This window comes from Burkholderia sp. KL41, from assembly GCF_057005415.2.
In genome coordinates this window covers 2,156,365-2,269,953 of record NZ_CM174446.1, presented here as the reverse complement: position 1 = coordinate 2,269,953, position 113,589 = coordinate 2,156,365, and the positions used below count along the sequence as shown (strand labels likewise).

At 66.8% G+C, this 113,589-nt stretch carries 109 protein-coding genes, 1 other RNA gene and 1 pseudogene (2 of these 111 cut by a window edge); 73 read left to right on the top strand and 38 right to left on the bottom strand.

All coding sequences use genetic code 11. The annotated features are described in order from the left end of the window. Positions 1-994, bottom strand: the 5' portion of a protein-coding gene (locus tag PQB87_RS10605; protein WP_489241667.1) for a glucosidase family protein. 1,148 nt of this gene lie to the left of the window's left edge; the window shows 994 of its 2,142 coding nt (coding positions 1-994); its start codon is at positions 992-994; its stop codon lies off the left edge, out of view. A gap of 874 nt (positions 995-1,868) precedes the next feature. Between PQB87_RS10605 and PQB87_RS10600 the strand changes: the two genes are divergently transcribed. The 4 genes from PQB87_RS10600 (at position 1,869) to PQB87_RS10585 (ending at position 4,288) form a co-directional block, all read left to right on the top strand. Further along, entirely contained in the window at positions 1,869-2,183 is a 315-nt protein-coding gene (locus tag PQB87_RS10600) for a Dabb family protein (RefSeq protein WP_027787175.1), read from the top strand. Beyond that, a complete protein-coding gene (locus PQB87_RS10595; RefSeq protein WP_011352338.1) occupies positions 2,180-2,659 on the top strand; it encodes a PaaI family thioesterase in 480 nt (159 codons plus the stop codon). The genes PQB87_RS10600 and PQB87_RS10595 overlap by 4 nt, the downstream gene beginning before the upstream one ends. Positions 2,660-2,849: 190 nt before the next feature. Beyond that, positions 2,850-3,809 (top strand): alpha/beta hydrolase, encoded by a 960-nt coding sequence (locus tag PQB87_RS10590; protein ID WP_021162652.1) that lies wholly within the window; start codon positions 2,850-2,852, stop codon positions 3,807-3,809. Between the two features lie 38 nt (positions 3,810-3,847). Continuing rightward, positions 3,848-4,288 carry a GNAT family N-acetyltransferase gene (locus PQB87_RS10585; RefSeq protein WP_060084279.1) on the top strand — a complete coding sequence of 147 codons (441 nt, stop codon included), beginning with the start codon at positions 3,848-3,850 and terminating at the stop codon, positions 4,286-4,288. Positions 4,289-4,305: 17 nt separating this feature from the next. On the opposite strand, the gene PQB87_RS10580 is transcribed toward PQB87_RS10585, so the two are convergent. After that, positions 4,306-5,151, bottom strand: a complete 846-nt coding sequence (locus tag PQB87_RS10580) for an NRDE family protein (RefSeq protein ID WP_059687381.1) — start codon at positions 5,149-5,151, stop codon at positions 4,306-4,308. A gap of 76 nt (positions 5,152-5,227) precedes the next feature. Next, positions 5,228-6,262, bottom strand: coding sequence for a CAF17-like 4Fe-4S cluster assembly/insertion protein YgfZ (ygfZ, locus tag PQB87_RS10575; RefSeq protein WP_489241663.1), 1,035 nt, complete (start codon positions 6,260-6,262; stop codon positions 5,228-5,230). A 77-nt stretch (positions 6,263-6,339) separates the two neighbouring features. Here ygfZ and mltG point away from each other — a divergent pair, with 77 nt between their 5' ends. From mltG to PQB87_RS10530, 9 genes are all read left to right on the top strand, one after another. After that, on the top strand, positions 6,340-7,359 hold the full coding sequence (gene mltG / locus PQB87_RS10570; RefSeq protein ID WP_021162648.1) for an endolytic transglycosylase MltG: 1,020 nt from the start codon (positions 6,340-6,342) through the stop codon (positions 7,357-7,359). Next, positions 7,359-7,979, top strand: coding sequence for a dTMP kinase (gene tmk / locus PQB87_RS10565; protein WP_027787179.1), 621 nt, complete (start codon positions 7,359-7,361; stop codon positions 7,977-7,979). The genes mltG and tmk overlap by 1 nt, the downstream gene beginning before the upstream one ends. Positions 7,980-7,998: 19 nt before the next feature. Continuing rightward, entirely contained in the window at positions 7,999-9,027 is a 1,029-nt protein-coding gene (locus PQB87_RS10560; protein WP_059687383.1) for a DNA polymerase III subunit delta', read from the top strand. A 141-nt stretch (positions 9,028-9,168) separates the two neighbouring features. Further along, a complete protein-coding gene (locus tag PQB87_RS10555) occupies positions 9,169-9,948 on the top strand; it encodes a TatD family hydrolase (protein WP_059687384.1) in 780 nt (259 codons plus the stop codon). Positions 9,949-9,991: 43 nt separating this feature from the next. Further along, entirely contained in the window at positions 9,992-10,702 is a 711-nt protein-coding gene (locus PQB87_RS10550) for an ankyrin repeat domain-containing protein (RefSeq protein ID WP_153488444.1), read from the top strand. 119 nt (positions 10,703-10,821) lie between these two features. Continuing rightward, positions 10,822-11,178 (top strand): Rap1a/Tai family immunity protein, encoded by a 357-nt coding sequence (locus tag PQB87_RS10545; protein ID WP_006485939.1) that lies wholly within the window; start codon positions 10,822-10,824, stop codon positions 11,176-11,178. Positions 11,179-11,267: 89 nt separating this feature from the next. Continuing rightward, entirely contained in the window at positions 11,268-12,440 is a 1,173-nt protein-coding gene (locus PQB87_RS10540) for a mechanosensitive ion channel family protein (protein WP_059687385.1), read from the top strand. A 22-nt stretch (positions 12,441-12,462) separates the two neighbouring features. Then, entirely contained in the window at positions 12,463-13,638 is a 1,176-nt protein-coding gene (locus PQB87_RS10535; RefSeq protein ID WP_489241658.1) for an AAA family ATPase, read from the top strand. A gap of 248 nt (positions 13,639-13,886) precedes the next feature. Then, positions 13,887-14,951 (top strand): glycosyltransferase family 4 protein, encoded by a 1,065-nt coding sequence (locus PQB87_RS10530; RefSeq protein WP_021162641.1) that lies wholly within the window; start codon positions 13,887-13,889, stop codon positions 14,949-14,951. 96 nt (positions 14,952-15,047) lie between these two features. Here the strand turns inward: PQB87_RS10530 and PQB87_RS10525 are convergent, their stop codons facing one another. The 3 genes from PQB87_RS10525 to PQB87_RS10515 form a co-directional block, all read right to left on the bottom strand. Beyond that, positions 15,048-15,635 (bottom strand): BPSL1445 family SYLF domain-containing lipoprotein, encoded by a 588-nt coding sequence (locus PQB87_RS10525; RefSeq protein ID WP_011352325.1) that lies wholly within the window; start codon positions 15,633-15,635, stop codon positions 15,048-15,050. A gap of 231 nt (positions 15,636-15,866) precedes the next feature. After that, entirely contained in the window at positions 15,867-16,316 is a 450-nt protein-coding gene (locus PQB87_RS10520) for a hypothetical protein (protein WP_059687387.1), read from the bottom strand. A 259-nt stretch (positions 16,317-16,575) separates the two neighbouring features. Beyond that, positions 16,576-16,866: a PsiF family protein gene (locus PQB87_RS10515; RefSeq protein ID WP_011549641.1), complete on the bottom strand. Its 291-nt coding sequence runs from the start codon at positions 16,864-16,866 to the stop codon at positions 16,576-16,578. 271 nt (positions 16,867-17,137) lie between these two features. On the opposite strand from PQB87_RS10515, the gene PQB87_RS10510 reads away from it, so the two are divergent. After that, positions 17,138-18,160 carry an asparaginase gene (locus PQB87_RS10510; protein WP_175829748.1) on the top strand — a complete coding sequence of 341 codons (1,023 nt, stop codon included), beginning with the start codon at positions 17,138-17,140 and terminating at the stop codon, positions 18,158-18,160. A 106-nt stretch (positions 18,161-18,266) separates the two neighbouring features. Here PQB87_RS10510 and lysM read toward each other — a convergent pair whose 3' ends face one another. From lysM to gcl, 4 genes are all read right to left on the bottom strand, one after another. Then, positions 18,267-18,737, bottom strand: coding sequence for a peptidoglycan-binding protein LysM (lysM, locus tag PQB87_RS10505; protein ID WP_021162125.1), 471 nt, complete (start codon positions 18,735-18,737; stop codon positions 18,267-18,269). A gap of 483 nt (positions 18,738-19,220) precedes the next feature. After that, positions 19,221-20,111, bottom strand: a complete 891-nt coding sequence (locus tag PQB87_RS10500) for a 2-hydroxy-3-oxopropionate reductase (RefSeq protein WP_048021036.1) — start codon at positions 20,109-20,111, stop codon at positions 19,221-19,223. Positions 20,112-20,152: 41 nt separating this feature from the next. Further along, the gene (gene hyi, locus PQB87_RS10495; protein WP_011657073.1) at positions 20,153-20,962 is read right to left on the bottom strand and encodes a hydroxypyruvate isomerase; all 810 of its coding nucleotides are present in this window, start codon (positions 20,960-20,962) and stop codon (positions 20,153-20,155) included. 43 nt (positions 20,963-21,005) lie between these two features. Beyond that, a complete protein-coding gene (gcl, locus tag PQB87_RS10490; RefSeq protein WP_027787189.1) occupies positions 21,006-22,781 on the bottom strand; it encodes a glyoxylate carboligase in 1,776 nt (591 codons plus the stop codon). A gap of 172 nt (positions 22,782-22,953) precedes the next feature. Here gcl and PQB87_RS10485 point away from each other — a divergent pair, with 172 nt between their 5' ends. The 10 genes from PQB87_RS10485 to PQB87_RS10440 all read left to right on the top strand — a co-directional run bounded on the left by PQB87_RS10485 (position 22,954) and on the right by PQB87_RS10440 (position 30,569). Next, positions 22,954-23,865 (top strand): substrate binding domain-containing protein, encoded by a 912-nt coding sequence (locus PQB87_RS10485; RefSeq protein ID WP_021162120.1) that lies wholly within the window; start codon positions 22,954-22,956, stop codon positions 23,863-23,865. 162 nt (positions 23,866-24,027) lie between these two features. After that, a complete protein-coding gene (locus PQB87_RS10480) occupies positions 24,028-24,669 on the top strand; it encodes an RNA polymerase sigma factor (protein WP_489241652.1) in 642 nt (213 codons plus the stop codon). Continuing rightward, positions 24,659-25,555, top strand: coding sequence for an anti-sigma factor family protein (locus PQB87_RS10475; protein WP_059687390.1), 897 nt, complete (start codon positions 24,659-24,661; stop codon positions 25,553-25,555). The genes PQB87_RS10480 and PQB87_RS10475 overlap by 11 nt, the downstream gene beginning before the upstream one ends. 235 nt (positions 25,556-25,790) lie before the next feature. Then, positions 25,791-26,165, top strand: a complete 375-nt coding sequence (gene rpsF, locus PQB87_RS10470) for a 30S ribosomal protein S6 (protein ID WP_006402295.1) — start codon at positions 25,791-25,793, stop codon at positions 26,163-26,165. Positions 26,166-26,205: 40 nt separating this feature from the next. Beyond that, the gene (gene priB / locus PQB87_RS10465) at positions 26,206-26,505 is read left to right on the top strand and encodes a primosomal replication protein N (protein ID WP_011657069.1); all 300 of its coding nucleotides are present in this window, start codon (positions 26,206-26,208) and stop codon (positions 26,503-26,505) included. A 4-nt stretch (positions 26,506-26,509) separates the two neighbouring features. Then, the gene (gene rpsR, locus PQB87_RS10460) at positions 26,510-26,785 is read left to right on the top strand and encodes a 30S ribosomal protein S18 (protein WP_006486248.1); all 276 of its coding nucleotides are present in this window, start codon (positions 26,510-26,512) and stop codon (positions 26,783-26,785) included. A gap of 27 nt (positions 26,786-26,812) precedes the next feature. Then, entirely contained in the window at positions 26,813-27,265 is a 453-nt protein-coding gene (gene rplI, locus PQB87_RS10455) for a 50S ribosomal protein L9 (RefSeq protein WP_021156519.1), read from the top strand. Positions 27,266-27,400: 135 nt separating this feature from the next. Then, positions 27,401-28,783 carry a replicative DNA helicase gene (locus tag PQB87_RS10450; protein ID WP_006486249.1) on the top strand — a complete coding sequence of 461 codons (1,383 nt, stop codon included), beginning with the start codon at positions 27,401-27,403 and terminating at the stop codon, positions 28,781-28,783. Positions 28,784-28,921: 138 nt separating this feature from the next. After that, a complete protein-coding gene (locus PQB87_RS10445; protein WP_006478627.1) occupies positions 28,922-29,548 on the top strand; it encodes a DUF47 domain-containing protein in 627 nt (208 codons plus the stop codon). 10 nt (positions 29,549-29,558) lie between these two features. After that, a complete protein-coding gene (locus PQB87_RS10440) occupies positions 29,559-30,569 on the top strand; it encodes an inorganic phosphate transporter (protein WP_021156518.1) in 1,011 nt (336 codons plus the stop codon). A gap of 138 nt (positions 30,570-30,707) precedes the next feature. Here the strand turns inward: PQB87_RS10440 and PQB87_RS10435 are convergent, their stop codons facing one another. Both PQB87_RS10435 and PQB87_RS10430 read right to left on the bottom strand, forming a co-directional pair. Continuing rightward, positions 30,708-31,808, bottom strand: coding sequence for an NlpC/P60 family protein (locus PQB87_RS10435; protein WP_233344621.1), 1,101 nt, complete (start codon positions 31,806-31,808; stop codon positions 30,708-30,710). Positions 31,809-32,047: 239 nt separating this feature from the next. Further along, positions 32,048-33,850 carry a PhoH family protein gene (locus PQB87_RS10430; protein ID WP_060067655.1) on the bottom strand — a complete coding sequence of 601 codons (1,803 nt, stop codon included), beginning with the start codon at positions 33,848-33,850 and terminating at the stop codon, positions 32,048-32,050. On the opposite strand from PQB87_RS10430, the pseudogene PQB87_RS10425 reads away from it, so the two are divergent. Further along, a pseudogene (locus PQB87_RS10425) lies at positions 33,746-33,990 on the top strand (hypothetical protein); the annotation flags it as partial. The gene PQB87_RS10430 and the pseudogene PQB87_RS10425 sit on opposite strands and share 105 nt — an antisense overlap. Positions 33,991-34,182: 192 nt before the next feature. Here PQB87_RS10425 and PQB87_RS10420 read toward each other — a convergent pair. The 9 genes from PQB87_RS10420 to PQB87_RS10380 all read right to left on the bottom strand — a co-directional run bounded on the left by PQB87_RS10420 (position 34,183) and on the right by PQB87_RS10380 (position 42,545). Further along, the gene (locus PQB87_RS10420; RefSeq protein WP_006756046.1) at positions 34,183-34,644 is read right to left on the bottom strand and encodes a peroxiredoxin; all 462 of its coding nucleotides are present in this window, start codon (positions 34,642-34,644) and stop codon (positions 34,183-34,185) included. 108 nt (positions 34,645-34,752) lie between these two features. Next, complete coding sequence (locus PQB87_RS10415) at positions 34,753-35,649, bottom strand: polysaccharide deacetylase family protein (RefSeq protein WP_021156515.1); 897 nt, start codon at positions 35,647-35,649, stop codon at positions 34,753-34,755. A 13-nt stretch (positions 35,650-35,662) separates the two neighbouring features. After that, positions 35,663-36,718 (bottom strand): bifunctional UDP-4-keto-pentose/UDP-xylose synthase, encoded by a 1,056-nt coding sequence (locus PQB87_RS10410; RefSeq protein ID WP_006482864.1) that lies wholly within the window; start codon positions 36,716-36,718, stop codon positions 35,663-35,665. Further along, a complete protein-coding gene (locus tag PQB87_RS10405) occupies positions 36,715-37,662 on the bottom strand; it encodes a formyltransferase (protein ID WP_489241644.1) in 948 nt (315 codons plus the stop codon). The genes PQB87_RS10410 and PQB87_RS10405 overlap by 4 nt, the downstream gene beginning before the upstream one ends. Beyond that, complete coding sequence (locus PQB87_RS10400; RefSeq protein WP_027787198.1) at positions 37,659-38,696, bottom strand: glycosyltransferase; 1,038 nt, start codon at positions 38,694-38,696, stop codon at positions 37,659-37,661. Before PQB87_RS10400 ends, PQB87_RS10405 begins: the two co-directional genes overlap by 4 nt. 6 nt (positions 38,697-38,702) lie before the next feature. Beyond that, positions 38,703-39,854 carry a DegT/DnrJ/EryC1/StrS family aminotransferase gene (locus PQB87_RS10395; protein ID WP_153488434.1) on the bottom strand — a complete coding sequence of 384 codons (1,152 nt, stop codon included), beginning with the start codon at positions 39,852-39,854 and terminating at the stop codon, positions 38,703-38,705. 130 nt (positions 39,855-39,984) lie between these two features. Further along, a complete protein-coding gene (locus tag PQB87_RS10390) occupies positions 39,985-40,356 on the bottom strand; it encodes an EamA family transporter (RefSeq protein WP_027787200.1) in 372 nt (123 codons plus the stop codon). 13 nt (positions 40,357-40,369) lie between these two features. Then, positions 40,370-42,046, bottom strand: a complete 1,677-nt coding sequence (locus tag PQB87_RS10385; protein WP_060084265.1) for a glycosyltransferase family 39 protein — start codon at positions 42,044-42,046, stop codon at positions 40,370-40,372. A gap of 124 nt (positions 42,047-42,170) precedes the next feature. Continuing rightward, positions 42,171-42,545: an Mth938-like domain-containing protein gene (locus PQB87_RS10380; protein ID WP_021156508.1), complete on the bottom strand. Its 375-nt coding sequence runs from the start codon at positions 42,543-42,545 to the stop codon at positions 42,171-42,173. Between the two features lie 315 nt (positions 42,546-42,860). On the opposite strand from PQB87_RS10380, the gene PQB87_RS10375 reads away from it, so the two are divergent. From PQB87_RS10375 to PQB87_RS10350, 6 genes are all read left to right on the top strand, one after another. Next, a complete protein-coding gene (locus PQB87_RS10375; protein ID WP_027787203.1) occupies positions 42,861-44,099 on the top strand; it encodes a pyridoxal phosphate-dependent aminotransferase in 1,239 nt (412 codons plus the stop codon). Positions 44,100-44,151: 52 nt separating this feature from the next. Then, entirely contained in the window at positions 44,152-45,480 is a 1,329-nt protein-coding gene (locus PQB87_RS10370; protein WP_021156505.1) for a homoserine dehydrogenase, read from the top strand. A 14-nt stretch (positions 45,481-45,494) separates the two neighbouring features. Beyond that, the gene (gene thrC / locus PQB87_RS10365) at positions 45,495-46,946 is read left to right on the top strand and encodes a threonine synthase (RefSeq protein WP_059494224.1); all 1,452 of its coding nucleotides are present in this window, start codon (positions 45,495-45,497) and stop codon (positions 46,944-46,946) included. A 276-nt stretch (positions 46,947-47,222) separates the two neighbouring features. Further along, positions 47,223-48,470, top strand: coding sequence for a molybdopterin molybdotransferase MoeA (locus PQB87_RS10360; RefSeq protein ID WP_059687398.1), 1,248 nt, complete (start codon positions 47,223-47,225; stop codon positions 48,468-48,470). Positions 48,471-48,489: 19 nt separating this feature from the next. Further along, on the top strand, positions 48,490-48,747 hold the full coding sequence (moaD, locus tag PQB87_RS10355; RefSeq protein WP_059687399.1) for a molybdopterin converting factor subunit 1: 258 nt from the start codon (positions 48,490-48,492) through the stop codon (positions 48,745-48,747). A 10-nt stretch (positions 48,748-48,757) separates the two neighbouring features. Continuing rightward, the gene (locus PQB87_RS10350) at positions 48,758-49,234 is read left to right on the top strand and encodes a molybdenum cofactor biosynthesis protein MoaE (RefSeq protein ID WP_021156501.1); all 477 of its coding nucleotides are present in this window, start codon (positions 48,758-48,760) and stop codon (positions 49,232-49,234) included. A 79-nt stretch (positions 49,235-49,313) separates the two neighbouring features. On the opposite strand, the gene PQB87_RS10345 is transcribed toward PQB87_RS10350, so the two are convergent. Further along, positions 49,314-49,883, bottom strand: coding sequence for a group III truncated hemoglobin (locus tag PQB87_RS10345; RefSeq protein WP_060067649.1), 570 nt, complete (start codon positions 49,881-49,883; stop codon positions 49,314-49,316). Between the two features lie 252 nt (positions 49,884-50,135). Here PQB87_RS10345 and PQB87_RS10340 point away from each other — a divergent pair, with 252 nt between their 5' ends. After that, positions 50,136-50,654, top strand: a complete 519-nt coding sequence (locus tag PQB87_RS10340; RefSeq protein ID WP_042972750.1) for an Rrf2 family transcriptional regulator — start codon at positions 50,136-50,138, stop codon at positions 50,652-50,654. Positions 50,655-50,811: 157 nt separating this feature from the next. Further along, positions 50,812-53,409, top strand: coding sequence for an ATP-dependent chaperone ClpB (clpB, locus tag PQB87_RS10335; protein ID WP_175829751.1), 2,598 nt, complete (start codon positions 50,812-50,814; stop codon positions 53,407-53,409). Positions 53,410-53,526: 117 nt separating this feature from the next. Here clpB and PQB87_RS10330 read toward each other — a convergent pair whose 3' ends face one another. Together PQB87_RS10330 and PQB87_RS10325 are read right to left on the bottom strand one after the other, a co-directional pair. Continuing rightward, the gene (locus PQB87_RS10330; RefSeq protein ID WP_226215559.1) at positions 53,527-53,958 is read right to left on the bottom strand and encodes a YidB family protein; all 432 of its coding nucleotides are present in this window, start codon (positions 53,956-53,958) and stop codon (positions 53,527-53,529) included. 88 nt (positions 53,959-54,046) lie between these two features. Continuing rightward, on the bottom strand, positions 54,047-54,658 hold the full coding sequence (locus tag PQB87_RS10325; RefSeq protein ID WP_226215562.1) for a ComEA family DNA-binding protein: 612 nt from the start codon (positions 54,656-54,658) through the stop codon (positions 54,047-54,049). Positions 54,659-54,948: 290 nt separating this feature from the next. Here PQB87_RS10325 and PQB87_RS10320 point away from each other — a divergent pair, with 290 nt between their 5' ends. Next, complete coding sequence (locus PQB87_RS10320; protein WP_059687404.1) at positions 54,949-55,410, top strand: MerR family transcriptional regulator; 462 nt, start codon at positions 54,949-54,951, stop codon at positions 55,408-55,410. After that, positions 55,394-55,837 (top strand): carboxymuconolactone decarboxylase family protein, encoded by a 444-nt coding sequence (locus PQB87_RS10315; protein ID WP_301861688.1) that lies wholly within the window; start codon positions 55,394-55,396, stop codon positions 55,835-55,837. Before PQB87_RS10320 ends, PQB87_RS10315 begins: the two co-directional genes overlap by 17 nt. 25 nt (positions 55,838-55,862) lie before the next feature. On the opposite strand, the gene PQB87_RS10310 is transcribed toward PQB87_RS10315, so the two are convergent. Then, a complete protein-coding gene (locus PQB87_RS10310) occupies positions 55,863-57,779 on the bottom strand; it encodes a sigma-54-dependent Fis family transcriptional regulator (RefSeq protein WP_060067640.1) in 1,917 nt (638 codons plus the stop codon). A 536-nt stretch (positions 57,780-58,315) separates the two neighbouring features. On the opposite strand from PQB87_RS10310, the gene PQB87_RS10305 reads away from it, so the two are divergent. The 6 genes from PQB87_RS10305 to lipA all read left to right on the top strand — a co-directional run bounded on the left by PQB87_RS10305 (position 58,316) and on the right by lipA (position 64,418). Then, positions 58,316-59,374: an ATP-NAD kinase family protein gene (locus PQB87_RS10305; protein ID WP_060067639.1), complete on the top strand. Its 1,059-nt coding sequence runs from the start codon at positions 58,316-58,318 to the stop codon at positions 59,372-59,374. A 59-nt stretch (positions 59,375-59,433) separates the two neighbouring features. After that, a complete protein-coding gene (locus PQB87_RS10300; protein ID WP_489241635.1) occupies positions 59,434-60,210 on the top strand; it encodes an SDR family NAD(P)-dependent oxidoreductase in 777 nt (258 codons plus the stop codon). A 77-nt stretch (positions 60,211-60,287) separates the two neighbouring features. Further along, on the top strand, positions 60,288-61,271 hold the full coding sequence (locus PQB87_RS10295; protein ID WP_021156490.1) for a thiamine pyrophosphate-dependent dehydrogenase E1 component subunit alpha: 984 nt from the start codon (positions 60,288-60,290) through the stop codon (positions 61,269-61,271). A 54-nt stretch (positions 61,272-61,325) separates the two neighbouring features. After that, positions 61,326-62,330 (top strand): alpha-ketoacid dehydrogenase subunit beta, encoded by a 1,005-nt coding sequence (locus PQB87_RS10290; RefSeq protein WP_048021073.1) that lies wholly within the window; start codon positions 61,326-61,328, stop codon positions 62,328-62,330. A 4-nt stretch (positions 62,331-62,334) separates the two neighbouring features. Next, positions 62,335-63,450, top strand: coding sequence for an acetoin dehydrogenase dihydrolipoyllysine-residue acetyltransferase subunit (locus tag PQB87_RS10285; protein WP_489241632.1), 1,116 nt, complete (start codon positions 62,335-62,337; stop codon positions 63,448-63,450). Between the two features lie 2 nt (positions 63,451-63,452). After that, entirely contained in the window at positions 63,453-64,418 is a 966-nt protein-coding gene (gene lipA / locus PQB87_RS10280; RefSeq protein ID WP_021156487.1) for a lipoyl synthase, read from the top strand. 11 nt (positions 64,419-64,429) lie between these two features. Here the strand turns inward: lipA and PQB87_RS10275 are convergent, their stop codons facing one another. The 8 genes from PQB87_RS10275 to trxA form a co-directional block, all read right to left on the bottom strand. Next, a complete protein-coding gene (locus PQB87_RS10275; RefSeq protein WP_111939837.1) occupies positions 64,430-65,785 on the bottom strand; it encodes an MATE family efflux transporter in 1,356 nt (451 codons plus the stop codon). A 2-nt stretch (positions 65,786-65,787) separates the two neighbouring features. Further along, entirely contained in the window at positions 65,788-67,620 is a 1,833-nt protein-coding gene (locus tag PQB87_RS10270) for an ArnT family glycosyltransferase (RefSeq protein WP_111939836.1), read from the bottom strand. 144 nt (positions 67,621-67,764) lie between these two features. After that, positions 67,765-68,025 (bottom strand): type B 50S ribosomal protein L31, encoded by a 261-nt coding sequence (locus PQB87_RS10265; RefSeq protein ID WP_021156486.1) that lies wholly within the window; start codon positions 68,023-68,025, stop codon positions 67,765-67,767. 157 nt (positions 68,026-68,182) lie between these two features. Continuing rightward, positions 68,183-69,016 carry a M90 family metallopeptidase gene (locus PQB87_RS10260; protein WP_059687412.1) on the bottom strand — a complete coding sequence of 278 codons (834 nt, stop codon included), beginning with the start codon at positions 69,014-69,016 and terminating at the stop codon, positions 68,183-68,185. A 38-nt stretch (positions 69,017-69,054) separates the two neighbouring features. After that, positions 69,055-70,611, bottom strand: coding sequence for an MFS transporter (locus PQB87_RS10255; protein WP_153488424.1), 1,557 nt, complete (start codon positions 70,609-70,611; stop codon positions 69,055-69,057). Next, on the bottom strand, positions 70,608-71,108 hold the full coding sequence (locus PQB87_RS10250; RefSeq protein WP_059687414.1) for a MerR family transcriptional regulator: 501 nt from the start codon (positions 71,106-71,108) through the stop codon (positions 70,608-70,610). Before PQB87_RS10250 ends, PQB87_RS10255 begins: the two co-directional genes overlap by 4 nt. Before the next feature lie 133 nt (positions 71,109-71,241). Beyond that, positions 71,242-72,504 carry a transcription termination factor Rho gene (gene rho / locus PQB87_RS10245; RefSeq protein WP_006478662.1) on the bottom strand — a complete coding sequence of 421 codons (1,263 nt, stop codon included), beginning with the start codon at positions 72,502-72,504 and terminating at the stop codon, positions 71,242-71,244. A gap of 193 nt (positions 72,505-72,697) precedes the next feature. Further along, positions 72,698-73,024, bottom strand: coding sequence for a thioredoxin TrxA (gene trxA / locus PQB87_RS10240; RefSeq protein ID WP_006402348.1), 327 nt, complete (start codon positions 73,022-73,024; stop codon positions 72,698-72,700). Positions 73,025-73,424: 400 nt separating this feature from the next. Here trxA and ffs point away from each other — a divergent pair. The 10 genes from ffs (at position 73,425) to PQB87_RS10190 (ending at position 82,995) form a co-directional block, all read left to right on the top strand. After that, positions 73,425-73,523: signal recognition particle sRNA small type (ffs, locus tag PQB87_RS10235), an RNA gene on the top strand. A 127-nt stretch (positions 73,524-73,650) separates the two neighbouring features. Then, on the top strand, positions 73,651-76,011 hold the full coding sequence (locus PQB87_RS10230) for a DNA polymerase III subunit gamma/tau (protein WP_153488421.1): 2,361 nt from the start codon (positions 73,651-73,653) through the stop codon (positions 76,009-76,011). Positions 76,012-76,103: 92 nt separating this feature from the next. Beyond that, positions 76,104-76,430, top strand: coding sequence for a YbaB/EbfC family nucleoid-associated protein (locus PQB87_RS10225; protein WP_006482124.1), 327 nt, complete (start codon positions 76,104-76,106; stop codon positions 76,428-76,430). Between the two features lie 31 nt (positions 76,431-76,461). After that, a complete protein-coding gene (recR, locus tag PQB87_RS10220; protein ID WP_006478665.1) occupies positions 76,462-77,058 on the top strand; it encodes a recombination mediator RecR in 597 nt (198 codons plus the stop codon). A 48-nt stretch (positions 77,059-77,106) separates the two neighbouring features. After that, a complete protein-coding gene (locus PQB87_RS10215; protein ID WP_027787226.1) occupies positions 77,107-78,312 on the top strand; it encodes a CaiB/BaiF CoA transferase family protein in 1,206 nt (401 codons plus the stop codon). Between the two features lie 222 nt (positions 78,313-78,534). Continuing rightward, positions 78,535-79,296, top strand: a complete 762-nt coding sequence (gene surE / locus PQB87_RS10210; protein ID WP_027787227.1) for a 5'/3'-nucleotidase SurE — start codon at positions 78,535-78,537, stop codon at positions 79,294-79,296. Further along, entirely contained in the window at positions 79,293-80,225 is a 933-nt protein-coding gene (locus tag PQB87_RS10205; protein WP_059687434.1) for a protein-L-isoaspartate(D-aspartate) O-methyltransferase, read from the top strand. The genes surE and PQB87_RS10205 overlap by 4 nt, the downstream gene beginning before the upstream one ends. Positions 80,226-80,230: 5 nt before the next feature. Continuing rightward, entirely contained in the window at positions 80,231-81,115 is an 885-nt protein-coding gene (locus tag PQB87_RS10200) for a peptidoglycan DD-metalloendopeptidase family protein (protein ID WP_153488420.1), read from the top strand. A gap of 11 nt (positions 81,116-81,126) precedes the next feature. Continuing rightward, positions 81,127-82,215, top strand: coding sequence for an RNA polymerase sigma factor RpoS (gene rpoS, locus PQB87_RS10195; RefSeq protein ID WP_027787230.1), 1,089 nt, complete (start codon positions 81,127-81,129; stop codon positions 82,213-82,215). Between the two features lie 3 nt (positions 82,216-82,218). Next, positions 82,219-82,995 carry a 3'-5' exonuclease gene (locus PQB87_RS10190; RefSeq protein ID WP_021163110.1) on the top strand — a complete coding sequence of 259 codons (777 nt, stop codon included), beginning with the start codon at positions 82,219-82,221 and terminating at the stop codon, positions 82,993-82,995. A 30-nt stretch (positions 82,996-83,025) separates the two neighbouring features. Here the strand turns inward: PQB87_RS10190 and PQB87_RS10185 are convergent, their stop codons facing one another. Next, complete coding sequence (locus PQB87_RS10185; RefSeq protein WP_153488419.1) at positions 83,026-83,880, bottom strand: endonuclease/exonuclease/phosphatase family protein; 855 nt, start codon at positions 83,878-83,880, stop codon at positions 83,026-83,028. Between the two features lie 154 nt (positions 83,881-84,034). Between PQB87_RS10185 and rlmD the strand changes: the two genes are divergently transcribed. Next, positions 84,035-85,489, top strand: coding sequence for a 23S rRNA (uracil(1939)-C(5))-methyltransferase RlmD (gene rlmD / locus PQB87_RS10180; RefSeq protein ID WP_407646357.1), 1,455 nt, complete (start codon positions 84,035-84,037; stop codon positions 85,487-85,489). A 65-nt stretch (positions 85,490-85,554) separates the two neighbouring features. On the opposite strand, the gene PQB87_RS10175 is transcribed toward rlmD, so the two are convergent. Further along, on the bottom strand, positions 85,555-86,253 hold the full coding sequence (locus PQB87_RS10175; RefSeq protein ID WP_006761414.1) for a Bax inhibitor-1/YccA family protein: 699 nt from the start codon (positions 86,251-86,253) through the stop codon (positions 85,555-85,557). 249 nt (positions 86,254-86,502) lie between these two features. Between PQB87_RS10175 and ndk the strand changes: the two genes are divergently transcribed. From ndk to PQB87_RS10090, 17 genes are all read left to right on the top strand, one after another. After that, positions 86,503-86,928 carry a nucleoside-diphosphate kinase gene (gene ndk, locus PQB87_RS10170; RefSeq protein ID WP_006478674.1) on the top strand — a complete coding sequence of 142 codons (426 nt, stop codon included), beginning with the start codon at positions 86,503-86,505 and terminating at the stop codon, positions 86,926-86,928. Between the two features lie 55 nt (positions 86,929-86,983). Next, positions 86,984-88,123, top strand: a complete 1,140-nt coding sequence (gene rlmN / locus PQB87_RS10165) for a dual-specificity RNA methyltransferase RlmN (protein WP_048021097.1) — start codon at positions 86,984-86,986, stop codon at positions 88,121-88,123. 165 nt (positions 88,124-88,288) lie between these two features. Then, positions 88,289-89,317: a helix-turn-helix domain-containing protein gene (locus tag PQB87_RS10160; RefSeq protein ID WP_153488417.1), complete on the top strand. Its 1,029-nt coding sequence runs from the start codon at positions 88,289-88,291 to the stop codon at positions 89,315-89,317. Positions 89,318-89,429: 112 nt separating this feature from the next. Further along, positions 89,430-90,734 (top strand): flavodoxin-dependent (E)-4-hydroxy-3-methylbut-2-enyl-diphosphate synthase, encoded by a 1,305-nt coding sequence (ispG, locus tag PQB87_RS10155; protein WP_027787235.1) that lies wholly within the window; start codon positions 89,430-89,432, stop codon positions 90,732-90,734. Between the two features lie 16 nt (positions 90,735-90,750). Continuing rightward, positions 90,751-92,091, top strand: a complete 1,341-nt coding sequence (gene hisS, locus PQB87_RS10150; protein ID WP_027787236.1) for a histidine--tRNA ligase — start codon at positions 90,751-90,753, stop codon at positions 92,089-92,091. A 55-nt stretch (positions 92,092-92,146) separates the two neighbouring features. Further along, a complete protein-coding gene (locus PQB87_RS10145) occupies positions 92,147-92,776 on the top strand; it encodes a tetratricopeptide repeat protein (RefSeq protein ID WP_027787237.1) in 630 nt (209 codons plus the stop codon). A 41-nt stretch (positions 92,777-92,817) separates the two neighbouring features. Continuing rightward, positions 92,818-93,963: an outer membrane protein assembly factor BamB gene (bamB, locus tag PQB87_RS10140; RefSeq protein ID WP_042977620.1), complete on the top strand. Its 1,146-nt coding sequence runs from the start codon at positions 92,818-92,820 to the stop codon at positions 93,961-93,963. A 247-nt stretch (positions 93,964-94,210) separates the two neighbouring features. Then, a complete protein-coding gene (der, locus tag PQB87_RS10135; RefSeq protein WP_027787239.1) occupies positions 94,211-95,548 on the top strand; it encodes a ribosome biogenesis GTPase Der in 1,338 nt (445 codons plus the stop codon). A gap of 155 nt (positions 95,549-95,703) precedes the next feature. Beyond that, positions 95,704-95,943, top strand: a complete 240-nt coding sequence (gene hfq, locus PQB87_RS10130; protein ID WP_006399927.1) for an RNA chaperone Hfq — start codon at positions 95,704-95,706, stop codon at positions 95,941-95,943. Between the two features lie 72 nt (positions 95,944-96,015). Further along, on the top strand, positions 96,016-97,191 hold the full coding sequence (gene hflX / locus PQB87_RS10125; protein ID WP_175829770.1) for a GTPase HflX: 1,176 nt from the start codon (positions 96,016-96,018) through the stop codon (positions 97,189-97,191). A gap of 47 nt (positions 97,192-97,238) precedes the next feature. Next, entirely contained in the window at positions 97,239-98,579 is a 1,341-nt protein-coding gene (hflK, locus tag PQB87_RS10120; RefSeq protein WP_059687421.1) for an FtsH protease activity modulator HflK, read from the top strand. 15 nt (positions 98,580-98,594) lie between these two features. Further along, complete coding sequence (hflC, locus tag PQB87_RS10115; protein ID WP_069253581.1) at positions 98,595-99,494, top strand: protease modulator HflC; 900 nt, start codon at positions 98,595-98,597, stop codon at positions 99,492-99,494. Between the two features lie 36 nt (positions 99,495-99,530). Continuing rightward, positions 99,531-99,722, top strand: a complete 192-nt coding sequence (locus tag PQB87_RS10110) for a DUF2065 domain-containing protein (RefSeq protein WP_011352254.1) — start codon at positions 99,531-99,533, stop codon at positions 99,720-99,722. A 103-nt stretch (positions 99,723-99,825) separates the two neighbouring features. Further along, positions 99,826-100,974 carry an ATP phosphoribosyltransferase regulatory subunit gene (locus PQB87_RS10105; protein ID WP_059687423.1) on the top strand — a complete coding sequence of 383 codons (1,149 nt, stop codon included), beginning with the start codon at positions 99,826-99,828 and terminating at the stop codon, positions 100,972-100,974. A 113-nt stretch (positions 100,975-101,087) separates the two neighbouring features. After that, positions 101,088-102,434: an adenylosuccinate synthase gene (locus PQB87_RS10100; RefSeq protein WP_011352252.1), complete on the top strand. Its 1,347-nt coding sequence runs from the start codon at positions 101,088-101,090 to the stop codon at positions 102,432-102,434. A 6-nt stretch (positions 102,435-102,440) separates the two neighbouring features. Then, the gene (locus PQB87_RS10095; RefSeq protein ID WP_021163124.1) at positions 102,441-103,037 is read left to right on the top strand and encodes a phosphoribosyltransferase; all 597 of its coding nucleotides are present in this window, start codon (positions 102,441-102,443) and stop codon (positions 103,035-103,037) included. A gap of 276 nt (positions 103,038-103,313) precedes the next feature. Next, complete coding sequence (locus tag PQB87_RS10090; protein ID WP_027787243.1) at positions 103,314-105,230, top strand: potassium transporter Kup; 1,917 nt, start codon at positions 103,314-103,316, stop codon at positions 105,228-105,230. Between the two features lie 22 nt (positions 105,231-105,252). Here the strand turns inward: PQB87_RS10090 and PQB87_RS10085 are convergent, their stop codons facing one another. Beyond that, a complete protein-coding gene (locus PQB87_RS10085; protein ID WP_111939913.1) occupies positions 105,253-106,281 on the bottom strand; it encodes a terpene synthase family protein in 1,029 nt (342 codons plus the stop codon). 415 nt (positions 106,282-106,696) lie between these two features. Then, positions 106,697-109,021, bottom strand: a complete 2,325-nt coding sequence (locus PQB87_RS10080) for a Tex family protein (RefSeq protein WP_059687424.1) — start codon at positions 109,019-109,021, stop codon at positions 106,697-106,699. A 160-nt stretch (positions 109,022-109,181) separates the two neighbouring features. On the opposite strand from PQB87_RS10080, the gene PQB87_RS10075 reads away from it, so the two are divergent. The 3 genes from PQB87_RS10075 (at position 109,182) to yoaA (ending at position 112,529) form a co-directional block, all read left to right on the top strand. Continuing rightward, entirely contained in the window at positions 109,182-109,934 is a 753-nt protein-coding gene (locus PQB87_RS10075; protein ID WP_111939831.1) for a hypothetical protein, read from the top strand. A gap of 77 nt (positions 109,935-110,011) precedes the next feature. Continuing rightward, a complete protein-coding gene (locus tag PQB87_RS10070) occupies positions 110,012-110,227 on the top strand; it encodes an HP1242/YdcH family protein (RefSeq protein ID WP_006478692.1) in 216 nt (71 codons plus the stop codon). 55 nt (positions 110,228-110,282) lie between these two features. Then, positions 110,283-112,529 (top strand): DNA repair helicase YoaA, encoded by a 2,247-nt coding sequence (gene yoaA, locus PQB87_RS10065; RefSeq protein WP_027787247.1) that lies wholly within the window; start codon positions 110,283-110,285, stop codon positions 112,527-112,529. Positions 112,530-112,649: 120 nt separating this feature from the next. Here yoaA and PQB87_RS10060 read toward each other — a convergent pair whose 3' ends face one another. Continuing rightward, positions 112,650-113,474: an outer membrane protein assembly factor BamD gene (locus PQB87_RS10060; protein ID WP_021163132.1), complete on the bottom strand. Its 825-nt coding sequence runs from the start codon at positions 113,472-113,474 to the stop codon at positions 112,650-112,652. Positions 113,475-113,515: 41 nt separating this feature from the next. Between PQB87_RS10060 and PQB87_RS10055 the strand changes: the two genes are divergently transcribed. After that, a protein-coding gene (locus PQB87_RS10055) for an RluA family pseudouridine synthase (protein WP_042977625.1) crosses the window boundary here: on the top strand, positions 113,516-113,589 show its start. It continues 1,135 nt past the right edge of the window; 74 of the gene's 1,209 nt are visible here — the first part of the coding sequence; it begins with the start codon at positions 113,516-113,518; its stop codon lies off the right edge, out of view.

Here is a 113,589-nt window from a genome sequence, read left to right as displayed (position 1 = left end):
TGTAGTCGTAGGTCGGCGTCGGATCGTTCGGTCTTCCGTTCTTCTGGTTGTCGACGAGTGCGAACTCGCCGATGCCTTCCTCGTGCGCGACCTTGCCGTCGGCCGACAGCCGGCTCAGCACCGACGACAGGCCGGCCTCGATCGCCGCGGGTTCGAGCACGGGCATCAGCATGCGAACCGAGATCAGCGTGTCGCGGCCGAAGTAGGTGTCGTACTGCCACGAGCCCGCCAGCAGCTTGTCGTGGAAGCTCAGGAATTCGAGCACGTTCTGGCTCACGGGGTCGGGGTTCACCGACGGCGCGAGCAGGTCGGCGCGCGTGATCGGCGACAACGGCGTCTCGCCCGACAGCGCATCGACATGCAGCCGCAGCGTGTGCGAGCCCGCCGGTGCGCTCAGGACGAGCTTGCCGCCCGCAGCCGGCACGATGCTGCCGCCGTCGCGCAACGTGATGCGCAGCGAATAACCGGGCGCGCCGTCGATCCGGTCGCGTTGCCATTGCGCGGCGCTGCCCTGGACCGTCGGCGCGGCGAGAATCTGTTGCGGAATCGTTGCGCCGCCGTTGAAGTCGCGCAGGAAGCGCACGTTGCTGAGCACGCCCTGGCGGATCGTCAGCGTGCCGGTGTCCACCGACACGTCGGCGCCGATGCCGTACAGCGGGCGGCCGTGCGCGTCGGGTGCCGACAGCGCGGACGGCGGCGTGTCGAGGCTCCAGTTCACCGGCTGCGCGGTGTCGTCGAACCACAGCCCCGTGCCGCTGTTGCCGGCGGGGAAGACCACGAGCAGGCGCGGTTTCGTCGACGAGCGCACCAGCAGGTGCGCGGCGACCTTGTCCTGCCGGTAGAACGCGTTGATCTGGCCGCCGGCGTCCATGCGGAACGACAGCGCGGCGTTGTTCGACGGCGGGCTGTTCGATTTGACGTCGTCGTCGTTGCAGGCCGCGAGCAGGCCGGCGCAGATGAATCCGAGGCACAGCGACTTCACAAGGCGATGCATGTTGATGTCCCTCCTGATGACTGGCGATTTTTTATCGGGATGGTCGAATGAACGGATCTGTTGTCCGTTTGGTACCGTGTCGCGGGCATTCAAGTGAATGCCGGGTGTTAATCAGGATGTGATGCTGTTGCGGTGAGTGAATCGAGCAGGAAATTGGCAAACAGGCGATAAATGCCGAAAGCTGAAACGGCAAGGGACGCCGGCCCGACGTGAAGCGAGAAAAGGCAAGGCGGGCGGCGTTCGTGCAGGCGCGTGCCGCCTTGTGTGCGGCGGGAGAAAATCAATCGTAAGCCGCTGTAGGGAATTCTAAATTTTCAGAAGAATCGAAGTCAATGGTGTTTTCCTGATTTCAGGCTGTTTTGCGGAAAATGCGATCGTAACTATTACTCATTGAGTCGGTAAATTATGCGATTTAATGAAGGCGGGTATTGGAATCTGGATATTCGGTGAATAAATAATCGGCAATGACGTTTCATTTTGCCGATTGCTGCCATGCCGGAATTGAATCGTCGAGTTTGCGCGGGCGATTGCGGAGGCGTGCAGGCCTGCGCCGAAGCGGCGCACGTGAAGCCGGGCAAGCCGCGTTCCCGAGATTCAATGGAAGGCTGCGCGATCGTTCCATCGGAGCCTTCAAGTTTGGTAGGCTTGGCGATTGCCGCCGCTTGCGCGGATCGCGCCGTCGGTGAGCGACACGGTGAAAATGCGCGTATCGTCGCCGGAAAGGCCGGGCAACAGCCGATTCGATACGCGTTTTCCCTCCGTTGCCGCGACCGCGTGCAAGCGAAGCGGGCAGACGACTGGCCGGGCATCACCCGGCCGGCCACGAGGCGGGCCGAGCCCGCTTCGTGAACACCAACGAACAGGAGCAACCGAAGTGATCCGACATATCGTCATGTGGAAGTTGAAAGAATCGGCCGAAGGCGCGACGCGCGCGCAGAACGCGCTGAAGCTGAAGGAAAAGCTCGAAGGCTGCCGCGACCTCGTGCCGGGCACGCTGCAGATCGACGTCGGCGTGGCAACGCCCGGCCTCGACGCGACCGCCGACATCGTGCTTGTGTCCGATTTCGCGGACAAGGCCGCGCTCGATGCCTACCAGGTGCACCCGGTTCACCAGGAAGTGAAGAAATTCGTCGTCGCGGTGGCCGAGTCGCGCGAATGCGTCGACTACATCGTCGACAGCGCACGATGAGCGACGCGGCAACCCCGACGGACGGCCCGTCGATCGAAAGCCCGTTCGTCGACCTGCTCGGCGTGCAGCTCGTGTCCGCGAAGGACGGGGCGAGCGAGCTCGTGCTGCCGCTCGAAGAGCGGCACATGAACACGTGGAGCATCGCGCACGGCGGCGTGACGATGACGCTCGCGGACATCGCACTCGCGATGGCCGCGCGCAGCCTGACCGACGACGGCGTCGGCGTCGTGACGGTCGAGATGAAGGTGAACTTCATGCAGCCGGGGCGCGGCGAGTTGCGCGCTTACGGGCGCGTGATGCATCGCTCGACGACGATGGCCTACTGCGAAGGCGAAGTGCGCGACAGCGACGGCAATTTCGTCGCGAAGGCGCTCGGCACGTTCAAGTACATGCGGCGGCTCGCGGTGGGCCGCGACATCAAGCGGCAACGCTCGCGCACGGCGCCGGACGCCCAGCCCGGCCCGAGCGACGCGTAAGCGCCGGGACGCACGGCCCTGCCGCTTTGCCGGCAGGGCCGTTTTGTTTTGCACGTCGCAGGTGTGCCGTCGAACGCGTTCGCGGCAGGCCGAGGGAGGGCCGGGATTGCGCACCGCGCCCGCGCGACGAGGGCGTGGCATCATGTGACGCTTGTCCGTTCACGGCGTCGCACCGGCGCCGTCCTTATCGATGCCGCTGAATCCGAAGATCGCCCAGGTGCTCGACATGATCGAGCGCGCGAAACGTCCGTCCTACCATCACCAGACGCCGCAGCAGGCGCGCGCCGCGTACGAGAAGAGTGCGCCGATCCTCGACGTCGCACCGGCGCCGATGCATTCGGTCGAGGAGTGCGTGGTCCCGACGCGCGATGGCCGCACGATCGGCGCGCGGCTGTACCTGCCGGTCGCGCCGAGCCTCGCGGAGCCGCTGCCTGCGCTCGTGTACTACCACGGCGGCGGTTTCACGGTCGGCAGCGTCGATACGCACGACGCGTTGTGCCGGATGTTCGCGCACGACGCGCAGTGTGCGGTGCTGTCGGTCGGCTACCGGCTCGCGCCGGAGCACCGGTTCCCGACCGCGGTGAACGACGCCGACGACGCGTTGCAATGGCTGCATCGCGAGGCCGCCACGTTCGGCATCGATGCCGAACGGCTGGCCGTCGGCGGCGACAGCGCGGGCGGCACGCTCGCGACCGTCTGCGCGGTGCTCGCGCGCGATGCGGGCATTCGCCTCGCGCTGCAGATGCTGATCTATCCGGGCGTGACGGGCTACCAGGACACCGGATCGCACGCACGGCTCGCGAACGGCTACTTGCTGACGCAGGACACGATCCAGTGGTTCTTCACGCAATACGTGCGCGATCGGGCGGACCGCGACGACTGGCGTTTCGCACCGCTCGACGGTACGCGCGATGCACCGTCGTTCGCGGGCGTCGCGCCGGCGTGGATCGCGACGGCCGAATACGATCCGCTGAGCGACGAGGGTGCCGCGTATGCGGAGAAGTTGCGTGCGGCGGGCAATGCGGTCACGCTGGTCTGCTATCCGGGGATGATCCACGAATTCTTCAAGATGGGCGGCTACATCCCCGAGGTGCGGGCCGCGCATGCCGACGCGGTCGCGGCACTGAAGGCCGCATTCGACGACGTTTGACGGCATTTGACGGCGTGCGCGCCGCGTGGAGGGCTGCGATGACGGACGGCGTGGTGGAAACGGGCGACTGGACGGTACTGGGCGGCGACGCCGCGCGGATACGTGACGCGGTGTTCGTGCGCGAGCAGCAGATTCCGCCGGAATGGGAGCTCGACGACGACGATCCGCTGTCGCTCCATGCGGTGGCGTACCGGGTCGATGCGGCGACCGGCGTGCGCCGCGCGGTCGCGACGGGGCGGCTGCTGCCGTCGGGCACGATCGGCCGTGTCGCGGTGCTGGCCGATGCACGTGGCCAGGGCGTCGGGTCGGCCGTATTGGACGCGCTGCTGGACGCGGCGCGGCGCCGCGGCGAAATCGTCGTGCGGCTCTATGCGCAGGATTCGGCCGTGTCGTTCTACTTGCGGCACGGCTTCACGGCGGTCGGTGAACCGTTCGTCGAAGCCGGCGTGCCGCACGTCGAGATGGCGCGCGCGCCGTAGCACGGCGCCCACCCCGCTCAGCGCGGCGGGGTCGCGTCGAGGTCGAACGTGAACGCGCGCTCGAACGAACCCGGCCGCACGGTGCGGTGCGAACCGTCGTCGTCGCAGCGCTCCTTGATCTCGACCGTGAGCCGCACGCCTTCCTTCATCGTGACGCGCAGTGCGGTCGTGCCGCGCGTGCCGTATTCGGGCGTCTCGATGAACGCGGCCGACAGCGCACGTTCGCGCTCGATCGGAATGCCCGTGTGCGGCAGCGCGTCGTCGTCCGCGACATGCGGGTCGCGCATCAACGCGATCAGGTCGTCGAGCGACGGGGTCGGATTATCGGTAAGCAGCGTGCCGAGTTCCGCGCGTTTGCGCACCACTTTCGGCCAGGGCGTATCGAGCCGCGCATTCGACAGCGCATGCACGCCGGGCGCGATCGCGACGGGGGCGGCGACACCGCTTTCGCCTTCGGGCGCACGATTGCAGAACCACGCGAGTTCGCGCCGCCTCCAGTCGCCGACGAGCAGGTTGAAGCCGTTGTAGACGGCTGCATGCTCGGCCAGCTGCCCGAGATAGTCGAGCGGCGCAACGGACGGGCCGCCGAGGAAATCGGACACGAGCTTGCCGCGGGTCGGCGCGCCGGCGCGGATGTCGAACGGCGCGCGGTAGTTCGTCAGCGCGGCGAACCGGCCGTCGCGCGAGACGCCGAGCCACGTGCCGCCCGCTTCGAGATCGCGGCCGGCCAGTACGCCCGGGACATCTTCCCACCACGAAAGCGGCGCACTCGTCCGGCGAAAGAACTCGTCGCGGTTGGCGGTGAGGGTAAAGACGGGACCGGCGGCGGCATCGGGCTGCCAGTCGAAGGCAATCAGACACATCGGGCGAATCTCTCGCAGGAAACATCGGGCGCCGGCTGCGACTCGCGAGCCGGCGCGCGAATGGGTTGTCAGTGCGTCACGCTTCCGTCGGCCATGCGTACGGCAGCGCGTCGAACGCGAGCACCGGGCCGTCGGCCGAACCGAGGTGTACCGTGCCGTTGTCGAGCGCGGCGAGCTTGATCTCGACCAGCGCGTCGACGCCGCCCGCGGGCGCGGCCGCCGCGTTGACGATCATCCCGCACGGCTGGCCGGGATCGTCGCTGTGGAACAGCTCGACGCCGGCATGCACGGTATCGGTCTCGCCGGCGACGTGCGCGAGCGCCGTGCGGCGCTTGATCGTGCCGCGGTACTGGCTGCGTGCGACGATTTCCTGGCCCGGGTAGCATCCCTTGCGAAAGTTAACGGCGCCGATCACGTCGAAGTTGACCATCTGCGGCACGAACTGTTCGACGGCAGGCTGCGTGATGCGCGGTTCGCCCGCGCGGATGTCGAGCCAGTCCCATACGGCCGGCGACACGACCGGCAGCGTCCCGCCGAGCGCGGCGACGCGCGCGTCGACTTCAGCACGCGGGCCGATCCACAGATAGCGCTTGCGGCCGGCCGCATCGGGCACGCGGATCAGCGTGCCGGCCGGGCCGTCGACCTTCACGTGTACACCGTCCGGCAGCGCGTCGAAGATGCCCGACAGCGCGTCGCGCACGTCGCCCGCGAAGCCGACCACCGCGAGCGTGTCGCTCGCGTCCGTCAGTTTCGCCTTCGCGCGCAGCACGAACATCGACAGCCGCTTCTGCACGGCGGGCTGCACGTCCTTCGACACCAGCAGGCGCACGCCGTGGCCGGCGCGCCACGCGAGGAACGACCCGAGGAGGCGCCCCTTCGGCGAGCAATAACCGGACAGCCGCGCGCTCGCGGCGTCGAGATGCTCGATGTCGTTGGTGAGCTGGCTGTGCAGGAACGTCGCGGCGTCGTCGCCGGCCACGTCGATCACGCCGAACTGCGGCAGCGGCATGCAGGCGGCCGGCGCGTCGAAATCGGCGGCGGACGGGCGGGGGAAAACGGGGAGCGAGGCAGATGCGGCCTGGGCAGCCGGTGAAGCGAACGGTGTGCTCATGGAATGAGGGAACAGTCAACCCTGACTTTGACGAAGGCGAGCAAGTATTATATGGGTCTTACCTGAGTCACGTTTCCATGTCCCTACTGAAGAAATGCGCCGCGACGATCGTGGCGCTGGCCGTCGTTGTGGCCGCTGCCGGCGCGGGCGGCGGGTATTACTGGGCAACCCGGCCGCTGCTGCTGGGTTCCGCATCGCTCGACGTCACGATCAAGCCGCGCAGCAGCGTGAAGAGCGTCGCGCTGCAGCTCAGGCGCGGCGGCGTGCCGGTCGAGCCGCTCGGCTTCGTCGCGATGACGCGCGTGCTCGGGCTGTCGAGCCGGCTCAAGTCCGGCAACTACGAATTCAAGACCGGCATCACGCCGTACGAGGTACTCCAGAAGATCGCGCGCGGCGACGTGAACGAGTACGTCGCGACGGTCATCGAAGGCTGGACCTTCAAGCGGATGCGCGCGGAACTCGATGCGAACCCCGATCTTGCCCACTCGACGGCCGGCATGAGCGACGCCGAGCTGCTGCGCGCGATCGGCGCGCCGGACAACGCGGTGCAACGCGGCAGCGGCGAGGGGCTGTTCTTCCCCGATACCTACCTGTTCGACAAGGGCACGAGCGACCTGAACATCTATCGGCGCGCATACCATCTGATGCAGACGCGTCTCGACGAGGCCTGGGCCGCGCGCGTGCCGGGCCTGCCGTACAAGACGCCTTACGAAGCGCTGACGATCGCGTCGATCGTCGAGAAGGAAACGGGCCATGCGGCCGATCGCGCGTTCGTCGCGGCCGTGTTCGCGAACCGGCTGCGCATCGGCATGCCGCTGCAGACCGATCCGTCGGTGATCTACGGGCTCGGCGACGCGTACGACGGCCGCCTGCGCAAGCGCGACCTGCAGGCCGACACTCCTTACAATACCTACACCCGACGCGGGCTGCCGCCGACGCCGATCGCGTTGCCGGGCGTCGCCGCGCTGCAGGCGGCGATCAATCCGGCCCAGACGAGCGCGCTCTATTTCGTCGCGAAAGGCGATGGCACGAGCGTGTTCTCGGACACGCTCGGCGACCACAACAAGGCCGTGGACAAGTACATACGAGGTCAATAATGGCGAGCGGTAAATTCATCACGTTCGAAGGCATCGACGGGGCGGGGAAGACCACCCACCTGCAATGGTTCTGCGAACGCCTCCAGGGCAAGCTGGCCGCGGCCGGCCGGCAGGTCGTCGTCACCCGCGAGCCGGGCGGCACGCAGCTCGGCGAGAAACTGCGGGAGATCCTGCTGAACCAGCCGATGGATCTCGAGACGGAAGCGCTTCTGATGTTCGCCGCGCGTCGCGAGCATCTCGCGCTCGTGATCGAGCCGGCGCTCGCGCGCGGCGACTGGGTCGTGTCCGATCGCTTCACCGATGCGACGTTCGCGTACCAGGGCGGTGGTCGCGGGCTGCCGCGCGACAAGCTCGAGACGCTGGAGCGCTGGGTGCAGGGCGGCTTCCAGCCCGACCTGACGGTGCTGTTCGACGTCGCGCCGCAGGTCGCGAGCGAGCGGCGCGGCGCCGCGCGCATGCCCGACAAGTTCGAAAGCGAATCCGACGCGTTCTTCGCGCGCACGCGTGGCGAATACCTGCGGCGTGCGGAAGAGGCGCCGCACCGCTTCGCGATCGTCGACGCGACGCGGACGATTCCCGAGATTCGCCAGCAGCTCGAGCGCGTGCTCGCCGCGCTGTAATTCGCAAGGAACGCACCCCATGATCTATCCGTGGCAGACCGACGACTGGAACCGCCTGCAGCAACTGCGTGCGCAATGGCCGCACGCGCTGCTGCTGCATGGCCAGGCCGGGATCGGCAAGCTGCAGTTCGCGCAGCATCTCGCGCAGGGCTTCCTGTGCGAATCGCCGCAGCCTAACGGCGAGCCGTGCGGCGCCTGCGCGGCCTGCACGTGGTTCTCGCAGGGCAACCATCCGGACTACCGGATCGTGCTGCCCGAGGCGCTGGCGGGCGAGGCGCCGGGCGCTGCGGACGACCCGAAAGCGGCCGACGCGGACGAGGGCGGCAAGAAGACCCGCGCGCCGAGCAAGGAAATCAAGATCGAGCAGGTGCGCGCGCTGCTCGACTTCTGCGGGGTCGGTTCGCACCGCGGCGGCGCGCGCGTCGTCGTGCTGTATCCGGCCGAGGCGCTCAACGTCGCCGCGTCGAACGCGCTGCTGAAAACGCTGGAGGAGCCGCCGTCCGGTGTCGTGTTCCTGCTCGTGTCGGCGCGTATCGACCGCCTGCTGCCGACGATCATCAGCCGCTGCCGGCAGTGGCCGATGACCGTGCCGGCGCCCGACGCGGCCGCGGCCTGGCTCGCGGCACAGGGCGTCGAGCATGCGGACGCGCTGCTCGCCGAGGCCGGCGGCGCGCCGCTCGCCGCGCTGGCGCTCGCGAGCGACGAGAACCGCCCACTGCGCGACTACACGCTCGGGCAGCTCGCGGCCGGTGCGGCATGCGACCCGTTCGCGTGCGGCGAGACACTGCAGAAACTGCCGGTGCCGCTGGTGCTCGGCTGGCTGCAGCGCTGGCTGTACGACCTGCTCGCGCAGCGGATGGCGGGCGCGCCGCGCTACTTCCCGACGCATGCGGCGGCGCTCGCGCGGTGCGCGGAAGCGGTCGATGCGAACGCGTTCGCGCGTTTCATGAAGGCCGTGACGCGACAGCGGACGGTCGAGAACCATCCGCTCAACGCGCGGCTCGTATTCGAGGAATTGTTTCTCGGGTACCGGGAAATCTTCGCGTGATCCGGCATTGTTTCCCGTAGGTTGCGAAACGATGACCGGCTCACGCCGCGACGCGACCGTGGCCGGCCGGCCCGCGAACGCCGCCCGTTGCCGCATGCCGGCGCGCGCATGAGCGCACGCCTTACGAATTCAGGAAACACGATGTTCGTCGACTCTCACTGCCATATCAATTTCAAGGGCCTGGCCGACCGCCTGCCGGCCGTGCTCGAGAACATGCGCGAGCACGACGTCACGCACGCACTGTGCGTGTCCGTCGATTTCGAGACGCTGCCGGAGGTCCTTGCGATCGCGGACGCGCACGACAACGTCTATGCGTCGGTCGGCGTGCATCCCGATCACGAGGACGCGCGCGAGCCGACACTCGCGGAGCTCGTCGAGCTGGCCGCGCACCCGAAGGTCGTCGCGATCGGCGAAACGGGCCTCGACTACTACCGCCTCGAAGGCCGCTCGATCGCCGACATGGAATGGCAGCGCGAACGCTTTCGCACGCACATCCGCGCGGCGACCGCGACGATGAAGCCGCTGATCATCCACACGCGCTCGTCGTCGGAGGACACGCTGCGGATCATGGCCGAGGAGCGCGCGGACGTGCCGGGCGGCGTGATGCACTGCTTCACCGAGCCGTGGCCGGTGGCCGAGCAGGCGCTCGCGCAGAACTTCCATATCTCGCTGTCGGGCATCGTCACGTTCAAGAACGCGACCGACGTGCAGGACGTCGCGCGGCGCGTGCCGCTCGACCGGCTGCTGATCGAGACCGACTCGCCGTACCTCGCGCCGGTGCCGTATCGCGGCAAGCCGAATGAACCTGCGTACGTCAGCCATGTCGGACGCTTTATCGCGTCCGAGCGCGGGATCGCCGTCGAGGCACTGGCCGACGCGACGACGCAGAACTTTTTCCGGCTGTTCAAGATCGCCCGCTAACGACGTGCGCGCAGCCGACAACCCAGGGAAGGAGCCCACAACAATGACGAAGCCGACCAACCATCTGCCGAAACGTGCACTCGTTGCCGCCGCGCTCGTCGCGAGCGGCCTGTTCGCGGCCGCCGGCGCGCATGCCGAATCGCTCGACGCGATCGTCAAGGCCGTCAAGTTCGACGACATCGCCGACATCGGCAAGCAGCTCAAGAGCGGCAAGCTCGACCCGAACACGATCGCGCCGAATGGCGACCCGCTGATCGTGATCGCGGCGCGCGAGAAGTCCGACAAGGTCGCGGCGGCGCTCGCCACGACGCCGAACGTCGACCTCGAGAAGGAAGACAAGGCCGGCGAAACCGCGCTGATGCTCGCCTCGCTGAACGGCGACCTCGGCCTTGCGAAGCTGCTGGTCGACAAGGGCGCGGAAGTCAGCAAGAAGGGCTGGGCGCCGCTGCACTACGCGGCCACCAACGGCCAGGACGCGGTCGTGAAACTGCTGCTCGACCACGACGCGTATATCGATACCGCATCGCCGAACGGCACGACGCCGCTGATGATGGCCGCACGCGGCAACCATGCGTCGACGGTGACGCTGCTGCTCGACCAGGGCGCCGATCCGCAGGTGAAGAACCAGCTCGGCATCACCGCGCTCGAATTCGCGAAGCACTACAACGCGCCGGACGCGATCGAGATCCTGACCAAGCGGACGACGCGCATCGGGGCGTCGACGCCGGCAGACGCGCAAAAGAGTGCAAAATGACGGTTTTCGGTGCGGCAGACGGTGCCCGCCCGGCCGGATGCCGGCCGGAGCAGGGCATCCCGGCGCCGCGCCGGCCAGGGCAGCAGGCGGTCTCGGGCCGCATTGACATAAGGAACACCATGTTGCGCGCAATGTTTTGTGCCGCGGCGTTTGCCGTGCCGTTGTCGGCGGCGGCTTTCACGGGCGCGGATCTCGACCGGCTGTGCGCGAAGACGGACGTCAAGTCGCGGGCGTCGTGCGCGGCCTACATCGAAGGTGCCGCCGACGGCGTCTACAACACCATCGATGCGATCGGCGGCACGACGGGGCCGCGGGTCGGCCAGTATTTCTGCCTGCCGCCCGACATCCGGGCGCAGCAGATGACCGACGCGGTGCGCAAGTACATCGCGGAAAATCCGAAGCTGGCCGACTACAACGCGAGCACCGCGGTGTCGCTCGGTCTCGGCAAGGCGTTTCCCTGCAGGAGCGGCAACTGATCTGACGCCGTGTCCGGGCACGCGCGTGGCCCGGACGTCGCCGACGCATCCAGGACGAGGCATCTACGCCTCATCACCCAAGGGCGCCGATGATTTCAATCGAGGAACTGCAGCGCATCGCCGATGCGCCGCTGCATTCGTGGCTCGGCACGCTGGCCGTGTCGGTCATCGTCATGCTGGTCGTCACGGTCGTGCACCGCCTCGGCGCACGCATCGTCAAGCGCCTCGCGCAGCCGTATCCGCTGATGAGCGCGATCCTGCGCTACATCGACAAGCCGTCGCTCGTCGTGCTGGCGCTGCTGGCGCTCGAGTTCGTGTGGGTCCAGGCGGACGACGGCATGTCGTTCGTGCGCGGCATGCGCACCGCGGCCGCGGTCGGCTCGATCGTGTCGCTCACGTGGCTGCTGGTGCGGCTCGCGGCCGGCGTCGGCGACGCGATCATCCGGGCCCATCCGATCGATACGGCCGACAACCTCCAGGCGCGGCGCATCCATACGCAGGCCAAGGTGCTCGTGCGGACCGTGATGGTGCTGATCGTGATCATCGGGACCGGCGCCGCGCTGATGACGTTCCCGAACGTGCGCCAGGTGGGCGCGAGCCTGCTGGCGTCGGCCGGCGTCGCGGGCCTGGTCGCCGGTATCGCCGCGCGGCCGGTGCTCGGCAACCTGATCGCCGGGCTGCAGATCGCGCTCACGCAGCCGATCCGGCTCGATGACGTGGTCGTGATCCAGGGCGAGTGGGGGCGTATCGAGGAAATCACCGGTTCGTTCGTGTCGGTGCGGCTGTGGGACCAGCGGCGCCTCGTCGTGCCGCTGCAATGGATCATCGAGAACCCGTTCACGAACTGGACACGCAGCAGCTCGGAGATCATCGGCACGGTTTACCTGTCGGTCGATTACCGTACGCCGCTTGCGCCGCTGCGCGAGGAACTCGCGCGGCTCGTCCATGCGGCGCCCGAGTGGGACGGCCGCGTGCAGGTGCTGCAGGTGACCGACGCGACGGAGCGCACGATGCAGTTGCGCGCGCTCGTCAGCGCGGCCGACGCGTCGTCGTGCTGGGACCTGCGCTGTCGCGTGCGCGAAGGGTTGATCGCCTACCTGCAGGACCGCTATCCGCAATGCCTGCCGCGCAGCCGGATGGAACTGTATCCGCACGATTCCGCACCGGATGCGCCGAATCCCGAACGGCCGCACGCGCGGGCCCCTGCCGCCAGTACGGCGGCCAACACCGCGGCCGACCCGCAGGCCGTCGAAGGCCGCTGAACGCGGCCCGCCCGCCATTGTCATGACCGTGCTGAAAACGCTTGCCATCGCCAATTACCGCTCGCTGCGCGAGCTGATCGTGCCGCTCGCGGCGCTCAACGTCGTCACGGGGCCGAACGGCAGTGGCAAGTCGAGCGTGTACCGCGCGCTGCGGCTGCTCGCCGACACCGCGCAGGGGCGCGTGATCCCGTCCCTCGCGCGCGAAGGCGGGTTGCCGTCGACGCTGTGGGCCGGCCCCGAGCGTTTCTCGCGGGCGATGCTGGACGGCGACGCGCCGGTCACCGGCACGGTGCGCAAGGGGCCCGTGAGCCTGAAGCTCGGTTTCGCCTGCGACGATTTCGGTTATTCGATCGATCTCGGCATGCCGATTCCGAGCCACTCGCAGTTCTCGCTCGATCCGGTCGTCAAGCGCGAGTGCATCTGGGGTGGTGCGATGCTGCGCCCGTCGACGCTGCTGGTCGACCGGCAGGGCGCGCAGATCCGTGCGCGCACCGCGACCGGCGACTGGCAGACGATTCCGCAGCCGGTGGCGAGCTTCGACAGCATGATGACCGAGTTCGCCGATCCGACCGGTGCGCCGGAAATGATCGCGGTGCGTGAACGGATCCGCTCGTGGCGCTTCTACGACCATTTCCGCACCGATGCGCAGGCACCCGCGCGGCAATCGCACGTCGGCACCCATACGCCGGTGCTCGCGGACGACGGCGCCGATCTGGCCGCCGCGCTGCAGACGATTCGCGAAATCGGCGACGGCGCGGCACTCGATGCGGCGATCGACGACGCATTTCCGGGCGCGTCGGTCGAGATCGACAATCCGGGTGGCCGTGGCCGCTTCGACGTGCTGATGCGCCAGCCGGGGCTGCTGCGGCCGCTCGCGGCGGCCGAGCTGTCGGACGGCACGCTGCGCTACCTGCTGCTCGCGGCGGCGCTGCTGACACCGCGGCCGCCGGCGCTGATGGTGCTGAACGAACCGGAAACCAGCCTGCACCCCGATCTGCTGCCGGCGCTCGGCCGCCTGATCGCGCAGGCGGCGCAGCGTTCGCAGGTGCTGGTCGTGTCGCACGCGGCGCGGCTCATCGCGACGCTCGAGCGCGAGGCCGGCTGCGAATCGCTGGTGCTCGACAAGAAGCTCGGCGCGACGGGGCTCGTCGGCGCGGACACGCGCGACCTGCCGGCATGGAAGTGGCCGTCGCGCTGACGGGCGGCGCGGCGTGCGTTCGGGGGCGTTCGGGTGCGATCGTCGTGTCGGGGGCCATATCGGCCCGACAGGCGGAATGTATCCTGCCTGTAACAACACCCATAAAATGAAAGACGGGCGGTTCCGGGCAACCGGATCGCGAATAATGAGGAGATATCCGGCGGGCGCTGCATGGGGGCGAGCCGCGCGCGAAAGCGCAAGGGCCCGCCGGCCGTGCCGCAACGGACAGGACACAGGAGACGTGGACCATGAGAATTGCCCAGATCGCGCCGCTGACCGAATCGGTGCCGCCGAAGCTGTACGGCGGCACGGAGCGCGTCGTGTCCTACATCACCGAGGCGCTCGTCGAGCTCGGTCATGACGTGACGCTGTTCGCCAGCGGCGATTCGACGACGCGGGCGAAGCTCGAGCCGGTCTGGCCGCGTGCGCTGCGGCTCGACTCGTCGATCCGCGACCGGGTCGCGCCGCACATGCTGCTGATGGAGACGGTCGCGCGCCGCGCGAAGGACTTCGACGTGCTCCATTTCCACATGGATTACTACTCGTTCTCGGTCTTCAACCGGCAGGAAACGCCTTACGTGACGACGCTGCACGGCCGGCTCGACCTGCCCGAGCAGCAGCCGGTGTTCGACACGTTCAACACGGCGCCGGTGATCTCGATCTCGAACTCGCAGCGCCAGCCGCTGCCGCAGGCGAAATGGCTGACGACCGTCTACCACGGGCTGCCCGATACGCTGTACATGCCGCAGCCCGTCGAGCCGCGCTACCTCGCGTTCCTCGGCCGCATCTCGCCGGAGAAGCGCGTCGACACGGCGATCCGCATCGCCCGTCAGTGCGGGTTGCCGATCAGGATCGCCGCGAAGGTCGATGCGGCCGACCAGGAATACTTCGAGCGCGAGATCAAGCCGCTCTTCGCGTTGCCGCACGTCGAATACATCGGCGAGATCGCCGATCACCAGAAGGCCGAGTTCCTGTCGGGCGCGCATGCGCTGCTGTTTCCGATCGACTGGCCGGAGCCGTTCGGCCTCGTGATGATCGAGGCGATGTCGTGCGGCACGCCGGTGATCGCGTTCAATCGCGGTGCGGTGCCCGAAGTGGTGGACGAGGGCGTGTCGGGTTTCATCGTCGAGGATGAAATCAGCGCGGTGGCCGCCGTGAACCGGCTGCACCTGCTGCCGCGTGCGCGCGTGCGGCAGCGCTTCGAGGCGCGCTTCACGTCGCGCCGCATGGCGCAGCAGTATGTCGACGTCTACCAGTCGGTGATACGCGCACAGAAACGCTCGCGCTTCAAGGTCATCGACTCGACGACGTGACGCGCGTCGCGCGCGGATAAAAAAACGGCGATGCCCTCGAGGACATCGCCGTTTGTGCGTGGCCCGCGCGCGATGCGCACGGGCGGCACGCCAGCGTCAGATCTTCAGCTTCGAGACCTTCGTGCCGTTGATCGACACGTCGCCCATCAGGCCCGCGTTCGTCAGCACGACGACCTGGACCGGTGCGGTGGCCGTGGTCGTGTCGACCGCGCCGTTCGCGCCCATCTTCACGAGCGCGACCGACGCGCCGGCGCCGGCGGCCCAGCCGTCCGAGCCGCGGAATTCGTCGAGCGCTTCCTGCGTCATGAACAGGAACACGATCGCCTTCGACTGCGCGCCGGCCTGCAGGCCGACCGACAGCGACGACGTGTTGTAGTAGCCGACCGTGCTGCCGCCGACGCGCAGTGCGCCGTTGCCGGACTGGCCGCCGACGATGAAGCCGGCCTGGATCACGTCCGGGAAGACGAGCACGCCGCGCGACTTCGCGACGAGTTCGCGCGAACCCTTGACCGTGGAGTACATGCGCGACAGCGTGGCGTCGACGCTCGAGTCGATTGCCTGGCGCTTCGACGCGTTGGTGGCGGCGTTGTCCGGCTTGTCCGGGGTGGTGGTGCAACCGGTGAGCGCGAGGCTACCGACGATGAGCGCAGCGGCGGCTTTCAGCACGAGATTCCGTTTTTGCATCGTTCTTCTCCATCGGATGACGTTCGGAGTGAGTCTCGCTCAGGGAGCGGATCACGTCGGCAGTTATATCACAGTGGATTACACCCCCTTTTCGTCCGCGCAACAAAAGGCGTCAAATCGGGCGAGGGTGTCGCGGCGTGCCAACGGACGATCCGGCGCCCGCGCGCCGGGGGCGGGGCGGCATGCGGGCGCCGCGGTCGATCGTGCGGTGGGTGGCGCTCGCGGCGCGTATCAGTGCGTGACGGGCGGAACGGGCGGCTTGATCGGCGGGCGGCGCAGCACGCGGCGGATCAGCGCGATCACGACGCCGCACGCGAACAGGAACACGGCCGGCACGACCCAGTAGCCGACGAACGCATGCCACAGGTAGCCCGCGAGCGTATTGCGGCGCAGCACGTATTCGTCGCGGGCCGCCTGCTGGCGCGGCGCGTTGGCGGCGAGCACGTCGGCCGGGCAGCCGGCCGCGCGCGCCTCGTCAGGATCCCCGTGGCACTTCGCGGCGGCGCCGGCGGCCTGCTGCGCATCGGTGAGCTGCCAGGTGGTCAGCGCGAGCTGCAGGTCCGCCTTGTTGTAGGCCATTTCCTCGCGGATCTCGCGGACGGCGACGATCGCGACGGGCACGGCCCAGAACACGATCACGATCAGCCAGCGGCGGAACCAGCGGTGTTGTCTCCATGCCATCCATGCCTCCGTTTGACGCGCGTGCGCATCCGTCTCGAGGGCGGCCCGATGGCGCTTCTTGTACTTGGATGGGCCGCGTTGCAGCCATCATAGAAGAAATCGCGGCGAATTGCCGCACCATGTGGCGGCGCCGGCACGGCGGGCCGGGAAAGCGGGGCGGGAGAGGTCGGGGCGGGGCGCGTCGATGCGCGTGCAACGAAAACAAAAATGCCGCGCCCGCCGAAGCGGTGCGCGGCATTCGATACGGGAGCGCCGGAACTCAGGCTGCCGGCTGATTGCTCAGGCAGCTCTTCATGAACGCCTTGCGGTCGTCGCCCTTCTTGCCGGTGGCCTGCGTGTTGCATGCCTTCATCTTTTCCTGCTGCGTCATCGCCTTCGCGGGCTTCGCCGACAGGCAGTCCTTCATGAACGCCTTGCGTTCATCGCCCGTCTTGCCGGCTGCCTGGGTGTTGCAGGCCTTCATCTTGTCCTGCTGGCTGTTCGCCGCGAACGCGGGGGAAGCCAGCATGCCGCCGAGAAGCACTGCGGCTACGAGCGATTGGATTTTCATTTCGACACTCCCATGGGGTGAATTGCGTTTTATCGACGCCGTCACGACGCACCGCACGATGAGCATAGGGCCGCATCGCGCGAGGCGATCCGATTATGGCAAATCAATGTGAAAACACCAAAACGGCACTTCCTATAACGTTGCAGATACCACGTCCGTTGACGGCGCACCCGGCCGGACGATCGGGGCAAACCATGATATGCGGCGGCCGGCCCCGGCCGCCGTGCCGGAACCTGCCGGATACCGGCCGCAAGCCTTTACAATCGCGGCCATGAATACTCTGAATCCCGCATCCCCTTCGTCCGCGGCGGCCCTGCCGCGCATCGCCGTGCTCGCCACCGGCGGCACGATTGCCGGTGCCGCGCCCGACGCGGCCAGCACGGCCGGCTACCAGGCCGGCGCGCTCGGCGTCAATTTCCTGGTCGACGCGGTGCCGGCGCTCGCGTCCGTCGCGCGCATCGACGCCGAGCAAGTCGCCAGCATCGACAGCAAGGATCTCGCGCTGCCGCTGTGGAACACGCTCGCCGCGCGGATCGACGCACTGATGGCCGACCCGGCGGTCGACGGTATCGTGATCACCCACGGCACCGACACGCTCGAGGAAACCGCGTATGCGCTGCACCTGGTCGTCAGGGGCGACAAGCCGGTCGTGCTGACGGCCGCGATGCGGCCGGCGACCGCGCTGTCGTCCGACGGCCCGCTGAACCTGCTGAATGCGGTGACGGTGGCCGCGCATCCGTCCGCGCGCGGGCAGGGCGTGCTGGTCGCGTTCAACAACCGGATCCACGGCGCGCGCGACGTGGTGAAGACGAGCACCTATGCGGTCGACGCGTTCCAGTCGCCGGAACTCGGCGCGCTCGGCTGGGTGCAGGACGGTCGGGTCGAATTCGCACGCCGCGTCACGCGTTCGCGCGACGCGCAACTGGCGATCGCCACAGCATGGCCGCCCGTCGAAGTGGTCGCCAGCTACGCGGGCGTGACGCGCACGGCCGTCGATGCGCTGGTCGCGGCCGGCGTGCGCGGTCTCGTCGTCGCCGGCACCGGCAACGGCTCGATCCATGCGACGCTGCAGGCGGCGCTCGCCGATGCGGTCAACGCGGGCGTGGCGGTGGTGCGTGCGTCGCGCGTCGGGTCGGGGCACGTGATGCGCAACGGCGCCGCGAGCGACGATGCGCTCGGTTTCGTGAGCGCAGGTTCGCTGCACCCGTTCAAGGCGCGCGTGCTGCTGATGCTCGCGCTCGCGAACGGCATTCACGATCGCGACGCATTGCAACGCGCGTTCGATACGCTGTGATTCGATGACGGGATGACCGACACGCGCCGATTGCACGGCGCGCGTCGCCATGAAAAAAAGGCAGGCCGAGCGGCCTGCCTTTTTTGCGTCAGTGCTGCACGAATGCTCAGGACTGCGGCGGAATCACGAGCTTCTGGCCCGGGTAGATCCGGTCCGGGCTCGACAGCATCGGCTTGTTCGCCTCGAAGATCGCCGGGTACTTGTTCGCGTCGCCATATACTTCCTTGGCGATCGCCGACAGCGTGTCGCCCGGCTTCACGTCGTGGTACTGCACTTCCGGATCGTCCGGTTGCAGATCGTCGTCGTTGACGCCCGCGACGCCCTGCACGTTGCCGGCCGCGACCTTGACCTTCGCCTTCGTGTCGAGGTCGGCGACGCTGCCCGACAGCGTCACGGTGCGCGATGCGCCGTCGAACGCCACGGTCAGGTTCGACGTATCGAGACCCTGCGTGTTGATGTAGTTCTTGATGGCATCGGCCGCGGTCTGGTTTGCGGCATTCGGATCTTCCGCTGCTTGCGCGTCGGCATGACCCAGCAGTTTTTCACCCGCCTCTTTGATAAACGAAAGAAGACCCATCGTTGCACTCCTTGGGTGGTTGAAAAGAAAACGCGCCGTGAAGTGGCGAAAAAAACACCGCGCTGGGCGCGGTCACCGGAAGTGACCGCAAGCGCGGCGGTTTTCTCGAAAGGCGTGGCGAAAGTGTAGGCGTTCATCGCGACGATTGCATGAAAAATCGCACGCTCGAACGTAAAGAAATGTAATACGCGAAATCCGACAGGCGGACACCCGACGACGACGTCTGACCGACCAAGGCTTCCCCGGCGTCGCCGGGTGCCGCTGCGGACCCCACCACGCCGCTCTCAGCCCAGAGCGGCGTTTTTCGCCCCGTCCCGCATGCCGTCGGCAGTGCAGGGCGGGGCGCCCCACCGTGATGCGCGCGTGTCTCGCGCATCGATGCGACCGGCCGTGCCGGTCGCGTGTGTCATTCGCGTGTCCGTCATCGCGACGGACCGCGCGTTACGGCATCATCGGAACGAAGCCGCGCCAGGCGGCATGCGTTCAGCCCGCCGTCTTCTCGATCTCGAAGTTCGACATGATCTCGAGCGCGCGCACGAGTGCCGAGTGATCCCACGCCTTGCCGCCGTGCGATGCGCACACGCTGAACAGCTGCTGCGCGCTCGCCGTGTGCGGCAGGGCGAGGCCGAGCTTGCGTGCGCCGTCGAGCGCGAGGTTCAGGTCCTTCTGGTGCAGCTCGATGCGGAAGCCCGGATCGAACGTGCGCTTCGTCATCCGCGCGCCGTGCACTTCGAGGATGCGCGACGCGGCGAAGCCGCCCATCAGCGCCTGGCGCACGCGCTCCGGATCCGCGCCCGAGCGTGCGGCGAACAACAGCGCTTCGCCGACGGCTTCGATGTTCAGCGCGACGATGATCTGGTTCGCGACCTTGCAGGTCTGGCCCGCGCCGTTGTCGCCGACGAGCGTGATGTTCTTGCCCATCTTCTCGAACAGCGGCTTCGCGCGCTCGAATGCCGCCTCCGGGCCGCCGACCATGATCGTCAGCGTCGCTTCGCGGGCGCCGACTTCGCCGCCGGACACCGGCGCGTCGAGGTAGTCGCAACCGAGCGCGTTGATCTGCTTCGCGAATTCCTGCGTGTCGAGCGGCGAGATCGAGCTCATGTCGATCACGAGCTTGCCGGCCGTCAGGCCCTTCGCGACGCCGTCGTCGGCGAACAGCACGTTACGCACGTCCGGCGTATCCGGCACCATCGAGATGATGATGTCCGCGTTCCGTGCGACTTCGGTCGAGTTCGCGACGACCTTCGCGCTCGTGCGCAGGTCGTCGGGAATCGGGAACGCGCCGTTCACGACGAGCTGGTGGTCACCCTTGAGCAGGTTGCGCGCCATGTGCGCGCCCATGATGCCGAGGCCGATGAAACCGATGGTTGCCATGTGAAAGTCTCCTATAGGGGCGTATGCGGAAAGGGCGGATCTCAGGCGGCGCGACGCGCCGAGCCCGGTGCGCAGCCGGCGACGCTTTGCAGCCAGCCGAGGCCTTCCGTCGTGGTGGTGCGGGGCTTGTATTCGCAGCCGACGTAGCCGGCATAGCCGAGCCGGTCGAGCAGCGCGAACAGGAATGCGTAGTTGATCTCGCCCGTGCCCGGCTCGTTGCGGCCCGGGTTGTCCGCGAGCTGGACGTGGCCGATCGACGCGAGGTTGCGTTCGATCGTCGCGGCCAGTTCGCCTTCCATGCGCTGCATGTGATAGATGTCGTACTGCAGGAACAGGTTGTCCGAGCCGACCGCGCGGATCACGTCGAGCCCTTCCGACGAGCGGTTCAGCGCGAAACCCGGGATGTCGAAGCTGTTGCACGGCTCGACGAGCAGGCGGATGCCTTCGCGCTTCAGCGCGTCGGCGGCAAAGCGCAGGTTGTCGACGATCGTGACGAACGTCTTGTCGCGCGCCGTGCTCGCCGACGGAATCCCGACGAGGCAGTTCAGCTGCGGCACCTTCAGCGCCTTCGCATACTCGATCGCGCGGCCGACACCTTCCTGGAACTCGCCGACGCGATCGGGCAGGCACGCGATGCCGCGCTCGCCCTGATCCCAGTTGCCGGCGGGCAGGTTGTGCAGCACGAGGCGCAGGCGATGCGTCTCGAGTCGTTCGGCGAGTTCCTCTTTCGCGTACGGGTACGGGAACAGGAACTCGACGGCGTCGAAGCCCGCATCGGCGGCCGCCTTGAAGCGGTCGAGGAACGGCACTTCGTTGAACAGCATGGTCAGGTTTGCAGCAAACTTCGGCATGAGCTAAGCCTCTTCGGTCGGTCAGTCAAAAATGTCGAGCGGTTCAGTCGAGCATCGAGATCGCGGTCGGTGCGTGCTCGGCCTTTTCGGCGAGATCCTCGAATTCGTTGATCGCGTCGATTTCGGTACCCATCGAGATGTTCGTCACGCGCTCGAGGATCACTTCGACGACCACCGGCACGCTGAATTCTTCCGCGAGCGTTTGCGCCTGGCGCAGCGCCGGCTCGATCTCTTCCGGCTTGAACACGCGCAGCGCCTTGCAGCCGAGGCCCTCCGCGACGGCCACGTGGTCGACGCCATAGCCGTTCAGTTCCGGCGCATTCACGTTGTCGAACGCGAGCTGCACGCAGTAGTCCATGTCGAACGCACGCTGCGCCTGGCGGATCAGGCCGAGGTACGAGTTGTTCACGACGACGTGCACGTACGGCAGCTTGAATTGCGCGCCGGCTGCGAGTTCCTCGATCATGAACTGGAAGTCGTAGTCGCCGGACAGCGCGACGATCGGGCGGCTCGGGTCGGCGGCGCGCACGCCGAGCGCGGCGGGGATCGTCCAGCCGAGCGGGCCCGCCTGGCCGCAGTTGATCCAGTTGCGTGCCTTGAACACGTGCAGGAACTGCGCGGCGGCGATCTGCGACAGGCCGATCGTGCTGACGTAGCAGGTGTCGCGGCCGAACACCTTGTTCATCTCTTCGTACACGCGCTGCGGCTTGACCGGCACGTTGTCGAAGTGTGTCTTGCGCTGCAGCGTGCGCTTGCGTGCCTGGCAGTCGGCAACCCATGCGCTGCGATCCTTCAGCTTGCCGGCGGCCTTCCATTCCTGCGCGACCGCGACGAACAGTTCCAGCGCGGCCCTGGCGTCCGACACGATGCCGAGATCCGGGCCGAACACGCGGCCGATCTGCGTCGGCTCGATGTCGACGTGCACGAACTTGCGGCCCTTCGTATAGACCTCGACGCTGCCCGTGTGACGGTTCGCCCAGCGGTTGCCGATGCCGAGCACGAAGTCCGATGCGAGCAGCGTCGCGTTGCCGTAGCGATGCGACGTCTGCAGGCCGACCATGCCGGCCATCAGCGGGTGATCGTCCGGAATCGCGCCCCACGACATCAGCGTCGGGATCACCGGCACGCCGATCGTTTCGGCGAACTGGACGAGCAGGTCTTCCGCCGCCGCGTTGAGCACGCCGCCGCCCGACACGATCAGCGGCTTGTCCGCGTCGTTGAGCATTGCGAGCGCCTTCTCGATCTGCGCACGGGTGGCCGCGGGCTTGTAGACCGGCAGCGGTTCATAGGTGTCGATGTCGAACTCGATTTCGGCGAGCTGCACGTCGATCGGCAGGTCGACCAGCACCGGGCCCGGGCGGCCCGAGCGCATCAGGTGGAATGCCTGCTGGAACACGCGCGGCACCAGCGCCGGTTCGCGCACGGTGACGGCCCACTTGGTGACGGGCTTCGCGATCGATTCGATGTCGACGGCCTGGAAGTCTTCCTTGTACAGGCGGGCACGCGGTGCCTGGCCCGTGATCGCGAGGATCGGGATCGAGTCGGCGGATGCGGAGTAGAGACCGGTGATCATGTCGGTGCCGGCCGGGCCCGACGTGCCGATGCACACGCCGATGTTGCCCGGGGCCGCACGCGTGAAGCCTTCGGCCATGTGCGACGCGCCTTCGACGTGGCGGGCCAGCACGTGGCTGATGCCGCCGGACTTGCGCATCGCCGAGTAGAACGGGTTGATCGCCGCACCCGGCACGCCGAACGCGGTCTGGATGCCTTCCTTCTCGAGCACGAGCACAGCTGCGTCGACGGCTCTCATCTTGGCCATGAATGTCTCCTTGAATGGGGTGGATCTTGCGAATGGGTCTGTTGGGGACACTTTAGGGATGCAGGAAAGGTTTGATAAGATCCGCCGAAGTCGCTTTTTTCGAAACTAAAAGTATGGAATGACGGCCGGGCGGGGCTTTCCGCCGGAGCCGGAACAGAGACGGAGACGGGAGATGGATCGCTTCAAGCAGATCGAGACGTTCGTGCGCGTGGCCGATGCCGGCAGCCTCGCGGCGGCGGCGCTCGAGGAGGGCGTGTCGCCGGTCGTGCTCGGGCGGCGCATCGACGCGCTCGAGAAGCGGCTCGGCGTGAAGCTGATGTACCGCTCGACGCGGCGGCTGGTGGTCAGCGAGGAGGGCGCGGCGTTCCTCGAGCGCTGCCGCGGGCTGCTGTCCGAATGGGACCAGGCCGAGAACGAACTGGCCGCCGGGCGGCGCGCGGTCAGCGGGCACCTGATCGTGTCGGCGCCGGCCGCGTTCGGGCGCAAGCATGTCGCGCCGCACGCGCCGGGTTTTCTGGCCGACAAGCCCGAGATGCAGCTGTCGTTCAACCTGACCGACCGCGTCGTCGATCTCGTGCGCGAGGGCTACGACCTGTCGATCCGGATCGGCGGTGCCGTCGATCCGAACTTCGTCGCGGTGAAGCTCGCGTCGAACCGGCGCGTCGTGTGCGGCACGCCCGAGTATTTCCGCCGGCACGGCCGGCCGAAGTCGCTTGACGACCTGCTCAGGCACAACTGCCTGGCGTTCAACCTGCAGGGCGGGCAGAACCGCGGCTGGTATTTCCAGCGCCACGGCAAGATCGCGACGATGCGCGTGGCCGGCAACCTCGACTGCAACGACGGCGAACTGCTGCACCGCTGGGTGGCCGAAGGCCTCGGGCTTGGCTGGCGCTCCACCTGGGAAATCGCCGCGCAGCTCGAGACGGGCGAGCTCGAGACCGTGCTCGACGAATACGCGCTGCCCGATTACGACATCCTTGCGGTCTATCCGCAGCAGCGCTACGTGCCGGCGCGCGTGCGCTATTTCATCGACTACCTGCGCGCCGCGTATGCGCGCCCCGGTTACTGGAGCACCACGCCGTAACGGGAGGCGGGCGGCCCGGCGTTTTTTTACGCTTCATGCGCCCGGCGCGGGAATAAACTCGACGCAGCAACGGTATGGTCATCGAGCGCGCACGTTGCCGGTCTGTCCGGGCGCCGTGCGCGGAACGGGCGCGGCATCGGCCGCCGGGACCAGGGAGGCCATGTGGGGCAAGCCGGACAGGTGGTCGAAGAACGGGTGGCAGACGACGCAGTCGCGCGCGGCGAGCGGTTTCGCGCGCTCGTGCTGCCGCATCTCGACGCCGCGTACAACCTCGCACGCTGGCTGAGCGGTAACGCCGGCGATGCGGACGACGTCGTCCAGGACGCGTGCATGCGCGCACTGCGCTTCGTCGATTCGTGTCGCGGCGACAACGCGCGGCCGTGGCTGCTGACGATCGTGCGCCACACCTGGTACACGGAGTGGCGGCGCCGCACGCATGCGCACGAGGTCGCGCTGCCCGACACGCTGGACGATACCGACGTGCCCGACGACTGGCAGCCCGCCACCGAGGACCCGCTCGCGCACCTGTTGCGCGGCGAGAACGTGCGGCTCGTGAACGCGGCGCTCGCGAAGCTGCCGCCCGAATACCGCGAGGTGCTGGTGCTGCGCGAGATGGAGGACCTGAGCTACCGCGAGATCGCGGCGATCGCGGACGTGCCGGTCGGCACGGTGATGTCGCGGCTCGCACGCGGCCGGCGCAAGCTCGCCGCGCTGCTGGGCGGCCCGCCGGCACCGGCGGCCGAAGGCAGGCCGGGCCGTACGCCGGCAGGCGGAACCGCATCGGAGGCTATCGATGGACTGTAACGAAGCGCGAGCGTTGCTGGACGCGGACGTCGACCGCGAGCTGTCGGCGCCCGACGCGTTGCGGGTCCAGCAGCATGTCGAAGGGTGCGACGTGTGTCGCCAGGAGCGCGAACGGATCGTCACGCTGGTGCAGGCCGTGCGTCAGGCCGACTATCACCGTGCGCCGGATGCGTTGCGGGCGAGCATTCTTGCGAGCCTGCCTGCCGCGGCCGACGTGCCTGCCCGCGAGCAGGCGCGGGCGGAGCCGCAATCCGGATCCCGATCGCAGCCGCAGCGGCGGCCGCGCGGGCGTAACGGGTTGTCCTGGCTGCCGGGGCTTGGCGGGGCGGCACGCCCGGCCACGGCCGGCACCGGGCCGCGCGTCGCGGCATTGCCCGGCCTCGGCTGGGGCGTCGCGCTGCTGGTGGCGCTTGCCGCGGCGGGCGGGATGGTGGTGTCCGCCCGCCACGCCGACACCGACCGCACGGTCGACGAACTTGTGTCGAGCCACGTGCGTGCCGACCTGTCGGCGCGCGACATCGACGTGATCTCGACCGACCGGCACACGGTCAAGCCGTGGTTCAACGGCCGGCTCGACTATGCGCCGCCGGTCGAGGATCTCGCGGCGAACGGCTTCGCGCTGGTCGGCGGCCGGCTCGACTACGTCGGGCGCCGCCGTGTCGCGGTGCTGGTCTACCGTTACCGGCAGCACGTGATCGACGTCTATGTGCGGCCGGCCGGGGAAGGGCCGGGGGCGCCGTACTCGACCGTGTCGCAGGGTTATGCGCTCGACCGCTGGGATGCGGCCGGGATGACGTGGTGGGCCGTGACCGACGCCGAGCCGTCGGCACTTGCGGCGTTCAGGACCGCGCTCGACGCGCGGCTGGCCGGCACGCGCAGCGAGTGACGTCGCGACGGCTGGCTGCGGGCCCGCCGCACGCTTGCGCTCCGACCCTGACCGGGGAAAAGGCCGAAGAACGGCCCGGCCGCCCGGTCTCGCCCCTTCAAGTCGTTGAAAACATGGCCGAATCCGATCGTCGATTGGTCTTGCATGCGCCCCGTATCCGGGTTAGAATCTTCGGCTTCTCACTTGCCGCACCGGTTCAGACGCCCGGGTGGCTTTAATCCACAAGGAGTGTGTAATGCGTCATTACGAAATCGTATTCATCGTGCACCCCGATCAGAGCGAGCAAGTGCCCGCGATGATCGAGCGTTACAAGACCACGATCACGTCGCACGGCGGTCAGATCCACCGTGTCGAAGACTGGGGCCGTCGCCAACTGGCCTACATGATCGAGAAACTCGCGAAGGCTCACTACGTCTGCATGAACATCGAGTGCGACCAGACGACGCTCGACGAACTCGAACACGCGTTCAAGTTCAACGACGCCGTGCTGCGCCACCTCATCGTCAAGATGAAGAAGGCCGAAACCGGCCCGTCGCCGATGATGAAGGAAGTTCAGCGCGAAGAAGCCAAGAAGGCGGCTGCAGCTCAGCCGACCGAAGCGCAGGCTTAAGTTCGTCATTCATTAAGCCATCAAGGAGCGCGCCACTCACGTGAACAGGTTGCAATTGACGGCGAGCGTCGTCGAACGCGCACCGGTGCGATATACGCCGGCAGGTGTTCCGATCGCAAGCGCCACATTGCATCACCGCACGGAAGTCGTCGAAGCAGGCATTCCCCGTCAGGTCGAAATGACGATCGAGGCGGTGGCGGCCGGTGAGGCGAGCGGCAGGCTGGAAAGCCGTGAAATGGGCGTCGAAACGCTGTTCACGGGCTTCCTGGCAAAGAAAAGCCGCAACGCGAGAACCTTGGTGTTTCACATCACAGCATTGCAGGACATTGGAAAGGACTGAAATCATGCCCCGCCCGACTGGTAAGAAATTCGACAAGCGTCGTCAGCAACAAAACCCGCTCTTCAAGCGCAAGAAGTTCTGCCGTTTCACGGCCGCAGGCGTCGAGCAGATCGACTACAAGGACACGGAAACGCTGAAGGACTTCATCGGCGAAAACGGCAAGATCACGCCGGCGCGTCTGACGGGTACGAAGGCGCACTATCAGCGTCAGCTCGACACGGCAATCAAGCGTGCGCGTTTCCTCGCGCTGCTGCCGTACACCGATCAGCACAAGGCGTAACTCGGCGACGCCATAAGGAGAATTCGAATGCAAATCATTCTGTTGGAAAAAGTCGCCAATCTGGGCAACCTCGGCGACATCGTCAAGGTCAAGGACGGTTACGCTCGCAACTTCCTGATCCCGAACCGCAAGGCTCGCCGTGCAACGAAGGAAGCGATCGCCGAATTCGAAGTGCGCCGCGCTGAACTCGAAAAGATCGCCGCTGAAAAGCTGGCAGCATCGCAGGCAGTCGGCGAGAAGCTGAACGGCCAGTCGTTCGAAATCACGCAGAAGTCGGGCGTTGACGGCCGTCTGTTCGGCTCGGTCACGAACGGCGACGTCGCGGAACTGCTGAAGAAGGCAGGTTTCGAAGTCGAGAAGCTGCAAGTTCGCATGCCGGAAGGCCCGCTGAAGATGATCGGCGAGCACAACGTCCAGGTCGCGCTGCACACGGACGTCGTCGTCGACGTCACGATCAACGTGATCGGCGACCACGCGTAAGCGTATGCAAGCTTTCCGGGCGGCTTCCGTCGTCCGGACAAGGGCAGGCGCCCGGGCAACCGGGGCCTGCCTTTTTTATTGCCCGATCGCCGGAGCGGTAGCGCTGCTGCGATCTATTCGCGATAATCCCAACCCATGAACGCGCCGCAAGATCCCCAAATCGAATCGCTGAAAGTCCCGCCGCATTCGGTCGAAGCCGAACAGTCGGTGCTCGGCGGCCTGTTGCTCGACAACGCGGCATGGGACCGGATTGCCGACTTCCTGTCTCAGGGCGATTTCTATCGCTACGATCACCGGATCATCTACGAGCACATCGGCCGGCTGATCGCGTCGACGCGCCCGGCCGACGTCGTGACCGTGTATGAAGCGCTGACCACGTCCGGCAAGGCCGACGACGTCGGCGGCCTCGCGTACCTGAACGCCCTCGCGCAGAACACGCCGAGCGCCGCGAACATCCGCCGTTATGCGGAAATCGTGCGCGACCGTGCGGTGCTGCGCCGGCTCGTGTCGGTTGCCGACGAAATCTCGGCCGATGCGTTCAACCCGCAGGGGAAGGAAGTCCGCCAGCTGCTCGACGAGGCCGAATCGAAGGTGTTCTCGATCGCCGAAGAGGGCGCACGCGGCAACCAGGGCTTCCTCGAGATCGGCCCGCTGCTCACGCAGGTCGTCGAGCGCATCGATACGCTGTACCACACCGCGAACCCGAGCGACGTCACGGGCACGCCGACGGGCTTCGTCGACCTCGACCGGATGACCTCCGGGATGCACGGCGGCGAACTGATCATCGTCGCGGGACGACCGTCGATGGGGAAAACGGCCTTTTCGATGAACATCGGCGAATACGTCGCGGTCGAGTACGGGCTGCCGGTCGCGGTGTTCTCGATGGAAATGCCGGGCACCCAGCTCGTGATGCGTATGCTCGGCTCGATCGGCCGGCTCGACCAGCACCGGATGCGTACCGGCCGCCTGACGGACGAGGATTGGCCGAAGCTGACGCACGCGGTGCAGAAGATGAGCGAGGCGCAGCTCTTCATCGACGAGACGGGCGGCCTGAACCCGATGGAATTGCGCTCACGCGCGCGGCGTCTGGCGCGCCAGTGCGGCAAGCTCGGCCTGATCATCGTCGACTACCTGCAGCTGATGTCGGGTTCGTCGCAGGGCGAGAACCGCGCGACCGAAATCTCGGAAATCTCGCGGTCGCTGAAGAGTCTCGCGAAGGAACTCGACGTGCCGGTGATCGCGCTGTCGCAGTTGAACCGCGGCCTCGAACAGCGCCCGAACAAGCGTCCGGTGATGTCCGATTTGCGCGAATCGGGCGCAATCGAACAGGATGCGGACGTGATCCTGTTCATTTACCGCGACGAAGTTTACAACCCGGACAGCCCCGACAAGGGCACGGCCGAAATCATCATCGGCAAGCAGCGTAACGGCCCGATCGGCCCCGTTCGGCTCACGTTCCTGGGGCAATACACGAAGTTCGACAATTTTGCGGGAGCGCAGACTTTCTACGGCGAGTAGCGCCGGTTGTAAAGCCCTAAATCGCCAAACGTTGTATCCAATCCCGGTGCGCGCATGTGCGCGCGTCGCGGCGCGACCGAAAACGGTACAATGTCGCCCGTTTTCGTGACAGTAGTTTGACAATCTCTCAGGAATCCCATGTTCGGTCGATTCATGCCCACCGAGGGCAAGTTCTTTGAACTCTTCAACGCGCACGCGAAGCACATCGTTTCCGGTGGCCGCGAGCTCGAACTGCTGATCGACAATCTCGCCGACGCCGAGATTCACAAGCAAAACGTGCAAATTGCCGAGAAGGCCGCTGACAAGCTCACGCACGAGGCGATCGATCTGCTGCACAAGACTTTCATCACGCCGCTCGATCGCGACGAGATCCACAAGCTGATCACGACGATGGACGACATCCTCGACCTGATGGAAGACGTCGCGACCGCCGTGTCGCTGTACGACGTGCAGTCCGTCACGTCCGAGGCGAGCCAGCTCGCGCACATCGTCACGCAGTCCGCCCAGCACGTGCAGCAGGCGGTCGGGTTGCTGTCCGACATGAAGCAGTCCGCGCAGATCCTCAAGCAGTGCGAGGAGATCGACCGCTGGGAATCGGAGGCCGATCGCGTGCTGCGCGCGGCGATGTCGAAGCTGTTCCGCGAGGAAGACGACGTGAAGACGCTCATCAAGCTGAAGGCGATCTACGAGCTGCTCGAAGAGATCACCGACAAGTGCGAGGACGTCGCGAACATCATCGAAGGCATCGTGCTGGAAAACGCCTGAGCGGACCACGATGCATTCGATACAACTCGCCCTCTGGATGGTCGCGACGCTCGTTCTCGTCGCGCTCGTATTCGACTTCATGAACGGCTTTCACGACGCGGCGAACTCGATCGCCACCGTCGTGTCGACCGGGGTGCTGAAGCCCCAGCAGGCCGTCGTGTTCGCGGCCGCGTTCAACGTGATCGCGTATTTCATCTTCCACCTTAAAGTCGCGCAGACCGTCGGCAAAGGCACGATCGACCCCGAGATCGTCGACCACTACGTCATATTCGGCGCGCTGGTCGGTGCGATCGGCTGGAACGTGATCACCTGGTACTACGGGATTCCGTCGAGCTCGTCGCACGCACTGATCGGCGGCCTCGTCGGCGCCGCGCTCGCGAAGTCGGGCTGGGGCTCGCTGAACATCGACGGGCTGCTGAAGACGGTTGCGTTCATCTTCATTTCGCCGCTGCTCGGTTTCATCCTCGGTTCGCTGTTCATGCTCGGCGTGTCGTGGCTGTACTTCCGTACCGCGCCCAGCAAGGTCGACCGGCGCTTCCGCCGGCTGCAGCTGCTGTCTGCCGGCTTGTACAGCCTCGGCCACGGCGGCAACGACGCACAGAAGACGATCGGCATCATCTGGATGCTGCTGATCGCGAGCGGCTACGCATCGGCCACCGCCGATGCGCCGCCCGCGTGGGTGATCGGCGCGTGTTACCTGTCGATGGGCCTCGGCACGCTGTTCGGCGGCTGGCGCATCGTGCGCACGATGGGCCAGAAGATCACGAAGCTCAAGCCGGTCGGCGGTTTCTGCGCGGAAAGCGGCGGGGCGATCACGCTGTTCATCGCGTCGTTCCTCGGCATTCCCGTATCGACCACGCATACGATCACCGGCGCGATCGTCGGTGTCGGTGCGACACAGAAGCTGTCGGCCGTGCGCTGGGGTGTCGCCGGCAACATCGTGTGGGCGTGGGTGCTGACGCTGCCCGCAGCCGCGCTGTTCGCGGCCGGCGGATGGTGGCTCGGCCATCAGATCTTCTGATCGCCAGCACTGTCGAACGGACATGAAGTGCGCCGCAAGCCGAAAGGCTGCGGCGCATTTTCCTTTTGGGGCAGCGGAAATGTGCGGCGAATGACGGGGTTTGTAGTCGCGCGTGCTCGCAGGCGAAGGCGAAGCGGGCTAGTAACTTCCGTTCGCGAACCGGGCAATCGGATCGTCTGCGGTGGCGGTACGCGGGCTGACGGGGGCCGATTGCGTCGACGCGCGCAATACCTGCACGGGGGCTGGTTCGGTGCCGCGCGGTGACGTCGCCGCGACGGCGGGTGGCGGCTCCGCATCGAAGGCGGCAGCCTGGGCGGCCGTCAGTGCCTTCGTCGGAATCTGGGTGCCGACTTCGGCCGGACCGGCTGGCGCTGCATTCGCGGTCAAGGCGGCGGCTGTGCCGGTGTCGTCGTTCACGGACGTTGCCTGCTGCTGAGCCGTCTGCATGCGCGGCGGCGGAGGTTCATACGGGTCGGCCGACGCGGCTGCGGGCGCGACCGCGGCGGTCGACACGGCCTGCGCGGCCGGCATGACCGGGGCAGGCGCCCGGGTCGCGGCGGCTTGCGACTGCGGCGTATAGGCCGGTTGCCGCGGCGCGGAGGCGGTCACGACGACAGGGGCGGGCGCAACGACCGGCGCGCTGCGCGGCTCGTCGCGCTTCGCCTCGTAGGTCGGCGCATCGAACGGCGTAGGTGCCCCGCGCGGCGGCGCGACGCGGCGAATGCCGTCGAAACGCTTGGCCCAGTATGGGTTCGTCAGGTAGTCGAGCCGCACGGTGCCGCCCGTCGACGGTGCGTTGACGAAGCGCAGCTTGCCGACGTAGATGCCGACGTGCGAATGCGGCCGTCCGGTCGTGTTGAAGAAGATCAGGTCGCCCGGCGCGATCTGGTCGGGCTCGACCGACACGCCGCGGCCGCTCATGTCGGCGGTCGTGCGCGGCAGGTTCACGTCGGCTGCACGGCCGATCACGTAGCGCACGAGCCCGCTGCAGTCGAAGCCGCTCGTCGGCGTATTGCCGCCCCAGCGATACGGAACGCCGACGAGGCTCATCGCCTGGATCGAAATTTCTTCCTGGCCGACGCTGTGATCGACGAACTTCGGGAAATTGGCGGGGGCGGGGAATGCGCGCGGCGTCGTGATCTTCATGCCCGACGCGGGGCGCGATGCCGACTGCGGCGGCACGCTGGAGCAGGCCGCAAGCAGTGAAACGACAGCAACGGGAACCCAGATTCGAAGCATGGCAAGGCGGGCGAGCGCGGGACGCTCGCGAATCGTATGACAACAGACAGACCCGATGGTAGACGTTCCGGCGGGGCTTAAGCAACCGTTCCTGAGAATTTACTTGAAGTTTCGCGCGTAAGTGCGGCTGTTGCGTAACGATGCATGACCAACGTTTCAGACCCCAAAAATAAAAACGGCGCTCCGGAAACGGAGCGCCGCGATGCGTCGAGAGCCGGCCGACGGGCCGGCCTGTCGCGTTACAGGATGTCCGACGCGTAGTCGGCGAGTCGCGAGCGTTCGCCGCGCGCGAGCGTCACGTGGCCGCTGTGGCCCCAGCCCTTGAAGCGGTCGACGACGTAGGTCAGGCCCGAGCTGCCTTCGGTCAGGTAAGGCGTGTCGATCTGCGCGATGTTGCCGAGGCACACGATCTTCGTGCCGGGGCCCGCGCGCGTGACGAGCGTCTTCATCTGTTTCGGCGTCAGGTTCTGCGCTTCGTCGATGATCAGGTACTTGTCGACGAACGTGCGGCCGCGCATGAAGTTCATGCTCTTCACCTTAAGGCGCGAACGGATCAGTTCCTGCGTCGCGGCACGGCCCCATTCGCCGGCAGCGTCGTCGGTCTTCTGCAGCACTTCGAGGTTGTCGTCGAATGCGCCCATCCACGGCTGCATCTTCTCTTCCTCGGTGCCGGGCAGGAAACCGATGTCCTCGCCGACGGGCACGGTCGCGCGCGTCACGATGATCTCGTTGTAGCGCTTGTCGTCGAGCACCTGCGCGAGGCCGGCCGCGAGCGCGACCAGCGTCTTGCCGGTGCCGGCCTGGCCGAGCAGCGTGACGAAGTCGATCTCGGGGTTCATCAGCAGGTTCAGCGCGAAGTTCTGCTCGCGGTTGCGCGCGGTGATGCCCCACACGTTGTTCTTGTGGTGGCTGTAGTCGCGCAGCGTCTGCAGCAGCGCCGTCTTGCCGTTCAGCTCGCGGACGATCGCGTGGAACGTCGGCTCGCCGTTCTGCGGCTCGAGATAGACGAACTCGTTGACGAGCATCGACGCGACGAGCGGGCCCGTCACGCGGTAGTACGTGGTGCCCGTCTTCGTGTCCTGCCAGCTCTCCATGCCCTTCGCGTGCTTGGTCCAGAAGTCCTGCGGCAGTTCGCGCACGCCGTTGTACAGGAGATCCGAGTCCTCGAGCACCTGGTCGTTGAAGTAGTCTTCAGCGGGCAGGCCGAGCGCATGCGCCTTGATCCGCATGTTGATGTCTTTCGACACCAGCACGACCTGGCGGTCCGGCCGGTCGCGCTGCAGCGCGCGCACGACGCCGAGGATCTGGTTGTCGGCCTTGCCTTCGGGCAAGCCTTCGACGGGCGCGATATCGGTGAGCTTCGTCTGGAAGTACAGGCGGCCGACCGCCTCGCGGCTGCCGAGGCGCGACAGCGGAATGCCGGCCGTGATCGGGCCCGCGTCGGCGACCAGCGCGTCGAGCGTGCGGCTGACCTGGCGTGCGTTGCGTGCGACTTCGGACATCCCCTTCTTGTGATTGTCGAGTTCCTCGAGCGTCATCATCGGCAGATAGACGTCGTGTTCCTCGAAGCGGAAGAGGCTGCTCGGGTCGTGCATCAGCACGTTGGTGTCGAGCACGAACAGTTTCTGCTGTTCGGCTTCGGCGAGCTTGCGGTTGCGCGATTTCGTCGCGGCGCCCGTGTCGCGCGCGGGAGCCGCGGCCGGTTTGCCGGCGGCCGGCTTGTCGTTGCGCGCGACGACCGGCGCCGCGGGTTCGGCGGGTGCCGGCATCGGCTGCAACAGTGCGGCCGTCTGTTTGGTCTTGCGACCGCGTGCGGGTGCGCTCGCGGTTTCCTGCGCCGAAGACGCGACGGCGCGCAGCGGCGCGGCCGTGTTCGCGGCTTCGATCATCGGTTGGGCCACGCTCGCCGGACCGTAGTCACCGGCTGTGGATGCGTCCCCTTCGGCGGATTTCTTCGCGGCTTTCGCGGGCCGCGCTTTCACCTTGTATTCGTCGGGCGGCAGCAGGCTGCCGAGCTTGCTGGGGGGAGTAGGCAAAGGCATGGTGTCCCTCGGGAGGAATCGTGTCGCATGGCGTGCGCCGCTGATCGCATCCTGCGTGACGTAGACGCATGCAGTTTGCGCGCGGTGGCGCACAGGAAGTTCGTCTAGCCGGTTCGCCTAAGTGTCGATCAGCTCCTTGACGGGGTGAGGGCCGGACCGAGGGCCGGCGCGCAATCCATAAAAAAAGCCGCTGCCCCGTCGACAGGGACATGCGGCTCGGCTGATACGGTCGTGATGCGCGTCAAGTGCCGGAAAGCATCGCATCGAGCACCGGCGCAGCTACGAGAAATATGGGGCGAACTGGCATTCATTGCGGCCCAATATAACGCGCCTCAAAGCGCTTGTACAGCACTTAGCACGTCGTCCACATGACCCGGTACCTTGATGCCGCGCCATGCCTGGCGAAGCACGCCGTCGGCGTCGATCAGGAACGTCGAGCGCTCGATTCCGCGCACTTCCTTCCCATACATTTTCTTCATCTTGATGACATCGAACAGCGCGCACAGCGCTTCGTCGGCATCGGAAATCAGCGGGAACGGCAGTTCGAGCTTTGCCTTGAAATTGTCATGCGAGCGCAGGCTGTCGCGCGACACGCCGATGACTTCCGCACCGGCTTTCTTGAACTTCGGATAGAGATCGCGGAACTGCAGCCCTTCGGTCGTGCAGCCCGGCGTGTTGTCCTTCGGATAGAAGTACAGCACGAGTTTCTTGCCCTTCAGGTCGGACAGCGAAATGTCGCCGCCCGTGGCCGGTGCGGTGAAATCGGGAACTTGACGGTCAACTTCGACGGACACGTGTTTCTCCTGTTGTTATGGAAAGGCGCCGCTGCGGCGGCGCGGTTCGGCGGGGCGTCGCGGCAGCGCGCCGCATGGGCGGCGCGGGCGACGCCGGCGCGCGCGAACTCAGTCGGGCTGGACGATCAGTTCGCCGGAGCGGCCGGGAATTTCGCCCCACGTGACAGGGTACGATGGCAACGAGTCGCGGTCCAGCGTCGCGTGGTAGTCGCCCATCGTCGCAAACGTGTGGCCTTGCGCGCGCCAGCCGGCGAGCAGTTGCTCGAACACGGGCGCGAGCTTCTGGCCTTCCAGTTCCGCATGCAGCGTGAACACCTGGTCGTGCGGATTGGTTTCGGTGAACTTGAGGATGTGCGCGGCGACGTTGTGCGTGTCGACGCCGTCGATGCCGAGCACTTCGTCGAGCGTCGGCAGCGTGGTCGGCATCTGCACGTGCGACAGCGTGCGGCCGTCGACGACGGGCAGGTACGGCGAATGGCCGCGGCCGTCGGATGCGTAGCGCATCCCCCATGCGTCGATCTGCTCGAACGCGGAATCGTTCATCTGCCAGCCGGCCGCGCCGTGCGTGACGGGCGGCGCGCCGAAGATCTCGATGAAGCGCGCGTGACTCTTCTGCATTTCACGCGCGGTCCAGTCGCGATCGCGCGCACGGACGTTGTCCTGCCAGTACACGTGATCCCACGTGTGGATCCCGCATTCGAAGCCGGCCTCGTGAATCGCGCGCATGTCGGCGATCGCGCGGCGGCCGATGTCGGGGCCCGGCAGCAGCACGCCGTACATCAGCTGCTTCACGCCGTAGTGTTCGACCACCGACGTGCGCGACACCTTCTTCAGGAAGCCGGGGCGGAACACGCGCCGCAGCGCCCAGCCCGTGTGATCGGGCCCGAGGCTGAAGAGGAAGGTCGCGCGCGCACTGAAGCGGTCGAAGATGCGCGCGAGGTTCGGCACGCCTTCGCGCGTGCCGCGCAGCGTGTCGACGTCGATCTTGAGGACGATGCGAGCCAAGCGAACGTCCCGCTCAGCCTTGCTGCTCGACGAGCGCGCGCGCGTCGGCGACGTGGCCGCGATACGCTTCGAAGATGTTGCGCAGCGCGTCGTCGAACGTCGCCTGCGGTGCCCAGCCGAGCTCCTGCATCGTGTTGTCGATCTTCGGCACGCGGTTCTGCACGTCCTGGTAGCCGTTGCCGTAGTACGCGCCGGACGTCGTCTCGACGAGCTTCACCTGCTTGGCCGAATCGGCATATTCGGGGAATTCCGCCGCCAGTTCGAGCATCTTGTGCGCGAGTTCGCGAACCGAGAAGTTGTTCTTCGGATTCCCGATGTTGTAGATCTTGCCCGACGCGACGCCGTCCTTGTTCTCGATGATCTTCATCAGCGCGCTGATGCCGTCGCCGATGTCGGTGAACGCGCGCTTCTGCGAGCCGCCGTCGACGAGGCTGATGTTCTCGCCGCGCACGATGTGGCCGAGGAACTGCGTGACGACGCGCGAGCTGCCTTCCTTCGGCGTGTAGATCGAGTCGAGGCCCGGGCCGATCCAGTTGAACGGGCGGAACAGCGTGAAGTTCAGGCCTTCCATCCCGTAGCCCCAGATCACGCGGTCCATCAGCTGCTTCGAGCACGCGTAGATCCAGCGCGGCTTGTTGATCGGGCCGTAGGTGAGGGCCGATGCATCCGGGTCGAACTGCTCGTCCGAGCACATGCCGTAGACCTCGGAGGTCGACGGGAACACGAGGTGCTTGCCGTACTTGACGGCCGAACGCACGATCGGCAGGTTCGCCTCGAAGTCGAGTTCGAACACGCGCAGCGGCTGCTGGACGTAGGTGGCGGGCGTCGCGATCGCGACGAGCGGCAGGATCACGTCGCACTTCTTCACGTGATACTCGACCCACTCCTTGTTGATCGTGATGTCGCCTTCGAAGAAATGCATCCGCTCGTGGTTGACGAGGTCGCCAAGCCGATCGGTCTGCATGTCCATGCCGAACACTTCCCAATCGGTGGTTTCAAGAATGCGCTTCGACAGGTGATGGCCGATGAAGCCGTTCACACCCAGGATCAGGACTTTTTTTGCTTTCATGAATGACGGGAAGAATGAATGAACTGCGCGAATTCCGCGGGCGTCACGACGGTTTCGCTGCCGTCGCGCTGCTGCCACAGCTCGAGAATGGATAGGGCGCGGCTGTCGCCGCAGACGCCGAATAGCGCATTATCGCTTACGTGCAGGCCGGGCGGCAAATCTGCCGCGGCGGCCGCTGCCGCGCTGCCGGGCGCCGCGAGGCGCGCGCGCGCGACCACGAAACGCGTGCCGTCGACGTCCGTGAACGCGCCCGGATACGGGGGCGCGACCGCGCGCACCAGGTTGTAGACCTGCGCGGCCGGCTTCGACCAGTCGACGCGGCCGTCTTCGGGCTTGCGCCCGCCGTAGTAGCTGCCGGTCGCGAGGTCGTTCGGCAGGTGCGGTGCCTCGCCCGCGAGCAGCGCGGGCAGTACACGCCAGAGCGTCTGCTCGGCGGCCACCGTGACCTTGTCGAACACCTGCGCGGCCGTGTCGTCCGGCAGGATCGGCACCGCGGTCTGGGCGATGATCGCGCCCGCGTCGGGCTTCGCGGCCATCTCGTGCAGCGTCGCGCCGGTTTCGGTCTCGCCGTTCAGCACGGCCCAGTTGGTCGGTACCCGACCCCGGTATTTCGGCAGCAGCGAACCGTGCATGTTGTACGCGCCGCGCGGCGCGATCGCGAGCAGGTCCACCGGCAGCATGTGACGGTAGTAGAACGAGAAGATGAAATCGGGCCGTGCGTCGGACACCGCGCGGCGAAGCGCCGGATCGGCGGGATCGGCCGGCGTGACGACCGGGATCCCGTGCTCGGCGGCGACCGATGCGACGCTGCCGAACCAGATGTTCTCGTTCGGGTTGTCCTCGTGCGTGACGACGAGTGCGACGTCGACGCCGCGCGCGAGCAGCACCTGCAGGCAGCGCACGCCGACGTTGTGATACGCGAAGACGACTGCGCGCGGTTTCATTGCCCGGCTCCCGTGCGGTTCGTGCCGGCCGGCACCGGCGGCACGCCGTCGTGCTGCTCGAGCACGGCCTGGATCAGGTAGCGCGGCCGCGCGCGCACCTGCTGGTAGATGCGGCCGACGTACTCGCCGAGCAGGCCGAGCGCGAAGATGATCACGCCGAGCAGGAAGAACGTGATCGCGAACAGCGTGAACACGCCTTGCACTTCCGCGCCGACGATGAAGCGTCGCACGAGCAGCAGCACGAACAGCGCGGCGGAGCCGAGCGACAGGATCACGCCGATGAACGACAGCCACTGCAGCGGCACGACCGAGAAGCCCGTCACGAGGTCGAAGTTCAGCCGGATCAGGCTGTACAGCGAGTACTTCGATTCGCCGGCAAAGCGCTCCTCGTGCGCGACCTCGATCTCGGTCGGCTTCTGCGCGAACGTATAGGCGAGCGCGGGGATGAACGTGTTGACTTCGCCGCACACGTTGATCGTATCGATGATGCGACGGCTGTACGCGCGCAGCATGCAGCCCTGGTCGGTCATCTTGATGCGCGTGATGCGCTCGCGCAGCCGGTTCATCATCTGCGACGCCTTGCGCCGCCACAGGCTGTCCTGGCGCTGCTTGCGGATCGAGCCGACGTAGTCGTAGCCCTCGCGCATCTTCGCGATCAGCTTGCCGATTTCCTCGGGCGGGTTCTGCAGGTCGGCGTCGAGCGTGATGACGATCTCGCCGCGCGATTGCGCGAAGCCGGCGAGGATCGCCATGTGCTGGCCGTAGTTGCCGTTGAGCAGCACGATGCGCGTCGTGTCGGGACGTACGTGGAACTGATCGGCGAGCATCGCGGCCGAGCGGTCGCGGCTGCCGTCGTTGATCAGGATCACTTCGTATGACGTGTCGAGTGCGTCGAGCGCCGGATACAGCCGCGCGAACAGCGCGGCGAGGCCGTCTTCCTCGTTGTACACGGGGATGATGACCGATACTTCGGGACGGCCTGCGTCCAGGTGCCCGGCGCCCGGATGCCCGGCGCGTGCTTCAAGGTGACTCATGTACGCTTAATTTCCGTATTGTTCGCAAATCTGGTTGATGGCGTCGACCACGCGACGCACATCGCCTTCCGTCATCTGCGTGAAGAGCGGCAGCGTGACGGTCGACGCGCCGTACCGTTCGGCGTGGGGGAACATGCCCTCCTTGAAGCCGCGCGCACGGTACAGCGTGAAAAGATGGATCGCCGGGTAGTGGATGCCCGTGCCGATGCCGCGTTCCTTCATCTGCGCCATGAACTCGGCGCGGGTGATCGTCAGCCGCTCGAGCGGCAGCGTGATCAGGAACATGTGCCAGTTGCCGTTCTCGAATTCGGCGACCGGCAGGCCGACGCCGAGCTTCACGGCCGCGCTGCCGTCGAACGCGTCGAAATACGCACGGGCGAGCGCGCGGCGCCGGGCGGTGAAGCGTTCGAGGTGCGGCAGCTGGCCCAGGCCGACGCGCGCGGCGACGTCGGTCAGGTTGTACTTGCCGCCGAGCACGTCGCAGTCCATCCCGTCGAAGCCCGTGCGCGTGATGCCCTGCAGCCGGTACTTCTGCGCGAGCGTCGCTTCTTCCTCGTTGTTCAGCACGAGCGCGCCGCCTTCGATCGTCGTGAGGTTCTTGTTCGCGTGGAAGCTGAACGACACGATGTCGCCGATCGCGCCGATGCGCTTGCCGTTCCACGTCGAGCCGAACGCCTGCGCGGCGTCCTCGATCACGCGCAGCTTGTGCGCGCGCGCGATCGCGTACAGGCGGTCCATGTCGACCGGCAGGCCGGACAGGAACACGGGGATGATCGCCTTCGTGCGCGGCGTGATCGCCTGCTCGAGCTTGTCGAGGTCGATGTTGCGCGTGACGGGATCGATGTCGGCGAACACGGGCGTCGCGCCCGTCTCGAGGATCACGTTGCTGGTCGAGACCCACGACGCCGGCGTCGTGATCACCTCATCGCCGGGGCCGACGCCCGCGATGCGCAGGCCGATCTCGAGCGTGCAGGTGCCCGAGTTGAACGCGCGGACCGGACGGCCGCCGCAGTATTCGGACAGCGCCGCTTCGAATTTCTGGCTTTGCGGGCCGGTGGTGATCCAGCCCGAACGCAGCACTTCGACGACGCCCTGGATGGTTTCCTCATCGATCTCGGGGCGGGTGAACGGCAGAAACGGAGCGGTAGTCTGGCTCATGTACGCTTTGGCCTGTAATGGCGTGTAATAAAAGGGTCGGGCGATCCCGGCCGAAACCGGCATTAAACACCGGTTGGCGGAAACGCACCGTGATTTTTTGTAGGCGGACGCTTAACGCGGCGGAGCGTGCTCAGCTTCGCGCGAGCACCAGCACGCCGATCAGGATGATGCCGATGCCGACGAGCCGCTGGACCGACAGCACCTCGCCGAACAGGTACCAGGCCGCGAACGCGTTGACGACGTAGCCGAGCGACAGCATCGGGTACGCGATCGACACGTCGACCCGCGACAGCCCGAGGATCCAGACCACGACGCTGAGCACGTAGCAGCCGAGGCCGCCGATGATCGGCAGCTGGGTGGCGATCTTCAGCCCGACCGGGATGATGTTCGCACGGCTGAACTCGAAGTGCCCGACGGCGTTGACGCCGGCCTTCAGCAGCAGTTGCGCAACGGCGTTGAGCATCACGCCGGTGACGATGCAGACGAGCGAAACGGGATTCATGCGATGGGCGTCCTTACGATTGCGGTTTCTCGACGATCACGCGACGGTTGTCGCGCGCAATCACGCGCATCGGCACGCCTTGCTTGACCAGGGCGTCGTACTGGCCGGGCGGCATGATCGCGAGCGCATGGGTTTCCTGCTTCCAGCGCGTGATCCATTCGTCGACGGTCGGAATCCACTTGTTCGGCTCCATCGAGATGCCGAACCCGAGCTCGTCCTGGCGCTGGACCATGATCGTCGTGTGGCCCATATAGAACGGGAACGTGTGATCGAGCATCTCGATCGAGTAGAACGGCGTGTCGGGCGGCAGTTTCGCCAGCTCGGCGCGCACCGTCGGCGCGAGCAGCGCGCCCGAGCTGTAGCGGCCGAACTCGTCGTGCCCGGTGCCGCCGATCGTGCCGAAGGCGAGCCACGCGGCGCCGAACGCGGCAAGCGCGGCGGCGACGCCCGTGCGGCGGTTCAGCCAGGCGGCCGCGAGCGTCAGCGCGGCCGCGACCGCGAGGCCAGCGTACAGCCACATCTGGAACGCGCGGTACAGCGCGTTCGGCGTGCGGGCATCGCCCTGGTACGCGAGGAAGATGATCCCGAACGCCGCGGCGACGAAGAACACGAGGTAGCCGAGCAGGTGGCGGCGGAACCGGTCGGCGGTCATCAGCGGCAGGTACGCGCCGATGATCAGCGCGAGCGCCGGCGCGACCGGCAGCACGTACGAGATCAGCTTCGAATGCGACGCGCTGAAGAACAGGAAGATGAATGCGCTCCAGATCAGCAGCACGAGCATCGGCGAGAAGCCGTTCGGCTGGCGCGGCATCCGCAGCGCATGGCGGATGCTCTGCCACGCAACCGACAGCCACGGCAGGAAGCCGACCAGCAGCACGGGCACGAAGTAGTAGAGCGGGCCCGGACGGTTCTGTTCCGGGGTCAGGTACCGGCGGAACTGCTGGACGATGAAGAAGAAGTTGAAGAACTCGGGGTTGCGCTGCTGGACGAGCACGAACCACGGCGTGACGATCGCGAAGAAGATCACGAGGCCGCTCACCAGGTACAGGCGCTTCCAGAGCGCCCAGTCACGCGCGATCAACGTATAGAGCACGAGCACGGCGCCGGGCAGGATCAGGCCGACGAGGCCCTTCGACAGCACCGCGAACGCCATCGCGGCCCAGCACGCCCACATCCAGCCGCGCGCCGCGGCCGGGCGCAGCCCGGGCCGTTGCGCGAGCAGCAGCGAGCACAGCGACAGCGCCATCCAGAACGCAAGGCCCATGTCGAGCGCGTTGAAGTGGCCCATCAGGTTCCAGTACGGCGACGCCGCGAGCACGACGGCGGCGAGGAAACCGGACAGCGGGTTGAACAGGCGCGCGCCCGTGAAGCCGACCAGCAGCACGCCGGCGAAGCTCGCGAGGGCCGTGTAGAGGCGCGCCTGCCATTCGCCGATGCCGAACCACGCGAACGTGAGCGCGTTCATCCAGGTCTGCAGCGGCGGCTTCTCGAAGTACTTGTAGCCGTTGTAGCGCGGCGTGATCCAGTCGCCGGTGACGAACATCTCGCGCGCCATTTCCGCGTAGCGGCCTTCGTCGCTCGGGATCAGGTGGCGCAGCCCGAGCGGCGCGAACCAGACGATCGCGAGCGCGACGACGAGGAGGACGAGCGTGATGCGGTTGAGCGGTAGCCTCGACGGCGTATCGTTCATGGATTTTCAGCCTGTTGGTTGTTGTGACGGGCCGCCGGCGGGTTGCGCCGGGGGCGGGCGGCCTGGCCGGGCCGATCCGGGGGATCGACCCGCTGCGCCGGCCCGAGTTTTACCGCATCGGGGATTAACGTTCAATTAAGAGCGCGGCGGCGACTTTGCGGCCTTCGGCCATCAGGATGTTGTAGGTGCGGCAGGCCGCCTGGAAATCCATCGTCTCGACGCCGATCCGCTTGGCCGTGAGCGCCGCGACGAGCCGCGGGTGCGGGAAGCGCAGCCGTGCGCCGCTGCCGAAGATGACGAGTTCGGGCGTCGGCTCGAGCAGCATCGCGAAATGCTCGGGCGCGAGCGCGTCGAACGACGACACGGGCCACGTCTGGACCGGCGCGCCGGGCAGCACGATGACGCTCGTTTCATGGCGTTCGAGATTGACGTCGACATAATCGGGGCCGTAGCCGGTGACGGTGTTGAGCGCGCCGCTCGCGTCCTGGTGCAGTTTCAAGTCGGTATTCCGCGGTTCCGTAGGGGAATGTGTCGCAGGGCCACAGGGGCCCGGAAGGCCGGTTTCGCTTGCCCGGGCACGCGGGACGCCTGACGGCGTGGGCCCGGCGCGGCTATGGTGCATTGCGAAAGTCGGCCAAAATCCGCTAAATTATAACTTTTTGGTCGCCCCCGGGCGCCACTTGCGTCGCGCGTCGCCACAAGCCGCGCCCGACCGCCCGCTTTTCCCCAGTCTAGACAGCGCGCACAGACCGGCCGCTTTCCAGTTTTGATCCCGTCCCCCCGGCCGCAAGGCCAACCCAGGAACCGTGTCGTCGTGAAACCGATTCAGAAGTCGAACAAGCTGCTCAACGTCTGCTACGACATCCGTGGCCCGGTGCTCGAGCACGCGAAGCGCCTCGAGGAAGAAGGCCACCGCATCATCAAGCTGAACATCGGCAACCTCGCGCCGTTCGGTTTCGATGCGCCGGACGAGATCATCCAGGACATGATCCGCAACCTGCCGACGTCGTCCGGCTATTCGGATTCGAAGGGCGTGTTCTCGGCGCGCAAGGCCGTGATGCACTACACGCAGGAAAAGGGCGTCGTGGGCGTCGGCCTCGACGACATCTACATCGGCAACGGCGCGTCCGAGCTGATCGTGATGGCGACCCAGGCGCTCCTGAACGACGGCGACGAAGTGCTGCTGCCCGCGCCCGACTACCCGCTGTGGACGGCGGCGGTCAGCCTGTCGGGCGGCACGCCGGTACATTACATCTGCGACGAGCAGAACGCGTGGATGCCCGATCTCGACGACATCCGCCGCAAGATCACGCCGAACACGAAGGCGATCGTCGTGATCAACCCGAACAACCCGACGGGCGCGCTTTATTCGGACGAATTGCTGCTCGAACTGCTCGAGATCGCGCGCCAGCACGGGCTGATCGTGTTCGCCGACGAGGTGTACGACAAGATCGTCTACGACGGCCTCGAGCACACGGCGCTGGGTTCGCTGTCGGAGGACGTGATCACCGTCACGTTCAACAGCCTGTCGAAGAGCTATCGCTCGTGCGGCTACCGCGCGGGCTGGATGGCCGTGTCGGGCCTCGGCGGCGACAACCGCCGGCGCGCGAAGGATTACCTCGAGGGGCTCGGCATCCTGTCGTCGATGCGCCTGTGCGCGAACGTGCCCGGGCAGTTCGCGATCCAGACGGCGCTCGGCGGCTACCAGAGCATCAACGAGCTGATCATGCCGAGCGGGCGCCTGTACAAGCAACGCGAACTCGCGTACGACATGCTCACGTCGATCCCGGGCGTGACCTGCGTGAAGCCGCAGGCCGCGCTGTACATGTTCCCGCGCCTCGACCCGAAGCTTTATCCGATCCAGAACGACCAGCAGTTCATTCTCGACCTGTTGCTCGAGGAGCGCGTACTGCTCGTGCAGGGCACGGGCTTCAACTGGACGACGCCGGACCACTTCCGCGTGGTCTTCCTGCCGAACCTCGACGACCTGACCGATTCGATCAACCGGATCGCACGCTTCCTCGACGGCTACCGCAAGCGCCATTCGGCCTGAGCGGCAGGACCACACGGCACTCACTACTTCTTAATCATCGATCACACGCAGCATGGAACCGATCAAAGTTGGCCTGTTGGGCTTCGGCACGGTGGGCAGCGGCACCTTCACGGTGCTGGGCCGCAACCAGGAAGAAATCAAGCGACGCGCGGGGCGCGGCATCGAGGTGACGCGCATTGCGGTGCGCAACCCGGCCAAGGCGCTGGCTGCGCTCGGCGGCGATGCCGGCGCTGCGCAGATCACCGACGATTTCAACGCGGTCGTCGATGATCCGTCGATCGCGATCGTCGCCGAGATGATCGGCGGCACGGGCATCGCGCGCGACCTCGTGCTGCGCGCAATCGCGAACGGCAAGCATGTCGTGACGGCCAACAAGGCGCTGCTCGCGGTGCACGGCACCGAGATCTTCGAGGCTGCGCGCGCGAAGGGCGTGATGGTCGCGTTCGAGGCGGCCGTCGCCGGCGGCATCCCGATCATCAAGGCGCTGCGCGAAGGCCTGACCGCGAACCGCATCCAGTACATCGCAGGCATCATCAACGGCACGACCAACTACATCCTGTCGGAAATGCGCGATCGCGGGCTCGACTTCGCGACCGCGCTGAAGGCCGCGCAGGAGCTCGGCTACGCGGAAGCCGATCCGACCTTCGACATCGAAGGCGTCGACGCCGCGCACAAGGCGACGATCATGAGCGCGATCGCGTTCGGCGTGCCGGTGCAGTTCGACCGCGCTTACGTCGAGGGCATCAGCAAGCTCGACGCGACCGACATCCGCTACGCGGAAGAACTCGGCTACCGGATCAAGCTGCTCGGCATCGCGCGCCGCGCCGCAAACGGCATCGAGCTGCGCGTGCACCCGACGCTGATCCCGGAAAAGCGCCTGCTCGCGAACGTCGAGGGCGCGATGAACGCGGTCGTCGTGCACGGCGACGCGGTCGGCACGACGCTGTATTACGGCAAGGGCGCGGGCGCGGAGCCGACCGCGTCGGCCGTGGTCGCGGATCTCGTCGACGTCACGCGCCTGCACACGGCGGACCCCGAGCATCGCGTGCCGCATCTCGCGTTCCAGCCGGACAGCCTGTCGAACACGCCGATCCTGCCGATCGAGGAAGTGACGAGCGGCTACTACCTGCGCCTGCGCGTCGCCGACCAGACGGGCGTGCTGGCCGACATCACGCGCATCCTCGCCGCATCGGGCATCTCGATCGACGCGCTGCTGCAGAAGGAATCGGAGCAGATCGACGGCGCGAACGGCGAGACCGACATCATCCTGATCACGCACGAGACGGTCGAGAAGAACGTCAACGCGGCGATCGCGCAGATCGAGAGCCTCTCGACGGTGGTCTCGAAGGTAACGAAGCTGCGCATGGAAGCGCTGAACTGAGGACGGAAGGCGACATGAACTACATCTCCACGCGCGGCGCCGGCATCGGCGAGCGCCACACGTTCTCCGACATCCTGCTCGGCGGCCTCGCGAAGGACGGCGGGCTGTACCTGCCGTCCGAATATCCGAAGGTGTCGGCCGACGAGCTCGCGCGCTGGCGCACGCTGTCGTATGCGGATCTCGCGTTCGAGATCCTGTCGAAGTTCTGCGACGACGTGCCGGCCGACGACCTGCGCGCGATCACGCGCCGCACGTACACGGCCGACGTGTACCGCAACACGCGCCATGGCGAGAACGCGTCCGACATCACGCCGCTGAAGACGCTCGGCACCGAGAACGGCGCGGCGCTGTCGCTGCTGGAGCTGTCGAACGGCCCGACGCTCGCGTTCAAGGACATGGCGATGCAGCTGCTCGGCAGCCTGTTCGAGTACACGCTCGCGAAGCACGGGCAGACGCTGAACATTCTCGGCGCGACGTCCGGCGACACGGGCAGCGCGGCCGAATACGCGATGCGCGGCAAGGCCGGCGTGCGCGTGTTCATGCTGTCGCCGCACAAGAAGATGAGCGCGTTCCAGACGGCCCAGATGTTCAGCCTGCAGGATCCGAACATCTTCAACCTCGCGGTCGAAGGCGTGTTCGACGACTGCCAGGACATCGTGAAGGCGGTGTCGAACGATCACGCGTTCAAGGCGCAGCAGAAGATCGGCACGGTCAACTCGATCAACTGGGCGCGCGTCGTCGCGCAGGTCGTGTACTACTTCAAGGGCTACTTCGCGGCGACGCAGTCCAACGACGAGCGCGTGTCGTTCACGGTGCCGTCGGGCAACTTCGGCAACGTCTGCGCGGGCCACATCGCGCGGATGATGGGCCTGCCGATCGCGAAGCTCGTGGTCGCGACCAACGAGAACGACGTGCTCGACGAGTTCTTCCGCACGGGCGCGTATCGCGTGCGCAGCGCCGAGAACACCTATCACACGAGCAGCCCGAGCATGGACATCTCGAAGGCATCGAATTTCGAGCGCTTCGTGTTCGACCTGCTCGGCCGCGATCCGGCGCGCGTGATGCAGCTGTTCCGCGACGTCGAGGAGAAGGGCGGCTTCGATCTCGCGGCGAGCGGCGATTTCGCACGGGTCGCCGAGTTCGGTTTCGTGTCGGGCCGCAGCAGCCACACGGACCGCATCGCGACGATCCGCGACGTGTTCTCGCGTTACGACACGATGATCGATACGCACACGGCCGACGGCGTGAAGGTCGCGCGCGAGCATCTCGACGCGGGCGTGCCGATGGTCGTGCTCGAGACCGCACAGCCGATCAAGTTCGGCGAGACGATTCGCGAGGCACTCGATCGCGAAGCCGAGCGTCCGGCCGCATTCGACGGGCTCGAGGCGCTGCCGCAGCGTTTCGAGGTCGTGAAGGCCGACGCGCAGCAGGTGAAGGACTTCATCGCCGCCCATACGGGCGCATGACGCGTGGCCGGGCCGCGGGCCCGGCAGCGCAGGACGGCCGGAATGCCGATTCGTCGAACGGATCGGGGTTCCGGCCGTTTCGTTTGGCGATGCCGCGCCGCGCACGCGTTCGGCATCCCGCCGCGCGGCTGCCGTCAAACCGGCATCGCGCGTGAAACAAGTGCCAGACCCGCGCGTTCGCGCGAATCACAGTTTCCGCATGTCCGCCATATCGCGCGCCCGCGCGACGGCGTCGCTACAATGACGTATTGAATCCAACGATCCCCGATTCCATCGATGTCGAACCCGAATCCCGCGGCGCCGCGCGCGCCGATGCTGTCGACCGCCGAGGCGCTCGCCGCGCTGCTCGATGCCGCGAAGCCGTTGCCCGGCGTCGAAACCGTCGCCACGCTCGATGCGCTCGGCCGCGTGCTGGCGGCCGACGTGAGCTCGCCGCTCGACGTGCCGCCGATGCATACGAGCGCGATGGACGGCTATGCGGTGCGCGTCGCCGACCTGCTGCATGGCGAGCGGCGTTTGCCGGTGTCGCAGCGCATTCCGGCGGGCCATCCGGCCGCGCCGCTCGTTGCCGGCACGGCCGCGCGGATCTTCACCGGCGCGACGGTGCCGCCCGGCGCCGACGCTGTCGTGATGCAGGAGCAGGCGTCGGCCGACGGCGATGCGGTCGAGATCCTGCACACGCCGAAGGCCGGTGAATGGATCACCGCGCAGGGCGCGGATATCCGGCAGGGCTCGGTGATCCTGCCGGCCGGCACGCGGCTCACGCCGCAGGCGCTCGGTCTTGCCGCGTCGGTCGGCTGCGCGCAGTTGCCGGTCGCGCGGCGGATTCGTGTCGCGGTGTTCTTCACCGGCGACGAACTGACGATGCCGGGCGAGCCGCTGAAGCCCGGCGCGATCTACAACTCGAACCGCTTCACGCTGCGCGGGCTGCTGGAGCGGCTCGGCTGCCACGTGACCGACTACGGGATCGTGCCCGATTCGCTCGCCGCGACGCGCGACACGCTGCGCGCGGCCGCGCGCGATCACGACGTGATCCTGACGAGCGGCGGCGTGTCGGTCGGCGACGAGGATCACGTGAAGCCGGCCGTCGAGGCCGAAGGGCGGCTCGCGCTGTGGCAGATCGCGATGAAGCCCGGCAAGCCGCTTGCCTACGGCGCGGTGCGCCGTGGCGACGATCGCCCCGATGCGCACTTCATCGGGCTGCCAGGCAACCCGGTATCGAGTTTCGTCACGTTCCTGCTGTTCGTGCGGCCGTTCCTGCTGCGCCTGTCCGGCGTGCGCGACGTCGCGCCACGCGCGCTGTCGCTGCGCGCCGACTTCTCGCAAGGCAAGGGCGACCGCCGCAACGAATTCCTGCGTGCCCGCGTGAACGCGGCCGGCGGCCTCGACCTGTTCCCGAACCAGAGTTCGGCGGTGCTGACGTCGACGGTGTGGGGCGACGGCCTGATCGACAATCCGCCGCAGCACGCGATCAGCGCCGGCGAGACCGTGCGTTTCATTCCGTTTTCCGAACTGCTGTCGTAACGCGACGGCTTCCCGAACCATGAAGATTCAGCTGAAATTTTTTGCAAGCGTACGCGAGGCACTGGGTGTTGCCGACGAGCAGGCCGACGTGCCGGACAGCGTCACGACCGTGGGCGACGTGCGCGCGTGGCTGCGCGTGCGCGGCGGGGCATGGGCCGAGACGCTCGCGGAAGGGCGCGCGCTGCGCATGGCGTGCAATCACGAGATGACCGATCCCGAGACGCGGCTCACCGAAGGCTGCGAAGTGGCGTTCTTTCCGCCTGTGACGGGCGGTTGAGGCACCGGCAATGGCAACGGTACGAATCCAGACCGACGACTTCGACCTGAACGCCGAGGTCGCGGCATTGCGTGCGCGCAACCCGAAGATCGGCGCGGTCGCGTGCTTCGTCGGCACGGTGCGCGATCTGAACGAAGGTGATGCGGTTGCCGCGATGGAACTCGAGCACTATCCGGGGATGACCGAGAAGGCACTCGAGAAGATTGCGGCCGAGGCCGGCCGGCGCTGGCCGGGCATCGACGTCGCGATCGTGCATCGCGTCGGCAGGCTCCTGCCGCTCGACCAGATCGTGATGGTCGCCACGGTTGCGTCGCACCGCGGCGACGCGTTCGCGTCGTGCGAGTTCGTGATGGACTACCTGAAGACCGAAGCGCCGTTCTGGAAGAAGGAAACCACGCCGGACGGCGAGCGCTGGGTCGACGCGCGCAGCACCGACGATGCCGCGCTCGCGCGCTGGGGGATCGAATCGGGCAATACGCGGCGCTGAGCGCGGCGTCGGCATCGTGCGGCAAGGTGCCGCATGCACGCAAGCGCCGCGCGTGACGGCAACCCGTGACGGCAACCCGTTACGCGTCCGGATCGGTGCTGCGCCCGATGATCTTCGTCGGAAACGGCTCGCCGCGGGCACGCGACGGCAACGCGTGCGGATCGTCGCCCCCGTCGTCCCCGCCGCGGCGGCGCGGTGCGATCGCGTCGAGCAGCGCCTGCTGCTCGGGCGGAATCCGGTAATCCCAGCCGAAGCGGCTCAGCTGCAGGCTCTGTGCGATCCGCAGCGCCGGCTCCATGAAGCGGATCGCCGCGGGCGGTGCGTAGCGCGCCTCGACGGTCTTCAGGAACAGCGACAGCCAGCGGCTGAAATGGGCCGGCTCGATCCCGTCGAGCGGCTGGTGCGCCTGCTGCACGTTGCCGCGATAGCCCTTGGTGCCGAGCACGAGGCTCGACCAGAACGTGACCATCTTCGGCAGGTGGTCGTCCCAGCGGCCGGCCAGCTTTGCGTCGAACACGGGCCCGAGCAGCGGATCGGCGCGCACGCGGTCGTAGAACGCGTAGACGAGATCGCGGATGTTTTCTTCGGTCGGCTCGGCGTCGCGAGGGCGGGCCGGTGCGGTATCGGGTGAGGCGGGCAGGACGGTCATGGCAAAAAGGGCCGGGAGAGACGGACAACGACGGGGCGGCGGCGCGGGCATCGTGCAGGACGCCGGCCGGATTTTGACGCAAAATAGCGACCAACGACCCCTGAAAAACGTGTAGATGTCACGCATCTTATTGCGCGCGCGCCATCCCGGCAACCCGGGGCCGCGGAACAGGGCTGTCGACCGGCCCCGTGCGCATCCCGATCGGCCCGGCTCACGTAAATGGGACACGATCGATCTCTTCCGTATTCACCCATGAGACTCACCGACTACACCGACTATTCGCTGCGCGTGATGCTTTACCTTGCCGTGCGCGGCGAGGGACTCGCGACGATCCAGGAGATTTCGGACGCCTACGGCATCTCGAAGAACCATCTGATGAAAGTCGTGCAGCAGCTCGGCGAGCTGGGATGGGTCGACACCGTTCGCGGCCGCAATGGCGGGCTGAGGCTGTTCCCCGAATCGCTGCAACTGACCGTCGGTCAGGTCGTGCGCGCAACCGAGAGCGATTTCGCGCTGGTCGGCTGCTTTTCGGCCGAAGGTGAGTCGCGCGGCTGCGTGATCGAGCCGCAGTGTCGCCTGAAGGGCGTACTGGCGGCCGCGCGCGATGCGTTCTTCGCCGAACTCGACCGTCACACGCTCGGTGAACTGGTCGAACCCGCTGCGCCGCTCATGGCGCTGCTCGGCATTCGCCCGGTCGTGCGCGTGCATCCCGCCGCGCCGTTGCCGGAAGACGCGCCCGTGTCCGTCGAGCCGCCGTCGACGGCCGACTGATAAGCGAGCGCCGTGCTCCGCGACCCGGCAGCGGCCCGTCCCGGGGCCGCTTCGAGGGTATCCATCGATTTTTGCGCTGAATCAACCCGAATTTCGCTTGAAAGCCGCATAACCATCCTCATCTTGGTGTTAATCGAAAATTGGAGGTCTCGACAAAATGAGAATCGACAAGCTCACCACCAAGTTCCAGGAAGCACTCGCTGACGCGCAAAGCCTTGCGGCTGGCCGCGACAATCAATACATCGAACCCGTTCACGTGCTGGCCGCACTGGTCGCGCAGCAGGACGGCTCCGCCCGCTCGCTGATGTCGCGCGCGGGTGTTCACATCCAGGCGCTGCAAGGCGCGCTGAACGAAGCGATCTCGCGCCTGCCGCAAGTGACGGGTACGGGCGGCGACATCCAGATCGGCCGCGAACTGGCCGGGCTGCTGAACCAGGCCGACAAGGAAGCGCAGAAGCTCAACGACACGTTCATCGCGAGTGAGATGTTCCTGCTCGCCGTGTCCGACGACAAGGGCGAAGCCGGCAAGCTCGCGCGCCAGCACGGCCTCACGCGCAAGTCGCTCGAAGCCGCGATCGCCGCGGTGCGAGGCGGCTCGCAGGTGCACAGCCAGGACGCGGAAAGCCAGCGCGAGGCGCTGAAGAAGTACACGGTCGACCTGACCGAGCGCGCCCGTGCGGGCAAGCTCGATCCGGTGATCGGCCGCGACGACGAAATCCGCCGTTCGATCCAGATCCTGCAGCGCCGCACCAAGAACAACCCGGTGCTGATCGGCGAGCCGGGCGTCGGCAAGACGGCGATCGTCGAAGGGCTCGCGCAGCGGATCGTCAACGGCGAAGTGCCGGAGACGCTGAAGGGCAAGCGCGTGCTATCGCTCGACATGGCCGCGCTGCTCGCCGGCGCGAAGTATCGCGGTGAATTCGAGGAGCGCCTGAAGGCGGTGCTCAACGACATCGCGAAGGACGAAGGCCAGACGATCGTCTTCATCGACGAAATCCACACGATGGTCGGCGCGGGCAAGGCCGAAGGCGCGATGGATGCGGGCAACATGCTGAAGCCGGCGCTGTCGCGCGGCGAGCTGCACTGCATCGGCGCGACCACGCTCGACGAATACCGCAAGTACATCGAGAAGGATGCCGCGCTCGAGCGCCGCTTCCAGAAGGTGCTCGTCGACGAGCCGAGCGTCGAGGCGACGATCGCGATCCTGCGCGGGCTGCAGGAGAAGTACGAACTGCACCACGGCGTCGACATCACCGATCCGGCGATCGTCGCCGCGGCCGAACTGTCGCACCGCTACATCACCGATCGTTTCCTGCCCGACAAGGCCATCGACCTGATCGACGAAGCCGCTTCGAAGATCAAGATGGAAATCGATTCGAAGCCCGAAGAGATGGACAAGCTCGACCGCCGGCTGATCCAGCTGAAGATCGAGCGCGAAGCCGTGAAGAAGGAGCAGGACGAAGCATCGCAAAAGCGCCTGCAGCTGATCGAGGAAGAGATCGAGCGCCTCGGCCGCGAATATGCGGACCTCGATGAGATCTGGACCGCCGAGAAGGCCGCGGTGCAGGGCAGCGCGCAGTTGAAGGAAGAGATCGAGAAGGTGCGGGCGGACATCGCGCGGCTGCAGCGCGACGGCAAGCTGGAGAAGGTCGCCGAGCTGCAGTACGGCAAGCTGCCGCAGCTCGAGGCGCAGCTGAAGCAGGTCACGCAGGCCGAAGAGCAGGAGCAGCACAACCCGACGCGGCCGCGCCTGCTGCGCACGCAGGTCGGCGCCGAGGAAATCGCGGAAGTCGTGTCGCGTTCGACCGGGATTCCGGTGTCGCGGATGATGCAGGGCGAACGCGAGAAGCTGCTGCACATCGAGGAAAAGCTGCACGAGCGCGTGGTCGGCCAGCATGAGGCGATCGGCGCGGTGGCCGACGCGATCCGCCGTTCGCGCGCGGGTCTCGCCGATCCGAACCGTCCGTACGGCTCGTTCCTGTTCCTCGGTCCGACGGGTGTCGGCAAGACCGAACTGTGCAAGGCGCTGGCGTCGTTCCTGTTCGATTCGGAAGAGCACCTGATCCGCATCGACATGAGCGAGTTCATGGAGAAGCACAGCGTCGCGCGGCTGATCGGCGCGCCGCCGGGCTATGTCGGTTACGAGGAAGGCGGTTACCTGACGGAAGCCGTGCGCCGCAAGCCGTACAGCGTGATCCTGCTCGACGAGATCGAGAAGGCGCATCCGGACGTGTTCAACGTGCTGCTGCAAGTGCTCGACGACGGCCGCATGACGGACGGGCAGGGGCGCACGGTCGACTTCAAGAACACGGTGATCGTGATGACGTCGAACCTCGGCTCGCAGGTGATCCAGGCGATGACGGGCGCGCCGCAGGAAGAGATCAAGGACGCGGTGTGGCTCGAGGTGAAGCAGCATTTCCGCCCCGAGTTCCTGAACCGGATCGACGACGTCGTCGTGTTCCATGCGCTCGACCGCAGCAACATCGAGTCGATCGCGAAGATCCAGCTCGCCCGCCTGCACGACCGGCTCGCGAAGCTCGACATGGCGCTCGACGTGTCGCCGGCGGCGCTCGAACAGATCGGCAAGGTCGGCTACGATCCGCTGTTCGGTGCGCGACCGCTGAAGCGCGCGATCCAGCAGGAGATCGAGAACCCGGTCGCGAAGCTCATCCTCGCGGGCCGTTTCGGTCCGAAGGACGTGATTCCGGTCGACGTCAACGACGGCAAGTTCGTGTTCGACCGCGTCGTTCACTGATCGCCTGCCGTCGGCTACCCGCCCGGTTCGCGCCGGGCGCGCAAAAACAAACACCCCGCCTCGGCGGGGTGTTTGCTTATGGGGCGGCGGAACGGGCCGCCGCGCGGGCCGGGATGCTCAGCCCTGCTTGTTGCCGCCGAACATGCCGGCGAGTTGCGTGAGCGCGCCGAGCACGTTCGACGTATCGATCTGGCCGCCTGCCGGCACTTCGCCGTTCGGCGTCGCGCCGTTGACGACGTGCGGCAGCACCTGCGCGAGGATCGACGAAGCCTGCGACGGATCGATGCCGACCTTGCTCGCGAGCGAGCCGACGACGTCGGAGCCGAGCACGTTCTGCAGCGCGTCTGCCGAGATCGGCTGGTTTTCGCCGTTGCCGACCCACGAGCCGATGATGTCGCCGGCGCCGCCTGCCTTGAACTTCTCGATCAGGCCGTTCAGGCCGCCCGGCTGGTTGTTGATGAATTCGAGCGCGGTCGTGATCAGCGCGCTTTGCGAGTTGCCGCCGGCCTGGCCGCCGAGCAGACCGCCAACGATGTCGAGGAGACCCATGGTGCTTCACCTTTACTGAAAAGGGCGTCGTGACGACGACGCCCGTTGAACGAATGCCGCGCGCACGCCGTCGCGCGCGCGGCGCACATCAGGCGCCCGACGCCGCGGCGGCGGAGGCTGCCTTGTCCTTCTTGCTTTTCTTCTTCGAACCCTTCGTCGCCTTGGCCGACGACGCCGCGGCCGGTGCGCTCGCACCCGCGTCGGCGGATGCCGCTGCGGCCGCGGCGGCCTTTTCCTTCTTCGATGCGCGCTTGGCCTTGGCCGGTTTCGCCGCCGTGTCCGGCGCGCTTGCCGCCGGTGCCGGCGCAGTGGCCGTCGTACCGGCCGTCGCGGTCGTGGACGTCGACGCGGTGCCTGCCGACGTCGTTGCCGACGGAGGTGCCGACGTCGTCGCGGCCGGCTTCGACAGCTTCACGCCCTTCGGCGGCGTCGACGAGCCGCCGATCGTCAGGCCGTTTTCCTCGAGATGGCCGACCGATTTCGTGCCGAGGCCCTTTACGCGGTTCGCGAGATCGTCCGCGTCCTTGAACGGGCCGTTCTTGGTGCGTTCGTCGATGATCGCTTTCGACTTCACGGGCCCGAGACCTTTCACGGATTCGAGCGCGGCCTGGTCGGCCGTGTTGACTTCGACGGCCGCGGCAAGGCCTGCGGCGAGTGACAGCGACAGCGCGACGAACAGCATCAGCAGCTTTTTCAGCATGGCAAAGGCTCCCTGGTTCTGATTCTGACGGATGAATGGCTGTTGCAACGGACGGCGGGCGAGACTTGGCCGGGCGTCGCCGTTAAGCATAGGACAAATGCGTGCCCTTTTTAAGACAGGCTGACCGAATCTTGCTGAAGGCTTGCGGTGCTGTAAAGACCGAAACCCGTGCAGGGCGGCGGTTTTGACCATTCTTTACGGTGTCGCGGGGTGTCGTGGGTCGTCGTCGCGCTGGCCGTTCAAAAGCGCTTGACTTAGAGTTGACTCTAACTCCTAACCTTGTTCCTGCCATGTCGAAAACCGTATCCAAACCTTCCGCCACCGGTCCGCTGACGATCGGGCAAGTCGCCGAGCTGACCGGCTTGTCCACGCATACGCTGCGGTACTACGAGCAGGCCGGCCTGCTGCGTGCGATTTCGCGCACGGCGGCCGGGCACCGGCTCTATGCGCCGGCCGACCTTGACTGGCTGGCCTTCGTGATGCGCCTGAAGGCGACCGGCATGCCGATCGCGCAGATGCAGGAATTCGCGGCGCTGCGCGAGCAGGGCGAGCCGACCTTCGGTGCGCGGCGCAGCCTGCTGGTCACGCATCGCGACGCGGTGCGCGCGCATCTCGCGGAGCTGCAGGCGAGCCTCGACGTGATCAGCGACAAGATCGCGTACTACGAGGCACAGGAGCGCGATGCGGCACGACGGGCAAAACCCTCTCACTCCCCATCGGAACAGGACGGACACCATGGAACGACTCGTTGAAGACCGCTACACGCGCGGCTGGAACAAACTGAAGGAAATCGACGGGGAGGCGGGCGAACGCGTGATCGCGGCGCTTGCGCCGATCGCCCCGGACTTCGCACGGCTGCTGGTCGAGTTCGGCTTCGGCGACATCTACAGCCGGCCGCAACTCGGCCTGAAGGCGCGCGAGATTGCGACGATCTCGGCACTGGCCGCGCTCGGCAACGCGCAGCCGCAGTTGAAGGTGCATATCGAGGCCGCGCTGAACGTGGGCTGCACGCGCGACGAGATCGTCGAGGTGTTCATGCAGATGTCCGTGTACGCGGGTTTCCCGGCCGCGCTCAACGCGCTGTTCGCGGCGCGCGAGGTGTTCGCGCGGCTCGACGAAGCGGCCGGAGAGGGAAACGACGCGAACGACGCGCACGACGCGGTCGGGCAGCTCGCGTGACGGGGCACGCGTCGGCACCCGCACGTCACGCGCGGTGCGGCGCGACGATCCGGTGCTTCGCGATGCGCCGGTACAACGTCGCGCGCGAGATGCCGAGCGCCTGCGCGGCGGCATCGGGCCGCCAGCGGTGCGCGGTGAGCGCCGCGACGATGCGGCCGCGCTCGTCGTCAGGCAGGGTGCCGATCGACGCGCCGCCGAGCTGCGCGGCGATATCGGCCGGCAGATCCTGTCGCGTCACGCGCGCGGCGTCGCATACCGCGCACGCATAGCGCAGCACGTTGCGCAACTGCCGGACGTTGCCGGGCCACGGATACGCGGCGAGCTGTTCCGCGAGCGTTGCATCGAGTGTCAGCACGTGGCCGGTTGCCTGCGCCTCCTCGGCGAACACGGTGGCGATCACGTCGCGCACGTCCGCGCGCTCGCGCAGCGGCGGCAGTTCGAACGTCGCGCCGCTCAGCCGGTAGTACAGATCCTCGCGGAACGTGCCGTCGGCCACCATGCGCGCGAGATCGCGGTGCGTCGCGCAGATCACGTCGAGATCGACGCGCACGGGCGTATCGCTGCCGAGCGGCACGACCTCGCCATCGGCGAGCACGCGCAACAGGCGTGTCTGCAGCGCGAGCGGCATGTCGCCGATTTCGTCGAGGAACAGCGTGCCGCCGTCGGCGAGTGCGATCTTGCCGCGCGCGCCGTGCTTGCGTGCGCCGGTAAACGCACCGGCCGCATAACCGAACAATTCACTCTCGATCAGTGCTTCCGGCAGTGCGCCGCAGTTGACGGCGACGAACGGCCGCGCGCGCCGCGCGCCGGCGTCATGGATCGCGCGCGCGAACACTTCCTTGCCCGCACCGGTCTCGCCGAGCACGAGAATCGGCAGCCGCTTGCTCGCGACCCGCAACGCGAGTTCGGCCTGTTGCGCGATATGCGCATCGCTGCTGTGCAGGAACGGCGTCAGCGCGCCGACGTGGCGTTGCGTGGTGCCCGGGCGGCGCGAGGCCGTGCCGGGCTCGCGGCCGGTGCGCCGTAGCGGCGCGCGCAGCCGCGCATAGAGCGGCGCGCCGGTCGCGCGCAGTCGCAGCGCGACGATCGCGTCGAGCCGCGCGGCATCGCGCAGCGGCATCTCGGTCGCATCGAAGATCTCGTCGATATGGCGCGGTTCGCGCAGTGCCGGCAGCGCGTCGCGCGCCTGCCGGTTCGCGGCGACGATATTGCCGCATTCGTCGAACGCGATCAGCCACTCGGGTTGCGCTTCGACGTAGTGACGATTCGGATGCCCGAACAGGATCCAGTGCTGCGCGGTGCTGTGCACGAAGTAGCCGTCCTCGATCAGTGCCGCGCTCTGCCGCACGAGCTGATAGACGAGACGCTGGCTGTCGCGGCCGTCGGGCGATTGAACGGCCGACGCGTCGAGCACGCCGATCAGCTCGCCGCCCGGCGAGAAGATCGGCGCCGCGCTGCAGGTGAGCGTCGTGAAGGCCGCGCGAAAGTGATCGGTCTTGTGCACGGTGATCGGCGCGAGATCGGTCAGCACGTTCGCGACACCGCAGGTGCCTTCCTCGCTTTCCGACCAGCACGAGCCGATGTGCAGCCCCGCGTGGCGGAAGTCGTTGCGGCGCTCGCGGTCGATCCGGTAGTCGATCGTCACGCCGTGCGCGTCGGTCAGCATCACGCAGTAGTCGGCGACGCGGATCATGTCGTGCAGCCGCGTCAGGCACTGGCCCGATGCGCGCAGGAAGGCCTCTTCCTTGTCGCGCACTTCGCGCAGCTCCGCCGCGGTCAGCACGCGCGGGCCGATCGACGAAGCGGGGTCGAGACGGTAGCGCTCGAGCGACCGTTGCCACGATGACACGAGGCGCGTGGATTCGGCCGGCGCGGGCAGGCGTCCGGCGAGCGCGCCGAGCACACGGTCGGCGTGCTGGGCCTGGGGGACGGCGTAAGGCATGGTCGGCTCCGGTTCCGTACGGCGGGGAATGCGATGTTCTTGTAGCACATCCCGTTCGACGGATCACATTGCATCGCAGCACGCGGCGGGCGTGAGACGTTCGTCTCACCGGTATCGCGCGCTGTCTCGTGTCGCTGAGACGCGCGCATGTGCGGCATGCGCGGATCGTCCGGCATGACGCGGCCCGCGCGGCGCCGCGACAGCGCGGGGTTTGCGGGCGCAACGGCGCGCTTGCACCGGCGTCGCGGTGGCCGTTTCGTCGCATCGACGGGGTGAGACGAACGGGCGGAATTGCCGCGCACGCCGTGGCTCCGGCAGCGAACCGGCGGCGTCGACATTCCCGCCGCGTCAGCGTGCACACGGGTTTCACGGTCATCTCACGCACGATGGCACGCCGCTTGCAGAGATCACGGACAGGTCGGCGCGGTCGCGTCGACGACGAAGATCCGCCGCCCGGCGATGGCAGCGGACGAGACAGGCAGGGCCGCGGCGTACACCCATGCGCCGGGGCCGGCCAACTGGATGGAGACGAACCCGTGACGACGCCCGTTACCGTCGGCGTGATCGCGAACCCCGCATCGGGGCGCGACATCCGCCGCCTCACGACGCATGCCTCCGTGTTTCCGACGGCGGAGAAGGCGAACATGATCGTGCGACTGCTGGCCGGCCTCGGCGCGATGGGCGTCGAGCGCGTGCTGACGCTGCGCGACCGCACGGGCATCGCGACGCTGCTGCTGCGCGCGATCGACACGCATCGCGCGGTCGCGCCGCACGAGCGCTGGCCCGAGGTCGAATTCGTCGACCTGCCGATCACCGATACCGTCGCCGATACACAGGCCGGCGCCGCGTACCTGCACCGGATGGAAGTCGCGCTGATCGTCGTGCTCGGCGGCGACGGCACGCATCGCGCCGTCGCCGCGCACTGTGGCGCGACACCGCTCGTCGCGCTGTCCACCGGCACCAACAACGCGTTTCCCGAACATCGCGAGGCAACCGTCGCGGGCGTCGCGGCAGGACTCGCCGCGACCGGCGCGGTGCCGGCCGAAGTCGCGTTCATGCGCAACAAGCGGCTCGTCGTGCGCTGCGTGGCGGGTGCGCAGCCGGGGCGCGAGGAGATCGCGCTCGTCGACGTGTGCGCCGCGCGCCAGCGCTTCATCGGCGCCCGCGCGATCTCGGGGTCCGACGACATCGATTCGCTCTACCTGACGTTCGCGGAACCGGACGGGATCGGCCTGTCCGCGCTCGGCGGCGCGTGGGCGCCGCTCGAACGCAGCGCGCCGCACGGGCTCGCGATGCGCTTTGCGGCCGAAGGCAAGGCGGCCGGCACGCCGCTCGTCGCGCCGATTGCGCCGGGTCGTGTCGATCGCGTCGTGATGCGCAGTTGCGAACGGCTCGAGCCGGGCGCGTGGCAGACGATTCCGTTCGAGCGCGGCACGCTCGCGTTCGACGGTGAACGCGAGATCGAGGTCGCGCGCGGCGATCGCTACGAGATCTCGCTCGACTGGCGCGGGCCGCTGACGGTCGATGTCGGCCGCACGCTGCGTTACGCGTCGTCGCGGCAACTGCTGCGCGATGCCGGCGCGTGGCACGACTGAGCCGCCACTTTTTCGCATGACATTTCGATATCCATAACGATCATCAAGGAGACATTGCCATGACGGCTTCACTCGAAGGACAGGTCGCCATCGTCACGGGCGGCGCGCGCGGCATCGGCCGCGGCATTGCGCTGACGCTTGCCGGCGCGGGCGCCGACATCCTGCTGGCCGACCTGCTCGACGACGCGCTCGACGCCACCGCGCGCGAGGTACGCGCGCTCGGCCGGCGGGCGGCGGTCGCGAAGGTCGACGTCACGCAGGCCGCGCAGGTCGACGCGATGGTCGCGCAGGCGCTCGCCGAACTCGGCCGGCTCGACATCCTCGTGAATTGCGCGGGCGTGATCAGCATTCATCCGGTCGCCGAACTGACCGAGCGCGACTGGGATGTCGTGATGGACGTGAACGCGAAGGGCACCTTCCTCGGCTGCCGCGCGGCGCTCGCGCACCTGAAGGCGCAGGGCCGCGGCCGGATCATCAACGTCGCGTCGATCGCCGGCAAGGAAGGCTTTCCGAATCTCGCGCACTACAGCGCATCGAAATTCGCGGTCGTCGGCTTCACGAACGCGCTCGCGAAGGAGCTTGCGCGCGACGGCGTGACCGTCAACGCGATCTGCCCCGGCATCGTCCGTACCTATATGTGGGACCGGCTGTCCGACGAATGGAAGACCGACGGCGAAACGGTCGAGGAATCGTGGCAGCGGCACCAGTTGGCGCTGATCCCGCAGGGCCGCGCGCAGACACCGGAAGACATGGGCCGGCTCGCGCTGTTCTTCGCGACGATGGACAACGTGACGGGCCAGGCCGTGAACGTCGACGGCGGCTTCACGTTCCACTGACGGCCGCAGGCCGTGCAATCCGTCGCCACGGCATCGCCGCGGCGGCATTCGCAGTCAGACCTACCCAGGAGACACACATGACCGTTTCGACACAGCTCAGCAGGGACAAGCTGCTGGACGCCTACCGGCTGATGCGCACGATCCGCGAATTCGAGGAACGCCTGCACGTCGAATTCGCGACCGGCGAGATCCCCGGCTTCGTTCACCTGTACGCGGGCGAGGAGGCGTCCGCGGTCGGCACGATACTGCACCTCGGCCTCGACGACTACGTCGCGACCACGCACCGTGGCCACGGCCATTGCATCGCGAAGGGCGTCGACGTGCACGGGATGATGGCCGAGATCTATGGCAAGAAGACCGGCGTCTGCCACGGCAAGGGCGGCTCGATGCACATCGCCGACCTGTCGATGGGGATGCTCGGCGCCAACGGGATCGTCGGCGCGGGCGGTCCGCTCGTGTGCGGCGCCGCGCTCGCGGCGAAGCACAAGAAGACGGGCGGCGTCGGCGTGTGTTTCTTCGGCGACGGCGCGTCGAACCAGGGCGTGATCTTCGAATCGATGAACCTCGCGTCGGTGTGGCGGCTGCCCGCGATCTTCGTGGCCGAAAACAACGGCTACGCGGAAGCGACGTCGTCGAGCTGGTCGGTCGCGACCGACAACATCGCCGATCGCGCGAACGGGTTCGGGATGCCGGGCGTGATCGTCGACGGCTTCGACTTCTTCGCGGTGCACGAAGCGCTCGGCGAAGCCGTCGAGCGCGCGCGCAACGGCGGCGGCCCGACGCTCGTCGAGGTGAAGTTCACGCGCTATTTCGGCCACTTCGAAGGCGACGCGCAGACTTATCGCGCACCCGGCGAGGTGCAGAAGCTGCGTGACGAGAAGGACTGCCTGAAGCATTTCGAGACGCGCGTCGTGCGGGCCGAAGCGTTGACGACCGCCGATCTGCGCGCGGTCGATGCCCAGGTGAAGGCGCTGATCGACGACGCGGTCGCGCAGGCCAAGGCCGCGCCGCTGCCCGACGCAGCCGACCTGCTGACCGACGTCTACGTGTCGTACCCGTGAGCGCGGCCTGACACCGCGGCCGACACGGCGAACCGAACATTCCAGGAGACAGACATGGCAAGGAAGATCACTTATTCGCAGGCGATCAACGAGGCGCTCGCGCAGGAAATGGCGCGCGACGACAGCGTGATCGTGATGGGCGAGGACAATGCGGGCGGCGCGGGCGCGCCGGGCGAGGACGACGCGTGGGGCGGCGTGCTCGGCGTGACGAAGGGGCTGTTCCACAAATTTCCGGGCCGCGTGCTCGATACGCCGCTGTCGGAGGGCGGCTACATCGGTGCGGCGGTCGGTGCGGCCGCATGCGGGATGCGGCCCGTCGCGGAGCTGATGTTCATCGACTTCATGGGCGTGTGCTTCGACCAGATCTTCAACCAGGCCGCCAAGTTCCGCTACATGTTCGGCGGCAAGGCCGTGACGCCGGTCGTGATCCGCGCGATGTACGGCGCCGGACTGCGCGCGGCCGCGCAGCACTCGCAGATGCTCACGTCGCTGTTTACGCATATCCCGGGGCTGAAGGTCGTGTGCCCGTCGACGCCGTACGACGCGAAGGGGCTGCTGATCCAGGCGATCCGCGACAACGATCCCGTGATCTTCCTCGAACACAAGCTGCTCTATACCCGCGAAGGCGACGTGCCGGAGGAGTCCTATGCGATTCCGTTCGGCGAGGCAAACGTGATGCGCGACGGCGACGACGCGACGATCGTCACGTACGGCCGGATGGTGCATCTCGCGATGGACGCGGCCGCGAAGCTCGCGAAGGACGGCATCCAGGTCGACGTGATCGATCTGCGCACGACGTCGCCGCTCGACGAGGAAACGATCCTCGAAAGCGCGGAGCGCACCGGGCGCGTCGTGGTCGTCGACGAAGCGAACCCGCGCTGCTCGATCGCGACCGACATTGCCGCGCTCGTCGCGCAGCGCGCGTTCCATGCGCTGAAGGCACCGATCGAGCTCGTGACCGCGCCGCACACGCCCGCGCCGTTCGCGAGCGTGCTGGAAGACCTGTATATCCCGTCCGCCGATGCGATTGCGCAGGCGGTCCTGAAGACGAGGAGCTGACACGATGTCGATTCACATGATCACGATGCCCAAGTGGGGGCTGTCGATGGAGCAGGGGCAGGTCAACGGCTGGTTGAAGACGATCGGCGAACGCGTGACGAAGGGCGACGAAGTGCTCGACGTCGAGACCGACAAGATCTCGTCGGGCGTCGAATGCGCTTTCGACGGCATGCTGCGCCGGCAGGTCGCGCAGGAAGGCGAGACGCTGCCGGTCGGCGCGCTGCTCGGCGTCGTCGCGGCGGCCGATGCGAGCGATGCGGACATCGACGCGGCGATCGCCGATTTCCAGCGCGATTTCGTGCCGAGCGCCGCCTCCGACGAAGCGGCCGGCCCGCAACCCGAGAAGGCGCAGATCGGCGGCCGGACGGTGCGCTTCCTGAAGCTCGGCGAAGGCACCGGCACACCCGCCGTGCTGATTCACGGCTTCGGCGGCGACCTGAACAACTGGCTGTTCAATCACGCGGACCTTGCCGCGCACCGGCCCGTGTGGGCGCTGGACCTGCCCGGCCATGGCGAATCGGGCAAGGCGGTCGAGACGGGCAGCCTCGACGAACTCGCCGACGCGGTGCTCGCGCTGCTTGATGCGAAGGGCATCGACCAGGCGCACCTGATCGGCCATTCGATGGGCGGCGCGGTTGCGATGGCGGCAGCGGAACGCGCGCCGCAACGCGTCGCGTCGCTGACGCTGATCGCGAGCGCGGGGCTCGGCACCGACATCAACCGCGCTTACATCGACGGTTTCGTCGCCGGCAACAGCCGCAACACGCTGAAGCCGCACCTCGGTGCGCTGTTTGCGGACAACGCGCTGGTCACGCGGCAGCTCGTCGAGGATCTCGTCAGGTACAAGCGGCTCGAAGGCGTGCAGGCCGCGCTCGAGAAGATCGCGAATGCGGCGTTCGACGGCGCCGCACAGCGGCGTGTGTTCCGCGACCGGCTCGCGACGCTTGCGCCGCGCACGCTCGTGATCTGGGGCGAGCGCGACCAGGTGATCCCGGCGCATCACGCGCAGGGTTTGGCCGACGGCGTGCGTGCCGAAGTGATCGCCGGCAGCGGGCACATGGTGCAGATGGAGGCGGCCGCCGACGTGAACCGCCTGATCGTCGCGTTCCTCGGAGACTGACGATGGCCGCCGCGCTCGAACGACCCAGCCTCACGGCGCTCGGCCAGCCGGGCGCGAGAAGCCGCGACAAGCTCGCGCGCATTCCGGTGCGCGTCGAGCCCGCGGCAGGCGCGGCGTTGCCGAAGCCGCCGTGGCTGCGCGCGCGGCCGATGATGAGCGCGGCGGTGGCCGACATGGCTGCCGTGCTGCGCGACCATCGGCTGCATTCCGTCTGCGAGGAGGCGATGTGCCCGAACATCGGCGAGTGCTTCGCGCAGCGCACCGCGACCTTCATGATCATGGGCGGCCTGTGCACGCGGCGCTGCCCGTTCTGCGACGTCGCGCACGGTCGTCCAGAGCCGCTCGATCCCGACGAGCCGGCGCGGCTGGCCGACGCGGCCGCGGCGCTCGGGCTGCGCTACGTCGTGATCACGTCGGTCGACCGCGACGACTTGCGCGACGGCGGCGCCGCGCATTTCGCCGCGTGCATCGCGGCGGTGCGCGCGAGCGTGCCGGGCATCGGCGTCGAAGTGCTGACGCCGGACTTCCGCGGCCGCGTGGCCCGTGCCCTCGATGCGCTGTCGACGGCCTGGCCCGACGTGTTCAACCACAACATCGAGACGGTGCCGTCGCTGTATCGCGCGGCGCGACCGGGCGCCGACTATCGCGGCTCGCTCGAATTGCTCGCGCAGGCGAAGGCCGCGCGGCCGACGCTCGTGACGAAGTCGGGACTGATGCTCGGGCTCGGCGAGCGCGACGACGAGGTGCGCGACACGCTGCGCGACCTGCGCGCACACGAAGTCGACGTGCTGACGCTCGGCCAGTATCTGGCGCCGTCGGCGCACCACCTGCCGGTGCGACGCTACGTGAGCCCGGAGGCATTCGCCGCGTGGCGCGACGACGCGCTGGCGCTGGGTTTCAGGGAAGTCGTCGCCGGCCCGCTCGTGCGGTCGTCATACCATGCGGCCGACGTGCTGGAGGACAGGTAGCGGGCGGCGCGTCAGGCCGGCGCCGGGGCGTGCGCGCGACTCACCCGGCGCAGGTACAGCACGAGCCCGGCGCCCGCGAGCATCAGGCTGACCGTGTTCGCGAACCAGAAGCCGCGCGCGCCGGTCAGCCACGCGGGCGCGATGCCGCCCACGTCGAAGCCGAGCACGTAGCCGCCGCTGAGCCCGACGCCCCACAGCGCGACCGCATAGATCACGGTCGGCACGACCGCGACCTTGTAGGCCCGCAGCACGAACGCCGACGTGACCTGCAGCGCATCGAAGACGTGGTAGCACGCGACGATCGCGACGAGCGGCATCGCGGCCGCGGCGACGGCCGGGTTCGGCGTATAGCCGCCGATGATCAGCGGTCGCAGCACGAACACGAGCAGGCCGTATGTCGCGGCAACGCCGCACGCGAAGATCACGCTGTGCCGGCCGAGCAGCCGGGCTTCTTCGGGCCGTCCGGCGCCGAGCGCGCGCGCGACCAGCGTCGATGCCGCCACGCCGATCGACAGCGGCGTCATGTACAGCACCGCGCCGATGTTGCCGGCGATCTGGTGGCCGGCGAGCGTCGTCGTGCCGAATTGCGCGATGAACAGCGCCATGCACGTGTACGACGTGACCTCGATCAGGTACGACAGGCCCATCGGCACGCCGAGTTTCAGGATCGCCTTCTGGCGTTCCCACACCGGCCAGCAGAAGCGCGAGAAGATCGCGAGCGGCGCGAACACGTCGAGCTTCGCGAGCAGCGTGTAGCCGATCAGTGCGAGCGCCCAGTTGATCAGCGTGCTCGCGAGCCCGCAGCCGGGGCCGCCGAGGGCCGGTACGCCGAACCCGCCGAAGATGAACCACACGTTGAGCGGAAACTTGAGCACCAGCGCGCCGATCTGCAGGATCATCGCGAGGCGCGGCTTGCCGGCCGCGTTGGTCAGCGCGTTGTAGATGCGGAAGACGAGGCTGGCGGGCAGCCCGTACGACAGGATGCGCAGGTAGTCGACGGTGCGGTCGTGCAGCGCGGCGGGTGCGTGCGCGACGCGCAGCAGCGGCTCGGGAAAATGCAGCAGGAGAAAGCCGGGCACCGCGAGCAGCAGCGCGAGCCACAGCGCCTGGCGCACTTCCTCGCCGATTTCGGCATAGCGTCGCGCACCGTACAGTTGCCCGGTGATCGGCTGCAGCGCGGACAGGATGCCCGTCAGGCCGATGTAGATCGACACGTAGATCGACGAGCCGAGCCCGAGCGCGGCCAGATCGACGGCCGAGTAGCGGCCGACCATCGCGGTGTCGATCACGCCGAACGCGATGATCGCGAGCTGGCCGACGAGCACCGGCCACGCGAGACCGACGATCCGGCGGATGTCGCCGAACATCGTCAGTCGGCCGGCTGACGGCGCGGCGGACGCCGCTTGACGGGCGTCTTCGGCCGTTCGATGCGCTCGTACAGGCGGAAGCGCTCGTCGCGGTCGGCGACGCGGCGGCCTTCCCACACGAGACGCCACACGTATTGCGACATCGAGCTCGGCTCGCCGAAGTCCGAGCGGTCCTGGCGCAGGATCACGTCGCAGTCGCCGGAGAAATCGAAGCGCATGTTGCCGAAATACGCGAAGGTCGCGATCTGCGCGTCACCGAGCCGCACGGGCGAGATGCACTCGTAGTCGGACGGCAGGTGCACGGCGATCTGCTGCGCGACGTCGCGATAGGTCCGGCCGTAATTGACGATCGGCAGCCACAGCGTCATCAGCAGCACCCACATCAGCGTGGTGCCCGCACCCGACAGCACGACGCTGCGCCACAGGACCTTCGGCTGCCGCGAGATGCGCCAGCGCACGAGGAAGCACCAGCACACCGTGGCGATCACCGCGCAGACGAACGACAGGATCTTGAAGTGCGGCTCGTAGCCGGGCACGAGGCGCGCGAGGTTGCGGGCGAGCGGATGCGGGAAGCCCGTGAGCGAGGCGAGCCACACGAGCCACACGAACGTGCCGAGGATCGTGAAGCTCAGCACCGCGAACCAGTCGATCGCGTTGATCGCGCCGCGCTTGAGGGTCGGCAGCGCGAACGTCGCGAGCACCGCGAGCGGCGGCATCAGCAGCATGTACATGCGGTTCGACTGCTGGCTCTGCAGGATCACGAGCGCGACGAGCGGCACGGCGACCGACAGCGGAATCGCGACGTGCGCGCGGCGGCGCATGCCGGCCCAGCTCCACCATGCCCAGATCGCGAGCGGCCACGCGGGCCACGTGAACAGCGGCAGGTTCTTTGCCGCATAGCCGAGCACGGCGGTCGGCGGGCCGGAAAAGCGCATCAGGCTGCCGTGAATCCACTGGTTGAAGAACCATGCGGCGTCGTCGGGCGCCGCGACGAACGCGGCAAGCGGCCACAGCGCGAAGATCGCGGCCGCGAGCGGTACGCCGACCAGCGGCAGGCGCAGGTTGCGCATCTCGGGCGTGACGAGCCACAGCACGGTCGTGCCGGCGAGCAGGGCGACGACGAGCACCGGGTTGCCGGACAGGGCGACGAGGCCGATCGCGAGACCCCACCACAGCGCGCCCTGCATCGGCTTGTCGATGCCGCGGACGATCCCGTAGACGAGCATGGCGATCCACGCGAACTGCGCTAGCTGCGGCGTCGTTTCGTGCCCGCGTTCCGCGAGGCCGAAGCAGGCGACGAGCACCAGCAGCGCGCCGTCGGCGAGCGTGCGGCCGTAGTCGCGCGGCTCGGGTTCGCCGCCGAATGCGTATTTGAACGGCTGGACCTCGGCACGCCGGCCGAGCAGGTAGGCTGCGTACCAGACGAACGCGCACGCGACGCAGAACAGCACGCCGGTATCGACGCGCGACGCGTTGCTCGCATCGACCCACGGGCCGAGGCCGCGGATCGACAGCGCACCGAGCCAGTAGCCGAGCGGCCCGTCGGTCGTGATGAACTTGCCGACGAGGTTCGGCAGCAGCCAGTCGTGCCAGCCGCCCTTGGCCATCGTCCACATCACGCCGAAGCCCGCCGCGTCCTCGTTCTTCCACGGGTCGCGGCCGAACAGGCCGAACGCTGCGTAGACGAAGCAGAGGGTAAGCAGCAGCCAGCGCGGCAGCGCACGCGTGGCGGAGGCGGTGAGACGGACGACAGGCTTCATGCAGATGAGCGATTTGTTATGGGCGGGCGGCCGGCGCGGGTGCGCGCGGTCGAGCCGGTTTCGAGCATCCGGCATTGTAGACGCGCCGGCAGTTGCGCGTCAGGCCGATGCCCGGACGCCGGCCGGTGCATTTCCGGCGAGCAGAGACAAAAAAGGGCAGCCTGGGCTGCCCTTTTGTGCGATACCGGTGCGTTGCAACCACCGGATGCGGTGCAAAGCTTACTTCGCCTTGCCGCTGGCGCGAACGCCGAACTTGTTCTTGAACTTCTCGACACGGCCGGCCGTGTCCATGATCTTTTGCTGACCCGTGTAGAACGAGTGCGATTCCGACGACACTTCGATCTTGGCGAGCGGGTAGGTCTTGCCGTCGAGTTCGATGTTTTCACGCGTCTGGATCGTCGAGCGCGTGATGAACTTGAAGCCGTTCGACATGTCTTGGAAGACGACTTCGCGGTAATCCGGGTGAATGCCAGGTTTCATGATTTTCCTTGGTGAGAGCGGTAGCCAACCCGCCGCTTGCCGTGCCGTGCCGCACAAAGTTGCGCGATCCAGCCGACGTCAAGCCCGGCGCGAGCCACTTGCCTAAGGTCGAAAAACGGCGATTATGCCAGAAAATCAGATGGTTGACGAATTATTTTCACGGTGCGTCGAGCGCGCCGGTGCCGGCCGGATCCTGCCGGTAGTAGCGCGCGAGCAGCCGGTACAGCTCCGGAAATTCGGACTCGAACGCTTTCGGTCGTACGAACAGCGCTTCGCTGCACACCGCGAAGAATTCGGACGGATGGTCGGCCGCATACGGATCGATCAGCGATTCCCGCTCGAAGCGCGCCCACGCGCGGTCCGGCACCGCGTCGACGCGCGCGCAGAACTGGTCGTATGCGTGCTCGAACACGTCGGCCCAGGCCTGCGCATCGAGGTACGGCGCGTGCCAGCGGCGAAAAAGGGGCGGATAGCCGTCGGCTGCGCCGTTGACCATGTCGATCTTGTGCGCGAACTCGTGGATCACGACGTTGTACGCGTCGCGGCCGTCCGTCATCTGCGCATCCTCCCACGACAGGATCACGGGGCCGCCTTCCCAGGCCTCGCCGCTCGCGTCCTGCTCCACTTCGTGGACGACGCCGTCCTCGTCCTGCACCGTCTTGCGGATCACGAATTCGCCCGGATACACGACGACGCCGACCCAGCCGTCGTACAGCGACAGGTCGAGATTCAGCACGGGCAGGCAGGCCTGCGCGGCGATCGCGACGATCATCGCGTCGGTCAGCTCGAGTCCGTGTGCGGTCGAGAACGATTTCTTCGCGACGAACAGGCTCGTCAGTTCGCGCAGCCGGCCGAGCGCGTCGGGCGACAGCGCCGCGAGGAACGGCAGGCGCTCGACGGTGTCCTGCCATAGCGCGTCGGGGATCGGATGGCTGCGCAGCGCGCGGTCGCGGCGGCGGTCGTCGAACCAGCGGGTCAGTTTCGAGAGCATGAAGGCGGCTCGCGGAAATCCAAAGCCTGTCTTTTAACTCAATCGATCTCTTTTTGCCATGCCGCGAAGAGGCCGCCGACGAGCGCCACGCCGGCCAGGAAGTAAAAGCCGTCGAGCGACGCGAGAAACGACGCCTGTTGCGCGACCATGCGCGCGATCGACGCGATCGCGAGCCCGTGCGCGTCGTTCAGCGCGTGGCCGGCGGCCGCATAGCTGCGCGTCAGCGCATCGACGGTCTGCTGGAACAGCGGATCGAACACGTTCGCGTGCTCGACGAGTCGCGTCTGGTGCACGGCCACGCGGTGCTGTTCGACGATGATTACCGACGACGTCGCAAACGAGATCGTCAGTTGCCGCACGATGTTCTTCAGCCGGTAGCCGTGCGTGTATTCGTCGATCGCGAAGATCCGGAACGTCAGGTTGGCCACCGGCAGCACGATAAAGAGCAGGAGCAGCCCGCGCAGCAGCAGCGGGACGATCAGCGCGGCTTCGCCGACCTGCGGCGTCATTCGCGTCATCCACAGCGCGGCCGTGATGGCGATCGCGAACCCCGGCACGACGAACCACTTCTTGTGCATGACGAATTTCGCGTAACGCAGGTAGGCGAACAGTGCGGTGGCCGAAATCAGCGACATCGTGCCGACGAGCCGCCCGGCGTTCTCGACCGGATAGCCGAGCCCGCCTTCGAGAAGCCGCGAGGTCAGGTAACTGAAGCCTGTCGACTCGTAGTAATAGAACATGTAGAGCAGCAGCCCGACCTGGAACGTCCGTTCGCGGAACGCGTGAAGGCGCACGAGCGGCGTCGGATGGTTCCACTGGTGATACGCGAACCACGCGAGCGCGGCGATCCCCGCGATCGTCAGCAGGATCAGCATCGGCGAGCCGCTGTAGAGCTGGTAATGCACCTGCTGCAGCACGATCTGCAGCGCACCTTGTGCGAGTGCGAACACGACATACGGCCAGAAGTGTCCGGAGCCGCGTTCGTCGTCGGGCGTCCGGCCCGAGTCGGGCAGCGTGAGCAGCGCGAGGATCGCGAACGCGATGCCGGCCGGCGCCGTGCATGCAAACAGCGCGCGCCATGTCGCATGCGCGACGAGCAGGCCGCCCGCGATCGGCGCGAGCGCGCTGCCGAGCAGGATCATGATGAGGAACGCGCGTGTCGCGGGCGGCCGTTCCTGCGGCTTGAAACTGATCTGGATCAGGATCCGGCACGCGCCCATCATCGGGCCGATGAAATATCCCTGGAAACCGCGCGCGAACGCGAGTTCGAGCGACGTGTCGGCGAGCGCGGCCGCGATCGCGCCGAACGAGAACATCAGCATGCAGCCGGCGACGTAGCGGCGATGGCCGAGCCGGTCGACCCACCATTGCTGCTGCAGGATGCCGAGCACGGCCGTGACCGCGTAAGCGCTCGACGACCACACGAGTTCGTCGGGCGAAGCGTTGATGCCGCCCGCGATGTAGCTCGCGAAGAACGAGAAGGCCGCGTTGTCGAAATAGTCGATGCCGGTGACGAGCGCGAGCGCCCACGGGAACAGGTCCGCGCGCAGGTTCGCGCGGCTCCACAGCGGCGGGCGACCGGGCATCGCGTTCATTCGCGCGCCTTGCGCGCGCGCCGCGTGCCGCTTTCGGCCTGCCGCTGCGCGATCAGCGTGTCGGCGTTTTCGCCGGCAAGACGCCGCTCGACGTAGTCGATGTCGTGCTGCAGTTCCTTGCGCAGCGCGACGGCTTCCTTCAGTTCGCGCTGGACGGCCGCGATCCGCCGGTCGAGCGTATCGATCTGCCCGGCGAGGCCGGTACGGATGTCGCGCAGCGACGCTTCCGAGTAGCGGCGCCGGCCGTCGCCCGTTTCTTCCAGCGGGCGCTTCAGCATTTCGGTGATGCCGTGCAGCGAGAAGCCGAGCGCGCGCAGCCGCAGGATGCGCGCGAAGCGCTCGAGGTCGGCTTCGTCGTAGAGGCGGTAGCGGCCCTCGCTGCGCGACGGCGTGACGAGCCCGCGCTCCTCGTAATACTTCAGCGTGCGCGGCGTGACGCCGAGTCGCGACGCGGCATCGCTCACGGTCAGCAACGGATTGGAGGTGTCGTTCGGCATGGGGCGTGGAGGGAATTCGATCCGGGCGATGACGCGATTATAGATCAACCTGTACGTTCACGTTCAGGTTGGCGCCGAAAAACGGCCGCCGGGCAGGATGCGCGGGCGGCCGTTCGGTGCGGGGCGGGGGCGCTTAGCCGCCGCGGCGCATCAGGTCGAAGAACTCGGAGTTGCTCTTCGTCTGGCGGATCTTGTCGAGCAGGAATTCCATTGCCTCGACTTCGTCCATGTCGTGGATGAACTTGCGCAGCACCCAGATCTTCTGGAGGATCTCGGGCTTGATCAGCATTTCCTCGCGGCGCGTGCCCGACTTGTTCAGGTTGATCGACGGATAGACGCGCTTTTCCGCGAGGCGGCGCTCGAGGTGCACTTCCATGTTGCCGGTGCCCTTGAACTCTTCGTAGATCACGTCGTCCATGCGGCTGCCGGTTTCGATCAGTGCGGTGCCGATGATCGTCAGCGAACCGCCTTCCTCGATGTTGCGCGCCGCGCCGAAGAAGCGCTTCGGACGCTGCAGTGCGTTCGCGTCGACACCGCCCGTCAGCACCTTGCCCGATGCCGGGATCACGGTGTTGTATGCACGTGCGAGACGCGTGATCGAGTCGAGCAGGATCACGACGTCGTGCTTCATTTCGACGAGGCGCTTGGCCTTCTCGATCACCATTTCGGCGACCTGGACGTGGCGCGTGGCCGGTTCGTCGAACGTCGAGGCGATCACTTCGCCCGCGACCGAGCGCTGCATTTCGGTCACTTCTTCAGGACGCTCGTCGATCAGCAGCACGAACAGGATCACGTCCGGGTGGTTCTGCTTGATCGCGTGCGCGATGTGCTGGAGCATCACGGTCTTGCCCGACTTCGGCGATGCGACGAGCAGGCCGCGCTGGCCCTTGCCGATCGGCGCGATCATGTCGATGATGCGGCCCGTGACGTTCTCTTCGCCGCGCATTTCGCGTTCGAGCGAGAGCGGCTTGTTCGGGTGCAGCGGCGTGAGGTTCTCGAACATGATCTTGTGTTTCGAGGCCTCGGGCGGCTGCCCGTTGACTTTGTCGACCTTCACCAGCGCGAAGTAGCGCTCGCCGTCCTTCGGCGTGCGGACTTCACCTTCGATGGTGTCGCCCGTGTGCAGGTTGAAGCGGCGGATCTGCGACGGGCTGATGTAGATGTCGTCGGTGCTCGCGAGGTACGACATTTCCGGCGAGCGCAGGAAGCCGAAACCGTCCGGCAGCACTTCGAGCGTACCGTCACCGAAGATCGTCTCACCCGTCTTGGCGCGCTTTTTAAGAATGGCAAACATCAACTCCTGCTTGCGCAGGCGGTTCGCGTTTTCGATCTCGAGGCCATTGGCCATTTCGATCAGTTCGGACACGTGCAGAGACTTGAGCTCGGATAAATGCATACGGAGAACCCGCCAGGGAGGAGACGACGAAAGAAATAAAGGGAGGAGGGCGAGCGGAAGCGCTCAGAGACTTAAATGCGTCTTGTAGACGTTTTTTGATTCTAGCATAGGCCGATTCGCGCTTGAGCGAGCGAACGGCGGCTTGACGACGGACGTGTTGCCGGTTGACAACACGTCCGCGGAACTGCCGGTATTACAGGTGGCTGTCCAGGAATGCGGTGAGCTGCGACTTCGACAGCGCGCCGACCTTCTGCGCGGCGGCCGCGCCATTCTTGAACAGGATCAGCGTCGGGATGCCGCGCACGCCGAACTTGGCGGGCGTTGCCTGGTTGTCGTCGACGTTGATCTTCGCGATCTGCAGCTTGTCGCCGTAGTCCTTCGCGACTTCGTCGAGGATCGGGGCGATCATCTTGCACGGGCCGCACCATTCGGCCCAGAAATCGACGAGCACGGGCTTGTCGGACTTGACGACGTCCTGTTCGAACGATGCGTCGCTGATGTGTTTGATCTGTTCGCTCATTGGGTCAATACCTCTTACGGTTCGGGGACTGCCTGCTTGCGCGTTGCGGCGTACCGGCCGCCGTTGGCTGCCGGCCGCTGCGGCAGGTCACTCCGCTCTCCGGACAGGAGGGGTGTAAGCGCTGCATGCCGCGGCTCGCGGGTCGTTCGGGCGTCATATTAGCCTAAATTGCTATCTGCTGCGGGCGGCGATAGTAGCCGCTACGCGAGTAGGGGTACGACGCGCCGTTCGACCGTTGTGCCCTGCAGGTGGAGGCCGGCCCGCAAATTACAAGGGGAAGCAGGCAATTCGATGCGGGTGATCGTCGTGCGGCCCGATGCGCGCCGGTTTGTCCGGTCATATTCGCATTGGTGCGAACAAACGGTCGCATTCATCCGGAAGCGGTGATAGAATATGCCGTGACGGGCCTCCTCGCATGGTGGGGCGGTGAACCTGGTCAGGTCGGGAACGAAGCAGCCACAATCGTTTTCCGCCAGTGCCGAGGGTTGGGCTCGTCACCTTCCTTCTCGCCCCGTTCGCCGGGCGTTTTTTATTTCTGCACCACACTCCGTTTTACCTGCGCGTTGCCTGTCTTTCGCACCGTTTCGCGTGTCGGCGCGACGCAGCGTTACTGATACAATTTCCTGATGACCTATCAAGTTCTCGCACGCAAGTGGCGTCCGAAGGATTTCGCTTCGCTCGTCGGCCAGGAGCACGTCGTCAGGGCGCTCACGCACGCGCTCGACGGCGGGCGTCTCCATCACGCCTATCTGTTTACCGGAACCCGCGGTGTCGGCAAGACGACGCTGTCGCGGATCTTCGCCAAGGCACTCAACTGTGAAACCGGCGTCACGTCGCAGCCGTGCGGCGTGTGTCGCGCCTGTCGCGAGATCGACGAAGGGCGTTTCGTCGATTACGTCGAGATGGATGCCGCGAGCAACCGCGGCGTCGATGAAATGGCCGCGCTGCTCGAGCGCGCCGTGTACGCGCCCGTCGATGCGCGCTTCAAGGTCTACATGATCGACGAAGTGCACATGCTGACGAATCACGCGTTCAACGCGATGCTGAAGACGCTCGAAGAGCCGCCGCCGCACGTCAAGTTCATCCTTGCGACGACCGATCCGCAGAAAATTCCCGTCACCGTGCTGTCGCGCTGCCTGCAGTTCAACCTGAAGCAGATGCCGGCCGGACATATCGTGTCGCATCTCGAACGGATTCTCGGCGAAGAGCACATCACGTTCGAGCCGCAGGCGCTGCGCCTGCTCGCGCGTGCCGCGCAGGGCAGCATGCGTGACGCGCTGTCCCTCACCGACCAGGCGATTGCCTATTCGGCAAACGAGGTGACCGAGTCGGCCGTGTCGGGCATGCTCGGCGCGCTCGACCAGACTTACATGGTGCGTCTGCTCGACGCGCTTGCCGCGGGCAGCGGCCCGGAAATCCTTGCGATTGCCGACGAGATGTCGCTGCGCAGCCTGTCGTTCTCGACTGCGCTTCAGGATCTCGCGAGCCTGCTGCACCGGATCGCGTGGGCGCAATTCGCGCCGGGTTCGGTGCTCGACGAATGGCCCGAAGCGGGCGACCTGCGCCGCTTCGCGGAGACGCTGAGCCCCGAGCAGGTCCAGCTGTTCTATCAGATCGCGACGGTTGGCCGCGCGGAACTCGGCCTGGCGCCGGACGAATACGCCGGTTTCACGATGACGCTGCTGCGGATGCTCGCGTTCGAGCCGGCTGTGGCAGCCGGCAGTGCGCCGGGCGGACAGCCGTCCGTGCCGCGAGCGGTGCCGGGTCCGCGCGTGGCGGCGGCATCGGCTGGCGTGGCGAAGCCGGTATCCGCCGCACCCGTCGAGGCAGCGCGGCCGCAGGCTACGGCAACGGCTGCGCCAGCGGCGCCGGTTGTGCGTGCGGCGCCGGCACCGGCTGGAGGCGAAGCAGACCAGCCGGCCGAGAAGCCGGCTGCCGTCCCGGCATCCGCGCCGGCCCCGGTTGATGAGCCGGTCGTCGAAACGCCGCAGCCGCGCGTGGCCGCAGTACCGCAAGCGGAGCCGGCCAGCGAGAGGCCGACACCCGCCCGCAATGAGCCCGAGCCGCCGGCTGCGGTTGTCCAGCGAAGCGACACGCCGGCTGCGCCGGCCGAACCGGTGCCGCGCGCTGCGCCGCCCGAGCCCGCCGCCCGTCCGGCAGCGCGTTCCGGGGGAGCCGCCGCCGCGCTGGACGTGCTGCGCAATGCGGGGATGCGCGTGTCGTCCGACCGCGGTCGCGCAGGTGCCGCCGCGAAACCGGCCGCCCAGCCGGCCGCCGAGAAGCCCGTCGCGCCGCGTCCCGCCGCCGTACAGGTACCGACGCCGCGCGCGGCGGCCCGTGCGCCGCAGGCAGCCGATGCGCGTCAGGCCCCGCCGCCGTGGGAGGACATCCCGCCGGACGAATACGTGCCGCTCAGTGCCGACGAGATGTTTGGCGGCCCGCCCGACGACGGCTTCGTGCCGGTATTCGACAGCGGCCCCGACGATGTGCGCGTGACGCCGAAGCCGGCGGAAGCCCGTCCGTCCGCCCCGGTCGACACGCGTCCGCTGCCGCCCGCGATCGCGCTCGATCCAGTTGGCTTCGACGGCGAGTGGCCGGCGCTGGCCGCGCGGCTGCCGCTCAAGGGCGTCGCGTACCAGCTCGCGTTCAACAGCGAGCTGACGGCCGTCGATGCGACTACGTTGAAACTTTCAGTGCCGGTGCCGCAATATGCGGACGCTGCGCAGGTGGCGAAGCTGAAGGCCGCGCTGGCCGATGCGCTCGGCAAGCCGGTCGAGGTGGCCGTCGAAGTCGGGCCCGCCCGGCGTACGGCGGCGGCACTCGATGCGGCTGCGCGCGCGGCGCGCCAGCGTGAGGCCGAGCAGGAGATTCACGGCGATCCGTTCGTCCAGCAGCTCGTGCGCGACTTCGGTGCGCGCATCGTCGAGGGTTCGGTGCGCCCGCTTGCCGACGCGGCGCCGGACGGCCCGCCGCCGACGCTGCATTGAACTGAGCGCCCCGCGACAGGCACAATCACGCCCACACATTGGCCGGCACGCGCCGCGTGCCGGTGTTCACACGATCAAGAAGGAGTATTCCCATGTTGAAAGGCAACCTCGCCGGACTGATGAAGCAAGCGCAGCAAATGCAGGAAAACATGAAGAAGATGCAGGAGCAGCTTGCACTGATCGAAGTCGAAGGACAGTCGGGCGCCGGCCTCGTCAAGGTGACGATGACGTGCCGCAACGAAGTGCGTCGCGTGTCGATCGACCCGAGCCTGCTCGCGGACGACAAGGACATGCTCGAGGATCTCGTCGCGGCTGCGTTCAACGACGCCGTGCGCAAGGCCGAAGCGACGTCGCAGGAAAAGATGAGCGGCATGACGTCCGGCCTGCCGCTGCCCCCGGGCTTCAAGCTGCCGTTCTGAACGCGGCGTCCGTGCCACTTTTTGCCGCCGTATGAAACAGCCGTCCGCCCTGTCCGCTCTCGTCGAAGCGTTGCGCGTGCTGCCCGGTGTCGGGCCGAAATCCGCCCAGCGCATGGCGGTCCACCTGATGCAGCACGATCGGGAGGGCGCGGAGCGGCTCGGCCGGTCGCTGCTGTTCGCGACCGAGCACCTGCAGCATTGCGAGAAGTGCAATACGTTCACCGAAGCGCAGATCTGCGAGGTCTGCAGCGACGAAGAGCGTGATCCGACGCTGCTGTGCGTCGTCGAGACGCCTGCCGACCAGATCATGCTCGAGCAGACGATGACTTACCGCGGGCTGTATTTCGTGCTGATGGGCCGGCTGAGCCCGCTCGACGGGATCGGCCCGAAGGAAATCCATTTCGACCGCCTCGTGCGGCGCGCGTCCGACGGGGTCGTCAAGGAAGTCGTGCTCGCGACCAACTTCACGAACGAGGGCGAGGCCACCGCGCACTACCTCGGCCAGACGCTGAAGGCGCGCGGGCTCGCGGTCACGCGCCTCGCGCGCGGCGTGCCGGTGGGCGGCGAGCTCGAATATGTCGACGCGGGCACCATCGCCCGCGCGATGCTCGACCGCCGCACGATGTAAGCCGGGCGCCGCCGGTCGGCGGCGCCGTTCCTCATGCCAGGGAGACACATGAGCACCAGCCAGGGCCCGCTCGCGGGCGTCAAAGTGCTCGAATTCGGAACATTGATCGCGGGGCCGTTCGCGTCGCGGCTGTTCGCCGAATTCGGCGCGGAAGTGATCAAGATCGAGGATCCGAACGGCGGCGACCCGCTGCGCAAGTGGCGCAAGCTCCATCCGGAGCAGGGCGGCACGTCGCTGTGGTGGTCCGTGCAGGCGCGCAACAAGAAATCGGTCACGCTCAACCTGAAGGCCGACGCCGGCAAGGCGATCGCGCGGCAACTCGCGCGCGAGGCCGACATCGTGATCGAGAATTTCCGCCCGGGCCTGCTGGAAAAGCTCGGGCTCGGCTACGACGTGCTGTCGGCCGAGAACCCGGGCCTCGTGATGGTGCGCCTGTCCGGCTACGGGCAGACGGGCCCGTACCGCGACCGGCCCGGTTTCGGCGCGATCGCCGAATCGATGGGCGGGCTGCGCCACATCACCGGATATCCCGACCTGCCGCCGCCGCGTATCGGCATCTCCATCGGCGATTCGATCGCCGCGCTGCATGGCGTGATCGGCGCGCTGATGGCATTGCATCACCGCAAGGTCAACGGCGGCGCGGGGCAGGTGGTCGACGTTGCGCTGTATGAAGCCGTCTTCAACATGATGGAAAGCGTGGTGCCCGAATACGGCGTGTACGGGATGGTGCGCGAGCGCACCGGCGCGTCGCTGCCGGGTATCGTGCCGTCGAACACGTATGCATGCCGCGATGGCAGCATCGTGATCGGCGGCAACAGCGACCCGATCTTCAAGCGGCTGATGAAGGCGATCGAGCGCGACGACCTCGCCGACGATCCCGCACTCGCGCAAAACGACGGGCGCGTGCCGCGCACGCAGGAGATCGACGACGCGATTGCCGCATGGCTCGCGCCGCGCACGATCGATGAAGCGCTCGTCGTGCTCAACGCGGCCGACGTGCCTGCCGGGCGCATCTACAGCGCCGCCGACATGTTCACCGATCCGCAGTTCGTCGCGCGGCAGATGATCCAGCGCTTCAAGCTGGCCGACGGCACCGACATTCCGTTGCCGAACATCACGCCGAAGCTGTCGGACACGCCGGGCGAAACGCGCTGGCTCGGGCCCGAACTCGGCGAGCATACCGACGAGGTGCTGCGCGGCCTCGGCTACGATGCGCAGGCGATTGCCGCACTGCGCGACGCGGGTGCGATCTGAACGCCCCTCGGCCCGTCGCCTCGCGCCGGGCTCCCCGAAGGGCACATTCCACAAGCGAGCGCCGTTGGTGCTGGAAAACCCGGGGCGGCGAGGCGTTTTCCTGAGCGCGCAGAACGCCGCCGCGCAACGCGGCGGTGCAGCGTGTACGGCCGCCCGCAACCGTCCTTCCGCAGTCGCCGGACTGTCGCTCTCGCGCCATCTTTCCTCGGTTACAATCGCCGGATGCGAATCCTACTCAGCAACGACGACGGCTATCTCGCCCCCGGTCTCGCCGCGCTCAGCGACGCGCTGCGGCCGTTGGCCGAACTCACGGTGATCGCGCCCGAGCAGAACTGCAGCGGCGCGTCGAATTCCCTCACGTTGTCGCGGCCGCTGTCGGTGCAGCGCGCAGCGAGTACGGGTTTCTTCTACGTGAACGGCACGCCGACCGATTCGGTGCACGTCGCGTTGACAGGGATGGCCGACGCCAGGCCGGACCTCGTCGTTTCCGGGATCAACAACGGCCAGAACATGGGCGAAGACACGCTCTATTCGGGGACAGTTGCGGCCGCCACCGAAGGCATCATGTTCGGCGTGCCGGCCATTGCGTTCTCGCTGGTCGACAAGGGCTGGGCCCATCTCGCGGATGCCGCGCGCGTCGCCGCGGAGATCGTCGAGCACTCCCTCGCGCATCCGCTGCCGGGGCAGCCGCTGTTGAACGTCAATATTCCGAACCTGCCTTACGACGAACTGAAAGGCTGGAAAGTCACGCGTCTCGGCAAACGCCATCCGTCGCAGCCGGTGATTCGCCAGACCGACCCGCGCGGCGAACCGATCTACTGGATCGGCGCGGCGGGCGAAGCGCTGGACGCCAGCGAAGGCACCGATTTTCACGCGGTGGCAAACGGTTTCGTATCGATCACGCCGCTGCAGCTGGACCTCACGCATACGCAGATGCTGCCCGCGACGCGCGAATGGGCGCGCGCCGGAGGGCGGGCTTCATGAGCGGCGAGCGCGCGAAGCGGTTTCCGCTCGCGCTCGAAGATCTCAAGCGAGCGCCACGCAAGTCGGAAGGTCGGGCCGGCGAACGCCATGCGGCGGTCGCGGCATCGAAGGCCGCCGACAAGCCCGCGGCCGTGCTGAAACCGGTTGCGGTGAAACCCGCTGCCGCGCGCACGGCCATGCCCGGTTCCCCCGCCGCGAAGCCCGCGACCGCACCGAAGCCGACCGCGCTGAAGCCCGCGATGCCGAAGCCGGCCGCGCCGAGCGTCGCGCCGGCCGGCGCGTTCGCGCTCACGTCGGAACGCGTGCGCGAACGGATGGTCGAACGGCTGCGCGCGAACGGCGTGACCGACGCGCGCGTGCTGGACGCGATGGCCGCGGTGCCGCGCCACCTGTTCGTGGATCCGGGGCTGGCGACGCAGGCCTACGAGGATTCCGCGCTGCCGATCGGCCACCAGCAGACCATTTCAAAACCGTCGGTTGTCGCGCGCATGATCGAGCTCGCGATGGCCGGCCGCACGCTCGAGCGCGTGCTCGAGATCGGCACGGGCTGCGGCTATCAGGCCGCCGTGCTGAGCCACGTGGCACGCGACGTGTATTCGATTGAACGCATCAAGCCGCTCTACGAGCGCGCGAAGCTGAACCTGCGGCCGCTGCGCGTGCCGAACATCCGTCTGCACTACGGCGACGGGCGTGTCGGCCTGCCGTCCGCGGCCCCGTTCGACGCGATCGTGATCGCGGCGGCGGGGCTCGACGTGCCGCAGGCGCTGCTCGAGCAGCTCGCGATCGGCGGGCGCCTTGTCGCGCCGGTCGGCGCGCAGAGCGGGCAGCACCAGGTGCTCACGCTCGTCGAGCGCGTCGCGCACGCGCAATGGCGGGAGTCACGGCTTGATCGCGTTTTCTTTGTCCCTTTAAAATCCGGAGTAATTTGAAACCGATGAGTATGTTGCGCGCGATGCAAAACAACCGTTCCAGGGAACCGCTCACGCTCGCCCAGCGCGCGATCTGCGTAGCTGCGTTCTCCACGCTACTGGCCGCCTGTGCGACGCGGCTCGACAACGCGCCCGTCGTCGATCGCTCCGGTTCGCTCGGCACGACTGTCGCCGCGCAGCCCGCGGTACCGCTTCCGCCGGCGCCGCCGGGTTACTACCGGGTAAAGCCGGGCGACACGCTGTACCGGATCGCACTCGAAAACGGGCAGAACTATCGCGACATCGCCGCGTGGAACAACCTGGCGAACCCGAATCAGATCGAAGTCGACCAGCTGCTGCGCGTGTCGCCGCAGGCCGGTGCCGCTGTTGCGGGCACGCAGGTCGCCGCGCCGATCGCGGGCGCCGCCGTCGCTACCGCGCCGCTCAGCAGCGGCCCGGCAACGCCGGCCGCCGGTACGTCGTCCGTCGCGACGCCGCCTGCCACGGCGGCCGCATCGAGCGACACGGCAGCTGCACCGAGCGGCCCCGTGACGTTCGCGTGGCCTGCGCGCGGCCCCGTGCTGAACGGGTTCGACGACGCGAAGAACAAGGGCGTCAATATCGGCGGTACGGCCGGCGAGGCCGTGAAGGCGGCAGCCGATGGCCGCGTCGTCTATTCCGGCAATGGCCTGCGTGGCTACGGCAACCTCATTATCATCAAACACGATGCAACTTACCTCACGGCGTATGCACATAATCGCGCTTTGATGGTAAAAGAGGGGGACGCGGTGACGAAGGGGCAGAAGATCGCCGAGATGGGTAACAGCGACTCCGACCGCGTGATGCTGCATTTCGAGGTTCGCCGGCAGGGTAAGCCTGTCGATCCGCTGAAGTATTTGCCGCCTCAATAACCGAGACGACCATGCCGAAATCGAAGCGCCACGAGCCGCAAGCCGAGTCTGAGAAGATCAGTCGTGCCACGCAAGCATCGGTGGGGCGAGCGGGTGCTTCGACGGACGACGAGGACGACAACGCGGATAACGAACGCGATCTCGAGGCGCGCGACGCCGAGGCGGACGGTGGCGACGACGAGCGCGAAGGCCGGGCCGAGGCGTCGCCCGACGTCGACGATTTCCGCACGCTGCTGCAGGCCGAACTCACGGCCGACACGATCCAGCATTACCTGAACCGCATCAGCGTGAAGCCGCTGCTCACCGTCGAGGAGGAGCAGCGCTATTCGCGTCTGGCCAAGGCCGGTGAATTCGAGGCGCGGCAGGTGATGATCGAGCGCAACCTGCGCCTCGTCGTCAGCATCGCGAAGGGATACCTGAACCGCGGCGTGCCGCTGCTCGACCTGATCGAGGAAGGCAACCTCGGCCTGATGCATGCGATCGAAAAATTCGACCCGACGCGCGGCTTCCGTTTTTCGACCTACGCGACGTGGTGGATCCGCCAGAGCATCGAGCGGGCGATCATGAACCAGGCCCGCACGGTCCGCCTGCCCGTGCACGTGATCCGCGAACTGAACCAGGTGCTGCGCGCGAAGCGCCACCTCGAAAAGAATTCGATGTCGACGGGCGAAGCGGCCGAGCGCCGCGAAGCCAGCATCGACGACATCGCCTATCTCACCGGCAAGACCGCCGAGGAAGTCACCGACATCCTCGCGCTCAACGAGCACACGGCGTCGCTCGACGCGCCGCTCGACCTCGATCCCGCGAGCAGCCTGCTCGACCTGTTGCCCGACGACCAGAGCCAGTCGCCCGACGCCGAAGTGCAGCACCGCGAACTCGAGACGCTCACTCGCGCGTGGCTGTCGCGGCTGTCCGACAAGCACCGCCACGTGATCGAGCGCCGCTTCGGCCTGAATCACATCGAACCGGCGACGCTCGAGGAGCTGGCCGACGAGATGGGGCTCACGCGCGAGCGCGTGCGCCAGATCCAGCAGGAAGCGCTGGTGCGCCTCAAGCGGTTTTTCGCCTCCAACGGCGTGCGCAAGGACGCCGTTCTGTAACTGATGACTCCGATTCTTGTTTTTGACATCGAGACGATTCCCGATGTCGACGGCATTCGCCGTCTGGAAGACTTGCCCGCGACGCTCGACGATGCCGCGGTGGCCGAACACGCGTTCGCCGCGCGCCGCGAGAAGACCGGTGGCGATTTCCTGCCGCACCACCTGCAGCGCATCGCGGCGATCTCGTGTGTGTTCCGTGACAACAACGGGTTTCGCGTACGCTCGCTCGGCACGCCGCAGGACAACGAAGCCACGCTGATCCAGTCGTTCTACCGCGTGATCGAGAAATACACGCCGCAGCTCGTGTCGTGGAACGGCGGTGGCTTCGATCTGCCGGTGCTCCATTACCGCGCGCTCGTGCACGGCATTCCCGCCACCCGCTACTGGGATCTCGGCGAGGATGACCGCGAATTCAAGTGGAACAACTACATCTCGCGCTATCACTCGCGGCATACCGACCTGATGGATGTGCTCGCGATGTATCAGGCGCGCGCGAACGCGCCGCTCGACGCACTCGCGAAGATGTGCGGCTTTCCGGGCAAGCTCGGGATGGACGGCAGCCAGGTGTGGCCGGCGTTCCTGGACGGGCGGATCGAGGAAATCCGCAACTATTGCGAAACCGACGTCGTCAATACCTACCTGCTGTATTGCCGGTTCCAGTTGATGCGCGGCGGCCTGACGCCGAGCGAGTATGCGGACGAGATCCTGCTCGTGAAGAACTCGCTTGCGCAGGAGCCGGCGTCGCACTGGGCCGAATACCTCGCCGGCTTCACCGCGTAGCGCGGGCGGGGTGCGCCGAGGCCGGCGCGATCAATCGAGTTCGAGCAGCACCGGCTGGTGATCCGATGCGCGGACGTCGCCGTCGATTTCGCAGCGCATCACGTGCGGCAGCAGCGTATCGGTCACGAATACGAAGTCGCACGCGAGCGGCCCCTCCGACCATTGCGCCGTATCGTGGACACCCGCCGTCGGCGGTGGCGTGCGGCCGGGGTGCCGGGCGACCCATGCGTCGACGAAGCGCGGCGCGTCTGCGATCGGCGCCAGGAATCGACAATAGGCATCGCTGCCGAACGCGCTGTTGAAATCGCCGCAGACGATCGCATCGCACGGCTGGCCGGTCGCGCTGAACGGCCCCTCGGCGGTTTCGGCGGGCGCTGGTCGTGCCGCGTGTGCGCAGGCCTCGAGGTGTCGGTCGCGCAGCGCGTCGACCTGGGCGAGCCGCTGGCGCGCCGAATAGTATTCCAGATGCGTGGTGACCACGCGCAGCGGTCCGAAGGGCGCCTGCAGCTCGACGTCGAGCGCGACGCGCGGCATCGACGGCGCACCGGCGTCGGCCGGCCACGGCAGCAACTGGCGGAGCACGCGCCCGACCGGCAGCCGGGTCGCGATCGCATTGCCGAACTGGCGACGCGGTGCGCCGGCTTCGATCGGCGGCAGGTCGGCGCCGATCGCTTCGACGATCGTATGGCCGGGCAGCAGCGCCGCGAGTTCGGCGAACTGGTCGGCGCCGGGTCGGCCGGGCAATGCGCCGAAGCCGCGCGTGACCTCCTGCAGGCACAGCACGTCGAAGTCGCCGAGCCCGCGGATCGCCGCGACGGTGCGCGAAAGATCGACGACGCCGTCCGCGTCCCGACCCCATTGGATATTCCAGTCGATCAGTCGCATGGTCGAATCTCCTGCCGGGTGGATTCCAGGCCCAGGGGAGGCGCCCGCTCGGCGTCGCCGCGCCCGCCCGGGCGTGTTGTGTCCCTGGCCATTCCGGCGCAATGTCGTGCGGTCTATGCTCAAGTATGGACGCCTGCCTCATGCAAAGCGGGCGATGCGGGCCTTCGTCGTCTACAATCTCGCCTTCTTCAACGTTTGTCAGGAAAAGCTGGTGTCCGAAGCCGCCCCCACTTCTGCGCGCAAATCAAGAAATGCGCCCGTCGCGCCCGGAATCGCCCCGGTTCTCGAGATCGAATCGCTCGACATGGAAGCGCGCGGTGTCGGCCGCACGATCACCGAGGACGGCGAGCCGGGCAAGGTCATCTTCGTCGAGGGCGCGCTGCCGGGTGAGCGCGTGACCTATTCGAGCTTCCGCCGCAAGCCGAGCTACGAGCAGGCGACGGTTGTCGACATTCTGCGCCCGAGCGTGATGCGCACGAAGCCGAAATGCGCGTTCTTCGGCACCTGCGGTGGCTGCTCGATGCAGCATCTCGACATGCGCGCACAGGTGGCGGTCAAGCAGCGCGTGCTCGAAGACAACCTGTGGCACCTGGCGAAGCTGCGCGCGGAAACGATGTTCGCGCCGATCCACGGCCCGTCGTGGGGCTATCGCTACCGTGCACGCCTGACCGTGCGCAACGTTGCGAAGAAGGGCGGCGTGCTGGTCGGATTCCATGAGAAGAAGAGCAGCTACGTGGCCGACATGACGAGCTGCGAAGTGCTGCCGCCGCACGTGTCGGCGATGCTGGTGCCGCTGCGCCGGCTCGTCGAGGGGCTGTCGATTCGCGATCGGATGCCGCAGATCGAGCTCGCGGTCGGCTCGGAAGTCACGGCGCTCGTGCTGCGTGTGCTGGAGCCGATCAACGCGGACGACGAAGCGTTGCTGCGCGCATTCGCGGACGAGCACAAGGTGCAGTTCTGGCTGCAGCCGAAGGGCCCCGATACGGTGACGCCGTTCTATCCGCTCGACGCGTCGCTCGATTACACGCTGCCGGAATTCGGTATCCGCATGCCGTTCAAGCCGACCGACTTCACGCAGGTCAATCATCAGATCAACCGCGTGCTGGTGGGCCGTGCGCTGCGCCTGCTCGCGCCGTCGCGCGACGACCGCGTGCTCGACCTGTTCTGCGGGATCGGCAACTTCACGCTGCCGCTCGCGCGGCTGTCGCGCGAGGTGATGGGCATCGAGGGCAGCGACACGCTGACGACGCGCGCACTGGCGAACGCGCGCGAAAACGGTGTCGACGGCCACACGACGTTCGCGTGCCGGAACCTGTTCGAAGTGACGGGCGACGACATCCGTGCGCTCGGCGCATTCGACAAGTTCCTGATCGACCCGCCGCGCGAAGGCGCGCTCGCGGTATCGAAGGCGCTGGCCGAGATCGCGCAGAGCGGTGAAGGTCCGCTGCCGAAGCGCATCGTCTATGTGTCGTGCAACCCGTCGACGCTGGCGCGCGACGCGGGCCTGCTCGTGCACGAGGCCGGCTACCGCCTGAAGGGCGCCGGTGTCGTGAACATGTTCCCGAATACGTCGCACGTCGAATCGATCGCGCTGTTCGAGCGCGACTGAGTTCCGGGCGGCGGACGTAAAAAAACCGGCCCGCGGGCCGGTTTTTTCATGATGCGTGGCGAACGTCAGTTGCGGTTGCCGCCGAAGATGCCGAGCAGCGCGAGCAGGTTCGTGAACACGTTGTACAGGTCGAGGTAGATCGCGAGCGTCGCCGAGATGTAGTTCGTCTCGCCGCCGTTCACGACGCGCTGGACGTCGAACAGCATGTAGGCGGAGAAGATCGCGATCGCGAGTACCGACACGGTGAGCATCAGCGCCGGGAGTTGCAGGAAGATGTTCGCGACCGAGGCAAGCAGGATGACGATCACGCCCATGAACAGCCACTTGCCGAGCCCCGAGAAATCACGCTTGCTGACGGTGGCGATCGTCGCCATCGCGGCAAAGATGATGCCGGTGCCGCCGAACGCGAGCATGATCAGCGACGGGCCGTTCGAGAAGCCGAGGATGAAGCTCAGCAGCCGTGACAGCATCAGGCCCATGAAGAACGTGAAGCCGAGCAGCACGAATACGCCGGCCGCGCTGTTTTTCGTCCGCTCGATCGCGAACATGAAGCCGAACGCGATCGCGAAGAACGCGAGCAGGCTCATCATCGGGCTCGTGGCCGCGAACAGCGAGAAGCCCGTCGCGACGCCGACCCAGGCGCCCAGCACGGTCGGCACCATCGACAGCGCGAGCAGCCAGTACGTGTTCCGCAGCACGCGGTTGCGAACCTCGGCGGTGCTGACGGAACCGCCGCGGCCGAAATTGTACGGATAGTCGTTCATGGTTTCTCCTAACATTGAACGCGTGGGCGTCCGGGGCCGGTTCGGCGCGCGCGGTGTGCGGCGCAGCAAACCGGAGCAGCTATGGCTAAGATACGTTCCGTGCCGGGAGGTTTCAATGGCCGGGCAGCACAAAACATATGGATTCTGAACCTTTCATGCGTGTAAGGGTTCAATCGCAATGATACACGGGATCGTGCTACAATAGCGGATTCATTTGAACCTGTAACTTCTTAATTTTTTGGAGTTTTTATGGCAATCGAGCGCACCCTGTCGATCATCAAGCCGGATGCGGTGGCAAAGAACGTGATCGGCCAGATCTACAGCCGTTTCGAAGGCGCCGGCCTGAAGATCGTCGCATCGCGCATGGCACACCTGTCGCGTGCTGACGCAGAGAAGTTCTACGCGGTTCACGCAGCGCGTCCGTTCTTCAAGGACCTCGTCGATTTCATGATCTCGGGCCCGGTGATGATCCAGGTTCTGGAAGGTGAAGGCGCGATCCTGAAGAACCGCGACCTGATGGGCGCAACGGATCCGAAGAAGGCGGAAAAGGGCACGATCCGCGCCGACTTCGCCGACAGCATCGACGCGAACGCCGTGCACGGCTCGGACGCTGCGGAAACGGCAGCGGTCGAAATCGCGTTCTTCTTCCCGGAAATGAACGTTTACTCGCGCTAAGCCCTGGCTGGCAGCAAGTAGGCAGGATTCAGCGCACGCGGCAAGGCAGCACATCATGACGAGCGAAACTTCCGTCAATCTTCTCGACTTCGATGCCGAGGGTCTTGTCGCGTACTGCGGCAGCCTCGGCGAGAAGCCGTTCCGCGCCAAGCAGTTGCAGCGCTGGATCCACCAGTACAACGCTGGCGATTTCGACGGCATGACCGATCTTGCGAAGTCCTTGAGAGAGAAACTCAAGGGCCGCGCGTCGATCGTCATGCCCGAGATCGCCAGCGATCACGTTTCCGCCGACGGCACGCGCAAGTGGCTGATCGACGTCGGAAACGGCAATGCGGTCGAAACCGTGTTCATCCCGGAAGAGACGCGCGGCACGCTGTGCGTGTCGTCGCAGGCCGGGTGTGCGGTGAACTGCCGCTTCTGCTCGACGGGCAAGCAGGGCTTTTCCCGCAACCTGTCGACAGCCGAAATCATCGGCCAGCTACGGATGGCCGAATTTGCATTGCGAGCGTCGCTGGGTCGCGCACCCGGCCCGAACGGCAAGGCCGAGCGGGTCGTCACCAACGTGGTGATGATGGGCATGGGCGAGCCGCTGCTGAATTACAGCGCGGTCGTGCCGGCCATGCGGCTGATGCTCGACGACAACGCGTACGGCCTGTCGCGCCGCCGCGTCACGCTGTCCACGTCCGGCGTGGTGCCGATGATGGACCGCCTCGGCGCCGAGTTGCCGGTTGCGCTGGCCGTTTCGCTGCACGCGCCCAACGATGCGCTGCGCGACGAGCTGGTGCCGCTCAACAAGAAGTATCCGCTGCGTGAGCTGATGGCAGCTTGCCAGCGCTACCTGAAAGTCGCGCCGCGCGACTTCATTACTTTCGAATACTGCATGCTGGACGGCGTCAACGACACCGAAGCGCATGCGCGCGAACTGCTGGCCGTCACGCGCGACGTGCCGTGCAAGTTCAATCTGATCCCGTTCAATCCGTTTCCGGAATCGGGCCTCATCCGCTCGAAACCGGAGCAGATCAAGCGCTTTGCGCAGGTCCTCATCGACGCGGGTGTCGTCACGACCGTGCGCAAGACGCGCGGCGACGACATCGATGCCGCGTGCGGCCAGCTGGCCGGCGCAGTGAAGGATCGCACGCGCCTCGCGGAACGAACGGGCGCAGCAGGGAAAATCATCGAGGTTCGGGCGATTTGACAGGGGCGCCTGGCCGGGGATGCCAGCGCTTTTTGGGCGGTACAACACGCGAATAGCGATCGGTCGCGGCGCCACGGCGTCGCGCATGGTATGGACAGTTGCGGGTGCCGGCCGGCGGGAACCGGCGGCGGCCGCCAGTGAAGAAGAATCGACGCGAGGACAAGGATGAGTGAGCCGCAGCCGTCTAACGGCGCAGAGACGAATGGCGCGAAGCCGGCACCGGCAGGGTTGGAATCGCTTGCGGCGGTCGGCAGCCGGCTGGCGCAGCTTCGGGAGGCAAGAGGGTGGACCGTCGACGACGTGTCGGCGCGACTCAAGGTCGCACCGCAGAAGCTCCGGGCGCTCGAGGCGGGTGATATCAGTCATTTGCCCGGCGTGACGTTTGCACTCGGCGTCGTACGCAGCTACGCGAAGATGCTCGGCGTCGATCCGGAGCCGTTCGCGCAGGCGTTGCGCCGTGAGCGCGGGGTGCCGGAAGTCGACCTGTCGATGCCCGCGTCGTCGGGGACGGATCTGCCGCGCGGCCGCGTGTCGATTCCGCTGGGCGGATCGTCGCGGCATCATCCGTGGTTGTGGGGCACGGCGATCGTCGTCGTCGCGGTGGTCGCCGTACTGATGTGGCACACTGGCGGCGATTCGTCGAGCCTGCTCGCGCGCTTCAAGAGCGGCGACGCGGAGCATGCGTCGGCCGCGAGCGTGCCGGCGGCGGCATCCTCGTCAACCGTCGAAGAGGCGGCCTCGAGCGGTGCGGCTGCCGTGGTCGCGAATGAGGTTCCGGCCCCGGCTGCTGCATCCGCTGCGCCGGCGCCGGTTATTGCGTCGGCAGTTCCGGCGCCCGCGCCGGTGGCGCCGGCCGTGACGGCCGCCGCATCGCAGCCTGTCGTGGCGACGACGGCGGCAAGCGCCGCCGCGCCGGCTCAGCCCGCGAGCGTCGCGGTCGCGGCCGGCCAGTCCATGGTCGAACTGAAGGTCAAGCAGGACAGCTGGTTCAGCGTGCGCGACAAGAGCGGCAAGGAGCTGTTCTCCGGGCTGGTGCGCGGCGGCGAGGCGAAGCAGGTCGCGGGCGACGGCCCGTTCAAGGTCACGATCGGCAACAAGGCGGGCCTCGACACCGTTGCGTTCGACGGAAAACCCGTCGATCCGGCAAAATATTCGGCAGCGCGGGGTAACGTGGCGCGGTTCACGTTGCCCTGACGTCAAGCGCCGTGGCGAAGGCCTGTCGTCGATATCGGCAGGCCGTGAGGGCACGGCGCTTTTTCAATTCATGCGCCGCGTCGCGGCGCATTCCGCGTAAATGGATCTATCGATGCAATCCGAAGCTCAATCCCCACGCAGCAGTCAGATTTGTTCAACCGAGCCGGTGTTCGGCGGGCATCAGCCGCGCCGCGTATCGCATGCGGTGGATGTCCGCTGGGGCGGGCAGCTCGTGACGATCGGCGGCGACGCGCCGGTGCGCGTGCAGTCGATGACGAATACCGACACGGCCGACGCGATCGGCACGGCAATCCAGATCAAGGAACTCGCGAACGCGGGCTCCGAACTGGTGCGCATCACGGTCAACACGCCGGAGGCCGCGGCCGCCGTGCCGGCGATCCGCGAGCAGCTCGACCGCATGGGCGTGACCGTGCCGCTCGTCGGCGATTTCCACTACAACGGCCACCTGCTGCTGCGTGACTACCCGGGCTGCGCCGAGTCGCTGTCGAAGTACCGGATCAACCCGGGCAATGTCGGCCAGGGCGCGAAGCGCGATACGCAGTTCGCGCAGATGATCGAGGCCGCGGCCAAGTACGACAAGCCGGTACGGATCGGCGTGAACTGGGGCAGTCTCGACCAGGATCTGCTCGCGCGCATGATGGACGAGAACGGTGCGCGTTCGCAGCCGTGGGATGCGCAGAGCGTGATGTACGAGGCGCTGATCCAGTCGGCGATCGGCTCGGCCGAGCGTGCGGTCGAACTGGGCCTCGGCCGCGACCGTATCGTGCTGTCGTGCAAGGTCAGCGGCGTGCAGGACCTGATCGCCGTGTACCGCGAACTCGGCCGCCGCTGCGGCTTCGCGCTGCACCTCGGGCTGACCGAGGCCGGCATGGGCTCGAAGGGCATCGTGGCTTCGACGGCTGCACTCGGCGTGCTGCTGCAGGAAGGGATCGGCGACACGATCCGCATCTCGCTGACGCCGGAACCGGGCGCATCGCGCACGGGCGAGGTGATCGTCGGCCAGGAAATCCTCCAGACGATGGGCCTGCGCTCGTTCGCGCCGATGGTGATCGCGTGCCCGGGCTGCGGTCGTACGACGAGCACGCTGTTCCAGGAGCTCGCGATGCAGATCCAGACCTACCTGCGCGAACAGATGCCGGTCTGGCGCAAGGAGTATCCGGGCGTCGAGAAGATGAACGTCGCGGTGATGGGCTGCATCGTCAACGGCCCGGGCGAATCGAAGCACGCAAACATCGGCATCAGCCTGCCGGGTTCGGGCGAGAACCCGGCCGCGCCCGTCTTCATCGACGGCGAGAAGGTCAAGACGCTGCGCGGCGAGCGGATCGCCGAGGAATTCCAGCAGATCGTCAGCGACTACGTCGCACGCAATTACGGCCGTACCGAGGCCCTGAACTAATTCGTCCACACACACGATGACTGAACAAAAACGCAAGATCGAGAAGCTCACCGGCGTCAAGGGCATGAACGACATCCTCCCGCAGGATGCCGGCCTTTGGGAGTTCTTCGAAGCCACCGTGAAATCGCTGCTGCGCGCATACGGCTACCAGAACATCCGCACGCCGATCGTCGAACACACGCAGCTCTTCACGCGCGGTATCGGCGAGGTCACGGACATCGTCGAGAAGGAGATGTACAGCTTCACCGACGCGCTGAACGGCGAGAACCTGACGATGCGCCCGGAAAATACCGCGGCCGTGGTGCGCGCGTCGATCGAGCACAACATGCTGTACGACGGCCCGAAGCGCCTGTGGTACATCGGCCCGATGTTCCGTCACGAGCGTCCGCAGCGCGGCCGCTATCGCCAGTTCCACCAGGTCGGCGTCGAGGCGCTCGGCTTCGCGGGCCCCGATGCGGATGCCGAGATCATCATGATGTGCCAGCGCCTGTGGGATGACCTCGGCCTGACCGGCATCAAGCTCGAGATCAACTCGCTCGGCCTCGCCGAAGAGCGTGCCGCGCACCGCGTCGAACTGATCAAGTACCTCGAGCAGTTCGCCGACGTGCTCGACGAGGATGCGAAGCGCCGTCTGTATACGAACCCGCTGCGCGTGCTCGACACGAAGAATCCCGCGCTGCAGGAAATCGCGCAGAACGCGCCGAAGCTGATCGACTTCCTCGGCGAAGAATCGCGCGCGCACTTCGAAGGGCTGCAGCGCCTGCTGCTCGCGAACAACATCCCGTTCAAGATCAACCCGCGTCTCGTGCGCGGTCTCGACTATTACAACCTGACCGTGTTCGAGTGGGTGACCGACAAGCTCGGCGCGCAGGGCACGGTCGCGGCCGGCGGTCGCTACGATCCGCTGATCGAGCAGCTCGGCGGCAAGCCGACCGCGGCGTGCGGCTGGGCGATGGGCATCGAGCGGATCCTCGAACTGCTGAAGGAAGAAGATCTTGCGCCCGAGCAGGAAGGCGTCGACGTGTACGTCGTACACCAGGGCGAGACCGCGCGCGAACAGGCGTTCATCGCGGCCGAGCGTCTGCGCGATACGGGCCTCGACGTGATTTTCCACTGCAGCGCGGACGGCGCGCCGGCGAGCTTCAAGTCGCAAATGAAACGGGCCGACGCCAGTGGCGCCGCGTTCGCGGTGATCTTCGGCGAAGAGGAGGTTGCGAACGGTACGGTGGGCGTGAAGGCGCTGCGCGGTGCGGGCGGAGACGGGGAAAAGAACGTTCAGCAGACCGTACCGGTCGAAGGCTTGACCGAATTCCTAATCAATGCGATGGTTGCATCCGCCGAAGACGGCGACGACTGATCGCGCTGGCATCCGCTCGACAAGAAAGGCCTGAACAGGAAGGAATCGCTCGCCGATGAGTTATCACGACGAACAAGAATCGATTGAAAGCCTGAAGGCGTGGTGGGCCCGCTGGGGCAACCTCACCACGTGGATCGTGCTCGCGGCGCTCGTCGTCGCGGCCGGTTTCAATGGCTGGAATTACTGGCAGCGCCGTCAGGCTGCCGAGGCGTCCGGGCTGTACGAACAGGTCCAGAAGGCTGCCGCCGCGAACGACAAGGCGACGATGGCTCGCGCGGCCGCCGACATGGAAGACAAGTTCGGCAGCACGCCGTATGCACAGATGACGGCGCTCTCCGCAGCAAAGACGCTGTACGCGGCCGGTGACACGGCGGGTGCGAAGGCGCAGCTGCAATGGGCCGTCGATCACGCCAAGGATGACGAGTACAAGCAGATCGCGAAGCTGCGCCTCGCGTCGCTGCTGCTCGACGAGAAGGCGTACGACGCAGGCCTCGCGCTGCTGTCGGGTACGCCGGTCGATGCATTCAAGGGCCTCGTGGCCGATCGCCGCGGCGATCTGCTTGCCGCGCAAGGCAAGACCGACGACGCGCGCGCAGCATACAAGCTCGCGCTCGACGGCCTGTCGAAGGACGACCAGTCTGCCCGCCAGCTCGTGCAGTTCAAGCTGGACGCGCTCGGCGGCTGAACCCCGGTCCCCTCAACCTCTTAACTCTGCTTCGCTAACCGATGAATTTGCTGAAACGTTACGCTGTGCCCGTTGCCTGCGCGGCGGCTGTCCTCGCATTGGCGGCCTGCTCGTCGTCGAAGGACGCGCGCCGCGTGCCGACGCCGCTCACCGAGTTCAAGCCCGTGATGGACGTGCAACAGGTCTGGAAGGCGAGCGTCGGCAAGGGCGGGCGCTACCTGTTCTCGCCGGTGGCCGTGGGTGACGCCGTCTATGCGGCGGGCGAAAACGGTTCGGTCGAGAAGATCGACGCGAAGACGGGCCAGACGGTCTGGCGCGCGAAGGTCGGCTCCGACCTGTCGGCCGGTGTCGGCAGCGACGGCAACCTGACCGCGGTCGGCGCGCTGAAGGGCGGCGTGTTCGTGCTGGGCCCGGACGGCAAGCAACTGTGGAAGACCAGCGTGCAGGGCGAGATCTTCTCGCCGCCGCTCGTCGGCAACGGCCTGGTGGTCGTCCGCACGATCGACGGCCAGGTGGTCGCGTTCAACGCGCAGACGGGCGAGCAGAAGTGGAACTACCGCAACCGCGCGGTGCCGCTGAACCTGCGTGTGTCGGCCGGCATGACGTTCGCCGGTGACGCAGCGGTGCTGGCGGGTTTCCCCGGCGGCGGGCTGGTCGCGATCAACCTGCAGACGGGCGAGCCGTTCTGGCAGACGCCGGTGTCGTTCCCGAAGGGCGTGACCGAGGTCGAGCGCATCAACGACGTCAGCGGCCCGCCGACGCTCGTGGGTGCGGAAGCCTGCGCAGTGACGTTCCAGGGTCAGCTCGGCTGCTTCGATGCGAACTCGGGGCGCCCGCTGTGGGAAAAGCCGTTCTCGAGCCGCAGTGGCCTCGCGCAGGACGACTCGGTCGTTGCCGGCGGCGACGACTGGTCGGTCGTGACCGCGTACGATGCCGCTTCGGGCAACCAGCTCTGGCGCAACGACAAGCTGAAGAGCCGCGACGTCGGCGTGCCGTACCTGCTCGGGCACGCGGTCGTGATGGGCGATTACAAGGGCTTCGTGCACTTCCTGTCGCGCGAAGACGGCAGCTTCATCGCGCGGATGAAGACCGACGGCAGCGCGATCACGGCGGCGCCGGTTCTCGCGGGCAATACGCTCGTCGTGCAAACGAAGGACGGCGGCCTGTACGGATTCCGTCCGCGCTGACGCACAGGAAACATGCGTGACCGCGGCGCGACGGGCTTGTCCCGCGCGCCGTGGTCGTGCGACTTGAAGGCGGCCGGTGCTCCCGGCCGCTCGGTATTTGAAAGGCAGTTCGAGACGAAAGACGACGGCGCGCATCGCGCGCCAGGCGCGCGCATCCGGCGCGGCGCGAATTCGTGATATTTTCATTCAGCGCAGCCGCCCGCAGCAGCGGGCCTCCCGCTGCTGCGCTTCACCGTAGAAAACACAGATGAAACCGGTCATTGCCCTCGTTGGGCGCCCCAATGTGGGGAAATCCACGCTGTTCAACCGGCTCACGCGTTCGCGTGATGCGCTGGTCGCCGACTTGCCCGGCCTGACGCGCGATCGCCATTACGGCGAAGGGCGCGTCGGCGAGCGGCCGTACCTGGTCGTCGATACGGGCGGCTTCGAGCCCGTCGCGAAGGACGGCATCCTGCACGAGATGGCGCGCCAGACGCGCCAGGCCGTCGAGGAAGCCGACGTCGTCGTGTTCATCGTCGACGGCCGCAACGGGCTTGCGCCGCAGGACAAGTCGATCGCCGACTACCTGCGCAAGACCGGCCGGCCGATCTTCCTGGTCGTCAACAAGGCCGAGGGGATGAAGTACACGGCGGTCGCGACCGACTTCTACGAGCTCGGGCTCGGCGATCCGCGCGCGATCTCGGCCGCGCACGGCGACGGCGTGACCGACATGATCAACGAGGCGCTGGAGGTCGCGTACGCGGACCGGCCGGCGGAAGAGGACGACAACGATCCGTCGCGCGGCATCAAGATCGCGATCGTCGGCCGCCCGAACGTCGGCAAGTCGACGCTCGTCAACGCGCTGATCGGCGAGGATCGCGTGATCGCGTTCGACATGCCGGGCACGACGCGCGATTCGATCTACGTCGACTTCGAGCGTAACGGCAAGAAATACACGCTGATCGACACGGCCGGCCTGCGGCGCCGCGGCAAGGTGTTCGAGGCGATCGAGAAGTTCTCGGTCGTGAAGACCCTGCAGTCGATCTCCGACGCGAACGTCGTCATTCTTCTGCTGGATGCGCAGCAGGACATTTCCGACCAGGACGCGCACATTGCCGGCTTCGTCGTCGAACAGGGTCGCGCGCTCGTGATCGGCGTCAACAAGTGGGACGGGCTCGACGAGCATGCGCGCGATCGGGCGAAAGCGGATTTGACCCGCAAGCTGAAATTCCTCGACTTCGCGAAATCGCACTTCATTTCTGCCACGAAGAAGACCGGCATCGGCACGCTGATGCGCTCGGTCGACGACGCGTACGCGGCGGCAATGGCGAAGCTGCCGACGCCGAAGCTCACGCGCGCGCTGATCGAGGCAGTCGAGTTCCAGCAGCCGCGCCGTCGCGGCCCGGTGCGTCCGAAGCTGCGCTACGCGCACCAGGGTGGACAGAACCCGCCGATCATCGTCATCCATGGCAACGCGCTCGACGCCGTGACGGAAACGTACAAGCGTTACCTGGAAAACCGGTTCCGCGAAACTTTCTCACTGACGGGGACTCCATTGCGCATAGAGTTCCGTTCGTCGAACAATCCGTACGCGGACAAGAGCTGAAGCACGCCTGTTACACGCGTTACACAAGGGGTAGGCCGCACGGCCTATGCCCCGGGTGGGCCAGGCAAAATCGGCTATAGTGTAGCGATTGGCGCCGGATCTCTTTTTCTTCGCCGCCAATCCAGATCAACCTGCAAAAAAAGATGGAGTACGCCATGAGCAACAAAGGGCAATTGTTACAAGACCCGTTTTTGAACGCACTGCGCAAAGAGCACGTTCCCGTTTCGATTTACCTCGTCAATGGCATCAAGCTTCAAGGGAACATTGAATCGTTCGACCAGTACGTCGTGTTGCTCCGTAATACGGTGACCCAGATGGTGTACAAGCACGCCATCTCGACGGTCGTGCCGGCGCGCCCGGTGAATTTCCACCCGGACGCGGAAGCCTCGTCCTAACCTATCGCAGCGGCCGGCATCCGGTCGCCGCGAGCGACCGATGCCAGCCGCCTTATCTTGACACCTGAAAATTTGATCAACGCAGCGCTCGTCGGCATCGATTTCGGCAAGACCGATTTCGAAGCCAGTCTCGAAGAACTCAGTCTTCTCGCCTCCAGTGCGGGGGCCCGTCCCGCCGTCACCCTCACGGGTCGTCGCTCCAGTCCCGATGCCAAGATGTTCATCGGCAGCGGCAAAGCCGAGGAACTCCGGCTCGCCTGCGACGCGCACAACGTCGAAATCGTCATCTTCAATCACGCATTGGCGCCGGCCCAGCAACGTAATCTGGAGCAGGCACTTAACAGGCGTGTGGTCGATCGCACCAGCCTCATCCTCGACATCTTCGCGCAGCGCGCCCGTAGCCACGAAGGCAAGCTGCAGGTCGAACTCGCGCAGCTCCAGTACCTGTCGACGCGACTCATTCGCGCGTGGACCCACCTCGAACGGCAGAAGGGTGGTATCGGCCTGCGCGGCCCTGGCGAAACCCAGCTCGAAACCGACCGCCGGCTGATCGGCGAACGCATCAAGATGCTGAAGTCGCGGCTGGACCGGCTGCGTCGGCAACACAGCACGCAACGCCGGCAACGCGCGCGCAGCGGCACGATGTCGGTGTCGCTGGTCGGCTATACGAACGCGGGCAAGTCGACGCTGTTCAATGCGCTGACGAAAGCGCAGGCCTATGCGGCCGACCAGCTGTTCGCCACGCTCGACACGACGTCGCGGCGCGTGTACCTCGGCGACGAGGTCGGCCAGATCGTCGTGTCGGATACGGTCGGGTTCATCCGCGAGTTGCCTCACCAGCTGGTCGCCGCATTCCGCGCGACCCTCGAGGAAACGATTCACGCGGATCTGCTGCTGCACGTGGTCGATGCATCGAGCGCGGTCAGGCTCGAACAGATCGAGCAGGTCAACGGCGTGCTGCACGAGATCGGCGCGGACACGATCCGGCAGGTACTGGTGTTCAACAAGATCGACGCCGTGCCTGAGCTGGCGGCCCGCGGCGACGCGGTCGAGCGGGACGAGTATGGTAATATTTCGCGCGTCTTTTTGAGCGCGCGCACCGGTCAGGGTCTTGACGCGTTGCGTGCCGCCATCGCCGAAATCGCCTCCGCGGAACACCTTTCCAGCGCGACGTTACCCGACGGCGCGCTCGACGGCGCTCCCGCTGAACCACACGAAGACCACACGATTTCCGAACACGGGCGCTAACCGGTCCCGGCCGGTTCGCCGGCGTCTAATCTGGTGAACAAACTCTGGTGAACGAATACAACGAGCGGAGTACCTGGCGGCGGATGCGCGCCTTGCTGTCGATCAACGATCCCCGCTGGGGACGCGGCGAAGGCAATGGCAAAGACGGATCCCGTCCCCGTGCGAACGAATCGAAGCGTCCGCAAGGCGGCGACGGCGATGGTCCGCCCGATCTCGACGAGATGTGGCGCAACTTCAACCGGCGCCTGAACGGCCTTTTCGGCGGCAAGGGCGGCAACGGTTTTCGTCCTGACAACGGGCGGGCCGCGCGAGTCGGCGTAGGCATCGTGATCGGCGTGCTGGTCGCGGTCTACGCGGGCAGCGGGCTGTTCGTCGTGCAGGAAGGCCAGACAGGCGTCGTGCTGCAGCTCGGCAAGCTGTCGGGTACGGTCGGCCAGGGCGTGCACTGGCGCGCGCCGTATCCGTTCGCGTCGCACGAGATCGTCGACACGTCGCAGGTCCGCTCGATCGAGATCGGCCGCAACAACGTCGTGCGCCTCGCGAACGTGAAGGAAGCCGCGATGCTGACGCGCGATGCCGATATCGTCGACGTGCGCTTCATCGTCCAGTACCGGATCCGTTCCGCGACCGACTACCTGTTCCGCAGCGTCGATCCGGAGCGCAGCGTGTCGCAGGCCGCGCAGGCCGCGGTGCGTGCGATCGTCGGTACGCGCAGCGCGGCCGACGTGCTGAACCAGGACCGCGACGCGCTGCGCGAGCAGCTTTCCACCGCGATCCAGCGCGATCTCGATCGCTATCAGTCGGGACTCGAGGTGACGGCCGTCACGATGCAGAGCGTTGCGGCGCCCGAGCAGACGCAGGCCGCGTACGGCGAAGTCGCCAAGGCGCGCGACGAGCGCGAGGCCGCGAAGCGCGCCGCACAGGCGTATGCAAACGACCTGCTGCCGAAGGCGCAGGGCGATGCCGTGAAGCTCGTCGACGAAGCGAAGGCGTATGCCGATCGTGTGGTCACGGAAGCCGAAGGCGATGCCGACCGATTCAAGCAGGTCTATGCGCAGTACTCGAAGGCGCCTGCAGTGATCCGTGAGCGGATGTATCTCGAGACGATGCAGGAAATCTATTCGAACTCGACGAAGGTGTTCGTCGGCAACAAGGGCGGCAACAGCGTCGTGTACCTGCCGCTCGACAAGCTCGTCGAGCAGGGGCGACAAAACGCCACGGCGTCCACGGGGGCATCCGCACCCGATGCGGGGTCGGCACCGGCGGCCGTCGCGCCGGCGGTAGCGGCGTCCGCGAGTGCGGCGTCGGCCGCGGCGGCGTCGGGCAACGACGTGCTGCGATCGCGCGAGGCGTTTCGCAGCCGGTCGCGCGAAGACGATCTGAAGTAACGGGGAGCGCAGAACATGAACCGAATCATTGCGCTCGTCGTCGCAATCGTGATCGTTGCCTTCGCGGCATCCTCGACAGTCCTTACCGTCGATCCGCGCCATGCGGCCGTGCTGTCGGGGCGCGACGGCGCGCAGCCCGAACTGGCGGGGCCCGGCATCCATTTCAAATTGCCGCCGCCGCTGCAGACGGCGACGCTGATCGACACGCGGCTGCAATCGCTCGAGTCGTCGGATCCGCTGCAAGTGGCGACGGAAGACAAGCACGATCTGCTCGTCGCGTATGCGGTGAAGTACCGGATCGGCGATCCGATGAAGTATTTCACGGCGACGGGGGGCGACCCGGCGGCAGCCAGCGAACGTCTGGCCGGCGCACTGAAGGGCGCACTCGGCGACGCGTTCGGCAAGCATGCGCTCGACGATGCGCTCGGCGGCCAGCGTGCGATCGCCGATGCGGCCCGCGACGAAGTGAAGGCAAAGGCGTCCGGTTTCGGCGTCGACGTGGTCGACGTCCAGCTGACGCGCGTCGACTTGCCCGCCGCGCAAACCGATGCCGTCTATCAGCGGATGATCGGCGCTCTGCGCGATCAGGCCGCGCAGGTGCGTGCGCAAGGCGCGGCCGACGTCGAGCAGATCAAGGCCGACGCCGAACGCGATCAGCAGGCCGTGCTCGCGAACGCGTACAAGTCCGCGCAGACGATCAAGGGCGAGGGCGACGCGAAGGCCGCGACGATCGCCGCCGATGCGTTCGGCCGCGATCCGCAGTTCTATCAGTTCTACGCGAGCCTGCAGGCTTACCGGAACACGTTCAAGCGCAACGACATCATCGTCGTCGATCCCGACAGCGAGTTCTTCCGCTTCATGCGCAGCCCGACGGGCGGTGCCGCACCGGCGGCGGCTGCTCCCCGCAAACACTGACCTTGGGGCGCCGCGTCGAGCGGCGCCGTCGCTCGCATGGACCTGGCTGGCTCGTTGTTGCTCGCAGTAGCGCTGATGCTGATCATCGAGGGGGCGTTCCCCTTCGTGTTTCCCGTCGCCTGGCGCGACACGTTTCGTAGAATAGCTGAGCGGCCGCCGCATCATATCCGGATCGGCGGGCTGATCGTGATGGTGCTCGGGCTCATACTGCTGCTGCTCGCCACCTGATCCGGACGGCGCATCCGCCGTCCGTCCCGCCTGAATTCAGAATTTCCGATTCACATCGCGGCGCGCGTGGTCGCGCGCTGTTTCCCGTCGTAGGACCGTACCGATGTCGACCTGGTTACTTCCCGAGAATATCGCCGACGTGCTGCCGTCGGAAGCGCGCAAGATCGAGGAGCTGCGCCGCAGGCTGCTCGACCGCTTCCGTTCGTATGGCTACGAAATGGTGATGCCGCCGCTGCTCGAGTATCTCGAGTCGCTGCTGACGAGCGGCGGCGCCGACCTGCGCCTGCGTACCTTCAAGCTGGTCGACCAGTTGTCGGGCCGTACGCTCGGCCTGCGCGCGGACATCACGCCGCAGGTCGCGCGGATCGACGCGCACCTGTTGAACCGCCAGGGCGTGACGCGCCTTTGCTATGCGGGCCACGTGATGCATACGCGTCCGCGCGGCCTGCACGCGACGCGCGAGCAGATCCAGATCGGCGCCGAAATCTACGGGCATGCCGGGCTGGAAGCCGACCTCGAGATCCAGCAACTGATGCTCGATGCGCTGCATCTCGCAGGCCTGTCGCGCATCCGTCTCGACCTCGGCCACGCGGGCGTGCTCGCGGCGCTGCTGGCGCGCGACGCGCAGGCCGCGGAGCGTGGCGAGTCGCTGTACGACGCGCTGTCGGGCAAGGACGTGCCGCTGCTGAACGAACTGACCGACGATCTCGGCGCCGATACGCGCGCCGCGCTGCGGGCGCTGCCGCACCTCTATGGCGATGCGAGCGTGCTCGCCGAGGCGCGGACGCGGTTGCCGGTGCTGCCCGAAATCACGCGGGCGCTCGACGATCTGGCGCAACTCGCGGCGCAGGCGAAGGGTGCCGAAGTGGCGATCGATCTGGGCGATCTGCGCGGCTACGCGTATCACAGCGGCGCGATGTTCAGCGCCTACATCGACGGCGTGCCGAACGCGATCGCGCGCGGCGGCCGCTACGACCACGTCGGCCAGGCGTATGGTCGTGCGCGTCCGGCCACCGGCTTCTCGCTCGATCTGCGCGAGCTCGCCCGGATTTCGCCGGTCGAGGCTCGCGGTACCGCGATTCTCGCGCCGTGGGCGCAGGACGACGCGCTGAGCGCGGCCGTTGCGGCGCTGCGCGATGCGGGCGAGGTCGTGATCCAGGCACTGCCGGGCCACGATCACGTGCTCGACGAGTTCGCCTGCGACCGTTCGCTCGTCGAGCGCGACGGCGCATGGGTGGTCGAACCCCGATAAACAGGCGTTCGCGGGACGTGCTTCGGCGTGCATATCGTTGAAGCGAAACGGAAAAATTCGGAATCGCCCGCGAACATAGGTAGAATACGTTTTTAACCAGCTAACGAATCAACATGTCTGCCAGCGCAGTGAACGTGACTCCCGGGCGCAATGTCGTCGTCGTGGGAACGCAATGGGGTGATGAAGGCAAGGGCAAGATCGTCGACTGGCTGACGGACCACGCTCAGGGCGTCGTGCGTTTCCAGGGCGGTCACAACGCCGGCCACACCCTCATCATCGGCGGCAAGAAAACGATCTTGCGCCTCATTCCGTCGGGCATCATGCGTGAAGGCGTCGCCTGCTACATCGGCAACGGCGTCGTCCTGTCCCCCGAAGCACTGTTCAAGGAAATCGGCGAGCTGGAAGAGGCCGGCGTGAACGTGCGCGACCGCCTGTTCATTTCCGAAGCGACGACGCTGATCCTGCCGTACCACATCGCGATCGACCAGGCGCGCGAAGCGCGCAAGGGCGCGGGCAAGATCGGCACGACGGGCCGCGGCATCGGCCCCGCGTACGAAGACAAGGTCGGCCGCCGCGCGCTGCGCGTGCAGGACCTGTTCGACGCGAAGACCTTCGCCGACCGCCTGCGCGAAAACCTCGATTTCCACAACTTCGTGCTGACCCAGTACCTGGGCGGCGCGGCCGTCGATTTCCAGGCGACGCTCGACACGATGCTCGGTTATGCCGACCGCCTGAAGCCGATGGTGGCCGACGTGTCGCGCCGCCTGTACGACGCGAACAATGCGGGCCAGAACCTGCTGTTCGAAGGCGCACAAGGCACGCTGCTCGACATCGATCACGGCACCTATCCGTTCGTCACGTCGAGCAACTGCGTCGCGGGTGCGGCGTCGGCCGGCGCGGGCGTGGGCCCGCAGAAGCTCAACTACATCCTCGGCATCACGAAGGCGTATTGCACGCGCGTCGGCTCGGGCCCGTTCCCGAGCGAACTGTACGATGCGGACAATCCGCAGCGTCAGGACCAGGTCGGCGTCACCCTCGCGAACGTCGGCAAGGAGTTCGGTTCGGTCACCGGCCGTCCGCGCCGCACGGGCTGGCTCGACGCGGCCGCGCTGCGCCGCTCGATCCAGATCAACGGCGTGTCGGGCCTGTGCATGACGAAGCTCGACGTGCTCGACGGCCTCGACGAAGTCAAGCTGTGCGTCGGCTACAAGATCGACGGCAAGGATGCGGACATCCTGCCGCGCGGTGCCGCCGACGTGGCCCGTTGCGAGCCCGTATACGAAACGTTTGCCGGCTGGAAGGAAAGCACGGTCGGCATCAAGACGTGGGAAGCGCTGCCGGCGAACGCCCAGGCTTACCTGACCCGCGTCCAGGAAGTGGCCGGTGTGCCGGTCGACATGGTATCGACGGGCCCGGACCGCGACGAAACGATCCTGCTCCGCCATCCGTTCAAGGTGTAACCCCAGATGACGCAGCAAATCACGATGACGGCGGCAGACTTGATGACCGATCCGCGCAACGACGACAAGAACCTGTGGGTAGGCTGGGACGAATATCACCGTCTCATCGAGCTGCTCGCGCTCCAGGTGCATGCATCGGGCTGGAAGTTCGACCAGATCCTGTGCCTCGCGCGTGGCGGCCTGCGCGTCGGCGATCAACTGTCGCGCATCTACGACGTGCCGCTCGCGATCCTCGCGACGAGTTCGTACCGGGAAGCGGCCGGCACGGAGCAGGGCGAACTCGACATCGCGCAGTACATCACGATGACGCGCGGCAACCTGGCGGGCAACGTGCTGCTGGTCGACGATCTCGTGGATTCGGGCGTCACGCTTGCGCGCGTGCAGGAGCACCTGAAGGAGCGCTACCCGTCCGTGACGGCCGTGCGTTCTGCCGTGCTCTGGTACAAGGGTTGCTCGAAGGTCAAGCCCGACTATCACACGCAGTATCTGCCGACGAATCCGTGGATTCATCAGCCGTTCGAGGAGTGGGATACGGTTCGCCCGCACAACCTCGAGGCGTGGATCAAGCGCGGTCGCGCACAGCGCGACGGTTCGGGCGCGTAAGCGGCCGGCCAATCGAAGGAAAGCCTTGTACGGCGCCGCTTGCGGCGCCGTTTTTCATTGGGGCGCCATGTACGCCGGCGGCGCGCGGACCGCGGATACGGTAGGCAGACGGCGCTGCCCCGGCTATGATTGGCAGCCCTGCCACAGCTTGCGCCGGATTGCATGCATGGCGTGGCTCACGTGGTTCCACGGCAACAGAGCAGGGCGGCGTTTCAAGGGGGCGCGAGTAGAATAGCGCTCGTTTTGTCCGACCCGGACCCGATTATTACGCTTCATATGAACGACACGATCCACGCGACCGACGCAGCACACGCGCCGCATTCGACGCAGCAACACTCGATGCGGGCGCTAGCGATAGCAGCCATCGGCGTCGTGTTCGGCGACATCGGCACCAGCCCGCTGTATTCGCTCAAGGAGGCGTTCAGCCCCGCACACGGTATCCCGCTCACCGAAGGATCGATTCTCGGTGTGATCTCGCTGCTGTTCTGGGCAATCATCCTGGTGGTCGGCATCAAGTACCTGCTGTTCGTGATGCGGGCGGACAACAACGGCGAAGGCGGCGTGCTCGCGCTGATGGCGCTGTCGTTGCGGCCTCTCGACTCGAAGACCCGCGTCGCGGGCGCGCTGATGGCGCTCGGGATATTCGGCGCATGCATGTTCTACGGGGACGCGGTGATCACGCCGGCGATCTCGGTGATGTCGGCGGTCGAAGGTCTCGAGATCGCGACGCCGCACCTGTCCCATCTCGTGATGCCGATCACGATCGTGATCCTGATCGCGCTGTTCTGGATTCAGCGCCACGGCACCGCGCTGGTCGGCAAGCTGTTCGGCCCGATCATGGTGCTGTGGTTCGTTGTGATTGCCGCGCTCGGCGTGTACCACATCGTGCGCGTGCCGGGCATCATCGCGGCAATCAACCCGTATTACGCCGCGTCGTTCATGTCGGAGCATGTGCTGCAGGCCTATGTCGTGCTCGGCTCGGTCGTGCTGGTGCTGACCGGTGCGGAAGCGCTTTACGCGGACATGGGCCACTTCGGCGCGAAGCCGATCCGCATCGCCGCGTACGGGCTCGTGATGCCGTCGCTCGTGCTGAACTACTTCGGCCAGGGCGCGCTGCTGATCCAGAACCCGAAGGCGATCGAGAACCCGTTCTTCCTGCTGGCACCCGAATGGGGGCTGCTGCCGCTCGTCGTGCTGTCGACGGTCGCGACCGTGATCGCGTCGCAGGCGGTGATCTCGGGCGCGTATTCGCTGACGTCGCAGGCCATCCAGCTCGGCTACGTGCCGCGCATGAAAGTGCTGCATACGTCCGATCTCGCGATCGGCCAGATCTACGTGCCGGTCGTGAACTGGCTGCTGCTGTTCGTGATCCTCTGCATCGTCATCGGCTTCAAGAGCTCCGACAACCTCGCGGCCGCGTACGGCATCGCGGTGACGGCGACGATGGTGATCACGACCGTGCTCGCCGCGGTCGTGATGGTGAAGGTGTGGAACTGGAACCGGCTGCTGGTCGGCGCGATCATTGCCGTGTTCCTCGCGGTCGACCTCGGCTTTTTCGGCGCGAACCTGCTGAAGGTTGCGCAGGGCGGCTGGCTGCCGCTCGGCATCGGCGCGTTGCTGTTCTTCCTGCTGATGACCTGGTACAAGGGGCGTCACATCGTCAAGGAGCGCACGGCTGCCGACGGTATTCCGCTCGAGCCGTTCCTGCAGGGCCTGCTCGCGCATCCGCCGCATCGTGTGTCGGGCACCGCGATCTACCTGACCGGCAACGACAAGCTCGTGCCCGTCAGCCTGCTGCACAACCTGAAGCACAACAAGGTGCTGCATGAGCGGACCATTTTCCTCACGTTCGTGACGCGCGATTTTCCCTACGTGCGCGACGACAAGCGCCAGACCGCGCGTGATGCGGGCGGCGGGCTGTACATCGTCAAGGCCGAGTACGGCTTCAACGAGACGCCGGACGTGAAGGCCGTGCTCGAGGAATTCGGCCGTACGCACGACATGACGTTCGAGCTGATGGACACGTCGTTCTTCCTCGCGCGCGAAACGGTCGTGCCGACGCATCTGCCCGGGATGTCGATCTGGCGCGAGCGCGTGTTCGCGTGGATGCACCAGAATGCCGCGAAGCCGACCGACTTCTTCTCGATCCCCGCGAACCGCGTGGTCGAGCTCGGGACGAAGATCGAGATCTGACCGGGGGCGGCGCGCGGGTCGTTCAGCCGCGCGCCGCCGAGTCTGCCGACCAGGCAATCAGGCCGCGATCGTCCGCATCGCCGGCCGCGGCCGCAGCCGTATAGCGCTGCGTATCCCGCGCGACCCAATCCAGATAACCGCGTATCCAGTATCGGCAGCCGTCGACAAGGCCGCGCACGCGCGTGTCGGCATGCTGGGCGAGTGCATAGGCGCACAGGACGAATGCACTGATCTCGGCGCGCACACGCTCGGCCGTGTAGTCGACGCTGGCCTGCAGCGTATGGCCGAGGGAAGCGTGGATCATCACCATGTTCCGGAACTGCCCGGGCTGGCCCGCTTCGACGCCGACGCTCTGGATGTCGTTGCTCCAGCAGACGATATGGTTCGCGTGCCGGAACAACGTCTGGATTTCCGGCCGATGAAACGTATCGGGCGGGACCGCACCGGCATTGGCCGCGTCCGCCAGCGCAAGGCAAGGATTCATCCCGCTCGTGTGGCGCCGGATCGTTTCGTATTGCTGCACTGCGATCGGCTCGGCCCTCAGGTGGCCGATAATCTGCAGTCCGGCCGTGGTGGCCCACAGGCGCATGCCTTGTGCGAAGCGCGCGAAATGTTCGGCCGACAGGCGTGCGCGCAGGCGCTGGCACACATCGAGCCATGCTCGCTCGCCATATATGGGCTGGGGGCCGGTACATTCGTAGTCGAGCACATCGATCATCGCGGTCAGATTGCGCAACGTATCGGGGCCGACCGGCTCGACGCGATCGACGAACAGGTCGTCGACGAGAAAGAACCACACGAAATAATCGGCGAGCGCCTGCAGCAGGGAAGGATCGGCGTTCGGGTAACAGCGCGCGGCGAGCCAGCCGTATCGGGTGCGTACGACGCGTTCCCGGTAGGCGTCGCTGATGAACAGGCCGTATGCGTCGGCCCACTCGAGCATGCGCGATTCGATTCGCTCGACGTGCGGTGAACAGGCGCCGGCCCACGGCACGTCGAAAACGGGCATGCGCAATGCGGCCAGTTCGGTTTTCAGATGGTCGTCTGTCATGGTTTCCAGATCCATTTTCGCGAATCCGTCCCGGTTCGCCGGCAAGGCGAATACCGGATGCAATGCGTCGCGAATCGACTGCAAAAAAAGGCGAGACCGAAACACGGGAGGCAGGATATTCACCGGGCATGCGAGCGCCGCGGAGAACGCTGCCGCTGAACGGCAAGATCGCTGCCCAATTACAGAAGCGTCAAAATACGGCCGTTCGAAAACTTATTTTATGTGTCGCTTGTGAAGCGTCAAGAAAACGCATGTCGCAACGTGGATTGTTTAATTTGCCGATTAAACGCAGGGGAATGGCGATGGAAACGCGCATATTCGTTTTTCATCCCGGATATCGGAAATGCACACGACGATTCAATAAAAAAACCCGCCGGAAGGCGGGTTTTTTTGTGCGGCGACGCTTTTCGCGTGCTCAGCGCTTCAGCTTCGCGAACGCCGCGGCCATTGCGCCGGCCGGTTCCGGCTCGCGCGAACGCTGCGGGCGGGCGGCGCCGCGCCCCGCGTTGCCGCGATCCTGGCTGCCGCGCGACGGCGTGCCGGGCGCCGCTGCCTCGTCGTCGAGGCGCATCGTCAGCGCAATCCGCTGGCGTTTCACGTCGACGTCGAGCACTTTCACCTTGACGACCTGGCCGGCCTTCACGACTTCGTGCGGGTCCTTGATGAACTTCGTCGACATCGCGGACACGTGGACGAGCCCGTCCTGGTGAACGCCGATATCCACGAACGCGCCGAACGCGGCGACGTTCGTCACGACGCCTTCGAGCGTCATGCCCGGCACGAGATCCGACACCTTCTCGACGCCTTCGCGGAACGTCGCGGTCTTGAACTCCGGACGCGGATCGCGGCCCGGCTTCTCCAGTTCGGACAGGATGTCGCGCACGGTCGGCAGGCCGAAACGTTCGTCAACAAATTCCGTCGGGGACAGGCCCGACAGCGCTTCGCGGTTGCCGAGCACGTCGTCGATGCGCTTGCTGATCTTCGCGAGCATCCGCTCGACGACCGGATACGCTTCCGGGTGCACCGACGAGCGGTCGAGCGGATTCTCGCCGCCGTTGATGCGCAGGAAGCCGGCGGCCTGTTCGAAGGTCTTGTCGCCGAGGCGCGGAACCTTGCGCAGGTGCTCGCGCGACGGGAACGGGCCGTTTGCGTCGCGGTAGTCGACGATGTTGCGCGCGAGCGTCGCGTTCAGGCCCGACACGCGCGCCAGCAGCGCGGCCGACGCGGTGTTCGCGTCGACGCCGACCGCGTTCACGCAATCCTCGACGACCGCGTCGAGCGAACGGGCGAGTTCGCGCTGGTTCACGTCGTGCTGGTACTGGCCGACGCCGATTGCCTTCGGCTCGATCTTCACGAGCTCGGCGAGCGGGTCCTGCAGGCGGCGCGCGATCGATACGGCGCCGCGCAGCGACACGTCCATGTCGGGGAATTCCTTTGCCGCGAGTTCGGACGCCGAGTAGACCGACGCGCCGGCTTCCGACACGACGATTTTCTGCAGGCGCAGCTCCGGGTGTTTCGCGATCAGCTCGCTCGCGAGCTTGTCGGTTTCGCGCGATGCGGTGCCGTTGCCGATGCTGATCAGCTCGGCCTGCGTCTGCGCGGCGAGGCGCGCGAGTTTTGCGATCGAGCCGTCCCAGTCGCGGCGCGGCTCGTGCGGGTAGATCGTATCGGTCGCGAGCACCTTGCCGGTGCGGTCGACGACCGCGACCTTCACGCCCGTGCGCAGGCCGGGGTCGAGACCGATCACGGCCTTCGGGCCGGCCGGCGCGGCCAGCAACAGGTCGTTCAGGTTGCGCGCGAACACGCGGATCGCTTCGGTTTCGGCCGTTTCGCGCAGCTGCGTGAGGAGTTCGTTCTCGATGTGCGGCTGCACCTTAACGCGCCAGCACCAGCGGCATACGTCGGACAGCCATTTGTCGGCCGGGCGGTTCTGGTTCGCGATGCCGAAATGGCGCGCGATCATCGCCTCGCCGGGATGCGGCACCTGGGCGTCGAGCTCTTCGCCGAGGCCGAGCTTGATCGTCAGCACACCCGCGTTGCGGCCGCGGAACAGTGCGAGGGCGCGGTGCGACGGCACGGTCCTGATCGTTTCCGCGTAGTCGTAATAGTCGCGGAATTTCTCGCCTTCCTCGTTTTCCTTGCCCTCGACGACGGCCGACGACACGACACCCTGGCTGTGCAGGTAGTCGCGCAGCTTGCCGAGCAGCTCGGCCGTTTCGCCGAACTGTTCGGACAGGATGTCGCGCGCGCCGTCGAGCGCGGCCTTCACGTCGGCAACGCCCTTGTCGGCGTCGACGTAGGCGGCCGCCTCGGCCTGCGGGTCGAGCAGCGGGTTCGCGAGCAGGGCCTGCGCGAGCGGCTCGAGGCCGGCCTCGCGGGCGATCTGTGCACGGGTGCGGCGCTTCGGCTTGTACGGCAGATAAAGGTCTTCGAGCACCTGCTTGCTGTCGGCCGCGTCGATCGCGGCGCGCAGCTCGTCGGTCAGCTTGCCCTGTTCGTCGATGCTCGACAGGATCGCCGCGCGGCGATCCTCGAGCTCGCGCAGATACAGGAGGCGTTCCTCGAGCTGGCGCAACTGCGTGTCGTCCAGGTTGCCGGTCACTTCCTTGCGGTACCGGGCAATGAACGGAACGGTCGAGCCTTCGTCGAGGAGTTGCACGGCCGCCGCGACCTGGCGCGGCTGGACGGACAGTTCGGTGGCGATGCGCTGTACGATCTTGAGTGCTACGGTTTCCGTCATGTCGTGGATGATCTGCCTGCTGAAATCGCGGCGCGGGCCGGCAGGCCCGAAGCGGCGGGCTGCGTGGCGGGCCCGACGGGCCAGATGCCGCGGGTGAGTGAAGCGGGGCATTTTGCCATAAATGGCGGAGCGTCCAGCCGGGGGTGATAGAATTTGACACATGTCCCGCAGCTTTCCTACGACGTTGCCAACTTCCCGAATTTCTCTCGTCGCGCTCGGCGCAGCGCTCGCCGCGGCTTTGTCTGCCGGGCCTTCCAGTGCGTTCGCGCAAGCTTCGGGCGCCACCGCGCCGGCCGCCACCGCAGCCGTACCCGTGACGGCCACGGCCGCACCGGATTTCGACGCCCGTCAAAAAGTGCTCAATCAACGCTCCGCGGAAAACGATTATCGTTATGCGGTGGCCGAGCACGATTGCTACAGCAAGTTCTTCGTCAATCACTGTCTCGGCAAGGCGCGTGACCAGATGCGCGACGAGCGGGCGAGCATCCGCCAGGAGCAGCTCGCGCTCAACGACGAGCAGCGGGCGGTGCGCGCGCAGCAGCGCGACCAGCAGCAGGCGCTGAAGCAGGCGCAGGACGCGGCGGAAGCGCCGCAGCGCGCGGCGAACGACGCGGCAAACGCCGCTGCGTTCCGCGACAAGCAGGAGCAGAATGCGCTGAAGCAGGCGCAGCGCGGCGCGGAAGGGCCGCAGCGCGCGGCGAACAAGCAGGCGTACGACCAGAAGCAGGGCGACTTCCAGCGCAAGCTCGACCAGGCGCACCAGCAGGCCGCGCAGAAGGCGCAGGAGCGGGCGGACAACGCCGCACGCTACGAGCAGAAGCAGAAGGAAGCCGTGCAGCACAAGGCCGACGTCGAGCGGCGTCAGAAGGAAGCGACCGAAAAGGCGCAGCAGAAGCAACAGCAGGGGCAGTAACGTGTTGGATTGATCCGGAATCAGTCTCGTGCGCGCTGGCACGCCAGCCGGCGCGCTGCTTCGATGAGGAGGCAAATATGCAAAACCGTCACACGGAACAGCAGCAGGAATTGCACAACCGTTTGGCTGCATTGCAGGAGCAGCACCAGCAGCTCGCTCGGGAGATCGAGCTGAAGGAAGGGCACTCCGACATCGACGACATCACGCTGCACCGGCTGAAGAAGGAAAAGCTGGCGGCCAAGGACAAAATCATTTTGCTGCAATCGCAGCTGGAACCGGATAAGCGCGCCTGAGCGCGGCCTGGCAAGCGCCGGCGCCGCCCGGGCGCTGGACACAGGAACGCTTGCCTTGAATTCACCGCTTGAAGCCACCCCCGATGCCCGGCGCGACGTGTCGTCCGCCGGTCGCGCTCGTGCGCCCGAAGGCACCTTTGAACTGAGCCGCAAGCGCGTCGACGAACTCGACACGATTTTCGGCGAGGGCGGATTGCTCGCGCGCGCGCTCGACGGCTATCGGCCGCGTACCTCGCAGATCGAGATGGCGCGCGCCGTCGCGTCCGCGATGGAAGCGTCCGCTCGCCGGATGCCCGAGCCCGAGATCTTCGAAACCCGCAAGCGGCCGGCGCGTCGCCTCGGCGACGGCGACAAGGCGGCCGAGACGGGCGCGGACGCCGCCGCAGCCGAGCCCGACAGCGATGCCGGGGACAACACGCTGATCGTCGAGGCCGGCACCGGGACGGGCAAGACCTATGCGTACCTCGTGCCCGCGATGCTGTGGGGCGGCAAGGTGATCGTGTCGACCGGCACGAAACATTTGCAGGACCAGCTGTTCCAGCGCGACATCCCGACCGTGCGCAACGCGCTGGCGGTGCCGGTGTCGGTCGCGATGCTCAAGGGGCGCGCCAACTACCTGTGCCACTACTACCTGCAACGCACGGCCGACAACGGCCGGCTGCCGTCGCGGCAGGATACGGCCTACCTGCAGGAAATCGTCCGTTTCGCGAAGATCACGAAGAGCGGCGACAAGGCGGAGCTCGCGAGCGTGCCGGAAACGGCGCCCGTCTGGTCGATGGTCACGTCGACGCGCGACAACTGCCTTGGCCAGGAATGCCCGCACTACAAGGAATGCTTCGTGATGCAGGCGCGGCGCGAGGCGCAGCAGGCCGACGTCGTCGTCGTCAACCACCACCTGTTCTTTGCGGACATCATGCTGCGCGACACGGGGATGGCCGAGCTGCTGCCGAACGCGAACACGGTCATCTTCGACGAAGCGCACCAGTTGCCGGAAACGGCGACGCTGTTCTTCGGCGAGACGCTGTCGACGACGCAGATTCTCGAACTCGCACGCGACACGGTAGCTGAAGGCCTGAGCCATGCACGCGACGCGGTCGAATGGGTGAAGCTCGGCGGCGATCTCGAGCGCGCGGCGCGCGACTTGCGCCTGGCGTTCGCGAACGACCAGATCGTCCGGATGTCGCTCGCCCAGCTCGGCGACGATCACCCGATGTTCGGCGCGCTCGACGCGCTCGAGGCCGCGCTCGACGCGCTTGCGTCGGCGCTTGCCAGCCAGGCCGAACGGGCGGAATCGCTCGGCGCGTGCCTGCGGCGCGCACGCGAACTGCAGGACCTGCTGGCCGGCTGGGTCGCGCCCGGCGCGACGGAGGCGGCCGCGAAGGCCGACGCGGCGGCGGCCGGCGACAAGGCGGCATCCGACGGCGATCCGAACGAGAAGGTGCGCTGGGTCGAAGTGTTCGCGCATACGGTCCAGCTGCACGAGACGCCGCTGTCGGTCGCGCCGATCTTTGCCAAGCAGCGCGCGGGTGTGCCGCGTGCATGGGTGTTCACGTCGGCCACGCTGTCGGTGCGCGGCGATTTCACGCACTACGCGGCACAGATGGGCCTCAGCTCGCGTCGCTCGATGACGCTCGCGAGCCCGTTCGACTACCAGTCGCAAGGGCTGCTGTACGTGCCGCGCAACCTGCCGCAACCGTCTTCGCCGGCGTTTACCGATGCCGTCTTCGACGCCGCGCTGCCGGCGATCGAGGCGTCCGGTGGCGGCGTGTTCATGCTGTGCACGACGCTGCGCGCGGTCGACCGGATCGCGTCGAAGCTGCGCGACGTGATCGAATCGCGCGGCTGGAACACGCCGCTGCTCGTGCAGGGCGATGCGAGCCGTACCGAACTGCTCGACCGTTTCCGTGCATACGGCAATGCGATCCTGGTCGGCAGCCAGAGTTTCTGGGAAGGCGTCGACGTGCGCGGCGATGCGCTGTCGCTCGTCGTGATCGACAAGCTGCCGTTCGCGCCGCCGGACGATCCGGTGCTCGCCGCGCGCCTCGATGCGCTGACGAAGAAGGGGCTGAGCCCGTTCGCCGTGCACCAGTTGCCGCAGGCCGTGATCACGCTGAAGCAGGGCGCGGGCCGGCTGATTCGCGCGGAGACGGATCGCGGCGTGCTGATGATCTGCGACACGCGGCTCGTCGACAAGCCCTACGGGCGCCGGATCTGGCAGAGCCTGCCGCCGTTCAAGCGGACTCGCGAGATCGCGGTCGTCCAGGACTTCTTCGACGAGCACCGTTCCGCAAAGCGCACGTGACGACGCGCGCGGCGCTCGCCGCGCGCTCGCACCGACGCTGCCTGAGCGCGGCGCCAATAAAAAACCCGGCTCGATGGCCGGGTTTTTTGTTCGTGCAGCGGGCGCTGCATGGTGCTTTCGTCAGAACTGCCACCACGACTTCTTCGCGCCGGGGCGCGAGTGACCCGTGACGTACGGGCTGTCCGGGAACGTGCCTGCGAGCACGCGCTTCGTGTCCTCGGCGAGTTGCGGCTGGTTCAGCTTGCCGTACGACAGGATCATGATGTGCAGCGCGTCCTCGATCGCCGGGGCGCCCTTGTAGTCCTTGATCGCGAGCTGCGCACGGTTGATGGCCGCGACGTAGGCGCCACGCCGGTAGTAGTAGTCGGCCGCATGCACTTCGTGCGACGCGAGCGCGTTGACGATGTAGCGCATCCGCGCGGCGGCGTCGGGCGCGTACTTGCTCTTCGGGAAGCGGTCGACGACAACCTTGAACGCATCGTACGATTCACGCAGTGCCTGCGGATCGCGCTCGCTCATGTCCTGGCCGGAGAACCGGCCGAACAGGCCGAGATCGTCGTTGAAGTGGATCATCCCCTTCAGGTAGTACGCGTAAGGGATATCCGGATGATCCGGGTGGAGCTGGATGAAGCGATCGACGGCCTGGTCGGCGGCGGCCGCTTCGTTGTCCTTCCAGTTGCAGTACGCAACGTTGATCTGCGCCTGTTGTGCGAAGTGGCCGAACGGATCGCGACCTTGCAGCGATTCGAAATATTTCGCGCACTTGCCCCAGTCGCCGCCGGACAGTGCGTCCTGGGCCTCTGAGTATAATTTGTTGTTCGACCAGGTAGCCGTCTCGTCCTGCTTCTGCGGCAAGCCGTGGCAGCCGGCGATGAGGGCCGCGGCCGCTACCGCCGCAGCCCGGGCGGCGACGGTTCTGGCCGTGCGTTTGGTCGAATTCATCATGCTCGCATGTCCTAGCTTCAAGTCTCGGTGACCCAGTCTAAATGACCCGTTCAAGTTCGCAGAATGCCCAGCCGGGCACACCAAATCGCGAAGATTATAGCCCAAGCGATCGGCC

Bases quoted from the DNA above. Each gene is read 5' to 3' on its own strand.
- PQB87_RS10410 (WP_006482864.1), bottom strand. From the start codon at position 36,718: ATGAAAGCAAAAAAAGTCCTGATCCTGGGTGTGAACGGCTTCATCGGC.
- PQB87_RS10255 (WP_153488424.1), bottom strand. From the start codon at position 70,611: ATGAACGCGATGCCCGGTCGCCCGCCGCTGTGGAGCCGCGCGAACCTG.
- PQB87_RS10520 (WP_059687387.1), bottom strand. From the start codon at position 16,316: ATGGCATGGAGACAACACCGCTGGTTCCGCCGCTGGCTGATCGTGATC.
- PQB87_RS10360 (WP_059687398.1), top strand. From the start codon at position 47,223: ATGTCGAACCCGAATCCCGCGGCGCCGCGCGCGCCGATGCTGTCGACC.
- hflC (WP_069253581.1), top strand. From the start codon at position 98,595: ATGAACCGAATCATTGCGCTCGTCGTCGCAATCGTGATCGTTGCCTTC.
- clpB (WP_175829751.1), top strand. From the start codon at position 50,812: ATGAGAATCGACAAGCTCACCACCAAGTTCCAGGAAGCACTCGCTGAC.
- PQB87_RS10390 (WP_027787200.1), bottom strand. From the start codon at position 40,356: ATGAATCCCGTTTCGCTCGTCTGCATCGTCACCGGCGTGATGCTCAAC.
- PQB87_RS10270 (WP_111939836.1), bottom strand. From the start codon at position 67,620: ATGCCGGATGCTCGAAACCGGCTCGACCGCGCGCACCCGCGCCGGCCG.
- der (WP_027787239.1), top strand. From the start codon at position 94,211: ATGAAACCGGTCATTGCCCTCGTTGGGCGCCCCAATGTGGGGAAATCC.
- tmk (WP_027787179.1), top strand. From the start codon at position 7,359: ATGGCGAGCGGTAAATTCATCACGTTCGAAGGCATCGACGGGGCGGGG.
- PQB87_RS10320 (WP_059687404.1), top strand. From the start codon at position 54,949: ATGTCGAAAACCGTATCCAAACCTTCCGCCACCGGTCCGCTGACGATC.
- PQB87_RS10070 (WP_006478692.1), top strand. From the start codon at position 110,012: ATGCAAAACCGTCACACGGAACAGCAGCAGGAATTGCACAACCGTTTG.
- PQB87_RS10535 (WP_489241658.1), top strand. From the start codon at position 12,463: ATGACCGTGCTGAAAACGCTTGCCATCGCCAATTACCGCTCGCTGCGC.
- PQB87_RS10250 (WP_059687414.1), bottom strand. From the start codon at position 71,108: ATGCCGAACGACACCTCCAATCCGTTGCTGACCGTGAGCGATGCCGCG.
- PQB87_RS10325 (WP_226215562.1), bottom strand. From the start codon at position 54,658: ATGCTGAAAAAGCTGCTGATGCTGTTCGTCGCGCTGTCGCTGTCACTC.
- PQB87_RS10265 (WP_021156486.1), bottom strand. From the start codon at position 68,025: ATGAAACCTGGCATTCACCCGGATTACCGCGAAGTCGTCTTCCAAGAC.
- PQB87_RS10175 (WP_006761414.1), bottom strand. From the start codon at position 86,253: ATGAACGACTATCCGTACAATTTCGGCCGCGGCGGTTCCGTCAGCACC.
- mltG (WP_021162648.1), top strand. From the start codon at position 6,340: ATGTCCCTACTGAAGAAATGCGCCGCGACGATCGTGGCGCTGGCCGTC.
- PQB87_RS10100 (WP_011352252.1), top strand. From the start codon at position 101,088: ATGTCTGCCAGCGCAGTGAACGTGACTCCCGGGCGCAATGTCGTCGTC.
- PQB87_RS10435 (WP_233344621.1), bottom strand. From the start codon at position 31,808: ATGCTTCGAATCTGGGTTCCCGTTGCTGTCGTTTCACTGCTTGCGGCC.
- PQB87_RS10315 (WP_301861688.1), top strand. From the start codon at position 55,394: ATGGAACGACTCGTTGAAGACCGCTACACGCGCGGCTGGAACAAACTG.
- thrC (WP_059494224.1), top strand. From the start codon at position 45,495: ATGAACTACATCTCCACGCGCGGCGCCGGCATCGGCGAGCGCCACACG.
- ygfZ (WP_489241663.1), bottom strand. From the start codon at position 6,262: ATGAGCACACCGTTCGCTTCACCGGCTGCCCAGGCCGCATCTGCCTCG.
- PQB87_RS10300 (WP_489241635.1), top strand. From the start codon at position 59,434: ATGACGGCTTCACTCGAAGGACAGGTCGCCATCGTCACGGGCGGCGCG.
- PQB87_RS10215 (WP_027787226.1), top strand. From the start codon at position 77,107: ATGAGCACCAGCCAGGGCCCGCTCGCGGGCGTCAAAGTGCTCGAATTC.
- PQB87_RS10350 (WP_021156501.1), top strand. From the start codon at position 48,758: ATGGCAACGGTACGAATCCAGACCGACGACTTCGACCTGAACGCCGAG.
- PQB87_RS10225 (WP_006482124.1), top strand. From the start codon at position 76,104: ATGTTGAAAGGCAACCTCGCCGGACTGATGAAGCAAGCGCAGCAAATG.
- PQB87_RS10590 (WP_021162652.1), top strand. From the start codon at position 2,850: ATGCCGCTGAATCCGAAGATCGCCCAGGTGCTCGACATGATCGAGCGC.
- PQB87_RS10330 (WP_226215559.1), bottom strand. From the start codon at position 53,958: ATGGGTCTCCTCGACATCGTTGGCGGTCTGCTCGGCGGCCAGGCCGGC.
- surE (WP_027787227.1), top strand. From the start codon at position 78,535: ATGCGAATCCTACTCAGCAACGACGACGGCTATCTCGCCCCCGGTCTC.
- PQB87_RS10080 (WP_059687424.1), bottom strand. From the start codon at position 109,021: ATGACGGAAACCGTAGCACTCAAGATCGTACAGCGCATCGCCACCGAA.
- PQB87_RS10550 (WP_153488444.1), top strand. From the start codon at position 9,992: ATGACGAAGCCGACCAACCATCTGCCGAAACGTGCACTCGTTGCCGCC.
- bamB (WP_042977620.1), top strand. From the start codon at position 92,818: ATGAATTTGCTGAAACGTTACGCTGTGCCCGTTGCCTGCGCGGCGGCT.
- rho (WP_006478662.1), bottom strand. From the start codon at position 72,504: ATGCATTTATCCGAGCTCAAGTCTCTGCACGTGTCCGAACTGATCGAA.
- PQB87_RS10190 (WP_021163110.1), top strand. From the start codon at position 82,219: ATGACTCCGATTCTTGTTTTTGACATCGAGACGATTCCCGATGTCGAC.
- PQB87_RS10345 (WP_060067649.1), bottom strand. From the start codon at position 49,883: ATGACCGTCCTGCCCGCCTCACCCGATACCGCACCGGCCCGCCCTCGC.
- PQB87_RS10110 (WP_011352254.1), top strand. From the start codon at position 99,531: ATGGACCTGGCTGGCTCGTTGTTGCTCGCAGTAGCGCTGATGCTGATC.
- PQB87_RS10450 (WP_006486249.1), top strand. From the start codon at position 27,401: ATGAACGCGCCGCAAGATCCCCAAATCGAATCGCTGAAAGTCCCGCCG.
- PQB87_RS10545 (WP_006485939.1), top strand. From the start codon at position 10,822: ATGTTGCGCGCAATGTTTTGTGCCGCGGCGTTTGCCGTGCCGTTGTCG.
- PQB87_RS10105 (WP_059687423.1), top strand. From the start codon at position 99,826: ATGTCGACCTGGTTACTTCCCGAGAATATCGCCGACGTGCTGCCGTCG.
- PQB87_RS10585 (WP_060084279.1), top strand. From the start codon at position 3,848: ATGACGGACGGCGTGGTGGAAACGGGCGACTGGACGGTACTGGGCGGC.
- PQB87_RS10580 (WP_059687381.1), bottom strand. From the start codon at position 5,151: ATGTGTCTGATTGCCTTCGACTGGCAGCCCGATGCCGCCGCCGGTCCC.
- PQB87_RS10430 (WP_060067655.1), bottom strand. From the start codon at position 33,850: ATGCCTTTGCCTACTCCCCCCAGCAAGCTCGGCAGCCTGCTGCCGCCC.
- PQB87_RS10445 (WP_006478627.1), top strand. From the start codon at position 28,922: ATGTTCGGTCGATTCATGCCCACCGAGGGCAAGTTCTTTGAACTCTTC.
- PQB87_RS10205 (WP_059687434.1), top strand. From the start codon at position 79,293: ATGAGCGGCGAGCGCGCGAAGCGGTTTCCGCTCGCGCTCGAAGATCTC.
- PQB87_RS10485 (WP_021162120.1), top strand. From the start codon at position 22,954: ATGGATCGCTTCAAGCAGATCGAGACGTTCGTGCGCGTGGCCGATGCC.
- PQB87_RS10090 (WP_027787243.1), top strand. From the start codon at position 103,314: ATGAACGACACGATCCACGCGACCGACGCAGCACACGCGCCGCATTCG.
- rpsR (WP_006486248.1), top strand. From the start codon at position 26,510: ATGCCCCGCCCGACTGGTAAGAAATTCGACAAGCGTCGTCAGCAACAA.
- PQB87_RS10160 (WP_153488417.1), top strand. From the start codon at position 88,289: ATGAGTGAGCCGCAGCCGTCTAACGGCGCAGAGACGAATGGCGCGAAG.
- hfq (WP_006399927.1), top strand. From the start codon at position 95,704: ATGAGCAACAAAGGGCAATTGTTACAAGACCCGTTTTTGAACGCACTG.
- PQB87_RS10095 (WP_021163124.1), top strand. From the start codon at position 102,441: ATGACGCAGCAAATCACGATGACGGCGGCAGACTTGATGACCGATCCG.
- PQB87_RS10555 (WP_059687384.1), top strand. From the start codon at position 9,169: ATGTTCGTCGACTCTCACTGCCATATCAATTTCAAGGGCCTGGCCGAC.
- PQB87_RS10405 (WP_489241644.1), bottom strand. From the start codon at position 37,662: ATGAAACCGCGCGCAGTCGTCTTCGCGTATCACAACGTCGGCGTGCGC.
- PQB87_RS10560 (WP_059687383.1), top strand. From the start codon at position 7,999: ATGATCTATCCGTGGCAGACCGACGACTGGAACCGCCTGCAGCAACTG.
- hisS (WP_027787236.1), top strand. From the start codon at position 90,751: ATGACTGAACAAAAACGCAAGATCGAGAAGCTCACCGGCGTCAAGGGC.
- rpoS (WP_027787230.1), top strand. From the start codon at position 81,127: ATGCCGAAATCGAAGCGCCACGAGCCGCAAGCCGAGTCTGAGAAGATC.
- PQB87_RS10285 (WP_489241632.1), top strand. From the start codon at position 62,335: ATGTCGATTCACATGATCACGATGCCCAAGTGGGGGCTGTCGATGGAG.
- gcl (WP_027787189.1), bottom strand. From the start codon at position 22,781: ATGGCCAAGATGAGAGCCGTCGACGCAGCTGTGCTCGTGCTCGAGAAG.
- moaD (WP_059687399.1), top strand. From the start codon at position 48,490: ATGAAGATTCAGCTGAAATTTTTTGCAAGCGTACGCGAGGCACTGGGT.
- PQB87_RS10395 (WP_153488434.1), bottom strand. From the start codon at position 39,854: ATGAGCCAGACTACCGCTCCGTTTCTGCCGTTCACCCGCCCCGAGATC.
- rlmD (WP_407646357.1), top strand. From the start codon at position 84,035: ATGCGGGCCTTCGTCGTCTACAATCTCGCCTTCTTCAACGTTTGTCAG.
- PQB87_RS10290 (WP_048021073.1), top strand. From the start codon at position 61,326: ATGGCAAGGAAGATCACTTATTCGCAGGCGATCAACGAGGCGCTCGCG.
- PQB87_RS10595 (WP_011352338.1), top strand. From the start codon at position 2,180: ATGAGCGACGCGGCAACCCCGACGGACGGCCCGTCGATCGAAAGCCCG.
- rlmN (WP_048021097.1), top strand. From the start codon at position 86,984: ATGACGAGCGAAACTTCCGTCAATCTTCTCGACTTCGATGCCGAGGGT.
- PQB87_RS10500 (WP_048021036.1), bottom strand. From the start codon at position 20,111: ATGGCAACCATCGGTTTCATCGGCCTCGGCATCATGGGCGCGCACATG.
- lysM (WP_021162125.1), bottom strand. From the start codon at position 18,737: ATGGGTCTTCTTTCGTTTATCAAAGAGGCGGGTGAAAAACTGCTGGGT.
- PQB87_RS10400 (WP_027787198.1), bottom strand. From the start codon at position 38,696: ATGAGTCACCTTGAAGCACGCGCCGGGCATCCGGGCGCCGGGCACCTG.
- PQB87_RS10525 (WP_011352325.1), bottom strand. From the start codon at position 15,635: ATGCAAAAACGGAATCTCGTGCTGAAAGCCGCCGCTGCGCTCATCGTC.
- PQB87_RS10085 (WP_111939913.1), bottom strand. From the start codon at position 106,281: ATGACAGACGACCATCTGAAAACCGAACTGGCCGCATTGCGCATGCCC.
- PQB87_RS10145 (WP_027787237.1), top strand. From the start codon at position 92,147: ATGAGTTATCACGACGAACAAGAATCGATTGAAAGCCTGAAGGCGTGG.
- PQB87_RS10515 (WP_011549641.1), bottom strand. From the start codon at position 16,866: ATGAAAATCCAATCGCTCGTAGCCGCAGTGCTTCTCGGCGGCATGCTG.
- PQB87_RS10340 (WP_042972750.1), top strand. From the start codon at position 50,136: ATGAGACTCACCGACTACACCGACTATTCGCTGCGCGTGATGCTTTAC.
- rpsF (WP_006402295.1), top strand. From the start codon at position 25,791: ATGCGTCATTACGAAATCGTATTCATCGTGCACCCCGATCAGAGCGAG.
- lipA (WP_021156487.1), top strand. From the start codon at position 63,453: ATGGCCGCCGCGCTCGAACGACCCAGCCTCACGGCGCTCGGCCAGCCG.
- ndk (WP_006478674.1), top strand. From the start codon at position 86,503: ATGGCAATCGAGCGCACCCTGTCGATCATCAAGCCGGATGCGGTGGCA.
- PQB87_RS10310 (WP_060067640.1), bottom strand. From the start codon at position 57,779: ATGCCTTACGCCGTCCCCCAGGCCCAGCACGCCGACCGTGTGCTCGGC.
- PQB87_RS10295 (WP_021156490.1), top strand. From the start codon at position 60,288: ATGACCGTTTCGACACAGCTCAGCAGGGACAAGCTGCTGGACGCCTAC.
- PQB87_RS10370 (WP_021156505.1), top strand. From the start codon at position 44,152: ATGGAACCGATCAAAGTTGGCCTGTTGGGCTTCGGCACGGTGGGCAGC.
- PQB87_RS10230 (WP_153488421.1), top strand. From the start codon at position 73,651: ATGACCTATCAAGTTCTCGCACGCAAGTGGCGTCCGAAGGATTTCGCT.
- PQB87_RS10200 (WP_153488420.1), top strand. From the start codon at position 80,231: ATGAGTATGTTGCGCGCGATGCAAAACAACCGTTCCAGGGAACCGCTC.
- PQB87_RS10275 (WP_111939837.1), bottom strand. From the start codon at position 65,785: ATGTTCGGCGACATCCGCCGGATCGTCGGTCTCGCGTGGCCGGTGCTC.
- ispG (WP_027787235.1), top strand. From the start codon at position 89,430: ATGCAATCCGAAGCTCAATCCCCACGCAGCAGTCAGATTTGTTCAACC.
- PQB87_RS10075 (WP_111939831.1), top strand. From the start codon at position 109,182: ATGTCCCGCAGCTTTCCTACGACGTTGCCAACTTCCCGAATTTCTCTC.
- PQB87_RS10060 (WP_021163132.1), bottom strand. From the start codon at position 113,474: ATGATGAATTCGACCAAACGCACGGCCAGAACCGTCGCCGCCCGGGCT.
- hyi (WP_011657073.1), bottom strand. From the start codon at position 20,962: ATGCCGAAGTTTGCTGCAAACCTGACCATGCTGTTCAACGAAGTGCCG.
- PQB87_RS10530 (WP_021162641.1), top strand. From the start codon at position 13,887: ATGAGAATTGCCCAGATCGCGCCGCTGACCGAATCGGTGCCGCCGAAG.
- PQB87_RS10385 (WP_060084265.1), bottom strand. From the start codon at position 42,046: ATGAACGATACGCCGTCGAGGCTACCGCTCAACCGCATCACGCTCGTC.
- PQB87_RS10510 (WP_175829748.1), top strand. From the start codon at position 17,138: ATGAATACTCTGAATCCCGCATCCCCTTCGTCCGCGGCGGCCCTGCCG.
- PQB87_RS10540 (WP_059687385.1), top strand. From the start codon at position 11,268: ATGATTTCAATCGAGGAACTGCAGCGCATCGCCGATGCGCCGCTGCAT.
- recR (WP_006478665.1), top strand. From the start codon at position 76,462: ATGAAACAGCCGTCCGCCCTGTCCGCTCTCGTCGAAGCGTTGCGCGTG.
- rplI (WP_021156519.1), top strand. From the start codon at position 26,813: ATGCAAATCATTCTGTTGGAAAAAGTCGCCAATCTGGGCAACCTCGGC.
- PQB87_RS10440 (WP_021156518.1), top strand. From the start codon at position 29,559: ATGCATTCGATACAACTCGCCCTCTGGATGGTCGCGACGCTCGTTCTC.
- PQB87_RS10185 (WP_153488419.1), bottom strand. From the start codon at position 83,880: ATGCGACTGATCGACTGGAATATCCAATGGGGTCGGGACGCGGACGGC.
- trxA (WP_006402348.1), bottom strand. From the start codon at position 73,024: ATGAGCGAACAGATCAAACACATCAGCGACGCATCGTTCGAACAGGAC.
- PQB87_RS10475 (WP_059687390.1), top strand. From the start codon at position 24,659: ATGGACTGTAACGAAGCGCGAGCGTTGCTGGACGCGGACGTCGACCGC.
- PQB87_RS10260 (WP_059687412.1), bottom strand. From the start codon at position 69,016: ATGCTCTCGAAACTGACCCGCTGGTTCGACGACCGCCGCCGCGACCGC.